General features: G+C 68.9%; 82 protein-coding genes and 3 tRNA genes (1 of these 85 cut by a window edge). 32 read left to right on the top strand and 53 right to left on the bottom strand.

The annotated features are described in order from the left end of the window. On the top strand, positions 1–350 hold a 350-nt coding region (locus H623_RS0107500), incomplete at its 5' end, for an IS481 family transposase (RefSeq protein WP_022900324.1). On the opposite strand, the gene H623_RS18535 is transcribed toward H623_RS0107500, so the two are convergent. The 3 genes from H623_RS18535 to H623_RS18530 form a co-directional block, all read right to left on the bottom strand. Next, positions 347–1,165, bottom strand: coding sequence for a metallophosphoesterase family protein (locus tag H623_RS18535; protein ID WP_022900323.1), 819 nt, complete (start codon positions 1,163–1,165; stop codon positions 347–349). The genes H623_RS0107500 and H623_RS18535 overlap by 4 nt on opposite strands. Before the next feature lie 190 nt (positions 1,166–1,355). After that, positions 1,356–2,372 (bottom strand): SDR family NAD(P)-dependent oxidoreductase, encoded by a 1,017-nt coding sequence (locus H623_RS0107490; RefSeq protein ID WP_022900322.1) that lies wholly within the window; start codon positions 2,370–2,372, stop codon positions 1,356–1,358. A gap of 84 nt (positions 2,373–2,456) precedes the next feature. Next, positions 2,457–4,973: an MMPL family transporter gene (locus H623_RS18530; protein ID WP_022900321.1), complete on the bottom strand. Its 2,517-nt coding sequence runs from the start codon at positions 4,971–4,973 to the stop codon at positions 2,457–2,459. 152 nt (positions 4,974–5,125) lie between these two features. Here H623_RS18530 and H623_RS18525 point away from each other — a divergent pair, with 152 nt between their 5' ends. Further along, positions 5,126–5,773 (top strand): TetR/AcrR family transcriptional regulator, encoded by a 648-nt coding sequence (locus H623_RS18525; RefSeq protein WP_022900320.1) that lies wholly within the window; start codon positions 5,126–5,128, stop codon positions 5,771–5,773. Here H623_RS18525 and H623_RS18520 read toward each other — a convergent pair. Beyond that, positions 5,739–6,380: an OsmC family protein gene (locus tag H623_RS18520; protein WP_022900319.1), complete on the bottom strand. Its 642-nt coding sequence runs from the start codon at positions 6,378–6,380 to the stop codon at positions 5,739–5,741. The two genes, H623_RS18525 and H623_RS18520, sit on opposite strands and share 35 nt — an antisense overlap. A 191-nt stretch (positions 6,381–6,571) precedes the next feature. On the opposite strand from H623_RS18520, the gene H623_RS18515 reads away from it, so the two are divergent. Continuing rightward, positions 6,572–7,912: an MFS transporter gene (locus H623_RS18515; protein WP_022900318.1), complete on the top strand. Its 1,341-nt coding sequence runs from the start codon at positions 6,572–6,574 to the stop codon at positions 7,910–7,912. Between the two features lie 99 nt (positions 7,913–8,011). Continuing rightward, positions 8,012–9,391 (top strand): LLM class flavin-dependent oxidoreductase, encoded by a 1,380-nt coding sequence (locus H623_RS0107460; protein ID WP_022900317.1) that lies wholly within the window; start codon positions 8,012–8,014, stop codon positions 9,389–9,391. A gap of 8 nt (positions 9,392–9,399) precedes the next feature. On the opposite strand, the gene H623_RS0107455 is transcribed toward H623_RS0107460, so the two are convergent. Then, entirely contained in the window at positions 9,400–9,636 is a 237-nt protein-coding gene (locus H623_RS0107455) for a hypothetical protein (protein ID WP_022900316.1), read from the bottom strand. Between the two features lie 120 nt (positions 9,637–9,756). On the opposite strand from H623_RS0107455, the gene H623_RS0107450 reads away from it, so the two are divergent. After that, positions 9,757–10,293 carry a metallophosphoesterase family protein gene (locus H623_RS0107450; protein ID WP_022900315.1) on the top strand — a complete coding sequence of 179 codons (537 nt, stop codon included), beginning with the start codon at positions 9,757–9,759 and terminating at the stop codon, positions 10,291–10,293. Here H623_RS0107450 and H623_RS18510 read toward each other — a convergent pair. The 3 genes from H623_RS18510 to H623_RS0107435 form a co-directional block, all read right to left on the bottom strand. Next, positions 10,233–11,819, bottom strand: a complete 1,587-nt coding sequence (locus H623_RS18510) for an alpha-amylase family glycosyl hydrolase (protein WP_022900314.1) — start codon at positions 11,817–11,819, stop codon at positions 10,233–10,235. The two genes, H623_RS0107450 and H623_RS18510, sit on opposite strands and share 61 nt — an antisense overlap. Continuing rightward, complete coding sequence (locus tag H623_RS21920; protein ID WP_022900313.1) at positions 11,816–12,325, bottom strand: DUF6789 family protein; 510 nt, start codon at positions 12,323–12,325, stop codon at positions 11,816–11,818. The genes H623_RS18510 and H623_RS21920 overlap by 4 nt, the downstream gene beginning before the upstream one ends. Positions 12,326–12,447: 122 nt before the next feature. Then, a complete protein-coding gene (locus H623_RS0107435) occupies positions 12,448–12,882 on the bottom strand; it encodes a protein-tyrosine phosphatase family protein (RefSeq protein WP_022900312.1) in 435 nt (144 codons plus the stop codon). A gap of 125 nt (positions 12,883–13,007) precedes the next feature. On the opposite strand from H623_RS0107435, the gene H623_RS0107430 reads away from it, so the two are divergent. Next, entirely contained in the window at positions 13,008–14,117 is a 1,110-nt protein-coding gene (locus tag H623_RS0107430) for an NAD(P)-binding domain-containing protein (protein ID WP_022900311.1), read from the top strand. Between the two features lie 4 nt (positions 14,118–14,121). Here the strand turns inward: H623_RS0107430 and H623_RS0107425 are convergent, their stop codons facing one another. Then, entirely contained in the window at positions 14,122–14,676 is a 555-nt protein-coding gene (locus H623_RS0107425; protein ID WP_022900310.1) for a TetR/AcrR family transcriptional regulator, read from the bottom strand. A gap of 95 nt (positions 14,677–14,771) precedes the next feature. On the opposite strand from H623_RS0107425, the gene H623_RS0107420 reads away from it, so the two are divergent. The 3 genes from H623_RS0107420 to H623_RS18500 all read left to right on the top strand — a co-directional run bounded on the left by H623_RS0107420 (position 14,772) and on the right by H623_RS18500 (position 18,387). Next, positions 14,772–15,719, top strand: coding sequence for an NADP-dependent oxidoreductase (locus tag H623_RS0107420; protein ID WP_022900309.1), 948 nt, complete (start codon positions 14,772–14,774; stop codon positions 15,717–15,719). Between the two features lie 148 nt (positions 15,720–15,867). Then, positions 15,868–16,011: a hypothetical protein gene (locus H623_RS21700; protein WP_022900308.1), complete on the top strand. Its 144-nt coding sequence runs from the start codon at positions 15,868–15,870 to the stop codon at positions 16,009–16,011. Between the two features lie 228 nt (positions 16,012–16,239). Beyond that, positions 16,240–18,387: an NHL repeat-containing protein gene (locus H623_RS18500; RefSeq protein ID WP_022900306.1), complete on the top strand. Its 2,148-nt coding sequence runs from the start codon at positions 16,240–16,242 to the stop codon at positions 18,385–18,387. Positions 18,388–18,531: 144 nt separating this feature from the next. Here H623_RS18500 and H623_RS0107400 read toward each other — a convergent pair. The 4 genes from H623_RS0107400 to H623_RS0107385 form a co-directional block, all read right to left on the bottom strand. After that, positions 18,532–18,605: transfer RNA gene (locus tag H623_RS0107400), tRNA-Met, on the bottom strand. A 37-nt stretch (positions 18,606–18,642) separates the two neighbouring features. Further along, positions 18,643–18,717, bottom strand: a tRNA-Thr gene (locus H623_RS0107395). A gap of 96 nt (positions 18,718–18,813) precedes the next feature. Beyond that, positions 18,814–20,778 carry a glycoside hydrolase family 13 protein gene (locus H623_RS0107390; RefSeq protein WP_022900305.1) on the bottom strand — a complete coding sequence of 655 codons (1,965 nt, stop codon included), beginning with the start codon at positions 20,776–20,778 and terminating at the stop codon, positions 18,814–18,816. A 75-nt stretch (positions 20,779–20,853) separates the two neighbouring features. Then, on the bottom strand, positions 20,854–21,879 hold the full coding sequence (locus tag H623_RS0107385) for a LacI family DNA-binding transcriptional regulator (protein WP_026940059.1): 1,026 nt from the start codon (positions 21,877–21,879) through the stop codon (positions 20,854–20,856). A gap of 181 nt (positions 21,880–22,060) precedes the next feature. On the opposite strand from H623_RS0107385, the gene H623_RS0107380 reads away from it, so the two are divergent. The 4 genes from H623_RS0107380 to H623_RS0107365 all read left to right on the top strand — a co-directional run bounded on the left by H623_RS0107380 (position 22,061) and on the right by H623_RS0107365 (position 28,217). Next, on the top strand, positions 22,061–23,377 hold the full coding sequence (locus H623_RS0107380) for an ABC transporter substrate-binding protein (protein ID WP_022900304.1): 1,317 nt from the start codon (positions 22,061–22,063) through the stop codon (positions 23,375–23,377). A 29-nt stretch (positions 23,378–23,406) separates the two neighbouring features. Continuing rightward, a complete protein-coding gene (locus H623_RS20960; RefSeq protein ID WP_169514907.1) occupies positions 23,407–24,963 on the top strand; it encodes a glycoside hydrolase family 43 protein in 1,557 nt (518 codons plus the stop codon). 446 nt (positions 24,964–25,409) lie between these two features. Beyond that, the gene (locus H623_RS0107370; protein ID WP_022900302.1) at positions 25,410–27,125 is read left to right on the top strand and encodes a glycoside hydrolase family 13 protein; all 1,716 of its coding nucleotides are present in this window, start codon (positions 25,410–25,412) and stop codon (positions 27,123–27,125) included. A gap of 75 nt (positions 27,126–27,200) precedes the next feature. Then, positions 27,201–28,217, top strand: a complete 1,017-nt coding sequence (locus H623_RS0107365) for a LacI family DNA-binding transcriptional regulator (RefSeq protein ID WP_022900301.1) — start codon at positions 27,201–27,203, stop codon at positions 28,215–28,217. A gap of 162 nt (positions 28,218–28,379) precedes the next feature. Here the strand turns inward: H623_RS0107365 and H623_RS0107360 are convergent, their stop codons facing one another. Beyond that, on the bottom strand, positions 28,380–29,192 hold the full coding sequence (locus H623_RS0107360) for an inositol monophosphatase family protein (protein ID WP_022900300.1): 813 nt from the start codon (positions 29,190–29,192) through the stop codon (positions 28,380–28,382). Positions 29,193–29,297: 105 nt separating this feature from the next. Here H623_RS0107360 and H623_RS18490 point away from each other — a divergent pair, with 105 nt between their 5' ends. Together H623_RS18490 and H623_RS18485 are read left to right on the top strand one after the other, a co-directional pair. Beyond that, positions 29,298–29,576 carry a hypothetical protein gene (locus tag H623_RS18490; protein ID WP_022900299.1) on the top strand — a complete coding sequence of 93 codons (279 nt, stop codon included), beginning with the start codon at positions 29,298–29,300 and terminating at the stop codon, positions 29,574–29,576. 22 nt (positions 29,577–29,598) lie between these two features. Beyond that, complete coding sequence (locus H623_RS18485; protein WP_169514906.1) at positions 29,599–30,075, top strand: DUF805 domain-containing protein; 477 nt, start codon at positions 29,599–29,601, stop codon at positions 30,073–30,075. 13 nt (positions 30,076–30,088) lie between these two features. Here the strand turns inward: H623_RS18485 and H623_RS22170 are convergent, their stop codons facing one another. Next, positions 30,089–30,397 (bottom strand): DUF3467 domain-containing protein, encoded by a 309-nt coding sequence (locus tag H623_RS22170; RefSeq protein WP_022900297.1) that lies wholly within the window; start codon positions 30,395–30,397, stop codon positions 30,089–30,091. A 335-nt stretch (positions 30,398–30,732) separates the two neighbouring features. Beyond that, entirely contained in the window at positions 30,733–31,122 is a 390-nt protein-coding gene (gene panD / locus H623_RS0107340) for an aspartate 1-decarboxylase (protein WP_022900296.1), read from the bottom strand. Between the two features lie 231 nt (positions 31,123–31,353). Between panD and H623_RS18480 the strand changes: the two genes are divergently transcribed. Next, entirely contained in the window at positions 31,354–32,085 is a 732-nt protein-coding gene (locus H623_RS18480) for a metal-dependent transcriptional regulator (protein WP_022900295.1), read from the top strand. A gap of 249 nt (positions 32,086–32,334) precedes the next feature. Here H623_RS18480 and H623_RS0107330 read toward each other — a convergent pair. Both H623_RS0107330 and H623_RS0107325 read right to left on the bottom strand, forming a co-directional pair. Then, a tRNA-Tyr gene (locus tag H623_RS0107330) sits at positions 32,335–32,416 on the bottom strand. A gap of 212 nt (positions 32,417–32,628) precedes the next feature. Next, positions 32,629–33,117, bottom strand: a complete 489-nt coding sequence (locus H623_RS0107325; RefSeq protein WP_022900294.1) for an LPXTG cell wall anchor domain-containing protein — start codon at positions 33,115–33,117, stop codon at positions 32,629–32,631. A 276-nt stretch (positions 33,118–33,393) separates the two neighbouring features. Here H623_RS0107325 and H623_RS0107320 point away from each other — a divergent pair, with 276 nt between their 5' ends. Then, positions 33,394–33,882: a YajQ family cyclic di-GMP-binding protein gene (locus tag H623_RS0107320; protein ID WP_022900293.1), complete on the top strand. Its 489-nt coding sequence runs from the start codon at positions 33,394–33,396 to the stop codon at positions 33,880–33,882. Between the two features lie 5 nt (positions 33,883–33,887). Beyond that, positions 33,888–34,823, top strand: coding sequence for an alanyl-tRNA editing protein (locus H623_RS0107315; protein WP_022900292.1), 936 nt, complete (start codon positions 33,888–33,890; stop codon positions 34,821–34,823). 44 nt (positions 34,824–34,867) lie between these two features. On the opposite strand, the gene H623_RS0107310 is transcribed toward H623_RS0107315, so the two are convergent. The 9 genes from H623_RS0107310 to H623_RS0107270 form a co-directional block, all read right to left on the bottom strand. Beyond that, positions 34,868–35,461: a hypothetical protein gene (locus H623_RS0107310; protein ID WP_157560901.1), complete on the bottom strand. Its 594-nt coding sequence runs from the start codon at positions 35,459–35,461 to the stop codon at positions 34,868–34,870. After that, positions 35,454–36,149, bottom strand: a complete 696-nt coding sequence (locus H623_RS0107305) for a hypothetical protein (protein ID WP_022900290.1) — start codon at positions 36,147–36,149, stop codon at positions 35,454–35,456. Before H623_RS0107305 ends, H623_RS0107310 begins: the two co-directional genes overlap by 8 nt. Further along, positions 36,146–36,649, bottom strand: a complete 504-nt coding sequence (locus tag H623_RS18475) for a signal peptidase I (protein ID WP_245558932.1) — start codon at positions 36,647–36,649, stop codon at positions 36,146–36,148. The genes H623_RS0107305 and H623_RS18475 overlap by 4 nt, the downstream gene beginning before the upstream one ends. 281 nt (positions 36,650–36,930) lie before the next feature. Then, complete coding sequence (locus tag H623_RS0107295; protein ID WP_026940057.1) at positions 36,931–37,530, bottom strand: SipW-dependent-type signal peptide-containing protein; 600 nt, start codon at positions 37,528–37,530, stop codon at positions 36,931–36,933. Positions 37,531–37,799: 269 nt separating this feature from the next. Further along, positions 37,800–38,798: an alpha/beta hydrolase gene (locus tag H623_RS0107290; RefSeq protein ID WP_022900287.1), complete on the bottom strand. Its 999-nt coding sequence runs from the start codon at positions 38,796–38,798 to the stop codon at positions 37,800–37,802. A gap of 90 nt (positions 38,799–38,888) precedes the next feature. Then, positions 38,889–40,250 (bottom strand): FAD-dependent oxidoreductase, encoded by a 1,362-nt coding sequence (locus H623_RS0107285; RefSeq protein WP_026940056.1) that lies wholly within the window; start codon positions 40,248–40,250, stop codon positions 38,889–38,891. 71 nt (positions 40,251–40,321) lie between these two features. Continuing rightward, positions 40,322–41,386, bottom strand: coding sequence for a polyprenyl synthetase family protein (locus H623_RS0107280; protein ID WP_022900285.1), 1,065 nt, complete (start codon positions 41,384–41,386; stop codon positions 40,322–40,324). Continuing rightward, entirely contained in the window at positions 41,386–42,135 is a 750-nt protein-coding gene (locus H623_RS18470; RefSeq protein WP_051143110.1) for a demethylmenaquinone methyltransferase, read from the bottom strand. Before H623_RS18470 ends, H623_RS0107280 begins: the two co-directional genes overlap by 1 nt. Before the next feature lie 80 nt (positions 42,136–42,215). Beyond that, a complete protein-coding gene (locus tag H623_RS0107270) occupies positions 42,216–43,313 on the bottom strand; it encodes a DUF2804 domain-containing protein (protein WP_022900283.1) in 1,098 nt (365 codons plus the stop codon). A gap of 144 nt (positions 43,314–43,457) precedes the next feature. On the opposite strand from H623_RS0107270, the gene H623_RS0107265 reads away from it, so the two are divergent. Beyond that, positions 43,458–44,705, top strand: a complete 1,248-nt coding sequence (locus tag H623_RS0107265; RefSeq protein WP_245558928.1) for an isochorismate synthase — start codon at positions 43,458–43,460, stop codon at positions 44,703–44,705. Between the two features lie 73 nt (positions 44,706–44,778). On the opposite strand, the gene menD is transcribed toward H623_RS0107265, so the two are convergent. After that, complete coding sequence (gene menD, locus H623_RS0107260) at positions 44,779–46,752, bottom strand: 2-succinyl-5-enolpyruvyl-6-hydroxy-3-cyclohexene-1-carboxylic-acid synthase (protein ID WP_022900281.1); 1,974 nt, start codon at positions 46,750–46,752, stop codon at positions 44,779–44,781. After that, a complete protein-coding gene (locus tag H623_RS0107255) occupies positions 46,745–47,107 on the bottom strand; it encodes a PLD nuclease N-terminal domain-containing protein (protein ID WP_022900280.1) in 363 nt (120 codons plus the stop codon). The genes menD and H623_RS0107255 overlap by 8 nt, the downstream gene beginning before the upstream one ends. A gap of 91 nt (positions 47,108–47,198) precedes the next feature. Between H623_RS0107255 and H623_RS18465 the strand changes: the two genes are divergently transcribed. Then, positions 47,199–47,504, top strand: coding sequence for a DUF4229 domain-containing protein (locus H623_RS18465; protein ID WP_022900279.1), 306 nt, complete (start codon positions 47,199–47,201; stop codon positions 47,502–47,504). Between the two features lie 178 nt (positions 47,505–47,682). Here the strand turns inward: H623_RS18465 and H623_RS0107245 are convergent, their stop codons facing one another. The 4 genes from H623_RS0107245 to H623_RS0107230 form a co-directional block, all read right to left on the bottom strand. Continuing rightward, positions 47,683–48,654, bottom strand: coding sequence for a 1,4-dihydroxy-2-naphthoate polyprenyltransferase (locus H623_RS0107245; RefSeq protein ID WP_022900278.1), 972 nt, complete (start codon positions 48,652–48,654; stop codon positions 47,683–47,685). A gap of 178 nt (positions 48,655–48,832) precedes the next feature. Beyond that, positions 48,833–50,008, bottom strand: coding sequence for an AMP-binding protein (locus H623_RS0107240; protein ID WP_157560900.1), 1,176 nt, complete (start codon positions 50,006–50,008; stop codon positions 48,833–48,835). Positions 50,009–50,148: 140 nt separating this feature from the next. Continuing rightward, complete coding sequence (locus H623_RS0107235) at positions 50,149–51,090, bottom strand: 1,4-dihydroxy-2-naphthoyl-CoA synthase (protein ID WP_022900276.1); 942 nt, start codon at positions 51,088–51,090, stop codon at positions 50,149–50,151. Between the two features lie 66 nt (positions 51,091–51,156). Further along, entirely contained in the window at positions 51,157–51,384 is a 228-nt protein-coding gene (locus H623_RS0107230; RefSeq protein WP_026940053.1) for a hypothetical protein, read from the bottom strand. Positions 51,385–51,386: 2 nt separating this feature from the next. Here H623_RS0107230 and H623_RS0107225 point away from each other — a divergent pair, with 2 nt between their 5' ends. Beyond that, positions 51,387–52,004: a TetR/AcrR family transcriptional regulator gene (locus H623_RS0107225; protein WP_026940052.1), complete on the top strand. Its 618-nt coding sequence runs from the start codon at positions 51,387–51,389 to the stop codon at positions 52,002–52,004. 40 nt (positions 52,005–52,044) lie between these two features. Here the strand turns inward: H623_RS0107225 and H623_RS0107220 are convergent, their stop codons facing one another. Further along, positions 52,045–53,262, bottom strand: a complete 1,218-nt coding sequence (locus H623_RS0107220; protein WP_022900273.1) for an amidohydrolase — start codon at positions 53,260–53,262, stop codon at positions 52,045–52,047. 229 nt (positions 53,263–53,491) lie between these two features. Here H623_RS0107220 and H623_RS0107215 point away from each other — a divergent pair, with 229 nt between their 5' ends. The 3 genes from H623_RS0107215 to H623_RS0107205 all read left to right on the top strand — a co-directional run bounded on the left by H623_RS0107215 (position 53,492) and on the right by H623_RS0107205 (position 56,488). Continuing rightward, positions 53,492–53,935, top strand: coding sequence for a hypothetical protein (locus tag H623_RS0107215; RefSeq protein WP_022900272.1), 444 nt, complete (start codon positions 53,492–53,494; stop codon positions 53,933–53,935). 44 nt (positions 53,936–53,979) lie between these two features. After that, positions 53,980–55,017, top strand: a complete 1,038-nt coding sequence (locus tag H623_RS0107210) for an o-succinylbenzoate synthase (protein WP_022900271.1) — start codon at positions 53,980–53,982, stop codon at positions 55,015–55,017. Positions 55,018–55,171: 154 nt separating this feature from the next. Then, entirely contained in the window at positions 55,172–56,488 is a 1,317-nt protein-coding gene (locus tag H623_RS0107205; protein WP_022900270.1) for an MFS transporter, read from the top strand. Positions 56,489–56,580: 92 nt separating this feature from the next. Here H623_RS0107205 and ccsB read toward each other — a convergent pair whose 3' ends face one another. The 5 genes from ccsB to H623_RS0107180 all read right to left on the bottom strand — a co-directional run bounded on the left by ccsB (position 56,581) and on the right by H623_RS0107180 (position 61,628). Next, positions 56,581–57,657, bottom strand: coding sequence for a c-type cytochrome biogenesis protein CcsB (gene ccsB, locus H623_RS0107200; protein WP_051143149.1), 1,077 nt, complete (start codon positions 57,655–57,657; stop codon positions 56,581–56,583). Between the two features lie 51 nt (positions 57,658–57,708). Continuing rightward, positions 57,709–59,364 carry a cytochrome c biogenesis protein ResB gene (resB, locus tag H623_RS18460; RefSeq protein ID WP_033371584.1) on the bottom strand — a complete coding sequence of 552 codons (1,656 nt, stop codon included), beginning with the start codon at positions 59,362–59,364 and terminating at the stop codon, positions 57,709–57,711. Between the two features lie 187 nt (positions 59,365–59,551). Then, positions 59,552–60,352, bottom strand: a complete 801-nt coding sequence (locus H623_RS0107190) for a cytochrome c biogenesis CcdA family protein (protein ID WP_026940050.1) — start codon at positions 60,350–60,352, stop codon at positions 59,552–59,554. Between the two features lie 5 nt (positions 60,353–60,357). Continuing rightward, entirely contained in the window at positions 60,358–60,969 is a 612-nt protein-coding gene (locus H623_RS0107185; protein ID WP_022900266.1) for a TlpA disulfide reductase family protein, read from the bottom strand. Continuing rightward, the gene (locus tag H623_RS0107180) at positions 60,966–61,628 is read right to left on the bottom strand and encodes a histidine phosphatase family protein (protein ID WP_022900265.1); all 663 of its coding nucleotides are present in this window, start codon (positions 61,626–61,628) and stop codon (positions 60,966–60,968) included. The genes H623_RS0107185 and H623_RS0107180 overlap by 4 nt, the downstream gene beginning before the upstream one ends. 205 nt (positions 61,629–61,833) lie before the next feature. Here H623_RS0107180 and H623_RS0107175 point away from each other — a divergent pair, with 205 nt between their 5' ends. Together H623_RS0107175 and aspS are read left to right on the top strand one after the other, a co-directional pair. Further along, positions 61,834–62,232 (top strand): MmcQ/YjbR family DNA-binding protein, encoded by a 399-nt coding sequence (locus H623_RS0107175; RefSeq protein ID WP_022900264.1) that lies wholly within the window; start codon positions 61,834–61,836, stop codon positions 62,230–62,232. A gap of 69 nt (positions 62,233–62,301) precedes the next feature. Then, positions 62,302–63,666: an aspartate--tRNA(Asn) ligase gene (gene aspS / locus H623_RS0107170; RefSeq protein ID WP_022900263.1), complete on the top strand. Its 1,365-nt coding sequence runs from the start codon at positions 62,302–62,304 to the stop codon at positions 63,664–63,666. A gap of 15 nt (positions 63,667–63,681) precedes the next feature. Here aspS and H623_RS18455 read toward each other — a convergent pair whose 3' ends face one another. Together H623_RS18455 and H623_RS0107160 are read right to left on the bottom strand one after the other, a co-directional pair. Further along, the gene (locus H623_RS18455; RefSeq protein WP_022900262.1) at positions 63,682–65,667 is read right to left on the bottom strand and encodes a thioesterase domain-containing protein; all 1,986 of its coding nucleotides are present in this window, start codon (positions 65,665–65,667) and stop codon (positions 63,682–63,684) included. Continuing rightward, on the bottom strand, positions 65,664–65,858 hold the full coding sequence (locus H623_RS0107160; protein ID WP_022900261.1) for a hypothetical protein: 195 nt from the start codon (positions 65,856–65,858) through the stop codon (positions 65,664–65,666). The genes H623_RS18455 and H623_RS0107160 overlap by 4 nt, the downstream gene beginning before the upstream one ends. A 35-nt stretch (positions 65,859–65,893) precedes the next feature. Here H623_RS0107160 and H623_RS21695 point away from each other — a divergent pair, with 35 nt between their 5' ends. Further along, positions 65,894–67,027 carry a formylglycine-generating enzyme family protein gene (locus H623_RS21695; protein WP_022900260.1) on the top strand — a complete coding sequence of 378 codons (1,134 nt, stop codon included), beginning with the start codon at positions 65,894–65,896 and terminating at the stop codon, positions 67,025–67,027. A 22-nt stretch (positions 67,028–67,049) separates the two neighbouring features. On the opposite strand, the gene H623_RS0107150 is transcribed toward H623_RS21695, so the two are convergent. From H623_RS0107150 to H623_RS0107135, 4 genes are all read right to left on the bottom strand, one after another. Further along, the gene (locus H623_RS0107150) at positions 67,050–67,352 is read right to left on the bottom strand and encodes a Dabb family protein (protein ID WP_026940049.1); all 303 of its coding nucleotides are present in this window, start codon (positions 67,350–67,352) and stop codon (positions 67,050–67,052) included. 147 nt (positions 67,353–67,499) lie between these two features. After that, positions 67,500–67,787 carry a glutaredoxin family protein gene (locus H623_RS0107145; RefSeq protein WP_022900258.1) on the bottom strand — a complete coding sequence of 96 codons (288 nt, stop codon included), beginning with the start codon at positions 67,785–67,787 and terminating at the stop codon, positions 67,500–67,502. Between the two features lie 202 nt (positions 67,788–67,989). Continuing rightward, positions 67,990–68,088, bottom strand: coding sequence for a 30S ribosomal protein bS22 (locus H623_RS21390; RefSeq protein WP_003792170.1), 99 nt, complete (start codon positions 68,086–68,088; stop codon positions 67,990–67,992). Between the two features lie 194 nt (positions 68,089–68,282). Further along, positions 68,283–68,714 (bottom strand): ArsR/SmtB family transcription factor, encoded by a 432-nt coding sequence (locus H623_RS0107135; protein WP_026940048.1) that lies wholly within the window; start codon positions 68,712–68,714, stop codon positions 68,283–68,285. 156 nt (positions 68,715–68,870) lie between these two features. Here H623_RS0107135 and H623_RS0107130 point away from each other — a divergent pair, with 156 nt between their 5' ends. Then, entirely contained in the window at positions 68,871–70,307 is a 1,437-nt protein-coding gene (locus tag H623_RS0107130) for a TrkH family potassium uptake protein (protein ID WP_022900255.1), read from the top strand. Next, the gene (locus H623_RS0107125; protein ID WP_022900254.1) at positions 70,300–70,968 is read left to right on the top strand and encodes a potassium channel family protein; all 669 of its coding nucleotides are present in this window, start codon (positions 70,300–70,302) and stop codon (positions 70,966–70,968) included. Before H623_RS0107130 ends, H623_RS0107125 begins: the two co-directional genes overlap by 8 nt. A gap of 267 nt (positions 70,969–71,235) precedes the next feature. Here the strand turns inward: H623_RS0107125 and proC are convergent, their stop codons facing one another. After that, positions 71,236–72,081: a pyrroline-5-carboxylate reductase gene (gene proC, locus H623_RS0107120; protein ID WP_022900253.1), complete on the bottom strand. Its 846-nt coding sequence runs from the start codon at positions 72,079–72,081 to the stop codon at positions 71,236–71,238. Between the two features lie 70 nt (positions 72,082–72,151). Here proC and H623_RS0107115 point away from each other — a divergent pair, with 70 nt between their 5' ends. Further along, positions 72,152–73,201, top strand: coding sequence for a cation diffusion facilitator family transporter (locus H623_RS0107115; protein ID WP_022900252.1), 1,050 nt, complete (start codon positions 72,152–72,154; stop codon positions 73,199–73,201). Positions 73,202–73,572: 371 nt separating this feature from the next. On the opposite strand, the gene tadA is transcribed toward H623_RS0107115, so the two are convergent. After that, on the bottom strand, positions 73,573–74,037 hold the full coding sequence (gene tadA, locus H623_RS0107110) for a tRNA adenosine(34) deaminase TadA (protein WP_022900251.1): 465 nt from the start codon (positions 74,035–74,037) through the stop codon (positions 73,573–73,575). A 12-nt stretch (positions 74,038–74,049) separates the two neighbouring features. On the opposite strand from tadA, the gene upp reads away from it, so the two are divergent. Continuing rightward, positions 74,050–74,682 carry a uracil phosphoribosyltransferase gene (upp, locus tag H623_RS0107105; protein ID WP_022900250.1) on the top strand — a complete coding sequence of 211 codons (633 nt, stop codon included), beginning with the start codon at positions 74,050–74,052 and terminating at the stop codon, positions 74,680–74,682. Positions 74,683–75,519: 837 nt separating this feature from the next. Next, on the top strand, positions 75,520–76,206 hold the full coding sequence (locus H623_RS0107100) for a winged helix-turn-helix domain-containing protein (RefSeq protein ID WP_051143146.1): 687 nt from the start codon (positions 75,520–75,522) through the stop codon (positions 76,204–76,206). On the opposite strand, the gene H623_RS0107095 is transcribed toward H623_RS0107100, so the two are convergent. From H623_RS0107095 to H623_RS18445, 6 genes are all read right to left on the bottom strand, one after another. Further along, on the bottom strand, positions 76,207–76,563 hold the full coding sequence (locus tag H623_RS0107095; RefSeq protein ID WP_026940043.1) for an SHOCT domain-containing protein: 357 nt from the start codon (positions 76,561–76,563) through the stop codon (positions 76,207–76,209). Positions 76,564–76,600: 37 nt separating this feature from the next. Then, positions 76,601–77,029, bottom strand: a complete 429-nt coding sequence (locus tag H623_RS0107090; RefSeq protein WP_033371582.1) for a DUF6325 family protein — start codon at positions 77,027–77,029, stop codon at positions 76,601–76,603. 85 nt (positions 77,030–77,114) lie between these two features. Next, complete coding sequence (locus H623_RS0107085; protein WP_022900246.1) at positions 77,115–78,059, bottom strand: quinone oxidoreductase family protein; 945 nt, start codon at positions 78,057–78,059, stop codon at positions 77,115–77,117. 108 nt (positions 78,060–78,167) lie between these two features. Then, complete coding sequence (locus H623_RS0107080; RefSeq protein WP_022900245.1) at positions 78,168–78,764, bottom strand: TetR/AcrR family transcriptional regulator; 597 nt, start codon at positions 78,762–78,764, stop codon at positions 78,168–78,170. Beyond that, positions 78,761–80,806 (bottom strand): ATP-binding cassette domain-containing protein, encoded by a 2,046-nt coding sequence (locus H623_RS22165; protein ID WP_022900244.1) that lies wholly within the window; start codon positions 80,804–80,806, stop codon positions 78,761–78,763. Before H623_RS22165 ends, H623_RS0107080 begins: the two co-directional genes overlap by 4 nt. Beyond that, on the bottom strand, positions 80,806–81,383 hold the end of the coding sequence (locus tag H623_RS18445) for an ABC transporter permease (RefSeq protein ID WP_022900243.1). Its footprint extends 676 nt past the window's final position; only the last 578 of its 1,254 coding nucleotides appear in the window; its start codon lies beyond the right edge, outside the window; its stop codon occupies positions 80,806–80,808. Before H623_RS18445 ends, H623_RS22165 begins: the two co-directional genes overlap by 1 nt.

Below are 81,383 nucleotides of genomic sequence, written 5' to 3'. Positions count from 1 at the left end.
TCCTCCAACGCGCCGTCTCCTGGTTCGCCGACCGTGGCGTCACCGTCGAGCGCGTCCTGTCCGACAATGGCTCCGCCTACAAGTCCTACGCCTGGCGCAATGCCTGCGCCGAGCTCGGGATCACACCGAAGAAGACCCGCCCCTACCGGCCCCAGACCAACGGCAAAATCGAGCGGTTCCACCGCACCCTCGCCGACGGCTGGGCCTACGCCCGGCTCTACCCCTCAGAAACCGCGCGACGAGGAGCCTTACCGGGCTGGCTGCACTTCTACAATCACCACAGGCACCACTCCGCAATCGGAGCCCCACCCATCACCAGACTCAACAACCTGCCTGGACATCACACCTAGCTCGTGTTGCCGCTCCTGGTCGGGCGACGATGCGCTCGGCCGAGTCGATCGCGATCGACGCCGACGAACCCCGTGCGCAGAGCGTGCGCGACATCGGGTCGCCCGTTGCCGTGTGCAAGCGTGACGGCCGCGGCGAGGTCGTAATCCACGCGGCGTTCTTCGGCATGCCAGCCGCCGGCATCCTTCTCGATCACCGTGTAACGAGCGTGCGGCGATCCTGCCTCGACGCGGTGCGGCACCGGTGCGTCATCCTCGTACGCCGGCCAGCCCACACTGCCCGGGTTGACGATCAGCGAGCCGTCGCGCAGCCACCGCGTGCGCTGCAGATGCGTGTGTCCGCAGGCGTAGAGATCGTACTGTCCGGCCGACGCGCCGAGTCGCTCGACCACTTCGTCGTCACTCGCTTGCCGCAACGCGTTCCGCGCACCAGCGTCCACGGTCTCCAGCAGGTAGCAGAGGTCGTCGTCCGGGGCACCGTGGAACGCCAGTACGCCGGGTGCGATCTCAAGCCTCGCCGGCAGGGTATCGAGCCAAGCTCGATCATCGTCGGTGAGCACGTGCGACGCGAGACGGTCCGACAGACCCATCCGGTCTGCCTCCAGCGTCAGCAGCTGCCGTTCGTGGTTGCCCTTGATGTTCACGATGTCCGTGCGCGTCCGCAGCACATCCAACGTCCCGCGTGGGTCGACACCACCCGAGGCGACATCGCCGAGGTTCACGATCATCTCGATGCCGTCGGCGGAGATCGCGTCGAGAACGGCCAGGAGCGCGGGAGTGTTGCCGTGGACATCCGAGATCAGCGCGATGCGGGGCATCGGCTCAGCCTACGGACCCGCTCGCCGTCACGACAGCGAGGTCGACGTCCGTCCGGTCCGCGTTCCGCGCGGAGCTTCGCGTCCGCGCTCTCACGTGCGCCGGGCATCCCGTCCGCTTACGTGCCGTGGATCGACGATCGCCCCGGCTCGATGTTCTCGAGCCGGGGCGATCAGGTGCGGGCCGCGGCCGCTACTGCACCGACCAGCCGCCGTCGGAGGGCAGCACGACTCCGTTCACGTTCACACCGTCGTCGCTGAGCAAGAAGGTGATGGATGCCGCGAGCTGCTCGGCGGTGGCCACCGCCGGGATCATCGCCTGGAACGGCTGCAACCGCGCCGATCCCGCCTGCGAGACGTTCGGCGGGAAGGGGATGCCCGTGGCCACCCCGCCCGGCGCCACCGCGTTCACGCGGACGCCCTGCGTCCCGTACATGAACGCTGCGCTCCGCGTGAGCCCGACCACGCCGTGCTTCGAGACCGTGTAGGCGTTGCCCGATGCGTTGCCCCGCAGCCCCGCCTCGGAGGCGACGTTCACGACCGAGCCCTTGCCTGCCGCGATCATCGCCGGAAGCGCGGCGCGCGTCAGCTTGAACGTACCCGTCAGGTTGATGCCGATCACGCGATCCCACGTGGCATCCGACGTCTCGTGCAGCGGCGAGAAGTCGTCGTTCACGCCGGCGATGTTCGCCAGGCCGTCGATGCGATCGCCTGCAGCCGCGATGATCGCGTCCACGTCATCCTGCTTCGTGATGTCGCCGACCACGGTGACGATGGCGGCGTCGGGGAGCGAGGAGGCGAACTCCTGCAGTCGCTCGGCCGAGACATCCACGGCGATGACGCGTCCACCCTCTCGCGCGATCCGGGATGCCGTCGCGCGCCCGATGCCGCTGGCCGCGCCGGTCACGATGACGGTCTTGCCGGCGAAGCGGCCGGCCGTCACGGCCTCGACCCAACCGCTGGTCTCGGTCTCGTCGGGGATGACGCCCCCGTTGGCGCCCTTCACCAGGTCGTCGACGACGGACTGCGGCAACTGGCCCTGGCTCAGGGTGACGAGCTGCTGCAGTGGCAGCCCCTTCACGGGAGCGAGCGACGCCTCGTCGGCGCCCGACTGGGCGAGCAGGCCGCGCACCAGCGGTCCGCCCTGTGGGTCGTCGAGCCATTCCCCGATGGAGCTGCTCGCGGTCAGCGGCTTACGCGATTCGGTCATGCCGCTCTCCTTTCTCGTTGTTCGTGCTCTCTCGTTGTTTCCGATTCCCGGTCGGATTCGGCTCGGGAAGTCGTGACGACCGGCTCAGACACTTTGTCCCTGCGGGCGCACTGCCGGCGCTGCGTGTTTCGGGGCAACACCGGTGGCGGAGACGCCGTGCAGTGGGTGACTGCGCTCGAGCGAGGCTCCCTCCACGTCGACGTCGGGCAGGATGCGGTTCAGCCAACGCGGCAGCCACCACGCCGACCTCCCGAACAGGTGCATGAGCCCCGGCACGAGAAGGAGACGCACGACGAAAGCGTCGAACAGCACACCGAACGCGAGTCCGAAACCGAGCGGCCGCACCATGGAGAGCTCGGAGAACACGAATCCGCCGAAGACCGAGATCATGATGATCGCGGCGGCGGTCACGACCGCGCGCCCACCACGGAGACCGGACACGACCGCTTCTTTCGCAGACAAGCCGTGCACGTACGCCTCCCGCATGCCCGAGACCAGGAACAGCTGGTAGTCCATGGCGAGGCCGAACAGCACGCCCATCACGATGATCGGGGCGAAGCTCAACACCGGCCCGGTGTCGTGCACGCCGAAGATGGTGCTCAGCCAGCCCCACTGGTAGATGGCGGTCATGCCACCGAACGCGGCGAACAGCGACAGCACGTATCCACCGGTCGCGATGATCGGCACGAGCAGCGACCGGAACACGATGATCATGATGATCAGCGACAGCCCGATGACGACGGCGAGATAGAGGGGCAGAACGCCCGCCAGCTTGTCGGAGATGTCGATGTTCGCGCTCGCCTGACCCGCGACGCCGATCTTCACATCCCCGTTCAGCGTCGCGTCGTCGCGCAGGTCATGCACCAGCGCCTCCGTCGACGCGCTGCTCGGGCCGTCCTGCGGCACCACCTCGAACGCCATGAAGTCGCGGGCATCCGACGTTCCGACCGGCGCGACGGAGACCACGTCGCTGCGGCTCATGAGCTGATCGGCGATCTTCGCCTGCGTGGTCGTGACGTCGCCCTTGCTCACGGAGTGCGGGAGCGTCGCCGTGACGATGAGCGACCCGTTCATGCCGGCGCCGAACTTGTCGGCCACGATCTTGTAGGTCTTGTACTCCGTGGAGCTCGTGGATGCCGATGAGCCGTCGGGCAGACCGAGCCGCATCGAGAGCGCCGGGATCGCGACGATGAGCAGCCCGACCACCGCGACCACGGTCGTCAGGATCGCGCGCCCGGTGCGCATCGGCTTCACGACCGGGGCCCGGTGGGCCTCGTGTCCGATCTGCGCGCGAGCCTTCTTGTTGAGCACTCGCGTTCCGAGCAGTCCGAGCAGCGCCGGCGTGAACGTCACGGCCACGAGCACGGCGATGAGCACGCAGACGGCACCGACCGTGCCCATGACGCTGAGGAACCCGATGCCGCTCACGTTGAGTGCCAGCAGCGCCACCAGCACCGTCGCTCCGGCGAACACGACGGCGTTGCCTGCGGTGCCGTTGGCGAGGCCGATCGACTGTCTGACGTCCATACCGGCCAGCAGCTGCCGCCGGTGGCGGTTCACGATGAACAGGGAGTAGTCGATGCCCACCGCCAGGCCGAGCATCAGGCCGAGCACGGGCGTGACAGACGACATGTCGACGACGCCGGAGAACGCCATCGAACCGGCGACGCCGACGCCGACGCCGACCAGCGATGAGATGAGCGGCATCAGCGCGGGCATGAGCGCCCGCATCATCACGATCAGCACGATGAGGGCGATCACGACACCGGTGATCTCACCAGGACCGATGAGCCCCGAAATGGAGGTCGCGATCTCGGAGGAGTAAGTGACATTCACCCCGGAGATGTCGGCCGCGTCGAGTTTGTCGGCGACCGCCTGCTTCGTCTGCTCGGGCAGCTCGAACTGGTCCTTCTCGAACTGCACCATGCCGAGCGCGGTGGTGCCGTCGGACGACACCGTCTTGATCTCGGCGGAGGCGTCGAGAAGCTGCTGTCCGGCATCCAGTTTCTTCTGCGACGCGTTCAGCTTCTTCTGCGAGGCGTCCAGCTGCTTCTGAGTGGCGTCGAGCTGCGCCTGCTGGGCATCGAACGTGGCTGATGACCGGTCGTAGACTCCCGCCGCCTTGGCCTGGGCGATGGCGGCGTCGAGCTGCTGCTGCCCTGCCGTGACCTGCGCCTGTGCTGCGTCGAGTTGCTGTTGGCCGGCCGTGACCTGCGTCTGACCGTCGGCGAGCTGCTTCTTCTGCTGAGTGAACTGCGCCTGCGTCGTGAACGGGTCGACGATGCTGTCGACGCCCTTCACCTTGCCGACCTCTTTCAGCAGGTCGGAGACCTGGGACTTCTGGTCGGCGCTGAGCTTGTCGCCGTTCGTGGTCTGGAACGCGACGGTTCCGGTCGTCCCACCGCTCTGATCGAGCCGCTTCTGCAGTTGGTCGGTCACCTGGGATGTCGCGGTGCCGGGAATGTTGAAACTCGTCGCGAGAGTGCCGCCGAACGCCAGGAAGGCGCCTCCGACGACGCCGAGCGCGACGATCCAGCCGACGATCACGAGCCAGGCCCGGCGTGCGGAGAACAGGCCGAGTCGGTTGAGCAGGTTGGCCACGGGTGTGCCCTTTCGAGTGCAGACGGGGTAGGGGGCGACCGTACGGCGGTGGACGACGCGACGCCTCCACGCTATCCGACACCTGTTGGATAACCGTCAGTTGTCGCAGAACTCTCAGCCAACTCGTGACCTCGTGGCAGAATCGCTCAGACATGGATGTCCGTATCGCCCGAACCCGCGCCAGCCTGCAGGATGCCCTCCTGCAGCTCGCCCGCGAGCGCAGCCTCGACGAGATCACCGTCGCGGACATCGCCGACCGCGCCGGCGTGAACCGCAGCAGCTTCTACCAGCACTACTCCGACAAGGACGTGCTGCTGGCGGATGCCCTGGACGCGGCGGTCGAGGAAGCCGGCGCCGGACTTCCCGCGCTCACCGGCCCGGTCCCGGGTCCGCCGAAGGACCTCTTCGTCTACCTGGACCACATCGAGCAGAACGCCGCGCTCTACTCGCGGGTGCTCGGCGATCACGGCTCCGCGATCGTGACAGCGCGGGTGCGAAGCCGCATCGAGCGGCTGATCACGGAGGCGATCAATCGCTCCAACGTGCCGGGCTACGAGGGCATCCCCATCGAGATCGTCGCTGCAGGCATCACGGGGTCGGCACTCGGGGTCGTGAACGCCTGGCTCCAGCGTGATCCGCGGCCCTCGGTCGACGTCGCCGCCGACTGGCTGTGGCGTCTGCTGCTCGGGCCGGGCGGCGCGTGGACGATCGGCGATGCACCGACCACGTTCTCGAGCGACGCCGGCAGGTCGGCCGCAACGGCGGCTACTGGCCCGCAGTCTCCGACGCGGCCGCTGTAGCGCAGTCCCACTCCCACGCGATCGTCAGCGGCACGCCCGCGTCACGTACCAGGTTGAGCGCGGGGCACCGCCGTTCGGTATAGCGCTGCAGCGCGTCACGCTGCTCGGGCGTCGCGGGCGAGACCACCTGCACGGTGAGCGCGTAGTCGAGGAAGTGCGGCGTGACATCCGCTGTTCCGCGAAAGCCGCGCACGTCCATGTGCGCCGCGCTGGATGTCTCGACCGACGCGAGCGGGACCCCCAGCTCCGCCGCCACCGTCTCGATCACCACCGTGATGCAGCCGTTCAGCGCGGCGGCGACGAACTCCATCGGAGTCGGGGCGGTGTCATTGCCACCGGCTGCGACCGGCTCATCGGTGCGCAGCTCGAAACCTCGCACCTGCAACTGCGTCGCGAAGGATCCCTGCCAGCTGCCGCGAGCACGCACCGACTTGACCGCGGGGACGTCCTCTCGCACCCCCGCCGCATTGAGCGGGTCCGCCCGCGCCCCATCCGGATTCGCCAGCGCATTCGGAATCGCCAGCGCATCCGCATCCGCCGGCGCATTCGGAGTCGACGGATTCGTTGCGTCCGTGCCGAGGGTGCGGTCGATCGCGGTGTCGGTCATGACCGAACTCAACGCGTGCCAGGCACGACGCTGCAAATGAACGCGTAACAGAGAGTCACGCGGCGACATGTTCGGGCGTTTGTGACGAACGCCCTTGGAGCGGAACCCGGGGCGGCCTAGCCTCAGCCCGTTCCCCCGCACGTTCTGCACCACCTCCCTGTCCTGCACCACGCAGCCCACGAAGGATCATCATGACCGCCCTCGATCTTCAGGAAACCGAGACCGCGCCGTCGTCGGGCATCACCGGCAAGAAGCGCGTCCTCACCTCGTCGTTCATCGGGACGGCCGTCGAGTGGTACGACTTCTACGCGTACGGCACCGCGACCGCGCTCATCTTCAACCAGCAGTTCTTTCCCACCGAGTCGTCGCTGATCGGCAGCATCGCCGCCTTCGCGATCTTCGCGATCGGGTTCATCTCCCGTCCGCTCGGTGGCGCCATCGCCGGTCACCTGGGCGACCGGATCGGACGCAAGGCGCTGCTCTCGTTCTCTCTGGTCATCATGGGGCTGGCCTCCACCGCCATCGGCCTGCTGCCGGGCTACGCGACGATCGGCGGGTTCGCCGTGCTCGGCCTCGTGGTGCTGCGGCTCATCCAGGGGCTGGCGAGCGGCGCCGAATGGGGCGGCTCGGCGACCCTCGCCGTCGAGCACGCGCCGCGCGGCCTGCGCGGCTTCTTCGGCAGCTTCACGCAGACCGGCTCGGCGGCGGGCATGCTCCTGGCGACCGGCGCCTTCGTGCTCGTACAGACGTTCCTCACGCACGAGCAGTTCGTGTCATTCGGCTGGCGCATTCCGTTCCTCGCCAGCGCCGTGCTCGTCGGGGTGGGCCTGTATATCCGGCTCGGGGTGGACGACTCGCCCAGCTTCCGCAAGATCAAAGACGAGGATCAGCTGGTCAAGGCGCCCGTCGCGGAGGTGCTGCGTCACCACTGGCGGGCGCTGCTGATCACGATCGGCCTGCGGCTGGCGCAGCCCGGCCTGTTCGCCATCCTCGCCGTCTACCTGCTCAGCTATCTCTCCGCGCAGCGCGGCGACAGCACGCACGGCGTCATCGCCGTGGCGATCGTCTCCGCGCTCGGGCTCGCGTCGGGACCGCTGTGGGGCTGGGCCTCCGACCGCCTCGGCCGCAAGCCGATCGCCATCGCGGCCATCATCGCGATCGCGGTCTTCATCTGGCCGTTCTTCTGGTTCCTCGACAACGGCTCGCTGCTCTTCCTGCCACTGGTGCTGGTCGTCGGCATGAACTTCATTCACGACGCCATCTACGGCCCGCAGGCGGCGTGGTTCGCCGAGCAGTTCCCGGTGGAGGTGCGCTACACGGGCGTGTCGCTGGGATGCCAGATCGGCACGGTTCTCTCCGGCGGCCTCACCCCGGTCATCGCGGCGTCGCTGCTCGTGGTCGGCGGAGGACAGCCGTGGCTGATCTGCCTCTACATCACCGCCCTCGCCGCGCTGTCCCTGATCGCCGCGATCGCAGCCAAGGATCCGGCGCGCGAGTACATTCGCAACCCGAAAACCCCCGACACGTTCTGACCGCCTCGTGACATGCGCGGATGCCCGTGCGGAGCACGCGCTCCCCTCGCCCGTCGCATCCGGCACGACGACCACTCGTAACACCCGAAGGAGACCCCGATGGCCAAGCAACTGATGCTCAACGCGTTCGAGATGATGGTGCCCGCGTTCCAGTCCCCCGGCCTGTGGCGGCATCCGGATGACAAGAGCTACCGCTACGCGGAACTCGACTACTGGATCGAGTTGGCCCGCACGCTCGAGTCCGGCGGGTTCAGCGGCATCTTCCTCGCCGACATCCTGGGGCAGTACGACGTGTACGGCGGGAACGGGGATGCCACGATGCGCGGCGGCGTGCAGTATCCCGTTCTCGACCCCACGGTGATCATCCCGGCCCTCGCAGCGGGCACCAGCAAGATCGGGGTCGGCGTCACGGCGTCGGTGACCTACGAGCATCCATACCTTCTCGCCCGCCGCTTCACCACGCTGGACCATCTCACGGACGGTCGCGTCGGCTGGAACATCGTCACTTCGTACCAGAACTCCGCCGCCCGCAACCTCGGGCTCGCGCAGCAGCCTCCGCACGACGAGCGCTACGACCGCGCCGACGAGTACATGGAGGTCGTGTACAAGCTGTGGGAGTCATCGTTCGACGACGACGCCGTGGTCGCTGACCGCGAGACGGGCGTGTTCATCGACCCGAGCAAGGTGCGTCGCATCGACCACGAGGGCAAGTACTTCACCGTGCCGGGGCCGGCGCTCGCCGCGCCGTCGGTGCAGCGCACGCCGCTGCTGTTCCAGGCAGGTGCGTCGCCGCGCGGGCTGTCGTTCGCCGCCGAGCACGCGGAGGCGATCTTCTTCAACGGGCCGACGACATCCATCGTGCGCAAATGGGTCGACAACGTGCGCGGAGCGCTCGTGGAGAAGGGCCGCAGCGCGGATGCCGTCAAGATCTTCACGATGGCCACGGTGATCGTGGCGGAGACCGACGAGGCCGCGCGGGCGAAGTACGAGGACTTCCAGCAATACGTCGACCCGGAGGCCGCGCTGGCACTGTTCGGCGGCTGGACCGGTGTAGACCTGTCGGGCGTCGACGTGGACGAGCCGCTCGAGTACGTGCAGTCCGAAGCGCATCAGTCGGCACTCGCGACGTTCACGAAGCTCGACCCGGAGCGGGTCTGGACCATTCGCGAGATGGCGAAGTTCATCAGCATCGGCGGCCGCGGCCCGGTCATCGTCGGCTCCCCGCAGACCGTCGCGGACGAACTCGAGCGCTGGGTCGAGGAAGCGGATGTCGACGGTTTCAACCTGTCGAGTGTCATCCGTCCCAGCGGCGAAGAGGACTTCGTTCGCCTGGTCTCCCCCGAGCTGCGCCGTCGCGGCGTGCTCGCCGAGCCGCAGGAGGGCCAGACCTTCCGCGAGGCCGTGCTCGGCAAGGGTGCGCGGATTGCTGACGACCACCGTGGCGCGCGGTACCGTGCGTCTGTGCCCGTGGAGGCGTAGCCCCGCGACTAGAGAGCCTGCTGCAGTGCCTCACCGGGAGTCGGCGCCGACGGGATGTACGTGCACCCCTCGTAGAGCGGCCAGACCCCCCACGAGCCCTGGTCGTTGATGTAGAGGTGTCCGAGCGTCGTCTCGCCGCGGATGATGCTCCACGGCTCGCCCGACTCGGTCTGCGTGAGCGTGAAGGGCGTGTTGTTCACGACCACGATCTGCGTGCCAGGCTGCGGCAGGAAGTTCTCAAGCATGGTGACGGCATCCTATGGTTCACCCGGCCGCGCACGAAACCGACACCGAGATCCGCGGCCCGAAGCAGTGCGAAAGTCGAGACGCGGCCACGCCCATGGGCCGGGGAAGATACTGGTCGCATGGTCTCGCTGCTCCTCCTCTCGGACACGCACGTGCCGAAGCGCGCCCATGACCTGCAGCCCGAGGTGTGGGATGCCATTGCCGATGCGGACATCGTCGTGCACGCCGGCGACTGGGTCTCCCTGGAACTGTTCGAGAGGATCCGCTCCCGGGCGAAGGTGCTGCACGCGGTGTACGGCAACAACGACGGTGCCGAGCTGCGGGATGCGCTGCCGGAGGTCGCGCGTTGGAACGTGGCAGGCATCCGTTTCGCCGCCGTGCACGAGACCGGACCGGCGGCCGGGCGTGAAGCCCGCATGGACGTCGCATTCCCCGACACCGACGTCCTCGTGTTCGGGCACAGCCACATCCCGTGGGATTCCGTGACGCCGGCGGGGCTCCGCCTGCTCAACCCCGGCTCGCCGACCGATCGCCGGCGTCAGCCGAACGGGACCTACCTCACGGCCGAGGCCGTCGATGGATGCCTGCAGCAGGTTCAGCTCGTTCCTCTCGCGAACCGCGCCTCGCCTCGCGTCCGCAGCCACACGAATCCATAGGGACCGAGCACGTCCCCGTGCCACGCCTCGGCGAGCAGCACGTCGGCGTCCGTCAGCGGCGTCACCACCTGCGGGCGGGCGCTGAGGTTGTGCAGCGTCACCGTGTCTCCCCCGGCGAGCGCCACCACGGACCCCGCTCCGGGGATCGGCACAGGCCGCGCGATCTCACCGTCCACGCCCGACGCCTGCCGCGTCCTCGCCAGAGCACGGGCCAGCGCGAGGTGGGAGCGTTCATCGCCGGACTGGTCGAGCACGTTCACTCGCGCGGCAGCGAACGGTCCCTCGCGCTGCGCCGGCAGGATGTACGGCGAGTCCGCGCGCGTGCTGAACCCGACCCCGGCCTCCGCCGTCCACTGCATGGCGGGACGACAGGCATCCCGTCCCTCCACGGAGAGGTCCTCACCGATGCCGATCTCCTGACCCTGCATGATCAGCGGAACACCCGGCAGGGCGGCGAGCAGGCTGAGCGTCATACGAAAGCGCTCCGGCGTCCCCATCATCGGGGCCCACCCGCGTCGCAGGCCCCGCCCGTAGAGGAGCATGTCCGGCGCGGGTCCGAACGCCCTCATGACCTCGGTCCGTTCGTCGTCGTGCAGCTGCTGCAGGTCGAGCTCATCGACGTTGCGAACGAAGTTGACCCTGCATGCCGGGCGCGACGTGCGGTCCAGTCGGTCGAGCGCGTCGTAGACCGGGCCGGGGTCTTCCCGTGCCAGCGCGAGGAACAGGCTGTTGTTCAGCGTGAAGTCGAGCACGGCATCCATCCCACGGCTCTGCAGAAGCGGGGCCATGGACTCGGGCGGCACGTCGGCTTCGCCCATCAGCACGACGTCGGGCCGCACCTCGGAAAGCCTGGCGTGCAGCTTCTGGTAGAAGTCCTTCTCGTTCACGCCGGTGCCGTCGGTGGGCTTCGGGTTCACGGCCGGGATGGCGGCGTCGATGCGGAAGCCGTCGACTCCGCGGCGGAGCCAGGTCGTCGCGATGCCGACGACCTCCTCGGCCACGTCCTCGTTCGCCAGATTGAGATCCGGCTGATACGCGTAGAACTGGTGGTGGTACCAGCCGGCGGCGGTCTCGTCGTAGCTCCAGACCGCATCCTCTTCGCCGGGGAAGACGTTCGTGTCGCCGGGAATCTCGATGGGCTCATCGGCCCACACGTAGTAGTGGCCGTGTGCTGACCCGCGGTCGCGTCGGGCGTCGAGGAACCAGCGGTGGCGGTCCGAGGTGTGGTGCACGACCAGGTCGAGCATGACCGAGATGCCGAGCCGATGGCATCCGTCGATCAGCGCCGCGAAGTCGTCGAGGTCGCCGAACCGCGGGTCGATGCCCTCATGGTCGTCCACGTCGTAGCCGTTGTCGCGGCGAAGGCTGGGAAAGATGGGGAGGAGCCAGATCCACTGGGCGCCGAGGTCGCGGATGTGCTCGAGCCGGTCGGTCACGCCGGCCAGGTCGCCGATGCCGTCGCCGTTCGAATCCCGGAACCGCGCGACATCGATGCCGTAGACGAATCCGGTGGGAGGCCAGCTCATCGTGTTGGCCGACTCGGCGAATGGCGCCGACGTGCCCTTCGCGCGATGTTCCTGAGGACTCCTCCGAGCACCGCCCCGAACACGACGTGCGCCGCGACCATCGTTCCGACACGGTTCGGATCGTCCCGATGGGCGGGTGGCATCACGCGCAGGAGCGGGAGCCATCCCTCGTATCCGCAGAACCAGACGAGCAGGCCGTACAGTGCGCCGGATGTCGCGCCTCGCGCCGCCACCGGAACCGCCGCCGCGTATGCTGCCGCGGCGCTGGTTCCGTAACCGAAGTGGGCGACAGCCGCCAGCACCCGGTTCTTGTCCTCGGGAAGGTGGGGAAGCACGGTGTCGACGATGAGCTGTGGGGGCTGCCGGTCGATGGTCCCAGCCCGGTGCAGCGCGCCGAGCACGGCGCTCATCGCGGTGGTGGCGACGACACCCGCGGCGGCCCCGGCCGCCAGTCTTCCGGCGAGGCGGGCGGCAGCGAGGATGCCCAGTGCAGCACGAATCGGCATGGTCCCGTTCTACGCGGCGGGGTCGAACCGACGAAAGCGGTCGCATCGAAGGTCCGATCGTGCTAGGTGTCCGCGCGGCGGCGCCTGGAGGCTGGGCCGCAGGCCGTGTGGCGCAGCCTGCCTCACCTCAGCGGCGTACGGGCCACCCACTGCCGTTGCCGCCGCGTCTCGACCGCGCGCGGCCGGTAGTGCGCGCGGACCCAGGCGACGGCATCCGCGCTCGGGATGCCGGCCAGCCGTGCGAGCATCGCCATTGCCGATCCGGTGCGTCCGGTACCGCCGGCGCACGCGATCTCGACCTTGGCCGACCCGGCGCGGGAGTAGGCATCCCGGATCGCGTCGACGGCGTCGTCCGTGTCGCGCGGCAGGCGGAAGTCGGGCCAGCGCACCCATCGGCTCTCCCAGCCGGGCTCGCTGTGCGGTCGCGCGGTGAGGTAGAGCGCGAACTCCGGAGCGAGCTCGCCCTGAGGCATCCCTGCGGAAAGGCCCCGCCCGCGAACGCGGCGCCCGTCGGGCAGAGTCACAACGCCGGGGAGGTGCGGATTCCAGGTGGTCATCGGTGACGATTATGCAACGCGGCGGGCAGCGGCGCCGATAGACGTTCCTCTCGGAACAAGCACCTGCCCGGGAAGAAGCGTGCGGTCGGGGAAGATCCCGCACCACCGCAGGGTTTCACTCCGCTGTGAACGACTCTCCTCGCCGGGCGACCGTCGTCGTCATCGGCGCCGGTCAGGCCGGGCTCTCCGCCGCCTATCATCTGCAGCACCGCGGCTTCACGAGCGCACTCGACGACCCAGACGGCACCCGCACGTTCGTCGTTCTCGACGCGAACCGCGCACCCGGCGGCGCCTGGCAGCACCGCTGGCCATCGCTCAAGGTCGCAACACTCAACGGCATCTTCGCTCTGCCGCGCTACCGGCAGCCCGCGCTCGATCCCGACGAGGAGAGCAGAATCGCCGTCCCCCGCTATTTCGCCGGCTTCGAGCGGGAATACGCCCTGCCGGTCCTCCGTCCGATCGCCGTGTCCTCCGTCCGCCGCGTCGACGACGATCCGACCGGCGACCTGATCGTCGAGACGAATCGCGGACGATGGATGGCCCGTGCCGTCATCAACGCGACGGGCACCTGGAACAATCCGGTGCATCCGCACTATCCCGGTCAGGAGACCTTCCTGGGTCGCCAGCTCCACACGCACGACTACGTGTCACTCGACGAGTTCGCCGGGCAGCGGGTCGCCATTGTCGGCGGCGGCATCTCCGCACTCCAGCAACTTGAGGAGATCTCCCGCGTGGCCACGACCTTCTGGTACACCCGCCGCGAGCCGGTATTCATCGAGGGTCACTTCGAGCCGGAGACCACCGGGCGCGAGACGATCGCCAAGGTGGTCGCCGACGTCGAAGCCGGGCGCCCCACCGGATCGGTCGTCTCCTACACGGGCCTGGGCTGGACGCCGTACGCCGTCGCCGCCCGTGAGCGCGGCGCCCTGGTGCGGCGCCCGATGTTCACGCGGATCGAACCGCACGGCGTGCGTGAGGCCGACGGCAGCTTCACCACGCTCGACGCCATCCTGTGGGCGACCGGATTCAAGGCCGATCTCGAGCACCTGACCCCGCTGCAACTCCGGAACGAGCTCGGCGGCATCCGCATGCGCGGCACTCAGGTGGCGTCGGATCCGCGCGTTCACCTGATCGGCTTCGGCCCCTCGCAGTCAACCGTCGGCGCCAACCGGGCAGGTCGGGATGCCGTCAGCGCGCTCGCAAAGCATCTGAACGGGATGCCTGCTGCGAGTTGAGACGTCAGTCGAGTGCCCGCACCTCGTCGAAAGCGACGCGGATGAGCCGCTCGAGGTCGGTGCCCGACGTGCCGTTCCAGCCACGAATCGCATGGCCGAAGGCCGCCATTCCGATCTGGCCAACGAGAGCCGCTGACGACCTCGATTCGCCCCGCGCAGCCAGCGCCGCGGTGATCGATGCCACCAGGGCGGCCGACTTCGCATGTGCACGCTCTTGCAGTGCGGGTGTGACGTCGATGATCGACTGGCGCAGCTCGGCCACGCGTCGCCCGGCCACGAACAGAGGCACGCTGGCCACGAATGCGTGCGTGAGCACCGTCAGCGGAGACTGCGCTGGCGGTGCCGCCTCGATCGCACCGACGATCGTGTCGCGAAGCTCCAGTTCACCGTCGAAGAGCACCTCGCGCTTGTCTGCGAAGTGACGGAAATAGGTGCGTTCCGTCACGCCCGCCCGAGCAGCGATCTCCGCCGTCGTCGTCGCGTCGTAGCCGCGCTCCCGGTACAAGTCGAGCGCGGCCTCACGCAGTCGCCTGCGCGCTTCGGCACCACTTCGAGGCATGCGTCGATCATACGGAGAAATGTCAGTGACTGCCGAAACGTGTTAGTGTCAGTGACTGTCGCTACGCGGCGACACGAAACGAAGGATGAGCTCACATGACCGCAACCACTTCTCGCGTTCTCCGCTTCTATGAGTACGGCGAGCCACTCGACGTGGTTCGACTCGAGACAGCCGAAGTTGCAGACCCGCCAGCCGACAGAGTTCGGGTACGGGTCATCGCCACCGGTCTCAACCCCGCCGATTGGCACATCTGTCGAGGTTTCATGGCCGGCTCGCTGCCGCGCGGGTTCGGCTGCGACGTCGCCGGTCGCGTGGATGCCGTCGGCGAGAACGTGACGGATGTCGCCGTCGGCGACCTGGTCGTCGGTTCCGCGGACTTCGCGGGCCAGCCGAGCGCGGGCGCGGCCGATATGGCGATCCTGCGTTCCTGGGCCCCGATCCCGGAAGGGCTCGACCCGGTGCGGGCGGCCGTGTTGCCCATGGTGGTCCAGACCGCGGTCTGGACCCTCGATGCGATGCGTGTCGACTCCGACACCACTCTGCTGGTCCACGGTGCCGGATCCATGGTCGGTTATGCCGCAGTACAGGTCGCGCGCGATCGCGGCGCGCGCGTCATCGCCACTGCCGGGCCGACGTTCCGCGCCGACCTCGTCGGCTTCGGCGCCCAGGTCACGCCATACGGTGAGGGGATGGCCGATCGTGTCCGTGAAATCGCCGGCGGACCCGTGGACCTGGCCCTCGACGCAGCTCCGCCGGCACCGGGAACGATCTCGGCACTGGTCGAAACGGTGCGCGAGCCACACCAGGTCGTGACCGTCAGCGATCACGACGACGCGAGGACGCTCGGCGCACGGGTGAACCTCGACATGGTGCGTGAGCAGGGTTGGCCGCCGAACGACCCGACCGCCGAGTACACAACGAAGACGGCTCGGGGGCAGTTCCGTCTGCCGATCAGCCGTACGTTCCGCCTCGACGACTGGCGCTCCGCCGTCGAGCTCAGCCTTTCGGGTGCGCCGCACGGAAAGGTCGTGCTCATTCCCTGATCTCGCCGAGCGCGGACGGTCACCGAGCACCCGATGTGGGGGTCGAGACGCGAACAGTTCGAAACGTACCGTGAGACCGCCGGCCGCGCCGGGGTGACCCTCCGCGGCGCCTGCGGCTCGAGAAGATCCGGTTCGAGGGAGAGTACGAATGTTCAAGACTGAGGCGTCGAAGACAAAGACCGGCAACTGGTTGCTGGAGGCGAGTTGCACCAAGGGGCACACCGTGTTCAAGGACCAGATGCACCCCGGTGGGCCGTATAAGTGCCCGTACTGCGGCGGCGACGTCTACTGACGTCCTCCTCGGCCGAGAGCGCCTGCAGTAGCCGCATGGTGCTCACACCTTCTGCTCGGCTGAGGCGCCAGAAGACCGGCGCGAGAGCTGAAAGCCGGCAGCGAACTCCGCCGTCGCGGTGACGGCCTCTGCCATTTCACCTGCATCGGGGGTGGCATAGACCTACTGCTCGGCTAGCGTCGCCCCGTGCGCATAATGACACGGAAGCGAACGGGATGGCTGGGTGTCGTGGCTGCGATCGCCCTCAGCGGTGCGGGTGTCATCGCGGGCGGTTCAGCGGCTCAAGCGGCCGGCGCGACGGTGGACGGCCGGCTCGAGACGGTCGCCGCGGCCGGTGTCGCCGACTGGACCGGCTGGCATGTCGACGCCATGGCGTCTGCGAACGCATCGCCGGTCAGCGAGACCGATGTGGCCCCTGACGGCACGTTCACCATTGCTCAGCCACAGCCGCCGACGAACGGAGTCTCGTACATCCTGGCCGTCGCGCCGCCCGACCCGGCACGTCCGAGTGCAGCGCGCGCGACCATGGCGGCCGTGCTGACCGCGGGAGGCGCCGTCGTCGTCAACGAGCGCACGACCGTCGCGATGGCATGGGCGATGGCCCAGTTCGTCTCGAACACGGGGGTCGACGGGGCCGCGCCCGGACTGCAGAACTCCGCGGCCATGTCGCAGAACGTCGCCGACTCGGCGACGGGCGCGGAGAGCTCGGTGCTGGCATCCTCGCCCAACGGTTCCGAGACCTCGACGGAAGCCGAGTTCAACACACTCACCGCGGCAATGGCGAGTTGCGTCAGCGCGCCGTTCGCTGACCAGCGTGACTACCCGGACGGCACCTGCGCCGGCATCCTCTCCGCAGGTTCCGCCGCCGACAAGGCTGCGCCCAGTGACACGCTGCGCGCTTTGTCCGCCATCGCCCGTAATCCGGGGATCGAGCCGGCGAGCTTGTACGGCATCGCGCAGCAGGCTCCCCTCGAGGGGAATCCGCCCGTGCTGGGTTCGGCTCCGGATGCCTGGACCCTGGCTCTGCGCTTCGATGGCGACGGCCAGTCGCTCGCCGGGCCCGGCAACTTCGCGATCGACTACAAGGGCGACGTCTGGGTGATCAACAACTACCAGTTCAACGCCGACGTGAACACGCCGGTGTGCGGCTCGGACAAGATCTTCGAGTTCTCACCCACCGGCCAGATGACGACCTACACGGGCGGAGGCCTCTCGGGAGCCGGTTACGGAGTGCAGATCGACGTGCACACCGGGAATGTGTGGGTCTCCAACTTCGGTTTCGCGGCCCCGGCGCCCGGGTGCCCCACGGATCAGCAGCCGCCGCACAACAGTCTCTCGCTGTTCGCGCCGAACGGCACTGCGCTCTCGCCCGCGACCGGTTTCACTCAGGGCGGCATCAACTGGCCGCAAGGTCTCGCGATCGACGCCAACAACTCCGTGTGGACTGCCAACTGCAACAACGGAACAGTCACCCAGGTTCCTGGCGGCGCCCCCGCGAACGCCACGGCCTTCCAGGTGTTCGGGCAGGACGATCAGCCGTTCGACGTCGTCGACAATCACCACTCGCTCTTCGTGTCGGCCATCAACGGCAATGCGGTCGACCTCCTGAACTACGACGGCACCGTCGAGAAGTCGCTGACGGGATCCGACTTCAACAACCCGATGGGCCTCGCGGCGGCTCCCGATGGCACGGTGTGGGTGTCGAACTCGGGCGTCATCACGCTGCCGTGTCCGACGCGGCCGACAGCCGAGGACACTGCCGCCTTCGATGCCGCCCTCCAGGTGCAGTTCGACGCGTCCGGGCATCCGACGGGCGATCCGTTCCCCCAGGGATCGGTCGCGGCGATCTCGCCGGACGGCTCGACCGTCAGCCAGTACGCCGGCGGTGGCATCACGATTCCGTGGGGCATGGCGGTCGACGGCAAGGGCAACGCGTGGATCGCGAACTTCGCGGGCAAGCGGCTCTCGGCGTTCTGCGGCACCGACACGTCGGGCTGCCCGAAGCAGGCGCCGGCGACGGGTGATCCCATCTCGCCTGACACGACGGGCTACTTCTTCGACGGGCTGACCCGCAACACGGGCGTCGCGATCGACCAGTCCGGCAACGTGTGGCTGACGAACAACTGGCTCGAGGTGCCGATTCAGACGAACCCCGGCGGCCACCAGATCGTCGCCTACCTCGGCCTCGCCGCACCGACGTCGGTGCCGAAGCCGGATGCATCCGTGACGCCGGTCACGCCGACGACGCCCGCGACATCCGAGCCGACCCTCGCCGACTCCGGCTCGAACGTCGTGCCGCTGCTCGCGATCGCGTTGCTCGCGCTCCTGGCGGGCGGGAGCATGGTGATCCGTCGGCGTGAGCGCCTGCACGGGTAGGCGCTGTCGACACCACTTCCTCGCCCGCTGAGAACACCCAGCGAGACCGAAAGGGACGGCACCGCAACCCGCGCGTCAATGTTTTGCGCCCACTCACGTCACGAACGCGAAAAGGCCCCGCGATGCGGGACCTTTTCGCATTCGTAGCGGGAGCGGGACTTGAACCCGCGACACCACGATTATGAGCCGTGTGCTCTAACCACCTGAGCTATCCCGCCGCAGACTTCGTGCCGGCCGACAGGCCCCGCACCAAGCTGGAGCCCCGAGTCAGGATTGAACTGACGACCCCTTCCTTACCATGGAAGTGCTCTACCACTGAGCTATCGGGGCGACGCCGCTCAGCCAAGGCTGAATTGGCAACCGTACGAGGATATCATCATCCGGCTGGCGCCTATGCCACGTTGCGCGCCGCCGTAACAGGGCCGATCAGAGCCGAACTCCGGGCAGCACCACGGCCGCGAACTGCGGACCGGTGACAGCGAGACGCACGCCTCCGTCGTCCTCCTCGCCGGCGGCATCCACGTCGATCGCAATGTCTCCGTAGACCACCTCGGCGCGCTCCCAGCCGGCCACCGCGTCGAGCTCGAGCCGCACATCCGCCGCCGTCCGCGACGCGAACACCAGCACCGACTCTTCGGCGTGCTCGCGCACGAACACGAGCACGTCGTCGCCCACGTGCAGCCAGCGGAACCCACCATCGTTCAGCGCCACGTGCTCGCGCCGCAACCGGATCAAGCCACGGTAGAGGTCGTGCGTCGCACGCGCCTCGGATGCCGTCGCACCCGTCGCCGGGTCTGGTACGTCATCCGGAGTCTCGGCATTCGCACCCGCCGCCGGTCCTGCGACATTCGTTGCCGGGCCGCCCTCCGCTACGGACCGCACGCCGTCGAGCAGCCCCCACGGCATCGGCATGCGCGAGCCCTCGCCGTCGTCGGCGGTCAGCCCGAGCTCGTCTCCGGCCCACACCACCGGGATCCCGGGCATCGTCACCGACAGCCCGAACGCCACCGGCACCGCGCCCGGCCGGGCGTGCGTGCGGAACCGCGGCACATCGTGCGTGTCCAGTGCGTTCATCGTGCCCTGCCGCACCCGCCACGGGAACGCGGCCGCGAACCGGGTGTGGGCATCCACGAGCTCCTGCCCCGTATAAGAAGGGATGACGCCCACCGGCTGCCCGAAGTATGTCGACTCGCTGCCCGGCCGCGAGAGCCAACCCCACACCGGCCGCGTGAAGTTGGCGTACGTCATGGCGCCGTGCCAGGCATCCCCCTGAAAGTCCGGCGCCGCATCGTTCGTGGACTCGCCGAGCAGGATCGTGTCGGGACTCACCTCGATCATCGTGCGCCGGATGATGCGGCGCACCTCGGCGTTGAAGTCGTCCTCCCGATAGCGGCCGGTCATGTTGGCGACATCGATGCGCCAGCCGTCGAGCGAGTACGGCGGTTGCAGCCAGCGCGCCACGACGGAGTCCGGGCCCTCGATGAACCGCCTCCGCAGCTCCTGCGACGCCCAGTTCAGCTTGGGCAGGTTGGGCACCCCGAGCCAGGCGACGTACTTCGTGTGCGCGTCATCGAGCCAGTAGAAGAACTCGCTCTCCGGTGCCTCTGGATGCCCCAACGCGGCCCGGAACCACTCGTGCCCGTCCCCGCAGTGATTGGTCGTCAGGTCCCCGATCACCTTCAGCCCGCGCTCGTGCGCCGCGGCCGTGAACCTCGCGAGGGCCTCGTCTCCGCCGAGCAGGGGATCCACGTGCGCGAACGACGACGCGTCGTACCGGTGGTTCGAGCGCCCGGGGAACACCGGCGTCAGGTACACGAGGGTCACGCCCAGCTCGGCCAGGTAGTCCAGCCGTTCCGCCGCGCCGTCGAGATCGCCGCCGTAGAACTGCTGCGAGCGACCGGGCGGCACGTCGTCGACCGGGTCCGACCACTTCGCCGGGATCGCCCAGTCCGGCGCGGGTCGGTCGGCCGCGGCGCCCGAGCGCGCGAATCGGTCCGGGAACACCTGGTACAGCACACTCGAGCGCACCCACGTCGGCGGCGCGTCATAAGCCACCAGACGGAAGTCGTCGACATCCAGCGTCTCCGTCGTCCACACGCCGGTGGCGTTCAGCCACACGCTCGAGCCGTCGCCGCGCGTGATCAGGAAACGGTAGCCATGCACCGGGTTCTCGACTTCGATGGATGCCTGCCACCAGTCCCAGCCGTCGCAGGACCCGATCTTCGCCGCGTCGGTGAACCGCGGCTCGTGGTCCGGATTCGATCGGGAGCGCACCGCCTTCACCGGCCCGAACTCGCGTGGGATGCGAACGCGCACCGCGACACTGTCGCCCATTCGCGGCGTCGGGTCCGAGACGTAGAGCGGGGAGCCGTCGTGATGGGGCTGCAGCATGAATCGAGGCTACCGGGACACCGTCGGATCGCATCGCGACCACGGGGTGCCATGGCGGCCTCCGGGCCGGCTCCGTCAGCTCGGAGCGGGCCCCGTGGACTCCCGCACGATCAGCCGGGTCGCGAGCTCTTCGCGCATCGCGTGGTCGTGTCCGGGATGCTCGCTCAACCGCAGGAGCATCCGCAGCGCCGCCGCGCCCATCTCGGCGATCGGTTGCTGCACCGTCGTCATCGGCGGGTTCGCCCAGCCCGCCTCCGGCAGGTCGTCGTACCCCACGACGCTGAGGTCGCGCGGAATGCTCAGCCCGAGCCCGGCCGCCGCATCATACGCACCGAGCGCGAGCGTCTCGGTGCAGGCGAAGACGGCCGTCGGACGCTCCCGCCGCGCCAGCAGTTCGTTCGCCGCTGCCCGCGCGCGATCGCGATCCCACTGCGCATGGATCACTGCATCGGCTGCGAGCCCGATGCCGGCGGCTCCGAGCGCCGAACGGAACCCGTCGACGCGGGCACGGCTGTATTCGTACGAGTCAGAGACGTCGATCACGCCGAAACGTCGATGTCCCAGTGAGAGCAGGTGCTCCGCCACCGAGCGTCCGCCCTGATAGTTCATCGCGCCGACGCTGCCTACGCCGTCGGGCGGCGACGTCATCGGATCGAGAAGCACCAACGGTCTCCCCGCCGACGTGATGCGCTTCCACTGCTGCGGTGTCGGTCCCACGACGGCGAGCACGGCGCCGATCGATGACCGGCGCAGCACGCGCTCAGCCCAGTCGGAGCCCTCGCGCACGAGCGTGATCACGACGTCGAGGTCCGCCGTGCCGGCTGCCGCCTCCACACCGCCCAGGGCGCGGTTCGCCCACGTGTTGTCCACCGACGAGAGCACGAAGTCCACGAGCTGCGTGGGAGCCGTATCGGCCGAATGGGCATCGCTCGGATTCGTGTAGCCGAGCTCGTTTGCGGCTTTCACGATGCGCTCTCGGGTGGCGGGCGCGACATCCGTTCCGCCCCGCAACGCTTTCGAGACGGTAGGGATGCTCGTGCCGGCCCGTTGCGCAACCACAGCCAACGTCGGGCGGGTGTTACGGAACGGCTTCGATGGCACGATGCCATCCTATGCGGGATCGATTTGCGCAAATACTCGCGATTTGTTCCCCTTGAAAACAAAGAGCGAGGAGTGCATACTCCAAACCGCGTCGAAAATTCCCTGTCGCATTTGCGCAACACCTTTCCTGAAAAGCCAGTCCGATGGCGAACAACGCGGTACGTGCCGCGAGGAGGACATCATGTCAACGACGACAACCAGCAGCTTCAGCCGCCGTGCTTTCCTGGGCATGGCGGGAGCAGGTTTCGCCACCGCGGCGCTCGCTGCGTGCAGCTCGGGAGGAACTGCTTCCGGCGGCGGCGGAAGCATGAAGTTCTGGAACATGCCGTGGGGCGGCACCAAGTTCAATCCGCTCGACAAGAAGATCACGCTCGCGTACAAGCCGGCGGACGGCCTCCCGGATGTCACGTACCAGGAGATCCAGTGGTCGAACTTCACGCAGACGTTCGCCTCTGCGATCGCCTCGAACACCGGACCCGCAGTCAGTTCCGGCGGCGGAACGCAGGCGTTCCAGTACGCCCCGAAGGGCAAGATCGCCTACGCCGATGATCTGCTCGACGAGTGGAAGAAGAACGGTCTCTACGACGACTTCCTGCCCGGCCTTCTGGATGCCATGAAGACCGACAAGGGTTACGTCGCCATCCCCTACAACCTCGACATGCGCATTCTCTGGTACAACAAGACGCTGCTCGACAAGGCGGGAGCGGAGGCTCCGACCGACTGGCAGAGCTACCTGGATGCCGCGGCCGCGCTCAAGAAGATCGGCGTCTACGGCTTCAGCCTCAGCAGCAACACGAGCGGGGGCAACAGCTTCCAGACGTTGACCGGCGTCATGATCAACAACGGTGGCGGGCTCTTCGACGAGGAGCAGAAGCCGAATTGCGTCACGCCGGTGAACATCGAGGCGCTCGAATGGGTCGTCGAGATGGTGCACAAGGGCTACGTCGATCCCGGAAACCTCGGGTACTCCAGCACCAACACGAACACGCAATGGAGCAAGGGCACCTGCGCGATGGGCATCGACGTGCCCGGCCTGCCGCAGAACGTCACCGGCGACGTGCAGAACCAGCTCGCGCTCGGCGATCCTCTGGTCAGCGCCCAGGGCAAGAAGGGTGCTCTCTACTTTCCGAACAACATCATGATGTACAAGAACACCCCGAGCCAGAAGGGCTCCGAGGCGTTCCTGACCTACTACTACAAGCACATGTCGAAGCTGTGGACGCAGAACACCGGCATCGGGCTGCCGCCACTCAAGTCGATCGCGGACACCCCCGAATTCAAGGCGAACGCCGACAACGTGAAGCTCGTGAACGTCTGGCAGCCGATCTGCAAGACCTGGGCCGCGCCCGGCGGGACCGCCCTGTTCGCGAACGTCTCGCTGGTGGACAGCACGCCCGCGATGACGACTTTCGCCCAGCAGGTTCTCTCGCTCAAGGCCACACCGAAGGAGGCGCTGACGACCCTGCAGTCGACGCTCGAATCCCAGCTCAAGAAGTGACGGGCATCCAGGGCCCCTCGCGTGAACCGGTGAACCCCGTTCTCGCGGGCTTCCATCCGGACCCGTCGATCTGCCGCGTGGGCGATCGGTACTATCTCGCCAATTCCACGTTCGAGTATGTGCCGGGCATCCCGCTGTACGAGAGCACCGACCTGCGGGAGTGGAAGCCGATCGGCTCGGCCGTGACGCGACCCGACGAGTTCGCTCTGGCAGGCGCGCGCGATTCCGGCGGCCTCTACGCGCCGACCCTGCGCCACCACGACGGCACGTTCTACCTCGTCGGATCGCAGGTCGACAGAACCCCGAGCCAGTTCATCATCACGGCATCGGATGCTCACGGCCCGTGGTCCGCGCCGCTCTGGGTCCCCGAGGCGAGCGGTTTCGACCCGTCGCTGTTCTTCCACGACGACAAGGCGTACTGGTGCGCGACCCGCGTCGTGCGCGAGGAGGACGGGCGCACGGCCATCTGGGTGCGCGAGATCGACGTGAGCACCGGCCGGTTCGCCGGCGAGGAGACGGTGCTGTGGCACGGTGCCCTGAAGGATGCCACGTGGAGCGAAGGCCCGCACCTCTTCAAGCGCGATGGCTGGTTCTACCTGCTCACAGCTGAGGGCGGCACGTACCGCGACCATGCCGTGGTGGTCGCCCGCTCCCGCTCGATCACCGGACCGTACGAGAACCATCCCCGCAACCCGGTGCTCACGCACCGGCACCTCGGAGCCGCCTACCCGGTGCAGAACGTCGGGCACGCCGACTTCGTCGAGCGCCCTGACGGGTCCTGGGCCGCGGTCGTGCTGGGCGTGCGCGCGGAGGAGGGGCGGCACATCCTCGGCCGTGAAACGTTCGTCGCCGACGTCGAGTGGGAGGACGGATGGCCGGTCATCAGCCCGGGGCTCGGCGTGCTCGCGGACGTCGGGGATCGGCACTCATGCTGGGAGCAGAAGCCGGCCGCTATCGATGGCGCCTTCACGGTGCGTGGCCCGGCGGACTTCGCCGAGCAGACGCACGACGGCGTCGTACTCACGGTGATCGCAGACGTCACCGCACGAAGCGACACGACGCAGTCGTCCTCGCCGTCGGCGACGACAGGGGCAGAAGCCCAGCCCGTCGCGCCGAGGCGGCTCCCGCGCCCGAGCGCCCTGTTCCACCGTCTCGCGCATCACCGAGCGCGCGTGTCGGTCGCCTTCGACTCGGTCGGGCCCGGCATCGTCACGGGCCTGCTGTTCCGGCAGAGCGACGCGTACTCACTCCGGATCGAGCTGTGCGACGGCGGGTTCCGGGTGGTCGAGCGCAGCGACGGAACGGACACGGAGCGGGAGAGCTGGGCGCTCACGCCTGGCTTCGGCTCGACCGGCGGCGACGACCACGCGGAGATCGAGTTCGCCGCCGAGCTCACGGCCGACGGCGTGCTCTTCTCGGCCGGCGGGCACACGGCCGCGGCCGTCCCCACCACGGTGCTCAGCTCCGAGGTGGCCGGCGGATTCGTCGGAACGATGTGGGGGCCGTTCGTGACCGGGACCACCGGTGGGCGAGCACGCGTGACCCGAATGGGCTATCGCGGCTCGGTCGGGACCACCGGCGCATGAGACGGCGCACCCGCCCGGCATCCGATGCCGTCGGGCGGGTGCGCCGCTGTCTCGTGCGGACGCGACGCGCACCCGAGTCGGCGAGCGGCGCGCGCCGGTCGTCTCTACCGCCAAGCATCTCCGCCGCCGGGCGACTCCGCTGCCCCAGCTTCGAGCCCGCACTCGATTGCCGAGCCACCCGGTTATGGGCGCCAATTCGACGCGGGCTCGACGGGAACGTGCGGGCTCGACGGACGAGGCGTGCCGGGCGCCGGGGGCGCGACGAGGCGAACCGGGGGCGCGACGAGGCGAAACGGGGCTACTTCACGGAGCCGGCGGTGAAGTAGCCCCGCGATGTAGCTCTGCAGCAGCAGGAACACCTCCACAGTGACAGCACAATGTGCGCGGCGTGCGAGAGCATGGGCGTGCACGTGCGATGTACATGACTCGAACTAGGACTTGCTGACGTGAACACGACGATCCCCGTAACGAGCACGGCGACGGAGCTTTCGGAGACCACCGGCGATGAATGGTGGCGCACCGCCGTCATCTATCAGGTGTATCCGCGCTCCTTCGCAGACAGCAACGGCGACGGGATCGGCGACCTCCCCGGCATCACCGCCCACCTTCCCGCCCTGCGCGAGCTCGGCGTCGACGCGATCTGGCTGTCCCCGTTCATGACCTCGCCACAGCGCGACGCCGGGTACGACGTGGCTGATTACCGCGGTGTGGACCCGCTGTTCGGCACGCTGGCGGACTTCGACGACATGCTGGCAGCCGCACACGAACTCGGCCTGAGGGTCATCGTCGACCTCGTGCCGAATCACACGTCGTCGGACCATGCGTGGTTCCGCGAGGCACTGGCATCCGCTCCTGGTAGCGCTGAGCGCGGCCACTACTGGTTCCGCGACGGCAAGGGCGAGAACGGCGACGAGCCGCCGAACAACTGGAATTCCGTGTTCGGCGGGCCGGCATGGACGCGAACCACGAACGCCGACGGCACGCCCGGTCAGTGGTACCTGCACCTGTTCGACTCATCGCAGCCCGACCTCAACTGGGAGGATCCCTGGGTATGGGCGCGGTTCCGCGACATCCTGCGGTTCTGGTTGGATCGCGGCGTCGACGGGTTCCGCATCGACGTCGCGCACGGCATGGCGAAGGCCGAGGGGCTGCCCGACTTCACTCCGGCCCAGGGGGCGGGGTCGATGGGCGGAGCCGGCGGCAGCCTCGAACCCGAGATCAGCACCGTGCCGCCCGAGCCGCCGTACTGGGGTCAGGAAGGCGGCCACGCCATCTTCCGCGACTGGCACAGAGTGCTCGCCGAGTACGACGGTGATCGAGCACTCTGCGGTGAGGCATGGATCGACCCGCCGTCGAAGCTCGCTCTCTACGTACGACCCGATGAGATGCAGCAGACGTTCAATTTCTCCTACCTCGAGACGCCGTGGAACGCGCAGGCCCTGCACGAGGTCATCACGTCGTCGTTGGATGCCTTCGGCAGCGTCGGCGCGCCCAGCACCTGGGTGCTCTCCAACCACGACGTCGTGCGGCACGCCACCCGGCTCGCGCTCATGGGCGACAATCCACAGGGTCACGGCCTCGGACCGAAGACGCCGTTCCGGCCCGACCCCGTCGTCGGTCTACGCCGGGCCCGCGCCGCGACCACGCTCATGCTCGCGCTGCCCGGCTCCGCCTACCTGTTCCAAGGCGAGGAACTCGGGTTGCCCGAGGTCATCGATCTCCCCGACTCCGCGCGTCAGGACCCGACGTGGTTCCGCACGCACGGCGAGCGCTACGGACGTGACGGATGCCGCGTGCCGATCCCGTGGACCGCTGCCGGTGCGTCCTACGGCTTCAGCGACACCGGCGCGAGCTGGCTCCCACAGCCCGCCGAGTGGGCGACGCTGGCACGCGACGTCGAGGCATCCGATCCCGACTCGACGCTGTCGCTCTACCGGCGTCTGCTTGCCGAGCGCGAAGAGCGCGGCCTCGGCGCCGGCGTGCTGGAGTGGCTCGACGGCTTCGGTGAGAACGTCGTGGCGTTCCACAACGGCGAGGTGACGGTCGTCGCGAACGTGGGTGAGGCATCCGTGTCGCTGCCGCCGGGCACCGTTCTCGTCTCGAGTGCGCCGCTGGCCGAAGGGCGGTTGCCGGCCGACACGGCCGCGTGGCTCGCTCGTTAACGCGGTCCTGCCGCTCGCTACGATGTCGTCCAGGGGAGCGTCGGTCCGTGTGCCGCACGCGGATACGGGTGTGCGATGACTGGCATTGATGAGGTCGCCCGGCTTGCCGGCGTATCGACCGCGACGGTGTCTCGCGCGCTGAGCGGGAACGGCCCGGTCTCCCCGGCCACGCGCGAACGCGTGCAGTCGGCGGCCTCCACGCTCGGGTACGTCGTGTCCTCGAACGCGTCGAGTCTGGCGTCGGGTCGCACGCGCAACGTGGGCGTCGTGGTGCCGTTCCTCTCGCGGTGGTTCTTCTCCTCGGTGGTCGAGGGCGCCGAGGCGGCACTGCTGGGGCACGGCTACGATCTCACGCTCTACAACCTCAGCGGCGGCGAGGAGTCACGGCGCAGCGTGTTCGACCAATTCTTGCTGCGCAAGCGGGTGGATGCCGTCATCGCCGTGGCGTTGGAGCTCACCGATGACGAGGTGAGCCGACTGCTCGCTCTGCACAAGCCGCTCGTCGGCATCGGCGGCCCCATTCCCGGCGTCCCCACCCTCACCCTTGACGACCTGGCGGTGGCGCAGCTCGCCACGGAACATCTGATCTCGCTCGGACACACTCAGATCGCGCACATCGGTGCGGGCGTGGAGTTCGATCTCGACTTCCACCTCGCGTCGACTCGCCGCCGCGGCTTCGAGCGCGCGATGCACGACGCGGGCTTGACCATTCGGGACGACCTGTATCAGCCGGCGGACTTCACCATCCGCGGCGGGTACGAAGCCGCCAAACAACTGCTGGGGCGCCCGTACGATCGGCCGACGGCGATCTTCGCCGCCTCGGACGAGATGGCGATCGGATGCCTGCTCGCCGCCCGCGATCTCGGCCTGTCCGTGCCGCGCGACGTCTCGATCGTCGGCATCGACGATCACGAGCTGGCGGAGTTCTTCGGGCTCACGACCGTGGCGCAGTTCCCACGCCAGCAGGGCCGGTTGGCCGTCGACGTGCTGATGGACGCGCTGCAGCCGGAGTCGGATGACGCCGCCACGCTGAACCGGGAACTCCCGTTCCAGCTCGTCGTGCGCTCGAGCACGGCTCGCCTCGCGGACTGACGCGTCCTGCCTCGTCCTGCCGCAACGCGGCCGATCCCCTGTCGAGCACTCGCCCGAGACCTCCATGCTGGCGCTCGTGCGGAACGCTCTGCAGTCGAAGGGTCCGCGGCCGGCCTCGGCGTGCAGCATCGCGCGCGGCGGCAGGCGCGAAACGGGCTCTGCTCAGCGGTCGACGACTCCGAGCTCGTCGAGGATCGGCTCGAGTTGAGCGAACAGCCCCGGCTCCGCCGCAATCGTGAGCGCTCGGCTCGCTGCCGCGCCGTGCAGGCCGGCGACTCTCGCGCCCGCCTCGGTCGCGACGAGCGCACCGCCTGCGTGGTCCCAGGGCTTCAGGCCCTTCTCGTAATAGGCATCCAGGCGTCCCGACGCGACGTTGCAGAGATCGAGCGCCGCCGCGCCGATGCGACGGATGTCGCGCACCCGTGGGATCAGCATGCTCACCGCTTCGGCCTGGAGTCCCCGACGCCGCGAGTCATACGAGAACCCGGTGCCGACCAGGGCGAGCGATAGCTGCTTGCCCGTGGCCACCCGCAGGCGCCGGGTGCCCAGGTAGGCGCCGCCGCCCGCGCTGGCCGTATAGACCTCGCCGCTTGCCGGATTCACCACGGCCGAAGCGAGCGCCTTCCACGTGTTCGGTTCCGGGTCTCCCTCGACGACCGCGATCGAGACGGCGTAGGCCGGAATGCCGTAGAGGTAGTTCACGGTGCCATCGATCGGATCGACGACCCAGGTCAGGCCGCTCGACGACGCAGTCGCGTCGCTCTCCTCGCCGAAGAACCCGTCGCCCGGGCGCACCGCCGCGATGCGGCCGCGAATCAGATCTTCGGACTCCCGGTCTGCCGCAGTCACGATGTCTTCCGGCGCCGTTTTGGTCGCCGCGACCTCCACGCCCTCGTCGCGACGAGTGCGCACCAGCTCGCCCGCCTCCACGGCTGTCGAGCGGGCAAGGTCGAGCAGTTCGGAGATCGCAGGCATGCCTCCGATGCTACTGGGGCGGTGGTCTTTGGCGTGTCGCTCGCACTGTGCTTATGCTCCCATCAGATCGAACAGACGTTCGACTCTCACGAATAGAGGGTAGTCATGAGCATCACGCATACCACCGACATCGTGACGGTCTGGGTCGACGAACAAGGAGTGCCGCTCCGCATGGTCTGGGAGGGCCGCCGATACCGGGTGACCGACACGGCGACCCGGCTCGGACCCGAACCCGACCTGCCGCTGAGCCCGGCGATCACGCACCCGCCTCGACCGCTTCGCGGCTGGCGCTTCCAAGGCTCTGCCACCGACGGCGATACTCGCGTCTTCGACGTTCGCCGCGCCGACAACGGCCTCTGGGAGTTGCTTCGCGTGATCGACTGACGGCTGTGCAAGCATGGTTTTCGTGAGCACCGACGACGAGGCGCAGGATGCCGTGGATGCCGCGGCCAGCGCCGCCGCGCTTCGCGCCTCGGACGAGCCCGTGTATCGCGCGACGCCGCAGGAAGGCATCCGCCGGTTCTTCACGAAGTACGCCGCATTCCACGGTCGCGCGAGCCGCAGCGAGTTCTGGTGGGCGTACGCCATGAACCTGGCCGTGTTCTTCGCCGTCGGGATCGCGGTGGAGATGGTCAACTCCGTCGTCGGCCCCGAAGCCGCGCGTCCGACCACGGCGAGCACGGTGATCGGCGTCGTCTATCTCGCCTACGTTCTGGCCACACTCCTGCCGAGCATCGCGGTCTTCGTGCGCCGACTGCACGACGCGAACCTCGCCGGCTGGTGGATCCTGCTGACGCTCATCCCGTTCGCCGGCGTCGTGATCGGCGTGATCCTCAGCGTGCTGCCCCGTCAGGGTTACGGCACGCGATTCGATCGCGCCTGAGAGTCCGGCGCTGCTACTGCGCCGAACGCTTGCCGGTCTGCTGCTCCCAGATCTCGAGTTCGCGCGTGAGCGCCTTGGCCAACTCGAACACCTGCTCGGGCGGGATGCGCACCCTCGTGACGACACGCGCATTCACCGAGTTCTGCGCGACACCGCTCTCGTCCCGGCTCTCGCGCGCCGGTCCGCGCAGCGACGCGAAGTCGAGCACGAACACGTTGTCGGTGTGCCAGATACTTGCGAAATCGGCGAACGTCCCCGTCTCCACCTCCGGCGAGATGTCGAAGTTGATCTGCGTCGGCAGATTCCCCTGGTCGTCGGCCACGGCTCCCCCTTCCGTTCGCGTGAGCGGTCGGCCCGCTTGCGGCGAGCCTAGTGGTCGCCCCTTGGACCGTTCACAACTCAGGATGGGAACGTGCCGCACGCTTGTGTGCCGCGAGACTTCCCCGGCGGCAAGACGATTCCGGCCACTCCAGCCTGAATTGTGAACCTCCATCGCCGTGGCCGGCGCCGGCCAGCACGACCCGCCACCGCCCAGCAGGTCGGGCGACCCACGACGGCCCGGTGGGAGGGCCGCACGCCAGGCGACCCGCACGGCGGGGTGCGAGGCCGCTCTCGCCACCACGCAGCAGGGCACCGTCGGGGGCGGGCCGGGCATTGTCAGCGCGGATACACCTTCGGGAACGCCGGGTCGCTGCCGGTGTGCTCGATCTTGTTCCCATCGTCGACCATGATCACGGCCGGCGTGAGAGCGGATGCCTTCGCCAGCTTCACCGAGGCATACGCCATGATGATCACCCGGTCGCCCACGCTCACCAGCCGTGCCGCCGCCCCGTTCGCACCGACCACGCCGGATCCCGGCTCGCCCTCGATCACGTACGTCTCGAACCGCTCGCCGTTGTCGATGTTCACCACGCTGACCCGTTCACCGACGAGGATGCCGGTCGCCTCGAGCAGGTCGCGATCGACAGTGAGCGATCCGACGTAGTGCAGATCGGCGTGGGTGATCGTCGCGCGGTGGATCTTGGCACGCAGCATGGTCACGCGCATTCGAGAGCGGCTCCTTCGAATCGGTAAAGGGTGGTTCGAGTCGGTGCAGGAGGCGCAGACGGCGGAACTCGGCCGACGGCTTCTGCGGGCAAGAGCACCCCCTGCGAGACGGGCGAGGTGCGGGAGGAGGGGGTCGGTGGGCCAGTGTAGCGAGGTGGGCACGGGCATCCGTGCTCCACTGTCTCACGCCGAAACCCTAGAGTGGCAGGTGGCGCGAACAGGGGTGATGACATGGACGACCTCGTCGACACGACGCAGATGTATCTGAAGTCCGTGCTCGAGATGGAGGAGGAGGGCATTCCTGCGCTGCGCGCACGCATCGTCGAGCGCCTCGAACAGGCGGGGCCCACCGTCTCGGAGACGGTCGCTCGCATTCAGCGGGACGGTCTGATGGTGGTCACGCCGGACCGCCATCTCGAGTTCACCGAGCTGGGCCGTCGAACGGCGATGAACGTGATGCGCAAGCATCGGCTCGCGGAGTGTCTGCTCTCCCAGACGATCGGACTGGACTGGGAGCACGTGCACGAAGAGGCCTGTCGGTGGGAGCACGTGATGAGCGACGAGGCGGAGGTGCGATTGGTCGAGGTGCTCGGGCATCCGCAGCAGACGCCGTACGGTAACCCCATTCCGGCTCGGGATGCGCTACGCCTCGTCAGCGCCGCGGAGTCGGGGCTCGTGAACGTGGTGCGGCTGGCTGCCAGCCAGGACACCCCCGTCTCGGCACATGTCCGATGGATCGGCGAGCCCCTGCAGGCCGACCCCGCGGTGCTCGCCCGGCTGCGTCGCGCGGGTGTGGTCCCGGATGCCCCGGGCACGTTCACCCTGCACGGCCCGATGGTCATCGTCGAGATGGACGGCGCGGAGCCCCTCGAGCTGGAGCACAGCCAGGCGGTGCACCTCTTCGTCGATGACGTCGACGGAGTGAGCGCGGCGACGCCGCTGCGTCCGCGGCCGGGGGCGTAGCCCGGCGACGCCATCGCGCCGGAGGCGATCACCTCCGGCCTCCCTCGTAGGGCTCCCTCGGCGGCGCGCCACGGAGTCGCACCGCCCGCTCCGCTGTCGCGAATCGCGCCCGCAGTCCCGGCGGGTTCAGGAAGCCTCACTTCGTGATAGCGGAACGGGCGCCCCGTCGAGTCGGAGACCGTCGATCACTGAAACGACAAGAGGCCCGGACACGCTGTTTCCGCGTGATTCCGGGCCTCTCGGCTTGGGTGGCAGGTGAGGGATTCGAACCCCCGAAGGCTATGCCGGCTGATTTACAGTCAGATCCCTTTGGCCGCTTGGGTAACCTGCCGTGGCGCTCCCGACCACATGTGATCACCTGACCGAAGGCGCGGGTTCAAGGATACCTACGCAGACGCATCCGGTGAAATCGACGCGATGGTCAAGCATCCACGCCGCGGCCGGCACCCGTCACGCGGTTCCGACAGGGCGGTCAGTCGGCGGGAGGATGCGACCGCGCGTGGCCAAGAGACCCGGCTGCGGTCGGTGCTCTGAACCCCGGGCTCACTGCCTGGTGTCGCCACCACCAGACGTGGCATCGCCACCGCCAGGCGCGGCATCGCCACCATCAGACGTGGCATCGCCACCATCAGACGTGGCATCGCGGCCATCAGGCGCCGTCTCGCGGCCGCCTCGCGTGTCGCCTTCGGTCGTGACGTCGTCGCTGCCGGCGCTGGGATCCGCCGCACCGGCGCCCCCGGCGCCCGAGCCCGCCGCATCGGGAGCCGCGGCGCTCGCGGCGCCGAGGCCGGACGCCTCGTCGATCACCGTCTCGGTGGAAGCGGACGCGTTCGGATCGGGCACGGGGAGCGTGCCACCGGCATCCGCGACGACTTCCGCCGCGTCCTCGACCTGCTGTGCGGAGCGACGCGAACGCACCATTCCTGCGACGATCAGGGCGATCACGCCGAGCAGCACGATGATGCCGCCGATGATCAGCCAGGGCGTCACATTGGAGCCGGTGTCGGCGAGTTCTCCGAAGTCGTGGGTCACGCGGCCAGCATAGGGGCAACGCGAGCTTCGGGGCATCCCGCGATCGCGAGGCATCCCAGGGCGTGTTGCGAAAGTCGTCGGCGGGCGAGGATGTGCCGATGGTGGTCGATGGCAAGGAAGAGGAGGGGAGTCTCACGGGGCTGCGGCCGACGACGATGACGCCGCCAGCGGCCTCCACCTGCGCACCGCAGCCCAGTATGGGTTTCGCAACACGCCCTACACTCGCATGCAGACGAAACTTCGGCACAACTTCGCGACACAAGGGAGCGGAACGTCATGGCAGATTCCTCGTTCGACGTGGTCAGCAAGGTCGACAAGATGGAGGCCGACAACGCCGTCAACCAGGCTCGCAAAGAGGTCGACCAGCGCTACGACTTCAAGAACATCGGCGCCTCTGTGGAGTGGAGCGGTGAGAAGGTGCTGCTGAAGGCGAACAGTGAGGAGCGCGTGAAGGCGATCCTCGACGTGCTCGAGTCCAAGTTCATCAAGCGCGGCATCTCGTTGAAGAGCCTCGATGCCGGCGAGCCGTACGCCAGCGGCAAGGAGTTCCGCCTCGAGGTGGCGCTGAAGCAGGGCATCGACCAGGATGCCGGCAAGAAGATCAACAAGCTCATCCGTGACGAGGCGCCCAAGTCTGTCAAGAGTCAGATCCAGGGCGATGAGGTGCGCGTCTCCTCGAAGAGCCGCGATGACCTGCAGGCGACGATCGCGCTGCTGAAGAAGGCCGACGTCGACGTGGACCTTCAGTTCGTCAACCTCCGCTGATCACGATGCCGCTGCCGTCTTCCGACACCGTCGTCCTGTATCCGACCTCCGGCGTCGAGGCGTTGCGCGCCGACGCGGTCGTGCTGCACGTGCAGCCGTACGACGCCGGCCGCGAGCTCGTGCTGCTGGACCGCACGCCCGCGCATCCGGTCGATCTGGCGTGGCCCGACCAGGGGCCCGATCGCGGGAGCATTCTGGTGGGCGACGACGAGGCGCCCCTCGTCGACGTTCTCGTGGGGGCCACCGACGGCACCAACCTGTTCGTCGGCGACGACGTGCCGGTGCACCGTGGCACCGAGGGCTGGGCGTTCGTGGTGGTGCATGTGCTGGCGGAGCCGAGCCGCATCGCCGTGGGCGACGAAGTGACCGTGAGCGTGGATGCCGCCCATCGCCACGCGCTCTCCGTCGGTCACACGCTGTGCCATGTGGCATCACTGGCGCTCAACGCGGCACTGGCCGAGCGCTGGAGCAAGCCGGTGCGCGACGATGCGCTCGGACACCCTGACTTCGATCACGAGGCCATCCAGTCGTCCGTGATCGTGCCGAACGGCTCCGTCGACGTGTTCCGCCTGAACAAGTCGCTGCGCCGCAAGGGTTTCTCGACGGACGGTCTGTCGGAGTCTCTGGATGCCGTCGCTTCCGCCGCGCAGAGCATGTTGCGCGGGTGGATCGCCGCCGACGCGCCGGTGCGCATCGAGCGCGACGGCGAAGGGCTGAGCGAGCCGAGGTACTGGGTTTGCGATCTGCCGGAGATCGACGCTGACGACACGAGCGACGCCGGCGCAACGGCGACATCCGCTCGGATCGCGTGCGGCGGAACACACGTGGCGTCGCTCGGTGCGCTCGGGGACGTCACCGTGTCGCTGGAGGTCGGCGAGGACACAGGGACACCGACACTGACGATGCGGTGCGGAGCCGGGGGCGTGGGCGTGGACGCCTGACGCCTGACGCCATCGCACAGGGCAGGATCGTCGCTGAGCGGGAATCAGGGCGCGCTGCAGGTTCCCCCGAGAACGCCGAGCACTGCGGGATATGTCACCTTGTATCCCACGGGCGCCGAGACCCATGTGCTGGAGATGCCGCTGCTCGGCTTGTACTTCGTCCAGAGGGAGATGTAGATCGTTGTGCCGAGCAAGCTGCCCAGAACGCCGCCGAGAACTGAACTGCTCAGCGTGGTCGTGTAGACACCGTTGACCGGACCGGTCGTCGCCGAAGTGGAGGCTCCGAGCAGATTGCCCACGGTTCCCAGGCCGGTACTGCTGCCTCCGAACTCGACATCTGCCGTGGTGTAGCCGCCGGTCGTCGGCAGCGTCCATTTGATCGTGACCGCGGTGCTCAGCGCCGTGCCCGAACAACTCGTCACTGCGGGTGAGGGCACCGTGATCGCCACGAACGCAGCCTTCGTCTGATCAGCCGAGGTCCAGCTGGCCTCCGTCGCAGTCGGCTGCACGCTCCCGGAAGCGACGATCCCCAGCGTCGCCACGCACGCGAGCACGAGTGCCCACAGCCGGCGCCGGGTCACGGAGCGCGCGGCCCGGTTGCCCGATGCCATGGGCATCCGTTCCCGACGTTCAGCCACGCCGCCGCCTCCTCACCAGGGCGGACGCAGCGAGTCCGCCGCCCACTGCGGCGAGCGCCAGCAGTCCTGCACCGAGGGGCGCAGAGCCCGTGTCGGCGAGAGGCGTCGATCCCGACGCGGTGGCCGGGGCCGTCGGCACCTGGTCGCCCCCGGAAGCGTCCACCGTGAGCCGCACCTGCAGGTCGCCGGCAGTGCCCGTTGGCGCATCCGCCGCAAGCGTCACCCGCGCCTGTACCCAGGTCTGCGCCGGGATCGGCTTGGCCGGGTCTGCCAGCGGCAGCTTCGCCGACGGCAGCTGATCGGTCGCGGTCGACGGCAGGATGGTCCGTTCCCCGCTCGCGCAGGTCGCTCCCGTCCACGCGGTGGTGCAGCCGAGCACCTGCACGGTGCTGCCCACGCCGATGTCGGCCGCCTCGAACCCACCGGCTGACGTGACGATGCCGACGAGCGTGCTCACGGGCATCCGATGCACCGTGACTCCCACGTTCCAGAGCGCCGGCACACCGGGCTGAAGCGTGTGCACCGTGCCGGGTGGATCACCCGAGAGCACGAGCGCCGGGCCCGTCTGGTCCGACGGCGCGCCGAGCGCCGCGGAGGGGTGCAGAAGCGCCGCTCCGGCGATGGCGAGCGCTGCCGCCGACACGAGTCCCGTGGCCGCGACGGCCGTGCGCAGCCGCTCGCCGATCATTGGTTCTCGTCTTCCTGCGGTTCCCGCGCTTGCTGTGCGTGGCGAGCCGGCCGGCGGTCGTCGTCCCGCGGCCAGAGCACCCAGACGATCAGTGCAGCCACGGCGAGCGTCAGCGCGCCGAGCACGATGGGATTGCTCAACCAGACCACGAAGTAGGCGAGGCCCGGAACGGACCACATCACGAGGCGCACCGTGCGAACCGTGTACGGTGCGGGATCGGCGGTCGGATTCGCGTCACCCTTGAGTGTGAGAACCGTCGTTCCGTGCTCCCCGGCATGCGTGCTCACGATGCGGTGCGTCACCGGCAGTAGCCCGGGGCGGTCGACCGTCACGACATCGCCCACCTTCGCGTCTTGAGCCGGAATCTGCCGCACCACCGCGAGCGAACCCGTCGGAATGGTCGGCGACATCGATCCGGTCTTGAACATGATGAGCGTGATGTTGAACACCATGGCGAGCACGACCAGCACGATGCACACGGAGCCGAGCACCGCGGCCACGTTGAGCAGAGTCGTCCGTGTGATGGAGGCCGCGCGCGCCCAGCCGACTCGTGAGCGATCGTTTCCGCTCCCCATCGCCTCGGCAGATTCCGCCTCGGCAGGCACCGCCTCGACTTGCGCCGTTTCGGCGCGCGTCCGGCGTGAGTGCAGTTGCTCAACATGCATCTACTCGGTGTTCACCCGCTTCGGTGCTCGGATCCGGTGCTCGAACGTGCTCGGATCGGTCGCTCGAATGCCATCCGGCCGCGCGGGCCGGACAGCACTCGAGAGGTCACAGACTGTCAGTTCGATTGCGCGGTGAACTGCCAGGTCGCGTTGCCGCTCTGCCCCTGCACCAGACCGGTATCGGCCGTGACCGCGAGGCACACCTGCACGGGCGTGCCGTCGTCGGTGCTGGTGGCGCCGGCCGTCAGCGCGAACGTCGGCGCGGTGGCGCCCACGGAATCCAGCGCTGTTCCCGCCGGGACGAGAGAAGTGCCCGTCGTCGCGGCGCTCGCGTCGCAGGTGGCGGTGGCGCCGATCTGGGTCATCCCGTACGTGAGCCCGGTCACACCCGTCGCCCCGCCCGAGGCGAGCGTCACCGTTGCGTCGTCCGTCGTTCCAGCACCGAGTCGGAGCCAGTAGGCGGCGTAGGTCGTCATGCCAGGCGACATGTCGGTGGCGTCGCCGAAGCTCAATGTCGCCGGATCCTCAGAGGTGTGCAGCGCATAGTCCGTCCCGTTGGCCGAGCCCTGGAAGGCGAACGTGCCCGCGTCGAAGTTCCCCGTCGCGAAGTCCGAAGCGTTCCAGGCCGCGAGTGTGATCGCCGCTCCCACTCCCAGTACGATTCCGCCTGCCAGGACCGCGCGAACGATCCCCTTACGATTGCGCGTTGATGTCATGGCGCGCGCCACCCCCTGTGTGGATGCTTGTCCCGAATTCGGCCGTCCCGATGCGACCGCTCTCAGTCAATCAGGGTGCCGGGCCTCGTTGTATCCCTCGTTTCGCGCGAATCTTGTCCCCCAATTCAGGGTAAACTGAGCGGTCCTCATTTCTGTGCGGCTTCACGCAGAAAACCGCACGTTCTGCGTCCCCCAAGCGGATGTCACGCACGTCGATGCCGTCGCGCCGCTCGTTGAGGCCGTGGCGCCGCCGCGCCGATGCGCGGACATCAGCGGCTGAAGGCGTACGGGAGCCAGCGTTCGATGGCGGCATAGGCATCCCGCCGAATGTGCTCCTTCGAGAGCAAGACGTCGTGCAGCGCGCCATCGAAGCGGGTCACCGTCACCCGGGAGCCGAGCCGCGTGGATCGCGCGGCGGTCTCGTCCACGTCGAGTACCACGTCACTGGAGAGCATCGCCGCGCTCCAGGTCGCGGAGATCGTCGAGCGCCCCGAGAGCATCGTGAGCACCGGGATGTCCAGGCCCAGTCCACGCGCCACTCTCTCGTGCCCGGCCAGTACGGCGCGCAGCCACGCAGGGTGCAGGGAGAACCCGCGAGCTGGACGCCAACGCGGCTCGTACACCCACTCCCCCTGCTCCGCCGCGGAGACCGACCGCGTGTAGAACCCCAGGTCGACGCCGGGCAGCCTGCCCTTCGGCGCGACCCGCGCGTGCAGGTCGACCAACGGCTGCAACACGTCGCGGCCCCACGAGCCGGCCTGGAACTCCAGCCACGGGCTGTTGAGAACGAGGGCGGATGCAACGCCCCTGTGTCGCGCGGCCCACAGGCTGAGGGTGAGCCCTCCCGTCGAATGTCCCATGAGCACCAGGCGACGCGCCGAGCGGCGTCCCGGTTCGAGCGGATGCCCCATTGCGCCCAGCGCCGCCGCGATGTCCTGGTCGTACGCGCTCAGGTCGGTGATGAACCCGGGCGTCTGCCCGTCACGCAGGCTGCGACCGTAGCGTCGCAGGTCGAGCGCATAGAAGCGGGCACCCTGCCGGTGCCAGAACTCGGCGAGCTCCGTCTGGAAGAAGTAGTCCGACCATCCGTGCACGTAGAGCACGTCGACGCCCCGCGCCGGCGCCGCCAGCGACAGCCGGGGCGCGCGACGATACCGCACGAGGGTGGCGACGAGTTCGTGTTCGCCCTCTTCGGTGGCTTCGACTCCGAGGGACAGGGTGCGCTGCTCGAACGGCCGGCCGAGCACGTCAGGAACCCACTCCCCCATGGGCTCAGCCTACGAGGAGGGTCGGTGCTCGCGGGGCTGCGGTGACACGACGGGCGATACCGCAGCGCGCCGACGGAACACGCGAACGGTCTATTGGGGTCGGTTCGAGACCCGCACCATCTCGTCGCGGTCGACGACCTTGACGCGCGTGCGCCCCTCCGCTTCGCCGAGTGCCAGCTCGTGCGCGTCGAGGTTGTGCCAGCCGTCGAGATTCGTGTACTCGACGCCACGGGAGCGCAGCAGCTCCACGATGGCGGCCTCGGACGGGTCGGACGGCGTCCACCAGTTGCCGAGATCGTTGATGAGGTGCGAGACCGTCTCCATCGCGTCGGACTTGGTGTGCCCGATGAGCCCGACCGGACCGCGCTTGATCCAGCCGGTGGCGTACACGCCGTAGAACTGGGTGTTGTCCTTGGTGTGCAGCACCTGCCCCTCGTGGTTCGGGATCACGCCGTGCCGTTTGTCGAACGGGATGCCCGGGAGCGGCGATCCGAAGTATCCGACCGCTCGATAGACGGCCTGCACCGGGAGCTCGCGGATCTCCCCCGTGCCGATCACACCGCCCTGCCCGTCGGGCGCAGTGCGCTCGTAACGGATCGCACCCACGCGGCCCTCGCCGTCGTCGACGAACCCGATCGGCTTCGCGTAGAAGTGCAGGTGCAGCCGACGGGATGCCTGCCCGACCTCGCGCTGCCGCCACTGCTGCAGGACGCGGTCGATGACGAGCACCTGCTTGTTGCCCGCGATCACCTCGCGCGCATGCTCGTCGTAGTCGAAGTCCTCGTCGTACAGGATCATGTCGACATCGCGCAGCTCGCCGAGCTCCCGCAGCTCGAGCGGCGTGAACTTCACCGACGTCGGCCCACGGCGGCCGAACACGTGCACGTCGGTGACCGGCGACGTCTTGAGCCCCTCGTAGACGTTCCCGGGAATCTCGGTGGGGAGCAGATCGTCGGCGTGCTTGGCCAGCACGCGCGCGACATCCAGCGCCACGTTGCCGTTCCCGATGACGGCGACCTGCTCCGCGTCGAGCGGCCAGGTGCGCGGGTAGTCGGGGTGTCCGTCGTACCAGCTGACGAACTCCGCAGCGCCGTACGATCCCTCGAGGTCGATGCCCGGGATGCCCAGAGCGGCATCGTGCACTGCCCCTGTCGCGAAGATGACCGCGTTGTAGTGCTTCTGCAGGTCGTCGAGCGTGATGTCGGTGCCGTAGCGCACATTGCCGAAGATGCGGATGTCACCGCGATCGAGCACCTCGCGAAGGGCCGTGATGATGCCCTTGATGCGAGGGTGGTCGGGCGCGACGCCGTACCGCACGAGCCCGTACGGCGCGGGGAGCTGATCGAACAGGTCGATCGATACGTCGAACTCCCGTTCCGCCTTGAGCAGGATGTCCGCCGCATAGATGCCCGCGGGCCCCGCCCCGATGATGGCCAGGCGCAGTTTGGTCATGACGGAGTCCCTTTCGTGGTGCTTGTCGGCGTGGAGAGCGCTGCTGGCGTGCATGACGGCATCCGTTCGACTCAACTGGAGCGCTCGACAATGGTGTCGGCGAAGCGCGTGAGCGCCTTCTTCACGGGGCCGTCCGGGAGCGGGTCGATGGCCTCGACGGCCTCCCTGGCCCAGCGGTGCGCCTCGTCGAGCGTCTCCTGGGTGACCGGATGCTCGCGCAGCGCGTCGACCGCGCCGCTCACGTCGTCCGACTCGCTCGCTCCGATGACCTCGGTCTCGAGCCGTTCGAGCAGCGCGATGGCACCCGCCTCACCCTCGGATGCCCGCCTGCGCAGCTTGAGCAACGGCAGCGTGTCCACGCCTGCGCGCAGGTCGGTACCCGGGGTCTTGCCCGTCTCGGCGTCTTTGCCGGAGAGGTCGATCACGTCGTCGATGAGCTGGAATCCGACGCCCACCTTCTCGCCGAACTGCATGACGGGTTCGAGGTACGCCGTCGGCGCTCCGGAGAACATCACGCCCATCTGCGCCGCTGCCGCGATGAGCGAGCCGGTCTTGTCGGCGAGCACGCCGATGTAGTGCTCGATCGGGTCGTCGCCCTCGTTCGGGCCGATCGTCTCGTGCAGCTGGCCGAGGCAGAGGCGTTCGAAGGTATCGGCCTGCAGCCGGATGGCGCCTTCGCCGAGGCTGGCGACGAGCTGGCTCGCGCGGGCGAAGAGCAGGTCACCGGTGAGCACCGCGACCGAGTTGCCCCATACGTGCTGGGCGCTGGGCACCCCCCGACGGGTGAGCGCCTCGTCCATCACGTCGTCGTGATAGAGCGACGCGAGGTGCGTGATCTCCACGGCCTGCGCCGCGGTGATCACCTGGTCTGTCACGCCGTCGCCGAGCTGCGCGGTGAGCAGGGCGAGCATGGGACGCACACGCTTGCCACCGGCATCCAACAGATAGGTGGCCGTGACGTCGGCCATCTGGTCGGCGAACTGCACCTGCGAACGGAGCCCCTCCTCCACGCGTTCGAGGCCCGCGTCGATGGCGGCGGCGAACTTCTTGTCCTCGCTCGAGGCGAAGAGACGCTCGGTGAAGCCGATCTGGCTCGATACCGTCGTTCCGCGACGCGCGAGAGGCAGCGATGGCACTACTGGTCACCCTTCGATTCGGCGCCCGACCCTGGCGCGCTCGACGGCATGGGCACGAAGCCGCGGTGCAGCGCGACGATGCCGGCCGTGAGGTTGCGATACTTCACGCTCTCATAGCCGGCGCGGGCGATCTTGCGCGCGAGCGTCTGCTGGTCGGGCCAGTCTCTGATCGATTCCATCAGATACGCGTAGGCGGACGGGTTCGACGACGCGAGCCTTGCGAAGACCGGCATGCCGTAACGCAGATAGGCGTAGTACGCCGAGCGGATCGCGGATGCCGGCGGCCGCGAGAACTCGCACACCACGACCCTGCCGCCCGGCTTGGTGACCCGGAAGAACTCGGCGAGCGCGGCATCCGGGTCCACGATGTTGCGGAGCCCGAACGAGATGGTCACCGCGTCGAAGCTGTCGTCGTCGAACGGAAGTCGAGTGGCGTCCGCCTGCACGAACTCGATGTTCGGATTGCCCGCCTGTCGCTCACGGCCGACCGCGATCATGCCGGGCGAGAAGTCCGCCGCGATCACCCGGGCGCCCGATCGAGCGAGCGATGCGCTCGAGGTGCCGGTCCCCGCCGCCACGTCGAGCACGAGCTGGCCGGCCCGAGGATCGACGGCACGGGTCGTGGCGACGCGCCAGAGCGACGCGTTGCCGACGGACAGCACCGCATTCGTTCGGTCGTAGTGGTACGAGACCTCGTCGAACATGGCGGCAACGTCCGACGGCTGCTTGCTCAGGTCGGCCCTACTCACCCGGTCAAGCTTAGGCCGTGTCACGGAGCTCGTGCGGCCCAGCGGCGTGCGCGGCTGCACGGCTGGCCGCGGCGACAGGATCACCAGCGGTTGCGCACGTCCTCCGCCCAGCCGAGAAGGCCCTCGATGCTGCGCCGGGTGCCCTCGTCGTCGGCGATCCAGCCCGAGTAATGCCCGAAGCATTGGCGTGCGCTCGTGGCGACGATGCCGAGCTGCGTGGCAGACGACTTGACATGGAACGGCGTGAACGTGGCATCCACCCGTTCGCCGCGAATGCGCCACGGTCGGAGCCAGTCGTCGGCGCTGTATTCCCAGGCCAGTTCCTCACTGATCTTGTGCACGCGGCCGTCGACCGTGAGCGCGTTCTCGGTCGAGCCCGTGCCGTCCGTCCACTTGGCGCCGAGTTGCACGCCGATGCGATGGCGGCCGTCGGTGTCGTCGACGTAGCCGGATGCCGCGCTCCAGTTCCACCGCACGTCGTACGGCCAGCGTCCGCGCCCGTGATCCAGCACCGCCCACGACTCGCCCGCGGGCACCTCCTGCCGCTCGCCGTCGATCGTGACGGAACCGCGTGCCGGACGGTCGACATCCTTCACCGTGTACTGGAACAGCCGGTTCGACCACGGCACCACGACGGCCATGGCCTCATGGTCGGCCAGCGAGCGGCCCTCGGGACGCTCGGCCACCACATCCAGCTCGAGACGCGGAGCGGATGCCCGCAGCCGCGTTCCGCCGTCGGCCTCCTCGACGTCGATGCGCAGCAGGCCGCCCTTGACCTTGGCCCGTGCGCGTGCCGGACCGGCACCGAGCGTTCCGGGAAGCTCGACGTCGCGGGCGAGCGGCACCACGGCATCCACCGCGATTTCGGCGCCGGTCGCGCGATCGAACACCCAGAGCGAGTGGACTCCCGCGTAGTCGATGGACGACACGGTGAGCGCGATCAGGTGAGTCGGCGTCGTGACGCCCCAGTACTCCCAGCGCTTGTTGCGCCCCCAGGCATACGGAGCGCGCGTGCCGCCGCCGCGCCGAGCCGCGATGCCGTCGGTGTTCACCAGCGGGGTGCGGGACCATCCGACGGCCTCGGTGTTCAACCGCCCGTCGGGAAGGCAGAGCTGCACGGGTGCGGTGAGCTCGCGCTCCGCGATGCGGCGGGGCGGCATGACGTCGGGCTGCGGCACTGGGGACTCCTCGTCGAGTCGGATCGGGTGACGACAGACTACCGGCGGCCTGCGTCATGCCCGCCGCACCGGCCCGATCACGCCGGGCCGGGTCACGCCGGCCCGCGAAGGCACTGCCCAGGGCCACCGACGTACGCTAGAACCGTGACCGCAATCGCGACCCGAGTACAGGCGTTGACGGTCGAGACCACCCCACTCGACGACGTCCGACACATCATTCCTTTCACCGACGCTCATCGACCCCTTCTCTGGCTGCGCCGAGGCGAGGGGATCGCGGGGTTCGGCGAGGCGCTGCGACTGGAGTTCCACGGCGCCGATCGCATCGAGCAGGCGTCGGCCGTGTGGAAGCAGCTCGCGGCGGCATCCACGGTCTCCGATTCGGTGCGGATGCCGGGCACCGGCCTTGTCGCGTTCGGCACCTTCGCGTTCGATGACGAGAGCTCGGCGACCAGCGTTCTCATCGTGCCGGAGATCACGCTCGGCCGCCGAGACGGCCGCTCCTGGATCACTCGGACACGCCGTACGGACGCCCACGCGATGCCTGCCGCGCCCCACCCCGCGCCGTTCGGTGCGGAGTACCGCCTCACCATGCTCCCCGGCGCGCTCACCCGCGAGGCGTACAAGCGGGCCGTCGGCGCGGCCGTCGAACACATCCGCGCGGGCGAACTCGAGAAGGTCGTGCTGGCTCGCGACCTGCGCGCGCACCTGCCGATCGAGTCCGACGTGCGCCGTGCGCTCGTCGAGCTCGCTCTCGGCTACCCGGAATGCTGGACGTATGCCGTCGACGGCATGCTCGGCTCCAGCCCCGAGACGCTGGTTCGTGTGCACCGGGGAACGTTGGATGCCCGTGTGCTCGCAGGCACGTCGGCTCGCGGTCGCGATGCGGAATCCGACCGCGCGTCCGCGGACGAGCTGCTGGCGAGCGCGAAAGACGTGCAGGAGCACGCGGTCGCGGTGCGCAGCGTGACCGACGCGCTCACACCGCACGCGTCCTCACTGCAGACCACCCGTGCGCCGTTCGCCCTCAAGCTGCCCAATCTCTGGCACCTGGCGACGGATTTCTCCGGAACGCTGGCGGACGGCTCGGGCTCGCTCGACCTCGTCGCCGCCCTGCATCCCACCGCCGCCGTGGCTGGAACGCCGACGGATGCCGCGCTCCAGCTCATCCGGGAGCTCGAGCCCTTCGATCGCGAGCGCTACGCCGGCCCGGTGGGCTGGATCGGCGCCGATGGTGATGGCGAATGGGCTATCGCACTGCGCTGTGCGCAGCTGAATCCTTCCGGTGACATCACGGCATATGCCGGTTGCGGCATCATGGCGGACTCGGATCCGGAGCGGGAGCTCGCGGAGACCAAGATGAAGTTCCGTCCCATCACCGAGGCCTTCGGCTGACGGCGCAGTCCGTCCCGCCGCCACGCCGAGCGCCCGCGGCGTCCGGTTGACCGTCGAGTTCTCCTGACGCGCGTCACGCGTTCGTCAGCGGCACCTCGAGCAGGCTCGTGCCGACCGGCGGCGCGGAGAGCGCCTGATCCAGTTCGCCGCGCGTCGTCGCCCGGCGGAAGGCCCAGCCGTACGCGTGCGCGAGAGAGCGGAGATCGGCGTGCTGCGGTGTCGTCAGCACGCGGCGCAGAGCATCCGCGGGCGCCGAAGTGGCCACCTCGAGCGAGTCGAAGATGGTTCCGCCGTCGTCGTTGCCGACGATCACCTGCACGGTCGGTCGGCGCTCACCCTCGCCGAACAACAGGGATCCGACGTCATGCAGAGTGGCGAGGTCGCCGACCAGAACGCGCGTCGTGCCCACGGCATCCGCTCCAGGCGGCTGCGCGGCGAGCGCCATTCCGATCGCCGTGCCGATCGTGCCGTCGATCCCGGCCAACCCTCGATTCGCGTGCACGCGGATCTTCTTGCCGGGCACCGCGGCATCCAACTCTCGAATGAGCCGGGAGGCTCCCAGCACGAGCCGGTCGTGCGGCCACGTGAACCGCCAGAGCGACTCGCCGAGCATGCGTCGTGTGATCGGCGCTCGCACCGCGGCGAACTCGGTCTTCGCGAAGGCGAGCCGCTCCTGCGGCGAGTGCGAGCGACCCGCTTCGATGTCGGGGACGACCTTGTCGGCGGATGCCTCGTCGTCGCGTGCCAGCAGCTGACGGCTGGCATGCACCCAGCGTCCGACCCAGGTGCGGGCTTCACGCGTGTTCGGGTCGGCGTCGGCGGGAGGCCGCACCGTGCCGACGATGCGGGCGGAGCGTGCCGGGTCGTAGACTTCCTCGCCGATCGGCGCGACCACGATCACCTCGACATCGTCGCGCTTCAGCAGGGCCGGCACCTCACGGCTCAGCGTCGGATGCCCGAACACGACCGCGCGTCGCACGCGCCCGCCGAACTCCGGCTCCCGCAGAAGCTCGCGGTAGCGCACCACCAAATGCGGCCCGAAACGAGAGCCGCTGGACGCCTCGGCGATCAGTGGCCAGCCGCCGTCACGTGCAAGCTGCTCGGCGTCGGGGCCGGCGGCGTCGCCCGCGATGACCACCGTGAACGGCTCCGCCTCGAGCGTGTACTTGCCGCGCCCGAGCACGCCCGAGCCGATGTTCACGGCCCGGCCGGTACGCTTCACGCGAGGGAGCGCACCGTCGCTCGCGGCCGACACTGCGCCGGTGCTCGCCCCTGTCGCGATGCCACTCCCCGGCTCCGCGGTACCGGGCTCCGCGGCGGACTCCCCAGCCTGCTCGGCCGACGCGGCGATCGCTGCTGCGAATCCGCTCAGATCGGGCACGGCGACCGACAGCGGCTCACGGAAAGAGAGGTTGAGGTGCACGGGGCCCGCATCGTCCACCGCCGCGGACCAGGCCTGCGTGGCGAGCCGGCTGTAGGCATCCCTCTCCCCGTCGGCACCGGTGGGCGCATCGATGTCGAGGGCGCGACGCACCGCGGCGCCGTACATGCCCGCCTGCACCGTGGTCTGGTTCGAGCGGATGCCACGAAGCTCGCTCGGTCGGTCGGCCGTCAGCACCAGCATCGGAAGGTTCGCATGATGCGCTTCGAGCACGGCGGGAAGCAGGTTCGCGGTGGCCGTGCCGCTCGTGGTGATCACGGCGGCCGGGGCGCGCGACTCAGCGGCGATGCCGAGGGCGAGGAAACCACCAACACGTTCGTCGATGCGCACGTGCAGTTCGATGGCGCCGACGCGCTCGAGTTCGGCGGCGACGAGGGCAAGGGCCTGCGAACGCGATCCGGGAGCGAGCACGACGTGTCGAAGGCCCTCGCGCACGAGGCGCGTGAGCAGCGCGAGTGAGGCGTCGGTGGCCGGGTTACCGGTGCACGGAACGCTGTCGACGGCGGACGCAGCGGTGCCCCGTGCAGCGGACGCAACGGTGTCGGGTGCGGCAAGCAGGGCGGTGCCCTCGGCGTCGGACCCGCCGCGGTCGGCGGGGTCAGGCATCCCGGCGGCCGTCGGAGTCGCCGGACTTCTTCTTCGGTGCGTCGTCGAGGTCGGAAAGCTCTTGCTCGATGCGGCGGATGCGCTCGCGCTGCTGCCGGTCGCGCTCGAGGTTCCGGAGAAACTCCGGGTCGTCGTCGGGAGCGAGGGAACGCGGACGGCCCGCGCGGTCCCGCCGCGGACGGCCGACGAGGAACCAGAGCACGCCGCCGATGATCGGGAAGACGACCACGATCAGGACCCATGCTGCCTTCGGTACGCCGCGCACGCGTTCGCGCTCCGCCAGAGCGCAATCCACGATCGAGAAGATGTAGAAGAGCGCGGCGATGACCCCCACGATGAGCCACACGCGAATCATGGGGCCATGCTAACCCGCCGGGCTCAGCGCGGCCCGACCGCGCGCTACTCTCACAGCGCGCTCACGAGGGTCTCGTCCCTAGACTTGAACGGTGAAACGCATTCCGGCCTGGCTCACCTACACGCTGTTGCGGCTGCTCTTCATCGCCGTGCCGTTGGCGGTGCTGCTGCTCATTCTGCCGGCTGACCTGTGGATCGTCTCCGCGGTGGCCGCCGTGGTCATCGGGTTCTGTCTGTCCTATCTGTTCCTGCGCACGTCGCGACAGGCCGTCGCCGATCAGCTGGCGGCGGCGAACAAGCGGGACCGCCGCAAGGCCGCGCCCGCGAAAGACGACGAGGTCGAAGACGCCGCGGTCGACGCCGCTGAGGCGTCTGATCCCGCTCCGAAGTCGAAGTAGCGCGGGCGGCTCGAGCCCCGCGCGACGAGGCTGCGCGAGGGGCAGCCGAAAGGGTCGGCGCGCAACCGGTCCGCGCACACGCAACCCGTCCCGCAAGGCGCCGGCACGCACGCCGCCGAACGCAACCGCCACACAGAGCCAGCCGCGCCGCGCCGGCCGGAAAGCCGCGCGCAAAACTTCACAGCGGTGACCAGGCCAGCGCGGCAGCGAAGAACGCAGCGTAGGCCAGGGCGCTGATCGACGTGAGCTGCAGCGCGAGGATCAGCTCCCGTGCGGTGCGGCCGAACAGTGTGATGATGACAGCCGGGATCGCGGCGACGAGGGTGAACATCCCGAGCCAGCCCAGCGTGTAGATCAGGCTGAACACGGCCAGGAATGCGAATGGCAGCAGCACGAAGATCGTGTACAGCGTGCGCGACCAGCCGCGTCCGATCAGCACGGCGAGAGTCCGCTTGCCTGCCTGACGATCGACGTCTATGTCGCGCAGGTTGTTGACCATGAGCACCGCGCACGCCAGTAACCCGACGGCGACCGCCGCGAACCAGGTGATCTGCGACACGTTGAGCACTTGTACGAACATGGTTCCGGCCGTCGCGACGAGCCCGAAGAACACGAAGACGAAGAGCTCGCCGAGGCCGTAATAGCCGTACGGATGCTTGCCGCCCGTGTAGAACCAGGCGGCGACGATTGCGACGGCCCCGACCGCGATGAGCCACCACTGCTGCGACGCCACCACGAGAAGCAGGCCGGCGACGGCGGCCAGGCCGAAGAACACGAGAGCGACCGCGAGCACGGCCCGAGGCTTGGCACGGCCGGAACCCGTGAGACGGCTCGGGCCGACGCGATAGGCATCCGTTCCGCGCACTCCGTCGGAATAGTCGTTCGCGTAGTTCACGCCGATCTGCAGGCAGAGCGCCACGACGAGGCAGAGGATGGCGCGAATCCAGTGGAAGACGCCGGGATCGCTCACGTCCACGGCGCCGCCCGTGCCCACCAGCACGGGCGCGATGGCGAGCGGCAGGGTGCGCAGGCGTGCGCCACCGATCCAGTCGCGTGCGGTCGCCGGCGCGACCGCCCCTCGTTTGCCGGCCGGATGGCCGCCCTTGCGCTTCGACTTCGGCAGGGACTTGTTGCGCGCGCTGCTACTCACAAGGGGGAATTTTAGAGGCGATTGAGATGAGAGCCTGACGAGTTCACTCGTCAGGCCGAATCGATTGAGCCTTTGAGTCGGCGAAGCCGCGATAGAGGCGATTGAGATGAGCGCCTGACGAGTTCACTCGTCGGGCCGAATCGATTGAGCCTATGAGCGGCGAAGCCGCGATAGAGGGTCACAATGAGGCGACGAGCGCCGCGAGCGTCACACGGTCCGGTTTGCCGGAGGGCAGCAGCGGCACGCGCTCCACTTCGAGCAATCGACCGGGCGCCGCGGCGTTGCCGAGCTCGCCCTGCACGAGTGCGCGCAACTCCTCCAGCCCGAGCGCGGCAGGAGCGGCGACCACGACCGCGGGCACTTGTCCCCACTCCTCGCTCACGGCCGGGACGACGACGGCCTCGCCGAATCCCGGATGCCTGCGTACGGCCGCCTGCACCGCGTCCAGCGACACCTTCTCGCCGCCGGAGATGATCACGTTGTCGGCGCGACCGGTCACGCGGACACGGCCGTCGGCATCCACAGTTCCGAGGTCACCGGTGCGATACCAGCGCACGCCGTCGTCGGTGTGGAACGCGGACTCCGTCAGAGGCGCGTCGAGTGCGCCCGAGGCATCCAGATAGCCCTCGGCGAGCACCGGGCCGGCGAGCTCGATGCGGCTGTCCAGGGCGCGCGCCCGCACGGTGCCGATCGGCGTGCCGTCGTAGACGCAGCCGCCTCCCGTCTCGCTCGAGCCGTAGGTGCGCACGATGTGCAGGCCGGCATCCAGCGCGCGATCCCGCAGGTCGGGCTGCAGCGCCTGACCGCCGATGAGAAGCGCGTCGAAGCGTCGGAGCGTGGTCAGCATACGGCTGTCGCCGGCGGAGACGGCGCCGAGCGCGGCATCCAGCAGCCGGGCGAGCTGCACGGGGACGAGCGAGGTGAAGCGTTGGTCGGAGTCGAGAGCGTCGGCCGCGGCGCAGAAGGTCGCCGGGTCGAAGTGGCCGGGCCGAAGGACGACCGGCTCGGTTTCCGCGACGATCGAGCGCACGAGCACGTTGGCTCCCGCGATGTAGTGCGTCGGCAGTGCGAGAACCCATCGGGCCGTGCCCGGCTCCTGCCCGCCGATCGCGCCGGCGGACGCGGCGGCGCTGGCCAGTAGAGCGTCCGCGCTGAGGGCGACGCGTTTCGGCGCGCCGGTCGAGCCCGAGGTCTCGACGACCAGCGCGACGTTCTGGGGAACGGATGCCGTCACATCCGCAGACCCTCCGGTCTGGCGCGGCAGCACCGCGGGGCCGTCCCCGGTCAGCGCGTCGCGGAGCGCCAGGTAGACGTCGCGCGCCTCGCCGGCATCGATCACGGAGAGCGGCTTCACCACTCCACGCTATGCCATGGCGCGAGAACAGCAGTGATCGCGCTCTCGCAGCCGAAACAGCAGGATTCCTGCTGTTTCAGACGACAGTTGCTGTTTTCGCAACGGGGCGACGCGGCAGTGGCACGGCGACGGGGCAGCGGTCAGAACTGCCAGGGGAACGGCGACCAGTCCGGGTCGCGCTTCTGAAGGAACGCGTCGCGTCCCTCGACCGCCTCGTCGGTGCCGTACGCCAGCCGAGTCGCCTCGCCGGCGAACACCTGCTGCCCCACCATCCCGTCGTCGACGGCATTGAACGCGAACTTCAGCATGCGGATGGCCGTGGGCGACTTGCCGAGGATCGTGCGCGCCCACGAGATGGCAGTCGTCTCCAGCTCGGCGTGCGGCACCACCGCGTTGACCGCGCCCATCTCATACGCGCGCTGCGCGGAGTACTCCTGGGCGAGGAAGAACACCTCTCGAGCGAACTTCTGGCCGATCTGGCGAGCGAAGTACGCACTGCCGTAACCGGCGTCGAACGAGCCGACATCGGCATCCGTCTGCTTGAACCTGCCATGCTCGGCGCTGGCGATCGTGAGGTCGCACACCACGTGCAGCGAGTGGCCGCCGCCGGCAGCCCAGCCCGGGACCACCGCGATGACGACCTTGGGCATGAAGCGGATGAGTCGCTGCACCTCCAGGATGTGCAGCCGTCCGACCGCACCGTGGCTCCCCGGTCGGTCGGCGGTGCCCCCGGCGCCGTCGATGATGGAGGTCTCGGAGTCCGAGTACTTGTACCCGTCGCGTCCGCGGATGCGCTGGTCGCCGCCGGAGCAGAACGCCCAGCCGCCGTCCTTCGGGCTCGGTCCGTTGCCCGTGAGCAGCACGACGCCGACCTGCGGGTTCTGGCGGGCGTCGTCCAGCGCCGTGTATAGCTCATCGACGGTGTGCGGCCGGAACGCGTTGCGCACCTCCGGTCGGTCGAAGGCGATACGCGCGATGCGGCCGTCGTTCGAGAGGTGGTAGGTGACGTCGGTGAACGCGGCGCCCACAGGCGCTTGCACCCACTCGCCCGCGTCGAACAGCTCGGATACCTGCTGGGTCATGGGTCAAGCCTAGGGACTGTCCCTGCCGGGGCGCTCCGGCCCGCGATTCCGGTTGGGCACCCGCTGTCACTCACCGCTCGATTCGACGATCTCGGGCTCGGGCACAGACATCGTGCTCAGCGATCGAGCACGGAACCTGTCAACGACGAAGAGCACCACGACGGCGGAGAGGCCGATCGCACCGGCGACCGTTCCCCAGAGGACGAGGGCGTTCAACCCGTCGATCGAAGCGGCGCGCGCGACGTGATCGAGCGCCGGCGCGACCGTCGAATAGCGCTGCGGAAGCTCGTGCACCAATCCTCGCCGCGGCGCGGCGCGTGATCGACAGCGACGGGTGGCAGCGACTCACCATCCGCCGCCTGGCCGCTGAACTCGGCGTCGGCGCTGCGACCGTCTATCACCACGTTCAGGACCGCGAGGACCTTCTGATCCAACTGCTCGACTCGTACGCGGACGAGTCGATGCGCACCCGTCTGCCGTCGGCTCCTCGCGAGCGCATCGTGGCCGCGACGATCGCCATCCACGACACGCTCGCTCACTGGCCGTGGGCGGCAGAGGTCGTCGCGGCCGATGGGTTCCTGGGTCGGCTGAGCGGCTCTGCCGTCGCCATGGTGGAGGCGATCGTGGCCGGTGCTGTCGAGTGCGGCGCGACACCGGCACAGGCGACGACGGTCTTCAGAAGCCTCTGGTACTACACCGTCGGCGAGATCCTCGTGCGTACACGCTCGGATTCGAGCGAGGCTGATCGCGAGGCCCGAGCACCCGCGTTCACCGACTTCGATCCCGAGGCGACACCGACGCTCGCCGCGATCGGGCCGCGGTGGCTGGAGTTCTCGGCGCGGGACACGTTCGCCGTGGGAGTGGACGCGTTCGTGGACGGCCTGCTGTCCCGTATCGCCGACGACGCCGGCTGACCCGCCGAGAGCGACAAGAAGTATGGGACGTCGGTGAGAGCTACGCGCCCAGCCACTCCCGCGCCGCGACCACCAGCGCCTGCACCCCGACCTCGAGCGTCGGATGGATCAGCGGGGCGAAGAACGGCGAGTGGTTCGACGGGATGTCGGCATCCGTCGTGCCATTGGCGAGGGCTTTCGTGAAGAGCTGCGGATCCAGTCCGCCGAGGAGCCAGTAGACGATCGGCACGCCGGCCGCCGTCGCCAGCGCTCCGACGTCCTCGCTGCCGGTGACGCGGCCGGGATCGATGACCCGCTCGGGTCCGAAAGCGGATCGGAACGCCCCGAGCACGCGCTCCGTGGCCGCCTCGTCGTTGTGCAGCACGGGGAACGAATCGGACAGCTCGATATCCGGCGCCTGCAGCGCACCGGATGCCGCCGCCTCCGCGTTCGCGATGCGGCCGATGGCGGAGACCACGCGGTCACGCACCTCCGTGTCGTAGGTGCGGATGTTGATGCCGAGCGTGGCATCCGGCGGGATGATGTTCACCTTGGTCCCGGCGTGCATGGTGCCGACCGTGACGACGGCGGTCTCCCCGCCCGCGACCTCGCGCGAGACGATGCCCTGCAACCGCATGACGGTGGCTGCCGCCATCACGACGGGGTCGATGGTGGATTCCGGACGGGACCCGTGGCCGCCCTTGCCGTGCAGCGTGATCATGACGTCGTCGGTCGCCGCGAAGGCCGGTCCGGCGTGAACGCCGACCACTCCGGCAGGCGCCGGTGCAACGTGCTGACCGAGCACGATGTCGGGCTTCGGAATCCGGTCGTACAGACCGTCGGCGATCATCTCGTTCGCGCCGGACCCGAGTTCCTCCGCCGGCTGGAAGAGCGCGACGACGGTGCCGCTCCACTCCGACCGCAACTCGGCGAGCGCCTCCGCGGCGCCGAGCAGGCAGGTGACGTGCACATCGTGTCCGCACGCGTGCATCACGGGAACGTCGTGGCCGTCCGGATCCGTTCCGTGCTCCGTGCTCGCGTACTCGAGGCCGGTCTCCTCGGCGACGGGAAGCGCGTCCATGTCCGCACGCAGCAGCACCACCGGCCCGTCGCCGTTGGTGAGAACGCCCACGACGCCAGTGCGTCCGATGCCCTCCGTGACGTCGAGGCCGAGTCCGCGCAGCGCATCGGCGAGGATCGAAGCCGTGCGGTGCTCCTGATACGACACCTCCGGATGCCGGTGCAGATCCGTGTAGATCGCTTCAAGGTCGAGTGCCATCGTCATTCCTCCGCGGCGGGTAGAGCTGAACGGGTCGCCCGTCGTTTCAGCGACTACGCCCAGTCTGCCCGGAACACTGAGCCCGGAACACCCCTGCGAGATCGTCTCTCTCCGTCCCCGTCACTGACCTGAACACCTCTTCCACAGTTCGCTCTGTGCGGACGCTTCCGCCTGCGCCACCCGGATACCTTCGCTGGCAGATTCGCGCGTCTGCACGGAGAATGGAGGCATGTACGTGTCCGTCGAGACGCTCGCAACGGTGATCAGCTTCGCCGGTTTGCTGGTCGCGCTCGCGGGCGGATTCGGTTGGATGATTCGACGCTCGGACGCACAGTTCCGAGAGCTCGGTGCCAGGATAGACGCGCAAAGCGTCAGGATCGACGCGCAAGGCGCCAGGATCGAGGCACAGGGTATCCGCCTCGATGAACGGATCGACGCACAAGGCATCCGCCACGACGCGAAGTTCGCCCAGCTCGAGGCGAAGATCGAGGAGCAAGCCGCCCGGCTCGACGCGAAGATCGGCGAACAAGCCGCCCGGCTCGACGCCAAGATCGACGAACAGGGCCGTGTTCTGGGGTCGAAGCTGGACGTCCAGACGCGGGAGCTCATCGAGGTGAAGATCGCCGTGGCACGGCTCGAGGGTCCCCGCCCCCACATCGTCCCGGCCCGCTGACACGCTGGCTGACACAGCGCACCGAGACCGGCACACTGGTACCCATGCACCACGCGCGCTCCGCACTCTCCGAGGCGGACCTTCCACCGCTGGCCGACGTTCTCGCGGAGACGAGGGTCGTAGCACTTCCGATGGTCACGAGATTCCGCGGCATCACCGTGCGCGAGGCCCTGCTGACCCGCGGACCCCGTGGATGGACGGAGTTCTCGCCGTTCTTCGAATACGACGACGAGGAGGCGGCCGCCTGGCTCGCCGCCGCTCTCGACTTCGGGTGGGGCGAGGATCCGGAGATCCTGCGCGACAGCATTCCGGTCAACGCCACGGTCCCCTCCGTTGCCGCAGCGGACGTCGCAGCCGTGCTGGCTCGCTACCCGGGCTGCCGCACGGCGAAGGTCAAGGTGGCCGAGCCCGGCCAGCAACTCGCGGATGACATCGCCCGCGTCGCTGCCGTGCGCGATGTGCTCGGACCGGAGGGGAGAATCCGGGTCGACGCGAACGCGCTGTGGAACGTGGACGAGGCCGAGCACGCCATCCACGCACTGGCGCCGTACGACCTCGAATACGTCGAGCAGCCGTGCCCGACCGTGGAGGATCTCGCCGAGGTGCGCCGCCGTGTGAAGTACATGGGCATCCCGGTCGCGGCGGACGAGAGCGTGCGCAAGGCGTCCGATCCGCTGGCCGTCGCGCGAGCCGGCGCGGCGGACGTGCTGATCGTGAAGGCGCAGCCGCTGGGCGGCATCCGCTCCGCGCTCGAGATCACCGCGCTGGCCGGACTGCCGGTCGTCGTCTCGAGCGCGATCGACACCTCGGTGGGCCTCGCCATGGGGGCGATGCTGGCGGCAGCCGTTCCACGGCTCGACTACGACTGCGGTCTCGGCACTGCCGCGCTGCTGCGAGCGGATGTCACGCGAGAGCCGCTCACGCCGGTCGACGGCGCCATTCCGGTGCGTCGTGTCGACGTCGACGAGGCGCTCCTCGCCGAGCACGCCGCGGATGCCGACCGTCGGGACTGGTGGCTCGCCCGCCTCGAACGCACCTACCGCGTGCTCGAGTCGCGCGCTGCGTCCGGCCGCGGAGCCTGACGCTTCGGCTGCCGGGACTCCGGACCTTTCGCTGCTCGAACGGACCTTTCTCTGCTGGGAATGTCGGTAGTGCGTGGGAGGTTGTCCTGCACACGCGGCAACGGCGCCGGTCGATCACGACGGGACGAGATCCCGTCCTCGAAGGGACCAGCGCATGACCGCAGTCGACGCCACACCCCGCACCACCGGCATCCCGGCACAGGATGGACGCGCCCGTCGCCGCACGGCGCTCGCGTTCTGGACTGCCGCCGCCGTCATCGTCGTTGCTCTGTGGGCCAGCGGATCCCCTGCCATGGTCTATCCGCTGTATGAACGCGTGTGGCAGCTCTCTCCCGCCATCACGACGTCGGTCTTCGCCGTGTATCCGGTGGTGCTCATCCTGGCGCTGCTGCTCCTCGGCGACCTCTCGGATCACATCGGGCGGCGCACGGCGATCCTCGCCGGACTCGCGTCGATCTTCATCGGCGTGCTCGTCTTCGCACTGGCACCGAACGTGGAATGGCTCTTCGTAGGGCGGGTGTTCCAAGGCCTCGGCGTCGGACTCTCGCTGAGCCCGGCTGGCGCCGCCCTCGTGGAACTCGATCGAACCGGCAAGCGCGCCAGCAGTGTCAACACGGTGGCGATCGCTATCGGCCTCACGCTGGCCACGGTCGTCGGCGGACTGCTCGTGCAGTACGGCCCAGCGCCCCGTGCGCTCACCTTCTGGGTGCTGCTCGGAGTGGTCGTGCTCGTCGCGGCCGCCGCACTCTTCCTGCCCCGGCACGTGCGCGACGAGTCGCTCGCGCCGTGGCGACCGCGTCCCATCCGCGTACCGAAGGCGATCCGTGGCATCCTCGCCATCGCGGCATTCGCGATCACGCTGAACTTCGCCGTCGGCTCGGTGTTCATCTCGCTGGGCGCGCAGATCGCCAAGGACGTGCTGCACACCGACAACGCACTGATCGCCGGTGCGGTGCTCGCCATCGGCTCGGCGGTCAGCGGCGTCGTCTCCATCGCATTGCGACGGATCCCCGCGCGCACGGCGGCCGTCACCGGAGGCATCGTCGGAGCATTGGCCGTGATCGCCCTCGTTGCCAGCGCCTACGAGTCCTCGCTGCCGCTCTTCATCGTGGCCTCGTTGCTGTTCGGCGGGGCGAGCGCCTTGCTGTTCCTCGGCGGTCTCGGGTTGATCGCGGCGAATGCCGCACCGCACCACCGGGCCGGAACGCTGTCGATGGCGTACCTGTTCGCGTACGTCGGGCAGGTGCTGACATCGGTCGGGCTCGGCGTGCTCGCCACCGCGCTCGGACTTCGTCGAGGACTCGACATCGTGGGCCCGGTGCTGCTGGTGCTCGCGGTCGTGACGATCGTGGTGGCGGCTGTCGCGGGGCGCCGTGCGGTGCCGAGGCGTAGCGGGATGCTGAGCGCATCCGCCCCCATGGCACCGGTGAGGTCGGACGCCCCGACCTGCCCGACCCCCGCCATCGAGTAGGAGTTGCAGAGCCCTTCGACTCGCTGTGCTCGCTCAGGGAGTTCGGGGGGCACGCGACCTTCGACTCGCTCCGCTCGCTCAGGGAGCTCGCGTCAGGAGGTCAGGCCGCTGTAGGAGTGCAGGCCGTGGAAGAAGACGTTCACGACGCCGAAGTTGAACATCACCGCGCTGAAGCCGATGAGCGCCAGCCAGGCGGAACGCGTGCCGCGCCAGCCACGGGTCGCCCGCGCGTGGATGTAGCCGGCGTAGATGACCCAGACGATGAACGTCCAGACCTCCTTGGTGTCCCAACCCCAGTAGCGGCCCCAGGCCTTCTCCGCCCAGATAGCTCCGGCGATGAGGGTGAACGTCCAGGCGATGAAGCCGACGATGTTGATGCGGTACGCGAGGTTCTCGAGCGTGTCGGACTTGGGCAACGTCGCGAGGAAGCGCAGTCGCGTGGGCTTGTCCGCTGCGACCCGATGCTCGCGGCGCACCTGTGCCAGCTGCGCCACCGACAGCGCGAAGCCGAGGGCGAAGAACGCGGTCGCAACGATCGCGACCAGGATGTGGATGACGAGCCAGTACGACTGCAACGCCGGCGGCAGCGGTACCACCGGCACGTAGTACTTGGTGGTGGCGATCATCAACAGAATGCACACCAGGCCCAGCACGAACGTGCCCAGATACTTCAGATCGAACCGCAGGTTCGCCAGCAGGAAGATGCCGACGATGACGAGCGTGCCCGTCATCGAGAACTCCCACATGTTGGCCCACGGCACGCGACCGGCGGCGATGCCACGGCCCGCGTCGGCGAGCACGTGGAAGCCGAAGCCGGTGATCGTGAGGATCATCGCGACGCGCAGGCTCGTCGACATGGCGGCGCCGGTGTGCACGTCGCCCTCGATGCGCTCGCTGATCCGCGCGACGGCGCTGCCCCGCCCGCTGCGCGTGGCGGTGGCCGTCGCGGTAGCGGTGGCCGAGCCGCCCGACGCGGACTGAGCGGACGTCGAGACGGAGGAAGCGGCATCCACGACCCCGTCGCCGTCGGCCTCGACGAACACCAGGTCCTCGGCGGCTGCCGTGCGACGGGAGACCGCGCTCGGCACGGACTCGGGAATGGTCGCGCGCGCGCTCCTTCGTGCCAGATCGAGCGCGAACGCGATGAACGCACAGGCGTACAGGCCCATGGTCACGTAAATGAAGATCTGCGAGAGAGTGTCGAACACGATGGGTGAATCCTACTTCGACTTCGGGGCCGCGGGCCCGGTGGAACGCCCGGTCAACTGGGCGATGTGACGGTCGGCTATGGATGCCACGGCGTCGTTCAACCGCGGATCCTCACCACGTGCGAGCCCCGCGTACTCCAGTCGCAGTGACCCGTCAGGCTGGGTGATGGCCTTCACCCACATGCGCCGCCGCGGCACGAACAACGAGGTGAGCAGTCCGCCGAGCACCAGAATGGCGAACAGCAGCACCCAGCCCTGCGTCGGGTCGTGGTGGATGTCGAGGCTGGCGAACCGGTCGACACCGTCGAACGTGACGGTGCCGAGGCCGTTCGGCAGCGCTTTGGTCTGGCCCGGCTTGAGGTCGATGGCCTTCGCCTTCGCGCCGGGACCGGCGATCTGCGTGAGGTGATCGATGTCGAGCGAGTACACCGACACCGGAACGCCGTCATCGAGACCGAGGTTCCCCGTGTAGACCGTGAGACCGAGCAGCGGGTTGCGCGTATCCGGATAGCTGGATGCGTACGCGCCGGTCGACAGCTTCTTCGCGGTCGGGTAGAAGAAGCCGATCATGCCGATCTGCTTCTTCAGCCCGTCCGGCACCTTGACGACGCCTTGCGATGTCATGGCGGCATCCTGCGACGGGAACGGCACGGCGTCGTGGAACACCGCCTTGCCCTGCGCGTTGCGCACGGTGATGACGGGGGCGTACCCGTTGCCGAGCAGATAGACGTTCGTGCCGCCGATGCCGAGCGGCTCGTTCACCTTGATGACCTTCTTGCTCGTCACGCCGTTCTGCACGGCAGTGACGTCCGCCGTGTAGTCCAGCGGAGACCCGAGCGCGTTCTTGTTCTTCGACTCGTACTTCACCGTGAGCGAGTTCAGCGTGAGCGAGTACGGAGACAGCGATCCCGTGTCGACGAACCGCCCGGGGTTGAACGAGTCGTAGTTGACGAGCGTGTTCACGAAGGACTGCCCGCTCACCACGATGCGCTGGCCCGTATAGCTGAAGCCGCCGCCGACGCCGACTGCGATCAGAATGCCGACCAGCGCCGCGTGGAACAGGATGTTGCCGGTCTCACGCAGGTAACCGCGCTCGGCCGATACCGAGGCATCCCGAGCGGTCTCCACCACCACCGTGCGGTACCCGGATGCCTTCAGCAGCTTCTGCGCCGACGCGATCGCCGCCTGCCGCGCGGCCTGCGCGTTCGCCGAGACGCCGTCGGCCGAGACGCCCTTCAGGATGCGGATGCGGAAGCCCGCCATGCGCTGCAGCCGGGCGGGCGTGCGCGGTGGCTGAGCGCGCAGGGAGTCGATGTGATGTTTGAGGCGCGGCAGAACGCATCCGACCAGCGAGACGAACAGCAGCAGGTAGATGGCGGAGAACCACACCGACGTGTATGTGTCGAACACCTGCAGCTTGTCGAGGATCGGGTAGAGCACCGGGTGCTGGGTCTTCCACGTCACGACGCCGTTCGGGTCGGCGACATGCTGGGGCACGAGCGAGCCGGGCACCGCGGCGACCGCGAGCAGCAGCAGGAGGAACAGCGCGGTGCGCATGCTCGTCAACTGGCGCCACATCCACCGCAGCCAGCCCAGCACGCCGAGCCGCGGCTGGGTGACCTCGTCGGCATCCGCATCGTCCACGTGACCGTCGGGCCTGCTGTCGATGCGCGCGCGCTTGCGGTCGGTTGCCTCGTCCGCTCGCTTCTCGGCGTTCTCGGCGGTGGCGGTGTTCTTCACTGTCTCGTTCTCTGCAGGCTTGTTCTGTGCGTTCGTGCTGTCGCCGACGTCTTTCCGAAGCGCGCCGGCCCCCACGGAGTCGTCGGGCACGATGTCGCCGGGAACGATGTCGGTGTCAGAGGGCTGTTCCAAAACTGGGGATCACCCCCGCCAACGCGATGATCCATTGGTTCCACACGCCGGTCACCATGAGGATGCCGATGGCGATCAGCAGCGCGCCGCCGACGATGTTGACGACACGGATGTGCCGGCGCACGAACGCGACGGCTCCTGACGCCCAACCGAGTCCGAGCGCGATCAGCACGAACGGCACGCCCAGGCCGAGCGCGTAGAAGAGGGCGAGCACCGCGCCCTGCCACGCCGAGCCGCTGGAGTAGCTCATGGTCGTGATCGCGGCGAGCGTCGGCCCGGTGCACGGGCTCCAGCCGATCGCGAAGATGATGCCGAGCAGCGGAGCGCCTGCGAGCCCGGTGAAGGGGCGCCACTGCGGCTTGAACGTGCGCTGCAAGAAGGTGAACTGGCCGACGAAGACGAGGCCGAGCACGATCAGCACGACGCCCGCGATGCGCGTGATGAGATCGCGCCACTGGATCATCCAGAATCCGAGAGCTCCGAACACGAAACCGGTCAGCACGAATACGGCGGCGAAGCCGAGCACGAAGAGCGCGACGCCGAGCACGAGCCGGTTGCGGCCCGCGCGGTCGAGGCGGGTTCGGCGCGAGCCGGCCCTCGCGCTCGCGGAGTCGACGACGGCCGCAGCCGCCGCCGAGTCTCCGGTGAAGCCTCCGATGTACGCCAGATATCCCGGCACCAGGGGCAGGATGCACGGCGAGGCGAACGAGACCAGTCCGGCCAGCAGCGCAATGGGCACGGTGAGCAGCAGCGGTGCCGACAGAACGAAGTTCTCGATGCCCACCCGGATCACTTGCTCTCGTCGAGCGAGCTGTCGATGAGCGTGGTCAGCGTCGAGGGCTGCACGGCGATGTCGCCGGCGATGCGCGCGGCGATACGGCCCTTGCGGTCCATGACGAACGTGGTGGGCGTGGCGTTCGGGCGCATGGACCCGCTGAAGGCGAGCTGCACGGCCCCGCCGTCGACATCCAGGATCGACGGGTAGCCCACCTTGAACCTGGCGTCGTACGCCTTCGCGGTGGCCGCGTCATCACGGGTGTTCACCCCGATGAACGTCACGCCCTTCGAGGCGTACTCGCTGGAGATCTTCGCGAGGTCGGATGCCTCGGCGCGGCACGGCGGGCATCCCGCGTACCAGAAGTTCACTACCAGCACGTCGCCGAGCGCGGACTTCGACGAGAACGTCGTGCCGTCCTCGGTCTCGCCGGAGAACGTGACCGGGTCAGCGCGCTTCGACGGCGCCACTTCGGTGACTCCGCTGCCGGCGATGTAGTTCTTGTCATCGCCCGACGTGTACTGCTTGGCCAGCGCGTCGTTCGCGCAGCCGCTGAGCAGCCCTCCGACGGCGAGCGCTGCGACGAGGCCGGCGAGCACGCGCCGGCGACCTGTGACGATCCTCACACTGCCCCCACGTCCGTGGAGTGGGCGGCGAGCGACGAGGCGGGATCGGCGTAGCCGACCTCGACGAGTTCGCCGTTCACGCGCTCGAAGGTGGTGATGCTCGACAGGAAGCACCGGCGTTCGCGCGGGTCGTGCATGAACCGCTCGCCCGCGACCGAGAGGTGGGTGACCCAGATCGGCAGCTGATGGCCCACGAGCACCACATCGCGCGGGCCGTTCGCAGCCGCGCTCGTGTCGTCGGCGACGCTGTCGAACGCGTCGTGCACGGCGGCGAGCATCCGCTGTTCGATCGAGCGGTAGGACTCGCCCCAGCTGGGCCGCAGTGGGTTGATCATCCGCGGCCAGTTGATCGGGTTGCGCAGCGCGCGCGACATCACGGATCCCTCGAAATGGTTGGCGCCCTCGATGAGGCGGGCATCGGTTTCGACCTCGCGCCCGAACGCGGACGCGATGGGCGCCGCTGACTCCTGGGTGCGCTGCAGCGGCGACGCGATCACTGCCGCCACGGCGCGATCGCGTGCCACGAGGTCGTCGGCCGCGGCCTGCGCCATGCGGTGACCGAGCTCGGAAAGGTGGAAGCCGGGCATCCTGCCATAGAGGATGCCCTCGGGGTTGTGCACCTCGCCGTGGCGAACGAGATGCACCTGGGAAGCTGCCACCCTGCCAGTGTACGGAGCCGGGATCGGTGAATTCGCCGAGAACGGGGGCCGTACTCCGGCTCTCGCCTCGCCCCACTGCACTCGAACGGCTCTGTCTACCACCGCGCGCGACGGCATTCTCGTGCACTCGCGTGGGGTGTCGCGCGCATCCGGGTCGAAGAAGGGGCGCGGTAAGCGTACGGTCGGGGAGGAACGGGGGTGGCGGATGCCCAGCCAGACTTGGGACGACGTGCGCGCGCTCGCGCTCGCCTTGCCCGACACCGACGAGACCACGAGCTGGGGCCACGCGTTCTGGCGCGTGCACGGCACCGGCTTCGTCTGGGAGCGCCCACTCCGCAAGACGGATCTGGCCGCGCTCGGCATCACTGCACAGCCGGGACCGGTGCTGGGCGCGAAGGTCGACGACGAGGCGACGAAGTTCGCGCTCATCGAAGATGTCCCCTCGGTCTTCTTCACCACACCGCACTTCGACGGCTACGCCTCGGTGCTCGTGCGGCTCGACGTGGTGTCCGCGCGCCTGCTCGGAGAGATCGTGACGGATGCCTGGCTCGCCGTCGCACCCGAGAAGCTCGCGGATGCGTGGCGTACGGAGCATCCGGACTGACGCGTGTCGGCGTACGGCGGAGCCGACGTCGCGGATCCACGTCTCCCACCCCTCGCATAAACTCTTCTGGTGACTTCCCGCATCCTCGTCAAGAACCTCGCCGCCCGTGAAGACGGCCCCGTGACCGTCTCCGGATGGGTCGAAACCGTGCGGGACCAGAAGAAGGTGCAGTTCGTCGTGCTGCGCGACGAGTCGGGTGACGTGCAGCTCGTGCACCCGCGCACGGCGGCGCCCGCGACCGAGGTGGTCGAGGCATCCGCTGACGTTCCCGTCGGCGTGAGCGTGACGGATGACATCGCCGAGACCATCTCGTCCCTCACCCTCGGCTCGTTCGTCACCGTCACCGGAGACCTGAAGCACGACGAGCGCGTGAAGCTCGGCGGCATCGAGGTGAAGGTGAGCTCGCTCACGGTCGAGACCTACGCGCATCCGGAACTCCCGATCGCCGCGGACTCGAGCCTGGACAAGCGGCTCGACTGGCGCTTCATCGACCTGCGGCAGCGCAAGAACAACCTGATCTTCCGCATCCAGACCACGCTCGAGCACGCGTGGCGCACGTGGTGGATCGACAACGGCTTCGTCGAGCTGCACACGCCGAGCTTCATGGCGACGCCCTCGGAGTCGCGCGCCGAGCTGTTCCAGCTCGACTACTTCGACCTCGGCACCGCGTACCTGGCGCAGAGCCCGCAGCACTTCAAGCAGATGGCGCAGGCAGCCGGCTTCGGCAGAGTGTTCGCCATCACGCCGGTCTTCCGCGCCGACCCGTCGTTCACCTCGCGCCACGCGACCGAGTTCACGTCGGTCGACGCAGAGATGAGTTGGATCGACTCCCACGAAGACGTCATGGCGATGCAGGAGCAGCTGCTGGTCGCCGGCCTCGCCGCCGTGAAGGAGAAGCACGGTGACGAGATCCGTGAGGCCTTCGACCTGGAGTTCGAGGTGCCGAGCACGCCGTTCCCGCGCATCCCGCTCGCCGAGGCGCACGGGATCGTGAAGCAGCGCGGCTACACCGTGCCGCGGGCGGACGGCGACATGGACCCCGAGGGCGAGCGCCAGATCTCCGCCTACGTCAAGGAGACGTACGGCCACGACTTCGTGTTCCTCACCGACTACCCGCTGTCGATCCGGCCGTTCTACCACATGGTCGACGAGCAGACCGGGCTCACCAAGAGCTACGACCTCATCTACAACGGCGTCGAGATCACCACGGGCGCGCAGCGCGAGCACCGCATCGACGTGCTCGAGGCCCAGGCCGTGCAGAAGGGTCTCGAGCTCGAGGGGCTGGAGTCTTACCTCGACTTCTTCAAGTTCGGCATCCCACCGCACGGCGGCTTCGGCATGGGCCTCGCCCGCGTGCTGATGCTGCTGCTCGGCGAGCAGTCGATCCGTGAGGTCAGCTACCTGTTCCGCGGTCCGACCCGCCTGAAGCCGTAGGGGCAGTCGGGGCGCCTACGCGAACGCGGCGGGGTCGTAGTACGTGACCTTGGATGCCCACCCGTGCGGCATCAAGAGGTCGCCCCACTCCTCGCGCACGGCCTCCGAATCGAAGCTCACGTCGACCCGTTCGCGCCACCGACCGTCTGCCATCTGCTGCAGCGTCGCCTCCCACGTGACTCCCGGCGTCTGCTTGGCCTGCAGGCGCAGATGCAGGCCGATCCCGCGCTCCCGGGCCAACAGCGTGAGCAGCCCGCGGTACACGGATGCCCGGCCCACCTCCTGAAACCACGGCCGCAGGCTGCGCACCAGCACGTCCGCGCTCCACAGGATCGTCGTCGGAAAGCCGGTGCGCGACTGGTAGATGTCGACCGCGATCACGCCTGGCACCCGGCGCAACGTGGTGCGCAACTGGTCGCGCGTGACGCCGTCGTCGACGGTGGAGTGCAGATAGATCGGTACGGCCGGTCTCGGTACATCCACACCCGAACGGCGGGCCGCGAAGTCGGCAATGGTCTGCCGCTGGCCGAAGAACGGCCGCACTGCGGTGACGTACTCGGCGACCTCCGGCGACGGCGGCTCGCTCTCGAGGGATCCGGCGGTCTCCGCGTAGCTCGGCGAGTGGTGCGTCACCGCGATGCGGTAGCCGCGCGGCAGGGGCGGTCCGGCTTTGACGGTGAGCCACTCGGCGGCATCCTTCGCGCCCCGCTTCGCCCGTTCGACGATGATCGGGTTCTCCCGGCCCTCGAGCCGCGGCACGCTGTCGAGCACGTGCTCGAGTGAGAGCACGCGAGTGGTGTCGGGCAGCCGGTAGCGCCCGACCGGCGACCCTGCCGTGATGAGGTGCGTGACGGTGAAGCCCTCGCGCCGGGACAGATCGGCGAGTTGGGTCGCCACCATCCCGCCCAGGCTGAACCCCGCCAGCAGGACCGGCTCTCCGGCGCGGATATCCACCTGTCGCATCGCCTGCACGGCCGCCCGCGTCAGCGACGTCTCATGCATGGAGAGCGCGACGAAGTCGGCGGTGAGATCGTTGGGCGCGCGCCCGGCACGCGGGTGCCAGGTCTGCGTGCTCGGAAGCTGCACGATCCAGCGGCGGCCGGGACGGGCATCCGCGGCGGAACGCGCATCGGCGGCCGAGTCGTCGTCGACGGCGACGATGCGGATGACGGCGACATCCGCGCGGTCATCGAGGTCGGGGTCTCCCAGATCGTCGATCTCGCGCTGCGAGATGAACAACTCGCGCATCCCGGCGATGCGCGTGCGGCGCATCGCCGTGAGCGCAAGCCCCGGCAGGCCGAGCACGTCGGGATAGGGGCCGAGCCGCAGACCGGAAAAGTGCTGCGGTGCGTTCCAGGTCGCCGCGGCCGGCCGGAACTCGTTGGACGACGACGGGTCCCGCCACCACTGCAGGAAGTCGGCACGCTGCGGGAAACGTTCGTGCAGGAATCGGTCGTACGGCATGACGGACACCTCGTGCCCGTCATCGAAGTAGCCGAAGTTGCTGCCGATCCCGACGAGTTTGGCCTCCAGGCCCGGCACGTTGAACACCGCGATGTAGGGGCGTGCGCGCAAGCGGGGCACCACGACGCCGACGAGAGAAGCGAGCAGCGCGAGCGGGGCGAAGAGGAAGCCGGCGGTGCGGGCAGTCAGGCCGATGACGCGCGGGAGCGTCGATACCCAGGCATCGTTGACATCGACCGCACGGCCGCTCTTGTTCAACGGTGGACGCAGCACGAACGGATACGGCCGGTTCCGCAGGCCGCGAGCGAGGTACCACGCCCAGTCCCCGACCGTGAGAACGACCCAGACGAGCCCCCGCACGATCCAGGCCGCGATCGCGAGCACGACCAGCGCGAGACCCAGCACGAGCAGCACCGCCGACGCGATCACCACGAGAACGGTCAGTCCGGCCCATCCCCACGGGCGGCGGGGCCGGCGCATCCAGGGCGGCAGCTGCGGGGCAGGAGTCTGCTCCGTGTCGACCTCGGGGGCGCTCATGCGACTCGGGATCCGAGCGGCACGACGGCCTCGACGCGCTCGACGCCGGCGCGCGCGGTGCACAGACGCTCGACCGGCCACGTGGGCGTGCCGGCGCGGTGACCGGACGCACGATGCGAGGGAACGGCATCCGGATTCATGCGCACCAGCTTAGGGATGACCGGTGACGCCTCGACCGTGTCGATGCGCACCCGTCTGGTTCGGGTACCGTCGGTACGATCGACGCATGCCGACGACGACCGACCTGGTGAGCATTCCCGCGGGCGACTACCTGATGGGATCCGACCGGTTCTACGCCGACGAGGGTCCGGTGCACCGCGTGCACGTTGACGCGTTCGAGCTCGAGAAGCACCCCGTGACGAATGCCCAGTTCGCCGAGTTCGTGGCCGACACCGGCTACATCACGATGGCCGAACGTCCCTTGGATCCTGCGGACTTCCCGGGAGCCGATCCTGCAGACCTCGTCCCGGGTGGGTTGGTCTTCCAGCCCACGAATGGTCCGGTGGACTTGCGCGACTGGCGCAACTGGTGGACGTGGGGCGCGGGCGCGAGCTGGCGGCATCCGTTCGGGGCGGAGTCGTCGATCGAGGGCCGCGCAGAGCACCCGGTCGTGCAGATCGCCTTCGAGGATGCCCGCGCCTACGCCGCGTGGGCCGGCCGCCGGCTGCCGACGGAGGAGGAGTGGGAGTACGCCGCGCGAGGCGGCGCGGACGGCCGCACCTACGCCTGGGGTGAGGAGCCGCAGCTCGACGGACGCCTGATGGCCAACACCTGGCAGGGCCGCTTCCCCTACGTCAACACGGGCGCCGAAGGCTGGGTCGGTACCTCACCGGTCGGCACATTCCCCCCGAACGACTACGGGCTTCTCGACATGATCGGCAACGTGTGGGAGTGGACGACGAGCTACTACGCGCCGCGCCACGACGTCGCCGCGACGCGCACGCTCGGGCTGACCGACGTGAGTGGGGCCGGACACGGCGAGAACGCACACGACGAGCACGATCACGCGTCGCACGACCAGGGCCATCACCACGATCACGATCATCACGATGCCGAGGCGGACGCGGCAGACGCCGCGTGCCACGGCGGAGACTCCTGTGCGTGCAGTCCCAGCGGATCGATGCGGCCGCAGCCGGCATCGGCGCACGTCGGCGACGTTGGCGACCCCACCATCGATGCCCGCGAGGACGCCCGCCGCGCCGCGAGCGCTGAGCCCGGCTCGAGCATCCCCCGGCGCGCGCTCAAGGGCGGATCGCACCTCTGCGCGCCCGAATACTGCCTGCGCTACCGCCCGGCGGCCCGCTCTCCCGAGGCCGAGGACTCCTCGACGACGCACATCGGGTTCCGCTGCGCCCTCTGATCCGGCTGCGAAGGACGCCGACTCAGATCGTGTGATCGACTCCGGCGCGGCCGACCGTGTTGGCACGCACGAAGGCGACCACCTCCTGGTGCACGGGATGCGTGATGTAGGCCTGGAGGGCATCCTCGTCATCGAACTCCGAGACGAGCACGACATCGTAGTTGTCAGCTCCGCCCGCATCGTTGACGCCGACCTCGAACGAGCGGATCACGTCGATCTGCGACGGCAGGGCCAGCAGCCGGTCGCGGAACTCGGCCGTCACCGCGGCGCGCTCCTCGTCGGTGTCGCCTGCCACCTTCCACATCACCACGTGCCGCAGCGTCATCGTTCCGTCCTTCCGGCTCACCTGTCCGGGCCGATCGTAGCGGGTGGCGCGCTCGAGCCGCGTCATCGAGACGGTGCTGTCCGAGTGCTCGACGACCGCCTGGTCGCCTCCGGCGCGCAGGTAGCGCCTCCGAGGCGAAGGAACGCGTCAGCGCGCGAGCCGTTCCTTCAGTGCCGCTGTCAGACGCGCCTTGTCGACGTGCCAGTACGTGTGCTGGCGCCCGTCGATGAGCACCACCGGAATCTCCTCGGCGTACTTGTCGAACAGGTCCGGCTCGTCGAGGATCGAGCGCTCCTCGAGCACGATGCGCGAGCCGCCCTGGTTCTCAGACGCGCCACCCTCGAGACCGACGGTCACGTCGCGGATCGCCTCCCGCGCGTCGTCGCAGAGGTGGCAGCCTGGTTTGCCGATGAGGGTCAGCTGGATGTTCGACACGGCATCCAGCGTATGCCGCGTGCACGTGCGGCGAACCGCACCTCGAACTCGTGGAACGGGGGGTTCACCGAGGGCGAGGTCCGCTCTTCACTCCGAACGTGCCTCATCGCGGCTGGCGCACTCACCGGCGCCGGCGCGCTCCCCGGTGCGCTCCTCCGGGCACGCGAAAAGCGCCGGGCGAACCCGGCGCTTTCTTGGTGCGCTACTTCTTGTTGCGACGCTGGTGGCGAGTCTTGCGAAGCAGCTTGCGGTGCTTCTTCTTCGCCATGCGCTTGCGGCGCTTCTTGATAACCGAACCCACAAAGACCTCACAAAGTTTTCCGGGATGCTGCGCGGCGCGCGGCAGCACGGTCGCCCAGTCTACCATCCGCCGGGAGCCCGGCCGCCCGAACCCGCTCGGTGTGCCGCCCGCTCGGTGTGCCGCCCGCTCGGTGTGCCGCCCGCTCGGTCGGCAGCCCGCTCGAGTCAATCCCCCGGGTCAGCAACCCGCTTCGTTCAGCGCTTGCGCTTGGGGCGAACGCGGTCGACGACGTTCGAGACGCGATGGCTCGTGTCGGCGAACACCTTGCCCATTTGCTCCGCAAACCCCTTCGTCTCGTCTTTCAGGCCGGCCACCACCGCGCTCACATCGATGTCGGCGATGTCGAAGTCCCCGCCGACGAGCGGCATCAGCCAGTCCTCGATCTCCTCCAGTGGCGCCACGTCGATGCGATAGAAGCGGTGCTGTCCCTCCTCGCGCACGACGACGAGCCCGGCACCGCGCAGCACCTTGAGGTGTTTGGAGACGGTCGGCTGGCTGAGCTCGAGGCCGGCGACGATCTGCGAGACGCTGACCTCACCGCTCTCCGTCGCTTCGGACGCGTCGTGCAGCACACGAAGAATGTCGCGCCGTGTGGCATCCGCGACGATGTCAAAGATGTCCGGCATGAACCCAGGGTACTTGTCCGGTGCCGAGGGCACCATGCCGATGGTGGCATCCATCGCGCCCCTGCATGCCGCCCGCGGCACGCGAGGCGAAGCCGTCCGACTCGGATGGCCGGGGGTAGCATCGACCGCGCGAGCAGTTCGCGAGGAGGGCGGCCGATGCGGGCGACGGCACAGGCATCCCGGCACCTCGTGCCCGCGACCTGGTGGGGCCGGGTGCAGCTGGCGGTCAACGAGTTCGCCGGATCCAGCCCCTCCCGATTCGCCATCATCGTCTTCGCGGGCCTGATCCTCATCTTCACCCTGCTGTTCTCCCTGCCGATCTCGGCAGCGAGTCACACGGCCACTCCGCTCTCGGACGACCTCTTCACGGCCGTCTCGGTCATCTGCGTCACGGGGCTCTCGACCGTGGACATGGCGAACCACTGGTCCGGCTTCGGTCACCTCGTCGTCTACTTCGGCGTGCAGATCGGTGGCGTCGGGGTGCTGACGCTGGCATCCATTCTGGGCATGGTCATCTCCCGCAAGCTCGGCCTGCGCGCCAAGCTGATCGCGGCCAGCGACAGCAACCCGCTCCGGGTGCATGCCGGTCCCGTCGCCGAGGGACAGGCCGTGCGACTCAGCGAGATCGGCAGCCTGCTGCGCACCGTCGCACTGAGCGCGGTGGCGATCGAGCTGGTCGTCGCACTCGTGCTGTTCCCGCGGATGCTCGCACACGGCTTCTCGCTCTACGACAGCGCGCTCAACTCGCTCTACTACTCCGCCATGGCGTTCACGAACACCGGGTTCACACCCAACGAGAGCGGGCTCGCGCCGTTCGCCACCGACTACGTCTTTCTCACCGCGCTCATGGTCGGCGTCGTCGCGGGTGCGATCGGATTCCCCGTGATCTACGCGCTGGCGCGCAACCTGCGCAGAAGACGCCGCACCTGGAACCTGCACGTCAAGCTCACGCTGCTGACTTTCGGCCTCCTCCTGGTGGCGGGCTGGATCCTCTATTACGCACTGGGCGCCGACAACGCGCAGACATTCGATCAGGGCGGTGACGGCGTCTTCCAGGCACTGTTCATGTCGGTGATGGCCCGCTCGGGCGGCTTCGCCGTGATCGACGCGTCGCACATGCACAGCGCCGGCCTGATGGTGACCGACATGCTCATGTTCGTGGGCGGAGGGTCGGCATCCACGGCGGGTGGCATCAAGGTCACCACACTGGCCGTGCTCTTCCTGGCCGCGTTCGCCGAGGCGCGCGGTCACGAGCAGATGGAGGCGTTCGGCCGTCGCATCCCGACCGATGTGCTGCGCGTCGCGGTCAGTGTCGTGCTGTGGGGCGCCACCATCGTGGCGATCTCGACTGTGACGGTGCTCGCCATCACGAAGGACTCGCTCGACCACGTCCTGTTCGACGTGATCAGCGCGTTCGCCACCTGTGGCCTCTCCACCGGGTTGACCCAGGATGCCCCGACCGGCGCCGTCTACGTGCTCGCCATCACCATGGTCCTCGGCCGCGTCGGCACCGTGACGCTGGCCGCCGCGCTCGCGCAGACGCAGCGCGGGCAGTACTACCAATATCCGGAAGAGAGGCCGATCGTTGGCTGACCGCATCAAACACGACGCCCCCGTGCTCGTCATCGGCCTCGGCCGGTTCGGCGCCGCCACGGCGGGACAGCTCGACCGCCTCGACCGCGAGGTGCTCGCCGTCGACACCGATCAGGCACTGGTGCAGAAATGGTCGGAACGACTCACGCACACCGTGCAGGCCGACGCCCGGTCGACCGAGGCTCTGCACCAGATCGGTGCACAGGACTTCGCGATCGCCGTGGTGGCCGTTGGCTCGTCCATCGAGGCCTCCGTTCTCATCACGGCGAACCTCGTCGACCTCGGCATCCCGCAGATCTGGACGAAGGCCATCTCGAAGTCGCACGGCACGATCCTGCAGCGCATCGGTGCCAACCATGTGATCTACCCGGAAGCGGAAGCCGGCGAGCGCATCGCGCACCTGCTGTCGGGACGCATGCTCGACTTCATCGAGTTCGACGACGACTTCGTGCTCGTCAAGATGTACCCGCCGAAGGTGATCCGCGGAATCACCCTCACGCAGTCGCAGGTTCGACGCAAGTACGACATCACCGTCGTGGGCGTGAAGACGCCGGGCGAGCCGTTCACCTACGCCACCGGCGAGACCGTGGTGTCCGACCACGACCTCATCATCGTCTCGGGCGCCAGTTCCGACGTGGAGCGCTTCGCGACGCTGGAGTGATACCGGTCCCCGGTGCGTCGCCGGAGGCGGCGGTCCCCGGTGCGCCGCCGGAGGCGGCCCCGTCACTAATTCAGGCCATATCGAGTCAGACCGATATATCTGCGGGCTGAGGCTCCTGCGCCTGAATTGGTGACGCTGCCTCGGCCAGCACGGTGCCACCGGCGTCCGGCGTCCGGCGTCCGGTGAGCGGCGTCCGGCGTCCGACGTCCGGCGGCCGGTTTCCAGCGTCCGCTGTCCGCTGTCCGCTGTCCGGTGAACGGCGACGGCTCAGCCGGCGGCGAGTTCCCTGGCCCGCGCGAGGGCGGCGTCCGTGGCGCGGGTGAAGACCGACTCGAGGTCGGCATCCTGCAGCACGGCCACCGCCCGCTCGGTCGTGCCCTTCGGGCTCGTGACCTGGATGCGCAACTCCGTCGGGGTCTTGTCCGACGCCTCGAGAAGATACGCGGACCCGATGAATGTGCCGGTCACGAGCTCGCCCGCCTGCTCCGGCGTGAAGCCCTTCGCCACGGCCGCCGCGGTCAGCTGCTCGATGAGCAGGAAGACGTAAGCCGGACCCGACCCCGAGATGGTGCTGAGGGCATCCAGCTGCGATTCCGGCACCTCGACCACGGTGCCCACGGTCTCGAACAGCCGCCGCACGAGAGCGACCTGGTCGGGCGTCGACCGCGTTCCGGCGCTGACACCCGTGACGGCCCGGCCGACGACGGCGGGGGTGTTCGGCATCGACCGCACGACAGCGACGGATGCCGGCAGCAGCTCCTCGAAGCGCGCCACGGTCACGCCCGCGGCCACGCTGACCACGATGGCGTCCGACTCGACGGCGTCGGCGATCTCGGCCAGCAGGTCGGGCACCATCGCGGGCTTCACCGCCACCAGCACGATGCCCGCACCGGCCACGGCCGTGCGGTTCGCCCCTGGGTCGTCCTCGGTGGCGAGCGCGGTCACGCCCTCGGTTCCCGCGAAGGATGCCGCCGCCTGCGCACTCCGGTTCGTCACCACGATCCCGCCCTCGACCCGCGCTCGTGGCCCCAGCAGCCCGCTGAGGATGGCGCGGCCCATGGATCCGGCGCCCAGGATGGCGATCTTCGGCAGGTCGACGACGTCTTCGCTCATGTGATCAGCCTACGGTCGGGCGCTCGAGCATCGCCGATCACGACGCCCCGTGCTCCCTAGGATTGGTCGCATGACCGACGCGGGGAGCCCACGGGACGAGAACCCACGGGACGAGAACCCACAGGCCGAAAGCCACGGCTCCGGCGACAAGGACGGAGGCACGGACGTCGGCGCGGATACCGGCCAGAACGGCCCCGGGACGAAGGCGATCGTCGCGGCTCTTGCCGCGAACCTCGGCATCGCGCTGACGAAGTTCATCGCGTGGGCGTTCTCCGGATCCTCATCCATGCTCGCCGAGGGAGTGCACTCGCTGGCCGACTCCTGCAATGAGTTGCTGCTGCTCGTCGGAGGGCGGCGGGCGAAGCGACGGGCCGACCGCGAGCATCCGTTCGGCTACGGGCGTGAACGATACGTGTACGCGTTCGTGGTGTCGATCATCCTGTTCGCGGTCGGCGGCGTGTTCTCCGTGTACGAGGGCATCGAGAAGATCGCACAGCCGCACCCGCTCGAGGTGTGGTGGTTGCCGTTGCTCGTGCTGGTGATCTCGATCGTGATGGAGGCGTTCTCGCTGCGCACGGGCATCCGCGAGTCACGGCCGCACAAGGGCGACGGCTCGTGGTTCGGTTTCATCAGGCGAGCGAAGGCGCCCGAGCTGCCGGTCGTGCTGCTCGAGGACGTGGCAGCTCTGACCGGTCTCGCGTTCGCGTTCGTCGGCGTCGGCCTCACGGCGCTGACCGGCAACGGCGTATGGGACGGCATCGGCACGGTGTTCATCGGCGTGCTGCTCGTCGTGGTCGCCGTCGTGCTCGGGGTCGAGACGAAGAGCCTGCTGGTCGGCGAGGGGGCGAGTGAAGCGGATGCCGCGGCCATCGAACGCGCGATCCTCGCCGGCGGTGAGACGGAGCGCGTCATCCACCTGAAGACGCTCTACCTCGGGCCCGAGGAACTCCTCGTCGCGGCGAAGATCGCGCAGCCGTCGACGCGATCGCTGCAGGAGGTGGCCAGCGCGATCGACGCGATGGAGGCGCGCATCCGCGACGCGGTGCCGATCGCGCGCACCGTCTACCTCGAGCCGGATGTCTATCACGAGGACTCTCGAAGCCCTTCCGACGCGCGCTGACCGCGCTCTCGCCGCCTCCCCTGCCCCTGCGCGAAGCGTGCAACATCCCATCGGAAGGCCCGATCGGAACGCCCAATCGGAACGCCCAATCGCAACGCCCAATCGCAACGCCCAATCGCAACGCCCAATCGCAACGCCCAATCGAAGAGATCCCGTCACTTTTTCAGGCCATTTCGGATCAGATCGATATATCCGACGCCTGAGCCGGCTGAGCCTGAATTAGTGACCGGGGCCCTTCGACTCGCCGCGCTCGCTCAGGGAGCAGGGGGCGACCGGGGCCCTTCGACTCGCTGCGCTCGCTCAGGGAGCAGGGGGCGACGGGGACCCTTCGACTCGCTGCGCTCGCTCAGGGAGCAGAGAGCGCAGCGAGCTCAGCGGCGGTCGGCGAAGAATTGCTCGAGGAGCGTGGCACAGGCATGCTGTTCCACGCCGCCGTACACCTCGACGCGGTGATTCAGGCGGCGGTCGCGCAGCACGTCGTAGACGCTGCCGGCCGCACCGGCCTTGTCGTCCCAGGCGCCGAACACCACCGTCGGCACCCGCGCCGAGAGGATCGCGCCCGCGCACATCACGCACGGCTCGAGTGTGACCACGAGGGTCGCGCCGCTCAGGTGCCAGTCCCCCGTCGTCTCCGCCGCCCGGCGGAGCGCCAGCACCTCCGCGTGCGCCGTGGGATCCTGCCGCGCCTCGCGCTCGTTCCGACCGGCGCCGAGGACTCGGCCCGCATCGTCGAGGACGATCGCGGCGACCGGAACGTCACCCGTGTCCAGGGCGCGGCGTGCGTCGGCGACGGCTTCGCGCATCCACTCCGCGTGATCGATGGCCGCCGACAGCATAGATTTGAGCCTATGCGAGTGCACGTTGCCGATCATCCCCTTGTCACCCACAAGCTGACGGTGCTGCGCAACCGTGAAACGCCGGCTGTGACGTTCCGCGCCCTCGTCGAAGAGCTCGTCACTCTGCTCGCCTACGAGGCGACCCGCTCGGTGCGCGTGGAGCCCGTCGACATCGTGACACCGGTCACCACGACGACCGGCGTGACGCTCGCCGAGCCGAAGCCGCTCGTCGTGCCGATTCTGCGGGCCGGACTCGGCATGCTCGAGGGCATGGTGAAGCTCGTGCCGTCGGCCGAGGTCGGTTTTCTCGGCATGGTGCGCAACGAGGAGACGCTCGAGCCGGCGACCTATGCCGAGCGACTTCCCGACGATCTCTCGAACCGGCAGTGCTTCGTGCTCGACCCGATGCTCGCCACGGGCGGCTCGCTCAGTGCAGCCATCGAATTCCTCTTCCAGCGCGGAGCGGTGGATGTCACGGCCATCTGCATTCTCGCCGCTCCAGAAGGCATCGCGGCCGTGGAGCGCCTCACCGAGGGGCGCGACGTGACACTGGTGCTCGGGGCCGTCGACGAGGGACTCAACGAGCACGGCTACATCGTGCCCGGACTCGGCGATGCCGGAGACCGCCTGTACGGCCTCGTCTGAGTTTGTTTTGTGCGCCGGTCCCCGCCCGGCGCACCGCAGTCGACATCACAGACAGCCGTCCCCGGCGACGTCCACGCCGCCGCCTCGCAGAGCGTCCCGCCTCCGCCCGGCGCACCGCAGTCGACATCGCAGACAGCCGTCCCCGGCGACGTCCACGCCGCCGCCTCGCAGAGCGTCCCGCCTCCGCCGGTGGTATCCCAGATTGACATGCCGCGACGCGTCCGCTTTACTTGCAGACATGACTGCACCCACGCGCTCCCTGACCTCCTTCGAGGCCCCTGGGCACGCCGGCATGATGATGCCCGGCCGCGCTGCCGTCATGTGCTGTCGAATGTGTCGCTGATCCGGACGACCTTTCGCCGAGCCGTCGCCAGCTGACCAGTCGAGTTTCGTGAGCAGGGCAGAGTCCCTCTCTATGAGGCCCGCAGGCAGTACCCGCGCGAGACATCCCTCGCCTGAGCGACGCTCCCTCAGTGAAGCCCCGTCGGCGCACTCCGCGCAGGCTTCCACCCGCCGCGATCGCGGCACCAGCACCGAACCCGCTCCAGCCCTTTCTCGCTCCAGGCGGTACGGGTTCTTCGCATCATCATCTTTCGAGGACTCACTCCCATGTCTCTTGCCACCATCACCCCGCTCACCGATTCGACCGCTCTCGCCTCGCGCCGCGCCGCCCTGAGGCCGGCTTCCACGGCGACCCTTCCGCCAGCACCCGCCGCTGAGCCGAAGGCCGCGCGCACTCTCTCGGCCGCGAACACCACCGCAACACCGACCGAGCGCGTCGCGGCGCCCGGCCGTTCGGGGCATCCGCGCCAGGTCGATCCATCCCGTGTCGAGCACGTGCAGCCGCTTCCGGCGCAGCAGCGCAACCGTCCCGCCGCACCGGTGGCCGACGCTCCGGCTCCGGTGCGCATTCGCGCCGTGCCGACGGGAACCCGCGCCCGCGGGTTCGCCCTCTACGTCGGATTCGACGAGGACAAGGCAGCCGAGGCGGGCACCGACCTCGGCCACGTGGTGGAGGCGCTGAGGCGTCTCGCTGCCGAAATCGCTCCCGGTTCCGAGACCTACGCCGCCGTCGCGCTCGCCTCCGAAGCGGCCGGCGGCCGCGACATCGACGTCGTTCGCCTCGCGCTGCAGGACCCGGCCGCTGTCGCCAAGAGCCGCCCGGCCGTCGACCCCGCGCAAGACCGCGCGTCGGGCGTCATCGTCGACATCTCCCGCAAGCGTCTGCTGCTCGACAACGAGACCGTCGGGCTCACGTACAAGGAGTTCGAACTGCTGCAGTACCTGGTGCTGCGCGAGGGGCGCACCATCGAGCGCGCCGAGTTGATCTCCTCGCTCTGGCAGGCGGGCGAGGATGAGGTGCCGAACGAGCGCACCATCGACGTACACATCCGTCGACTGCGTTCGAAGCTGGGTCGTTACGAGGACATCGTGCGCACGGTGCGCGGGGTCGGCTACCGGTTCGACCGGCACGCGGATGTCGTCATCCGGCACACGAGCGCACCGAGTCCCGACCTGTTCTGACTAGAGCCCGAGCAGCTTCTGCTTCGCCGCTGCGAACTCCTCATCGGTGAGCACGCCCTGCTGATGCAGGGTGGCCAGTCGCTGCAGTTCCGAGGTGAGGTCTCCCCCGGCCGCGGCAGGAGCTGCCGGTGCGGCCTGAGCGGCCTGCTGGTCGGCGACGGCCTGCTGTGCGGCGGCCTGCACCTGTTGTTGCTGCTGCTGCGCCTGGAACTCCTGCTGTTGCTGCTGTTCCTCTGCACGGCGCTGCCTGCTGGCGGCCATGCCGCCCGAGACGGCCGTTGCCGTTCCCGCGACCACGGCGGTGCGGGCGGCCAGCCCGATGAGCCCGGGACGTCCTACTCGACGAACGAAAGGCATTGTCTTCTCCGATCTCGTGTGTTCCGGCGCGGGCGGGTCATCCGGCACGTACCTGCGCGACGACCTCGTTGACGACCGGTGCCGGGATGCGCTCGCTCGCGAGCACCATGCCGCCGGATGACGCCAGCCGGGATGCGAGCTTCTTGGCCCACAGCAGCTCCACGACGAGCAGTTCGGCACTCGTTCCCGGATCCAGAGACTCCGCGAAGTACTCGATGTCCTCGTCGGCGGCGAGCCCAGAGAGGTCGAGGTCGGCGTCTTCGAGTCCGTAGGCGTCCGAGGCATCCTCGACCTCGATGGTCTCCACGTCGCCCTCGAGCGTGCGGGTGACCAGGAGTGCGTCGATGACGCGCACGGCGCCGTCGCGCACGAGCTCGCGCACGGCATCCACCACGCCGGGATCGGGAGCCTCCCCCCGGAAGCCGACGAGCACGAGCTCCACCGGACCGAATTCCAACTCGCTCATGGGTGTGTCCTTCCCTGACTCCACCAGCATGCGCTTGCTCGTCGCGAATGCGTCACCCGGGCAGGATGAACATGACCCCGGGAGGCTACGGCACCAGGATGATCTTGCCGCGCACCGAGCCGGATTCCCCCGCGCGTTGCGCGTCGGCGGCCTGGGCCAGCGGGTAGACGGCTCCGATCTCCACCTGGAACGTGCCGTCGGCGAGACCCTGCAGTGCCACGTCGAGGCCTTCGGCCCGCAGCGCCTCCTGCTCCTCGGTGAGCGGCACCGGGCTCCCTCCCGACCAGGCCTGGATGCCCAGCTCCGCCGCGCGCGGGCCGGCCACGATCGTGCCGATGCGCGAGCGATCCGCGACCAGTTCGAAGGATGCCTGCAGCGCGTCATCCGTGCCCGCCATGTCGAGCACATAGTCCACCCCCTGCGGCACAGCCTCGCGCACCCGATCGACGAGCCCGTCTCCGTATTCGAGCGCGATCGCGCCCAACTCCCGGACACGGTCGAGGTTGCGGGCGCTCGCCGTGCCGACGACGGTCACGCCGCGCTCCCGCGCGAATTGGACCGCCGCCTGGCCGACCGCACCGGACGCCCCGTGGATGAGCAGCACGTCCCCCTCGGCAGGACCGAGTGAGGCGACCACCTGATAGGCGGTGCCGGCGGGGATGCCGAGGGCGGCGGCATCCTCGAAGCTCACGTTCCGCGGTTTGCGCACCAACTTGCCGGCGGATGCCACGAGCTCGCTCGCGTACGCACCCGCCGCGCCGCGCACGACGACCTCGTCGCCGACGCTCCACGCCTCAACGCCCTCGCCCACCGTTGAGATGACGCCGGACGCGTCGAAGCCGACGCGCCGGGGCTTGTCGATCGGGTCTGACGGTCGCGTGCCGCGTCGTAGCTTCATATCGATCGGGTTCACGCCGGCGGCCTTCACAGCGATGAGAACCTTGCCCGCTCCGGGAATCGGATCGGGCTTTTCCGCCACCTCGAGGACCTCGGGACCGCCGAATCTCGTGTATTGGATCACCGTCTGCATACGACCTCCTCGATGTGGTGGGCGTCTCTCACGATAGGCGAGCGGGCGCGACGGTACCTGCGCAGCGGCGCTGACGGCTCGTGGCCCAGCGGTGCGACAGTGCCCGACTCAGCCGGTGGCACCGGCCTCCGGCAGCGCGCCCGTGAGGTAGCCCTGCACGGTGGGACCGATGTGGGCGACGATCCAGTCCGGCTCGGCGGACGCGATCGGCTCCCAGTGCAGCACGTAGCGCGTGAGCAGGAGCCCCGCGATCTGGCTGGCCAGCAGCGCGGCTCGCGTCTCCACCTCGTCGTCGTTCGGCGCGAACCGGGTGACCACCGGACGGATCGCGCGATCCAGGACGAACCCGCGCAGCTGGCCGGCCAGCGTCGCGTTGCGGGTCGCGCTGCGCAACAGCCCGCTGAGCACCGAGGCGTGGGCGTCCCACACGCGCAGGAGGGTCTCGAGAAGACGGCGGGCGGCATCCTCGGGATCGACGTCGAGCACCGGGCGCACCACTTCGCCTGGGTCGACCTGCAGCGCGGTCACGGCCTCGAAGAGGCCGCCCTTCGACCCGAAGTAGTGCGCGATCATCGCCGGATCGACGCCGGCGCGATGGGCGATCTCCCGCGTGGTGCCGTCGACGCCGCGGTCTGCGAACACCGCGCGCGCGGCATCAAGGAGCTCCTGCCTGGTCGTCGACTTGCCCGGCCGCCGGCCGCTCATGCTGCGGCTCCGGCCCGGACGCCGGTGCCATCGTCGCCATCGTCGCCGTCGCCGTCGACGCCGCGGGCGGCGCCGTCGTCCAGAAGCACCATCGTCTCCTCGAGGGTGGGCGGCACGGGCTCGATCGACGCCGGGATGCCGGCCAGCGCTCCACGCACCTGCTCGCCCAGGGCATCCACCGCGCCTCGAGAGGCCACTCGCACGTCACGCCCGCTGAGCATGATGGGCAACCCGGATCGGTCGAGTGCTTCGAAAGCCCGCTGCCAATCGTCGCTGCGCACGAGCACGGCCGAAGCACCGCGCACGAGATCGGCGACGACGCCGGTGCCGACGAGGCGACCCTGCGAGAGCAGAACCAGCCTGGTGCACTGTTCGGCTTCCTGCAGGTAGTGCGTGGTCACGATGACGGCGCGGCCGGCATCCGCCTGCGAGTGAATGACGTCCCACAGCCGGGCGCGCGCCAGCGGGTCGACGCCGGATGTGGGCTCATCGAGCACGAGCAGCTCAGGCTCATGCCCGAGGGCGAGCGCGAAGGCGAACTGCCGCTGACGGCCGAGTCCGATGGCGCCGACGACGGCCGATCGCACCTCCTGCAGTGACGGCGGGAGCGCGTCGTTCAGCTGCGATTTCGGGATGCCGTACACGCGAGAGAAGAACTCGACGTTCTCGCGCACGCTCAGGTTCGTGTAGAGACCGAGGCCCTGCGGCACATAACCCAGCCGACGGCGGGATGCGTTGTCGGGCGGGGCGCCGAACAGCGTCGCGTCGCCGGCGTCGGCACTCTCGAGCCCGAGCAGGATGCGCAGCAGCGTCGTCTTGCCCGCGCCGTTCGCGCCGATGAGTCCGACGACCTCTCCAGGGTGCACGTCGATGCCGACGTCGTCGAGGGCCGTGTGGCGGCCGAAGCGTTTGGTGATGTGGACGGCGGCAGCGGTCGGGCCCTTCGACTCGCGCGGCTCGCTCAGGGTGGTCGCGGAGTTCGGGCTGGCCGGGGAACCCAGGGTGGTCTGGGAGTTCAGGGTGGTCTGGAAGCCCAGCGGGTCCTGGGAGCCCCGTCGGTTCCGGGAGCTCAGGTGGCGCGCGGGACGCGGGGTGGCGGCGTCCGAGTGTGCAGCGGCGGCCGAGTGTGCAGCGGCGGCCGAATGTGCAGCGGAAACGGAGGAGGCCGCGAGGGACAGGGCGATGAGGGCGTCCTCGAAGTCGGGCCGCGCGATCGGGACCCGCTCGGGCACGTCACCGGAATCCGTGAATCCACTCGCACTCACGATGTCGACCGCCGGAATCCACGCGTGACGCTCCGTTCCGCGGCGCCAGGTCTGCACGTCGGCGGAGAGCGCATGCTGCGGTGCACCGGCGAGCGCACCGTGAACATCGTCGAGGCGCACGATCGTACCCGGCACCGACGCGACGATCTCCTCGGGAGTGCCGGCCGCGAGCATCCTGCCGCCCTCGAGCGCCAGCACAGACGCCGCCCGCTGCGCCTCGTCGAGGTAGGTGGTGGCCATCAGCACCGCGGTGCCCTCGCTCGCGGTCGTCGAGATGAGACGCCACAGCTCGACGCGACTCACCGGGTCGACGCCCGTGCTCGGCTCGTCGAGAAGCACGAGTTCCGGCTCATGCAGAATGGCGAGCACGAAACCGAGCTTCTGCCGCATGCCTCCGGACAATGCCTGCCCGAGCCGATTCCGCGCCGCCACGAGCCCGGCGCGTTCGAGCAGGTCGCCCGAGCGCGCACGGATGCGTGAGCCGGGCATCCCGTAGGATCGGCCGACGAACTCGACGTTCTCGGCCACGGTCAGGGTGGGCCAGACGCCGGATGTCGCGGGCTGGTATCCGAGGCGCTCGCGTTCCACGGTGCGCACATCGCCGGACTCCGCGCGTACCCGATGCGCGAGAACGCTCAGCAGAGTGGACTTGCCGGCCCCGTCGCCGCCGACCACGGCCGTGACCTGGCCGGGGCGGACATCCAACGACACATCGTTCAGCGCGGTGACGTGGCCGAACCGCACCGTGAGGCCGTTGACACCGAATGCGTCGGGCATCAGACGACCTCGGTGACGCGGCGAGACGGGGTGCCCGCGTGCTCGGGATGTGGCTGCTTGACCGGCGAGATGCTGCGGCTCAGGCGCACCACGGCGAGTCCGAAGATGATGACCGCCATGCCGGCCAGGACGACCAGCGGGAACCAGAGAGAGTCCCAGTCTGCACCGCGCACCATCACTCCCTGCGAGATCATCGTGAACCAGGTGAGCGGCAGGCAATAGCCGATCCAGCGCACGCCGGCCGCCATGGCCGAGAGCGGGAAGATCATTCCCGAGAGCAGGATCTGCGGCAGGAGCACCATGAAGGCCAGCTGAATGGCCTGCCCGGTCGTCTTCGACACCGAAGAGATGAGAACGCCGAGTCCGAGCACGACGAAGAGGAAGATCGCGGCACCCACGATGAAGATCAGTGGGTCGCCGTTGAACGGCACTCCGAACAGCAGCAGTCCGAGCGCCGTGATGAGCACCATGTCGACGCAGGCGAGCAGGAAATACGGCGAGACCTTGCCCAGCACCACCGCGCTCGCGCGCAGCGGCATCACGGCGAGCTGCTCCAGGGTGCCGGCCTCGCGCTCGC

It is taken from the genome of Humibacter albus DSM 18994, from assembly GCF_000421825.1.
Classification (GTDB): Bacteria; Actinomycetota; Actinomycetes; order Actinomycetales; family Microbacteriaceae; genus Humibacter; species Humibacter albus.
This window is presented reverse-complemented; position numbering and strand designations above follow the sequence as displayed.

What these genes read in the sequence shown, in the direction of transcription:
- H623_RS18535 (WP_022900323.1), bottom strand. Translation starts at nt 1,165, where the DNA reads ATGCCCCGCATCGCGCTGATCTCGGATGTCCACGGCAACACTCCCGCG.
- H623_RS0107490 (WP_022900322.1), bottom strand. Translation starts at nt 2,372, where the DNA reads ATGACCGAATCGCGTAAGCCGCTGACCGCGAGCAGCTCCATCGGGGAA.
- H623_RS18525 (WP_022900320.1), top strand. Translation starts at nt 5,126, where the DNA reads ATGGATGTCCGTATCGCCCGAACCCGCGCCAGCCTGCAGGATGCCCTC.
- H623_RS18520 (WP_022900319.1), bottom strand. Translation starts at nt 6,380, where the DNA reads ATGACCGACACCGCGATCGACCGCACCCTCGGCACGGACGCAACGAAT.
- H623_RS18515 (WP_022900318.1), top strand. Translation starts at nt 6,572, where the DNA reads ATGACCGCCCTCGATCTTCAGGAAACCGAGACCGCGCCGTCGTCGGGC.
- H623_RS0107460 (WP_022900317.1), top strand. Translation starts at nt 8,012, where the DNA reads ATGGCCAAGCAACTGATGCTCAACGCGTTCGAGATGATGGTGCCCGCG.
- H623_RS0107455 (WP_022900316.1), bottom strand. Translation starts at nt 9,636, where the DNA reads ATGCTTGAGAACTTCCTGCCGCAGCCTGGCACGCAGATCGTGGTCGTG.
- H623_RS0107450 (WP_022900315.1), top strand. Translation starts at nt 9,757, where the DNA reads ATGGTCTCGCTGCTCCTCCTCTCGGACACGCACGTGCCGAAGCGCGCC.
- H623_RS18510 (WP_022900314.1), bottom strand. Translation starts at nt 11,819, where the DNA reads ATGAGCTGGCCTCCCACCGGATTCGTCTACGGCATCGATGTCGCGCGG.
- H623_RS21920 (WP_022900313.1), bottom strand. Translation starts at nt 12,325, where the DNA reads ATGCCGATTCGTGCTGCACTGGGCATCCTCGCTGCCGCCCGCCTCGCC.
- H623_RS0107435 (WP_022900312.1), bottom strand. Translation starts at nt 12,882, where the DNA reads ATGACCACCTGGAATCCGCACCTCCCCGGCGTTGTGACTCTGCCCGAC.
- H623_RS0107425 (WP_022900310.1), bottom strand. Translation starts at nt 14,676, where the DNA reads ATGCCTCGAAGTGGTGCCGAAGCGCGCAGGCGACTGCGTGAGGCCGCG.
- H623_RS0107420 (WP_022900309.1), top strand. Translation starts at nt 14,772, where the DNA reads ATGACCGCAACCACTTCTCGCGTTCTCCGCTTCTATGAGTACGGCGAG.
- H623_RS21700 (WP_022900308.1), top strand. Translation starts at nt 15,868, where the DNA reads ATGTTCAAGACTGAGGCGTCGAAGACAAAGACCGGCAACTGGTTGCTG.
- H623_RS0107390 (WP_022900305.1), bottom strand. Translation starts at nt 20,778, where the DNA reads ATGCTGCAGCCCCATCACGACGGCTCCCCGCTCTACGTCTCGGACCCG.
- H623_RS0107380 (WP_022900304.1), top strand. Translation starts at nt 22,061, where the DNA reads ATGTCAACGACGACAACCAGCAGCTTCAGCCGCCGTGCTTTCCTGGGC.
- H623_RS0107365 (WP_022900301.1), top strand. Translation starts at nt 27,201, where the DNA reads ATGACTGGCATTGATGAGGTCGCCCGGCTTGCCGGCGTATCGACCGCG.
- H623_RS0107360 (WP_022900300.1), bottom strand. Translation starts at nt 29,192, where the DNA reads ATGCCTGCGATCTCCGAACTGCTCGACCTTGCCCGCTCGACAGCCGTG.
- H623_RS18490 (WP_022900299.1), top strand. Translation starts at nt 29,298, where the DNA reads ATGAGCATCACGCATACCACCGACATCGTGACGGTCTGGGTCGACGAA.
- panD (WP_022900296.1), bottom strand. Translation starts at nt 31,122, where the DNA reads ATGCGCGTGACCATGCTGCGTGCCAAGATCCACCGCGCGACGATCACC.
- H623_RS18480 (WP_022900295.1), top strand. Translation starts at nt 31,354, where the DNA reads ATGGACGACCTCGTCGACACGACGCAGATGTATCTGAAGTCCGTGCTC.
- H623_RS0107320 (WP_022900293.1), top strand. Translation starts at nt 33,394, where the DNA reads ATGGCAGATTCCTCGTTCGACGTGGTCAGCAAGGTCGACAAGATGGAG.
- H623_RS0107315 (WP_022900292.1), top strand. Translation starts at nt 33,888, where the DNA reads ATGCCGCTGCCGTCTTCCGACACCGTCGTCCTGTATCCGACCTCCGGC.
- H623_RS0107305 (WP_022900290.1), bottom strand. Translation starts at nt 36,149, where the DNA reads ATGATCGGCGAGCGGCTGCGCACGGCCGTCGCGGCCACGGGACTCGTG.
- H623_RS0107295 (WP_026940057.1), bottom strand. Translation starts at nt 37,530, where the DNA reads ATGACATCAACGCGCAATCGTAAGGGGATCGTTCGCGCGGTCCTGGCA.
- H623_RS0107290 (WP_022900287.1), bottom strand. Translation starts at nt 38,798, where the DNA reads ATGGGGGAGTGGGTTCCTGACGTGCTCGGCCGGCCGTTCGAGCAGCGC.
- H623_RS0107285 (WP_026940056.1), bottom strand. Translation starts at nt 40,250, where the DNA reads ATGACCAAACTGCGCCTGGCCATCATCGGGGCGGGGCCCGCGGGCATC.
- menD (WP_022900281.1), bottom strand. Translation starts at nt 46,752, where the DNA reads ATGCCTGACCCCGCCGACCGCGGCGGGTCCGACGCCGAGGGCACCGCC.
- H623_RS0107255 (WP_022900280.1), bottom strand. Translation starts at nt 47,107, where the DNA reads ATGATTCGCGTGTGGCTCATCGTGGGGGTCATCGCCGCGCTCTTCTAC.
- H623_RS0107235 (WP_022900276.1), bottom strand. Translation starts at nt 51,090, where the DNA reads ATGACCCAGCAGGTATCCGAGCTGTTCGACGCGGGCGAGTGGGTGCAA.
- H623_RS0107220 (WP_022900273.1), bottom strand. Translation starts at nt 53,262, where the DNA reads ATGGCACTCGACCTTGAAGCGATCTACACGGATCTGCACCGGCATCCG.
- H623_RS0107215 (WP_022900272.1), top strand. Translation starts at nt 53,492, where the DNA reads ATGTACGTGTCCGTCGAGACGCTCGCAACGGTGATCAGCTTCGCCGGT.
- H623_RS0107210 (WP_022900271.1), top strand. Translation starts at nt 53,980, where the DNA reads ATGCACCACGCGCGCTCCGCACTCTCCGAGGCGGACCTTCCACCGCTG.
- H623_RS0107205 (WP_022900270.1), top strand. Translation starts at nt 55,172, where the DNA reads ATGACCGCAGTCGACGCCACACCCCGCACCACCGGCATCCCGGCACAG.
- ccsB (WP_051143149.1), bottom strand. Translation starts at nt 57,657, where the DNA reads ATGGGCCTGTACGCCTGTGCGTTCATCGCGTTCGCGCTCGATCTGGCA.
- H623_RS0107175 (WP_022900264.1), top strand. Translation starts at nt 61,834, where the DNA reads ATGCCCAGCCAGACTTGGGACGACGTGCGCGCGCTCGCGCTCGCCTTG.
- H623_RS18455 (WP_022900262.1), bottom strand. Translation starts at nt 65,667, where the DNA reads ATGAGCGCCCCCGAGGTCGACACGGAGCAGACTCCTGCCCCGCAGCTG.
- H623_RS21695 (WP_022900260.1), top strand. Translation starts at nt 65,894, where the DNA reads ATGCCGACGACGACCGACCTGGTGAGCATTCCCGCGGGCGACTACCTG.
- H623_RS0107150 (WP_026940049.1), bottom strand. Translation starts at nt 67,352, where the DNA reads ATGACGCTGCGGCACGTGGTGATGTGGAAGGTGGCAGGCGACACCGAC.
- H623_RS0107135 (WP_026940048.1), bottom strand. Translation starts at nt 68,714, where the DNA reads ATGCCGGACATCTTTGACATCGTCGCGGATGCCACACGGCGCGACATT.
- H623_RS0107130 (WP_022900255.1), top strand. Translation starts at nt 68,871, where the DNA reads ATGCGGGCGACGGCACAGGCATCCCGGCACCTCGTGCCCGCGACCTGG.
- proC (WP_022900253.1), bottom strand. Translation starts at nt 72,081, where the DNA reads ATGAGCGAAGACGTCGTCGACCTGCCGAAGATCGCCATCCTGGGCGCC.
- H623_RS0107115 (WP_022900252.1), top strand. Translation starts at nt 72,152, where the DNA reads ATGACCGACGCGGGGAGCCCACGGGACGAGAACCCACGGGACGAGAAC.
- tadA (WP_022900251.1), bottom strand. Translation starts at nt 74,037, where the DNA reads ATGCTGTCGGCGGCCATCGATCACGCGGAGTGGATGCGCGAAGCCGTC.
- upp (WP_022900250.1), top strand. Translation starts at nt 74,050, where the DNA reads ATGCGAGTGCACGTTGCCGATCATCCCCTTGTCACCCACAAGCTGACG.
- H623_RS0107095 (WP_026940043.1), bottom strand. Translation starts at nt 76,563, where the DNA reads ATGCCTTTCGTTCGTCGAGTAGGACGTCCCGGGCTCATCGGGCTGGCC.
- H623_RS0107090 (WP_033371582.1), bottom strand. Translation starts at nt 77,029, where the DNA reads ATGAGCGAGTTGGAATTCGGTCCGGTGGAGCTCGTGCTCGTCGGCTTC.
- H623_RS0107085 (WP_022900246.1), bottom strand. Translation starts at nt 78,059, where the DNA reads ATGCAGACGGTGATCCAATACACGAGATTCGGCGGTCCCGAGGTCCTC.
- H623_RS0107080 (WP_022900245.1), bottom strand. Translation starts at nt 78,764, where the DNA reads ATGAGCGGCCGGCGGCCGGGCAAGTCGACGACCAGGCAGGAGCTCCTT.
- H623_RS22165 (WP_022900244.1), bottom strand. Translation starts at nt 80,806, where the DNA reads ATGCCCGACGCATTCGGTGTCAACGGCCTCACGGTGCGGTTCGGCCAC.